Source organism: Neisseria subflava, from assembly GCF_024205745.1.
Lineage (GTDB): Bacteria > Pseudomonadota > Gammaproteobacteria > Burkholderiales > Neisseriaceae > Neisseria > Neisseria flavescens_B.
Genome location: NZ_CP073117.1, coordinates 114,273 through 229,378, shown reverse-complemented (window position 1 = coordinate 229,378; position 115,106 = coordinate 114,273). Strand labels below are relative to the sequence as shown.

At 48.9% G+C, this 115,106-nt stretch carries 100 protein-coding genes, 4 tRNA genes and 7 pseudogenes (2 of these 111 cut by a window edge); 63 read left to right on the top strand and 48 right to left on the bottom strand.

Going from position 1 to position 115,106, the window contains the following annotated elements; genetic code table 11:
- On the bottom strand, nt 1–198 hold the 5' end (the start) of the coding sequence (locus KCG55_RS01120) for an RNA pyrophosphohydrolase (RefSeq protein WP_254323139.1). The gene continues 339 nt to the left of window position 1, outside the view; the window shows 198 of its 537 coding nt (coding positions 1–198); it begins with the start codon at nt 196–198; the stop codon falls past the left edge of the window.
- A 329-nt stretch (nt 199–527) separates the two neighbouring features.
- Here KCG55_RS01120 and KCG55_RS01115 point away from each other — a divergent pair, with 329 nt between their 5' ends.
- The 4 genes from KCG55_RS01115 to KCG55_RS01100 all read left to right on the top strand — a co-directional run bounded on the left by KCG55_RS01115 (nt 528) and on the right by KCG55_RS01100 (nt 4,304).
- Entirely contained in the window at nt 528–1,673 is a 1,146-nt protein-coding gene (locus KCG55_RS01115; RefSeq protein ID WP_254323138.1) for a polyamine ABC transporter substrate-binding protein, read from the top strand.
- A gap of 107 nt (nt 1,674–1,780) precedes the next feature.
- Nucleotides 1,781–2,053, top strand: a complete 273-nt coding sequence (locus tag KCG55_RS01110) for an ACT domain-containing protein (protein ID WP_003680574.1) — start codon at nt 1,781–1,783, stop codon at nt 2,051–2,053.
- Between the two features lie 19 nt (nt 2,054–2,072).
- Nucleotides 2,073–2,891, top strand: coding sequence for an NYN domain-containing protein (locus KCG55_RS01105; protein WP_128581303.1), 819 nt, complete (start codon nt 2,073–2,075; stop codon nt 2,889–2,891).
- Between the two features lie 54 nt (nt 2,892–2,945).
- Nucleotides 2,946–4,304 (top strand): PFL family protein, encoded by a 1,359-nt coding sequence (locus tag KCG55_RS01100; protein WP_254323137.1) that lies wholly within the window; start codon nt 2,946–2,948, stop codon nt 4,302–4,304.
- A gap of 64 nt (nt 4,305–4,368) precedes the next feature.
- On the opposite strand, the gene KCG55_RS01095 is transcribed toward KCG55_RS01100, so the two are convergent.
- Nucleotides 4,369–5,898 carry a helicase HerA-like domain-containing protein gene (locus KCG55_RS01095; RefSeq protein ID WP_254323136.1) on the bottom strand — a complete coding sequence of 510 codons (1,530 nt, stop codon included), beginning with the start codon at nt 5,896–5,898 and terminating at the stop codon, nt 4,369–4,371.
- Between the two features lie 241 nt (nt 5,899–6,139).
- Between KCG55_RS01095 and KCG55_RS01090 the strand changes: the two genes are divergently transcribed.
- From KCG55_RS01090 to KCG55_RS10615, 3 genes and pseudogenes are all read left to right on the top strand, one after another.
- Nucleotides 6,140–7,369, top strand: coding sequence for a multidrug effflux MFS transporter (locus KCG55_RS01090; RefSeq protein ID WP_254323135.1), 1,230 nt, complete (start codon nt 6,140–6,142; stop codon nt 7,367–7,369).
- 61 nt (nt 7,370–7,430) lie between these two features.
- Nucleotides 7,431–8,240 carry a glutamate racemase gene (gene murI, locus KCG55_RS01085; RefSeq protein WP_107769251.1) on the top strand — a complete coding sequence of 270 codons (810 nt, stop codon included), beginning with the start codon at nt 7,431–7,433 and terminating at the stop codon, nt 8,238–8,240.
- An 11-nt stretch (nt 8,241–8,251) separates the two neighbouring features.
- Nucleotides 8,252–8,443 (top strand): annotated as a pseudogene (locus KCG55_RS10615) (UvrB/UvrC motif-containing protein); the annotation flags it as partial.
- A gap of 71 nt (nt 8,444–8,514) precedes the next feature.
- Here KCG55_RS10615 and KCG55_RS01075 read toward each other — a convergent pair.
- Entirely contained in the window at nt 8,515–8,766 is a 252-nt protein-coding gene (locus tag KCG55_RS01075) for a helix-turn-helix domain-containing protein (RefSeq protein WP_063068896.1), read from the bottom strand.
- Between the two features lie 66 nt (nt 8,767–8,832).
- Between KCG55_RS01075 and KCG55_RS01070 the strand changes: the two genes are divergently transcribed.
- The 3 genes from KCG55_RS01070 to KCG55_RS01060 are packed head-to-tail and all read left to right on the top strand — an operon-like array spanning nt 8,833 to nt 9,477.
- Nucleotides 8,833–9,147, top strand: coding sequence for a hypothetical protein (locus tag KCG55_RS01070; RefSeq protein WP_198341516.1), 315 nt, complete (start codon nt 8,833–8,835; stop codon nt 9,145–9,147).
- Nucleotides 9,119–9,337 carry a hypothetical protein gene (locus KCG55_RS01065; RefSeq protein ID WP_157686116.1) on the top strand — a complete coding sequence of 73 codons (219 nt, stop codon included), beginning with the start codon at nt 9,119–9,121 and terminating at the stop codon, nt 9,335–9,337. The genes KCG55_RS01070 and KCG55_RS01065 overlap by 29 nt, the downstream gene beginning before the upstream one ends.
- Nucleotides 9,338–9,339: 2 nt before the next feature.
- Complete coding sequence (locus KCG55_RS01060) at nt 9,340–9,477, top strand: hypothetical protein (RefSeq protein ID WP_157686115.1); 138 nt, start codon at nt 9,340–9,342, stop codon at nt 9,475–9,477.
- A gap of 510 nt (nt 9,478–9,987) precedes the next feature.
- On the opposite strand, the gene pgmB is transcribed toward KCG55_RS01060, so the two are convergent.
- The 3 genes and pseudogenes from pgmB to KCG55_RS01045 form a co-directional block, all read right to left on the bottom strand.
- Nucleotides 9,988–10,653: a beta-phosphoglucomutase gene (gene pgmB, locus KCG55_RS01055; protein ID WP_254323133.1), complete on the bottom strand. Its 666-nt coding sequence runs from the start codon at nt 10,651–10,653 to the stop codon at nt 9,988–9,990.
- Between the two features lie 12 nt (nt 10,654–10,665).
- Entirely contained in the window at nt 10,666–12,924 is a 2,259-nt protein-coding gene (locus KCG55_RS01050; protein WP_254323132.1) for a glycoside hydrolase family 65 protein, read from the bottom strand.
- Between the two features lie 74 nt (nt 12,925–12,998).
- Nucleotides 12,999–14,350, bottom strand: a pseudogene (locus KCG55_RS01045) (SLC45 family MFS transporter).
- 339 nt (nt 14,351–14,689) lie between these two features.
- Here KCG55_RS01045 and ettA point away from each other — a divergent pair.
- Complete coding sequence (gene ettA / locus KCG55_RS01040) at nt 14,690–16,366, top strand: energy-dependent translational throttle protein EttA (RefSeq protein WP_003747462.1); 1,677 nt, start codon at nt 14,690–14,692, stop codon at nt 16,364–16,366.
- A gap of 65 nt (nt 16,367–16,431) precedes the next feature.
- On the opposite strand, the gene KCG55_RS01035 is transcribed toward ettA, so the two are convergent.
- Nucleotides 16,432–17,067: a TetR family transcriptional regulator gene (locus tag KCG55_RS01035; protein ID WP_254323131.1), complete on the bottom strand. Its 636-nt coding sequence runs from the start codon at nt 17,065–17,067 to the stop codon at nt 16,432–16,434.
- Between the two features lie 227 nt (nt 17,068–17,294).
- Between KCG55_RS01035 and KCG55_RS01030 the strand changes: the two genes are divergently transcribed.
- From KCG55_RS01030 to KCG55_RS01020, 3 genes are read left to right on the top strand one after another with little or no spacing between them, the layout of a single operon-like run.
- Complete coding sequence (locus tag KCG55_RS01030) at nt 17,295–18,563, top strand: efflux RND transporter periplasmic adaptor subunit (RefSeq protein WP_254323130.1); 1,269 nt, start codon at nt 17,295–17,297, stop codon at nt 18,561–18,563.
- 11 nt (nt 18,564–18,574) lie between these two features.
- Nucleotides 18,575–21,787, top strand: coding sequence for an efflux RND transporter permease subunit (locus tag KCG55_RS01025; protein WP_254323129.1), 3,213 nt, complete (start codon nt 18,575–18,577; stop codon nt 21,785–21,787).
- Nucleotides 21,788–21,843: 56 nt separating this feature from the next.
- Nucleotides 21,844–23,250, top strand: coding sequence for an efflux transporter outer membrane subunit (locus KCG55_RS01020; RefSeq protein WP_107738025.1), 1,407 nt, complete (start codon nt 21,844–21,846; stop codon nt 23,248–23,250).
- A gap of 73 nt (nt 23,251–23,323) precedes the next feature.
- On the opposite strand, the gene KCG55_RS01015 is transcribed toward KCG55_RS01020, so the two are convergent.
- Both KCG55_RS01015 and KCG55_RS01010 read right to left on the bottom strand, forming a co-directional pair.
- Complete coding sequence (locus KCG55_RS01015; RefSeq protein ID WP_254323128.1) at nt 23,324–24,661, bottom strand: GTPase/DUF3482 domain-containing protein; 1,338 nt, start codon at nt 24,659–24,661, stop codon at nt 23,324–23,326.
- 573 nt (nt 24,662–25,234) lie between these two features.
- Nucleotides 25,235–25,696 (bottom strand): winged helix-turn-helix transcriptional regulator, encoded by a 462-nt coding sequence (locus KCG55_RS01010; protein ID WP_003747450.1) that lies wholly within the window; start codon nt 25,694–25,696, stop codon nt 25,235–25,237.
- Between the two features lie 206 nt (nt 25,697–25,902).
- Between KCG55_RS01010 and alr the strand changes: the two genes are divergently transcribed.
- The gene (gene alr / locus KCG55_RS01005; RefSeq protein ID WP_254323127.1) at nt 25,903–26,961 is read left to right on the top strand and encodes an alanine racemase; all 1,059 of its coding nucleotides are present in this window, start codon (nt 25,903–25,905) and stop codon (nt 26,959–26,961) included.
- 244 nt (nt 26,962–27,205) lie between these two features.
- Here alr and KCG55_RS01000 read toward each other — a convergent pair whose 3' ends face one another.
- On the bottom strand, nt 27,206–27,949 hold the full coding sequence (locus KCG55_RS01000) for a pseudouridine synthase (protein WP_004520512.1): 744 nt from the start codon (nt 27,947–27,949) through the stop codon (nt 27,206–27,208).
- A gap of 330 nt (nt 27,950–28,279) precedes the next feature.
- On the opposite strand from KCG55_RS01000, the gene KCG55_RS00995 reads away from it, so the two are divergent.
- Nucleotides 28,280–30,361 (top strand): carbon starvation CstA family protein, encoded by a 2,082-nt coding sequence (locus KCG55_RS00995; protein WP_254323126.1) that lies wholly within the window; start codon nt 28,280–28,282, stop codon nt 30,359–30,361.
- Complete coding sequence (locus tag KCG55_RS00990) at nt 30,351–30,545, top strand: YbdD/YjiX family protein (RefSeq protein ID WP_036493904.1); 195 nt, start codon at nt 30,351–30,353, stop codon at nt 30,543–30,545. The genes KCG55_RS00995 and KCG55_RS00990 overlap by 11 nt, the downstream gene beginning before the upstream one ends.
- Before the next feature lie 117 nt (nt 30,546–30,662).
- Here KCG55_RS00990 and KCG55_RS00985 read toward each other — a convergent pair whose 3' ends face one another.
- The 5 genes from KCG55_RS00985 to ppsA all read right to left on the bottom strand — a co-directional run bounded on the left by KCG55_RS00985 (nt 30,663) and on the right by ppsA (nt 36,148).
- Complete coding sequence (locus tag KCG55_RS00985) at nt 30,663–30,953, bottom strand: chaperone modulator CbpM (RefSeq protein WP_063076280.1); 291 nt, start codon at nt 30,951–30,953, stop codon at nt 30,663–30,665.
- 15 nt (nt 30,954–30,968) lie between these two features.
- On the bottom strand, nt 30,969–31,928 hold the full coding sequence (locus tag KCG55_RS00980; protein ID WP_063068882.1) for a DnaJ C-terminal domain-containing protein: 960 nt from the start codon (nt 31,926–31,928) through the stop codon (nt 30,969–30,971).
- Between the two features lie 205 nt (nt 31,929–32,133).
- Entirely contained in the window at nt 32,134–32,616 is a 483-nt protein-coding gene (locus KCG55_RS00975; protein ID WP_254323125.1) for a hypothetical protein, read from the bottom strand.
- A 172-nt stretch (nt 32,617–32,788) separates the two neighbouring features.
- Nucleotides 32,789–33,493 (bottom strand): peptidoglycan DD-metalloendopeptidase family protein, encoded by a 705-nt coding sequence (locus KCG55_RS00970; RefSeq protein WP_254323124.1) that lies wholly within the window; start codon nt 33,491–33,493, stop codon nt 32,789–32,791.
- Between the two features lie 270 nt (nt 33,494–33,763).
- Nucleotides 33,764–36,148 (bottom strand): phosphoenolpyruvate synthase, encoded by a 2,385-nt coding sequence (gene ppsA / locus KCG55_RS00965; RefSeq protein ID WP_254323123.1) that lies wholly within the window; start codon nt 36,146–36,148, stop codon nt 33,764–33,766.
- Nucleotides 36,149–36,564: 416 nt separating this feature from the next.
- On the opposite strand from ppsA, the gene ppsR reads away from it, so the two are divergent.
- Nucleotides 36,565–37,386: a posphoenolpyruvate synthetase regulatory kinase/phosphorylase PpsR gene (ppsR, locus tag KCG55_RS00960; RefSeq protein ID WP_049352599.1), complete on the top strand. Its 822-nt coding sequence runs from the start codon at nt 36,565–36,567 to the stop codon at nt 37,384–37,386.
- A gap of 55 nt (nt 37,387–37,441) precedes the next feature.
- Here ppsR and dcd read toward each other — a convergent pair.
- The 4 genes and pseudogenes from dcd to KCG55_RS00940 all read right to left on the bottom strand — a co-directional run bounded on the left by dcd (nt 37,442) and on the right by KCG55_RS00940 (nt 40,348).
- Nucleotides 37,442–38,007, bottom strand: a pseudogene (gene dcd, locus KCG55_RS00955) (dCTP deaminase).
- A 125-nt stretch (nt 38,008–38,132) separates the two neighbouring features.
- A complete protein-coding gene (locus KCG55_RS00950; protein ID WP_250601083.1) occupies nt 38,133–38,564 on the bottom strand; it encodes a hypothetical protein in 432 nt (143 codons plus the stop codon).
- 24 nt (nt 38,565–38,588) lie between these two features.
- Nucleotides 38,589–39,370, bottom strand: a pseudogene (locus KCG55_RS00945) (ADP-ribosylglycohydrolase family protein).
- 78 nt (nt 39,371–39,448) lie between these two features.
- Nucleotides 39,449–40,348, bottom strand: coding sequence for a recombination-associated protein RdgC (locus KCG55_RS00940; RefSeq protein WP_254323122.1), 900 nt, complete (start codon nt 40,346–40,348; stop codon nt 39,449–39,451).
- 133 nt (nt 40,349–40,481) lie between these two features.
- On the opposite strand from KCG55_RS00940, the gene KCG55_RS00935 reads away from it, so the two are divergent.
- Nucleotides 40,482–40,557: transfer RNA gene (locus KCG55_RS00935), tRNA-Glu, on the top strand.
- Nucleotides 40,558–40,682: 125 nt separating this feature from the next.
- Nucleotides 40,683–41,978: a serine--tRNA ligase gene (gene serS / locus KCG55_RS00930; protein ID WP_107867483.1), complete on the top strand. Its 1,296-nt coding sequence runs from the start codon at nt 40,683–40,685 to the stop codon at nt 41,976–41,978.
- 65 nt (nt 41,979–42,043) lie between these two features.
- On the opposite strand, the gene KCG55_RS00925 is transcribed toward serS, so the two are convergent.
- The 3 genes from KCG55_RS00925 to KCG55_RS00915 all read right to left on the bottom strand — a co-directional run bounded on the left by KCG55_RS00925 (nt 42,044) and on the right by KCG55_RS00915 (nt 43,547).
- A complete protein-coding gene (locus tag KCG55_RS00925; protein ID WP_254323121.1) occupies nt 42,044–42,283 on the bottom strand; it encodes a putative hemolysin in 240 nt (79 codons plus the stop codon).
- 132 nt (nt 42,284–42,415) lie between these two features.
- The gene (locus tag KCG55_RS00920) at nt 42,416–43,219 is read right to left on the bottom strand and encodes a basic amino acid ABC transporter substrate-binding protein (protein ID WP_070461637.1); all 804 of its coding nucleotides are present in this window, start codon (nt 43,217–43,219) and stop codon (nt 42,416–42,418) included.
- A gap of 76 nt (nt 43,220–43,295) precedes the next feature.
- Nucleotides 43,296–43,547 carry an NGO1151 family protein gene (locus tag KCG55_RS00915; RefSeq protein WP_003680526.1) on the bottom strand — a complete coding sequence of 84 codons (252 nt, stop codon included), beginning with the start codon at nt 43,545–43,547 and terminating at the stop codon, nt 43,296–43,298.
- A gap of 162 nt (nt 43,548–43,709) precedes the next feature.
- Between KCG55_RS00915 and KCG55_RS00910 the strand changes: the two genes are divergently transcribed.
- From KCG55_RS00910 to KCG55_RS00895, 4 genes are all read left to right on the top strand, one after another.
- Nucleotides 43,710–44,510 carry a hypothetical protein gene (locus tag KCG55_RS00910; RefSeq protein WP_254323120.1) on the top strand — a complete coding sequence of 267 codons (801 nt, stop codon included), beginning with the start codon at nt 43,710–43,712 and terminating at the stop codon, nt 44,508–44,510.
- 121 nt (nt 44,511–44,631) lie between these two features.
- The gene (locus KCG55_RS00905) at nt 44,632–45,192 is read left to right on the top strand and encodes a DUF3465 domain-containing protein (RefSeq protein ID WP_188208564.1); all 561 of its coding nucleotides are present in this window, start codon (nt 44,632–44,634) and stop codon (nt 45,190–45,192) included.
- 113 nt (nt 45,193–45,305) lie between these two features.
- Complete coding sequence (gene metZ / locus KCG55_RS00900; RefSeq protein WP_254323119.1) at nt 45,306–46,475, top strand: O-succinylhomoserine sulfhydrylase; 1,170 nt, start codon at nt 45,306–45,308, stop codon at nt 46,473–46,475.
- 86 nt (nt 46,476–46,561) lie between these two features.
- On the top strand, nt 46,562–46,768 hold the full coding sequence (locus KCG55_RS00895; protein WP_003680520.1) for a DUF2788 domain-containing protein: 207 nt from the start codon (nt 46,562–46,564) through the stop codon (nt 46,766–46,768).
- A 67-nt stretch (nt 46,769–46,835) separates the two neighbouring features.
- Here KCG55_RS00895 and KCG55_RS00890 read toward each other — a convergent pair whose 3' ends face one another.
- Together KCG55_RS00890 and KCG55_RS00885 are read right to left on the bottom strand one after the other, a co-directional pair.
- Nucleotides 46,836–47,627, bottom strand: a complete 792-nt coding sequence (locus tag KCG55_RS00890) for a Cof-type HAD-IIB family hydrolase (RefSeq protein ID WP_254323118.1) — start codon at nt 47,625–47,627, stop codon at nt 46,836–46,838.
- 197 nt (nt 47,628–47,824) lie between these two features.
- The gene (locus KCG55_RS00885) at nt 47,825–49,216 is read right to left on the bottom strand and encodes a 3'-5' exonuclease family protein (RefSeq protein WP_254323117.1); all 1,392 of its coding nucleotides are present in this window, start codon (nt 49,214–49,216) and stop codon (nt 47,825–47,827) included.
- A gap of 115 nt (nt 49,217–49,331) precedes the next feature.
- Between KCG55_RS00885 and KCG55_RS00880 the strand changes: the two genes are divergently transcribed.
- From KCG55_RS00880 to ylqF, 18 genes are all read left to right on the top strand, one after another.
- Nucleotides 49,332–49,408 (top strand) — tRNA-Arg (locus KCG55_RS00880).
- Between the two features lie 12 nt (nt 49,409–49,420).
- Nucleotides 49,421–49,495, top strand: a tRNA-Glu gene (locus KCG55_RS00875).
- Between the two features lie 168 nt (nt 49,496–49,663).
- A complete protein-coding gene (locus KCG55_RS00870; protein WP_254323116.1) occupies nt 49,664–51,889 on the top strand; it encodes a DNA internalization-related competence protein ComEC/Rec2 in 2,226 nt (741 codons plus the stop codon).
- Between the two features lie 316 nt (nt 51,890–52,205).
- Nucleotides 52,206–55,325 carry an Mbeg1-like protein gene (locus KCG55_RS00865; protein ID WP_254323115.1) on the top strand — a complete coding sequence of 1,040 codons (3,120 nt, stop codon included), beginning with the start codon at nt 52,206–52,208 and terminating at the stop codon, nt 55,323–55,325.
- A gap of 102 nt (nt 55,326–55,427) precedes the next feature.
- Complete coding sequence (locus tag KCG55_RS00860; RefSeq protein WP_254323114.1) at nt 55,428–56,048, top strand: phosphoribosylanthranilate isomerase; 621 nt, start codon at nt 55,428–55,430, stop codon at nt 56,046–56,048.
- A gap of 36 nt (nt 56,049–56,084) precedes the next feature.
- Nucleotides 56,085–56,687, top strand: a complete 603-nt coding sequence (locus tag KCG55_RS00855; protein ID WP_254323113.1) for a DNA glycosylase — start codon at nt 56,085–56,087, stop codon at nt 56,685–56,687.
- A gap of 4 nt (nt 56,688–56,691) precedes the next feature.
- On the top strand, nt 56,692–57,102 hold the full coding sequence (locus tag KCG55_RS00850) for a hypothetical protein (protein WP_254323112.1): 411 nt from the start codon (nt 56,692–56,694) through the stop codon (nt 57,100–57,102).
- Between the two features lie 113 nt (nt 57,103–57,215).
- A complete protein-coding gene (trpB, locus tag KCG55_RS00845; protein ID WP_254323111.1) occupies nt 57,216–58,418 on the top strand; it encodes a tryptophan synthase subunit beta in 1,203 nt (400 codons plus the stop codon).
- Between the two features lie 193 nt (nt 58,419–58,611).
- Nucleotides 58,612–59,517 (top strand): DMT family transporter, encoded by a 906-nt coding sequence (locus KCG55_RS00840; protein ID WP_254323110.1) that lies wholly within the window; start codon nt 58,612–58,614, stop codon nt 59,515–59,517.
- Nucleotides 59,518–59,569: 52 nt separating this feature from the next.
- Nucleotides 59,570–60,859 carry an adenosylmethionine--8-amino-7-oxononanoate transaminase gene (bioA, locus tag KCG55_RS00835; protein ID WP_254323109.1) on the top strand — a complete coding sequence of 430 codons (1,290 nt, stop codon included), beginning with the start codon at nt 59,570–59,572 and terminating at the stop codon, nt 60,857–60,859.
- Nucleotides 60,856–61,512 (top strand): dethiobiotin synthase, encoded by a 657-nt coding sequence (gene bioD / locus KCG55_RS00830; protein ID WP_254323108.1) that lies wholly within the window; start codon nt 60,856–60,858, stop codon nt 61,510–61,512. The genes bioA and bioD overlap by 4 nt, the downstream gene beginning before the upstream one ends.
- Nucleotides 61,502–61,996, top strand: coding sequence for a chorismate--pyruvate lyase family protein (locus KCG55_RS00825; RefSeq protein ID WP_254323107.1), 495 nt, complete (start codon nt 61,502–61,504; stop codon nt 61,994–61,996). The genes bioD and KCG55_RS00825 overlap by 11 nt, the downstream gene beginning before the upstream one ends.
- Nucleotides 61,997–62,223: 227 nt before the next feature.
- Nucleotides 62,224–63,090: a 4-hydroxybenzoate octaprenyltransferase gene (gene ubiA, locus KCG55_RS00820; protein WP_432761064.1), complete on the top strand. Its 867-nt coding sequence runs from the start codon at nt 62,224–62,226 to the stop codon at nt 63,088–63,090.
- A gap of 269 nt (nt 63,091–63,359) precedes the next feature.
- The gene (gene ptsN / locus KCG55_RS00815; protein WP_003680500.1) at nt 63,360–63,809 is read left to right on the top strand and encodes a PTS IIA-like nitrogen regulatory protein PtsN; all 450 of its coding nucleotides are present in this window, start codon (nt 63,360–63,362) and stop codon (nt 63,807–63,809) included.
- 3 nt (nt 63,810–63,812) lie between these two features.
- A complete protein-coding gene (hprK, locus tag KCG55_RS00810) occupies nt 63,813–64,775 on the top strand; it encodes an HPr(Ser) kinase/phosphatase (RefSeq protein WP_036490342.1) in 963 nt (320 codons plus the stop codon).
- The gene (gene rapZ, locus KCG55_RS00805; protein WP_036490343.1) at nt 64,756–65,610 is read left to right on the top strand and encodes an RNase adapter RapZ; all 855 of its coding nucleotides are present in this window, start codon (nt 64,756–64,758) and stop codon (nt 65,608–65,610) included. The genes hprK and rapZ overlap by 20 nt, the downstream gene beginning before the upstream one ends.
- Before the next feature lie 34 nt (nt 65,611–65,644).
- Nucleotides 65,645–65,881 (top strand): protocatechuate 3,4-dioxygenase, encoded by a 237-nt coding sequence (locus KCG55_RS00800; protein ID WP_254323105.1) that lies wholly within the window; start codon nt 65,645–65,647, stop codon nt 65,879–65,881.
- Between the two features lie 93 nt (nt 65,882–65,974).
- Complete coding sequence (ylqF, locus tag KCG55_RS00795) at nt 65,975–66,916, top strand: ribosome biogenesis GTPase YlqF (protein ID WP_254323104.1); 942 nt, start codon at nt 65,975–65,977, stop codon at nt 66,914–66,916.
- Nucleotides 66,917–66,970: 54 nt separating this feature from the next.
- Here ylqF and KCG55_RS00790 read toward each other — a convergent pair whose 3' ends face one another.
- From KCG55_RS00790 to KCG55_RS00755, 8 genes are all read right to left on the bottom strand, one after another.
- Nucleotides 66,971–67,564 carry a LolA family protein gene (locus tag KCG55_RS00790; RefSeq protein ID WP_254323103.1) on the bottom strand — a complete coding sequence of 198 codons (594 nt, stop codon included), beginning with the start codon at nt 67,562–67,564 and terminating at the stop codon, nt 66,971–66,973.
- Between the two features lie 58 nt (nt 67,565–67,622).
- Nucleotides 67,623–69,845: an NADP-dependent isocitrate dehydrogenase gene (locus KCG55_RS00785; RefSeq protein ID WP_254323102.1), complete on the bottom strand. Its 2,223-nt coding sequence runs from the start codon at nt 69,843–69,845 to the stop codon at nt 67,623–67,625.
- A 172-nt stretch (nt 69,846–70,017) separates the two neighbouring features.
- Complete coding sequence (locus KCG55_RS00780) at nt 70,018–71,220, bottom strand: beta-ketoacyl-ACP synthase (protein ID WP_254323101.1); 1,203 nt, start codon at nt 71,218–71,220, stop codon at nt 70,018–70,020.
- 3 nt (nt 71,221–71,223) lie between these two features.
- Nucleotides 71,224–71,742, bottom strand: coding sequence for a hypothetical protein (locus KCG55_RS00775; RefSeq protein ID WP_254323100.1), 519 nt, complete (start codon nt 71,740–71,742; stop codon nt 71,224–71,226).
- 97 nt (nt 71,743–71,839) lie between these two features.
- A complete protein-coding gene (locus KCG55_RS00770) occupies nt 71,840–73,078 on the bottom strand; it encodes an NAD(P)/FAD-dependent oxidoreductase (RefSeq protein WP_254323099.1) in 1,239 nt (412 codons plus the stop codon).
- A gap of 133 nt (nt 73,079–73,211) precedes the next feature.
- Complete coding sequence (locus tag KCG55_RS00765; RefSeq protein ID WP_254323098.1) at nt 73,212–75,530, bottom strand: MMPL family transporter; 2,319 nt, start codon at nt 75,528–75,530, stop codon at nt 73,212–73,214.
- Nucleotides 75,531–75,624: 94 nt separating this feature from the next.
- Complete coding sequence (locus KCG55_RS00760; protein WP_254323097.1) at nt 75,625–76,242, bottom strand: 4'-phosphopantetheinyl transferase family protein; 618 nt, start codon at nt 76,240–76,242, stop codon at nt 75,625–75,627.
- A 52-nt stretch (nt 76,243–76,294) separates the two neighbouring features.
- Nucleotides 76,295–76,807, bottom strand: coding sequence for a hypothetical protein (locus KCG55_RS00755; RefSeq protein WP_254323096.1), 513 nt, complete (start codon nt 76,805–76,807; stop codon nt 76,295–76,297).
- 198 nt (nt 76,808–77,005) lie between these two features.
- On the opposite strand from KCG55_RS00755, the gene KCG55_RS00750 reads away from it, so the two are divergent.
- A tRNA-Ser gene (locus KCG55_RS00750) sits at nt 77,006–77,098 on the top strand.
- Nucleotides 77,099–77,178: 80 nt separating this feature from the next.
- The gene (locus KCG55_RS00745) at nt 77,179–77,739 is read left to right on the top strand and encodes a pseudouridine synthase (RefSeq protein ID WP_254323095.1); all 561 of its coding nucleotides are present in this window, start codon (nt 77,179–77,181) and stop codon (nt 77,737–77,739) included.
- Nucleotides 77,740–77,794: 55 nt separating this feature from the next.
- Here KCG55_RS00745 and KCG55_RS00740 read toward each other — a convergent pair whose 3' ends face one another.
- Nucleotides 77,795–78,601, bottom strand: coding sequence for a DUF4198 domain-containing protein (locus KCG55_RS00740; protein ID WP_003685136.1), 807 nt, complete (start codon nt 78,599–78,601; stop codon nt 77,795–77,797).
- Between the two features lie 151 nt (nt 78,602–78,752).
- Nucleotides 78,753–80,129 (bottom strand): DNA repair protein RadA, encoded by a 1,377-nt coding sequence (gene radA / locus KCG55_RS00735; protein WP_254323094.1) that lies wholly within the window; start codon nt 80,127–80,129, stop codon nt 78,753–78,755.
- A gap of 78 nt (nt 80,130–80,207) precedes the next feature.
- Here radA and KCG55_RS00730 point away from each other — a divergent pair, with 78 nt between their 5' ends.
- The 4 genes from KCG55_RS00730 to KCG55_RS00715 are packed head-to-tail and all read left to right on the top strand — an operon-like array spanning nt 80,208 to nt 84,575.
- Entirely contained in the window at nt 80,208–80,534 is a 327-nt protein-coding gene (locus tag KCG55_RS00730; RefSeq protein ID WP_254323093.1) for a hypothetical protein, read from the top strand.
- Nucleotides 80,524–81,648 (top strand): DNA cytosine methyltransferase, encoded by a 1,125-nt coding sequence (locus KCG55_RS00725; protein WP_188209031.1) that lies wholly within the window; start codon nt 80,524–80,526, stop codon nt 81,646–81,648. Before KCG55_RS00730 ends, KCG55_RS00725 begins: the two co-directional genes overlap by 11 nt.
- Nucleotides 81,645–82,685, top strand: coding sequence for a restriction endonuclease PLD domain-containing protein (locus KCG55_RS00720; RefSeq protein ID WP_188209032.1), 1,041 nt, complete (start codon nt 81,645–81,647; stop codon nt 82,683–82,685). Before KCG55_RS00725 ends, KCG55_RS00720 begins: the two co-directional genes overlap by 4 nt.
- A complete protein-coding gene (locus tag KCG55_RS00715; RefSeq protein ID WP_254323092.1) occupies nt 82,686–84,575 on the top strand; it encodes a Z1 domain-containing protein in 1,890 nt (629 codons plus the stop codon).
- Between the two features lie 69 nt (nt 84,576–84,644).
- Here the strand turns inward: KCG55_RS00715 and KCG55_RS00710 are convergent, their stop codons facing one another.
- Nucleotides 84,645–86,117 carry a S41 family peptidase gene (locus KCG55_RS00710; RefSeq protein WP_254323091.1) on the bottom strand — a complete coding sequence of 491 codons (1,473 nt, stop codon included), beginning with the start codon at nt 86,115–86,117 and terminating at the stop codon, nt 84,645–84,647.
- Nucleotides 86,118–86,332: 215 nt separating this feature from the next.
- A pseudogene (locus tag KCG55_RS00705) lies at nt 86,333–88,194 on the bottom strand (peptidoglycan DD-metalloendopeptidase family protein).
- 174 nt (nt 88,195–88,368) lie between these two features.
- Here KCG55_RS00705 and KCG55_RS00700 point away from each other — a divergent pair.
- From KCG55_RS00700 to KCG55_RS00670, 7 genes and pseudogenes are all read left to right on the top strand, one after another.
- Nucleotides 88,369–88,913 (top strand): annotated as a pseudogene (locus KCG55_RS00700) (CreA family protein).
- Between the two features lie 27 nt (nt 88,914–88,940).
- Complete coding sequence (locus KCG55_RS00695) at nt 88,941–89,489, top strand: YqgE/AlgH family protein (protein WP_049322876.1); 549 nt, start codon at nt 88,941–88,943, stop codon at nt 89,487–89,489.
- Nucleotides 89,482–89,936: pseudogene (ruvX, locus tag KCG55_RS00690) on the top strand (Holliday junction resolvase RuvX). The gene KCG55_RS00695 and the pseudogene ruvX overlap by 8 nt, the downstream one beginning before the upstream one ends.
- A 163-nt stretch (nt 89,937–90,099) precedes the next feature.
- Nucleotides 90,100–90,522 carry a YidB family protein gene (locus KCG55_RS00685; RefSeq protein ID WP_070608129.1) on the top strand — a complete coding sequence of 141 codons (423 nt, stop codon included), beginning with the start codon at nt 90,100–90,102 and terminating at the stop codon, nt 90,520–90,522.
- A gap of 149 nt (nt 90,523–90,671) precedes the next feature.
- On the top strand, nt 90,672–91,220 hold the full coding sequence (locus KCG55_RS00680; protein WP_070590773.1) for a carboxymuconolactone decarboxylase family protein: 549 nt from the start codon (nt 90,672–90,674) through the stop codon (nt 91,218–91,220).
- 124 nt (nt 91,221–91,344) lie between these two features.
- Nucleotides 91,345–92,436, top strand: coding sequence for an acyl-CoA dehydrogenase family protein (locus tag KCG55_RS00675; protein WP_254323090.1), 1,092 nt, complete (start codon nt 91,345–91,347; stop codon nt 92,434–92,436).
- Nucleotides 92,437–92,520: 84 nt separating this feature from the next.
- Nucleotides 92,521–92,691, top strand: coding sequence for a rubredoxin (locus KCG55_RS00670; protein ID WP_254323089.1), 171 nt, complete (start codon nt 92,521–92,523; stop codon nt 92,689–92,691).
- 47 nt (nt 92,692–92,738) lie between these two features.
- On the opposite strand, the gene dapC is transcribed toward KCG55_RS00670, so the two are convergent.
- The 4 genes from dapC to KCG55_RS00650 form a co-directional block, all read right to left on the bottom strand.
- On the bottom strand, nt 92,739–93,929 hold the full coding sequence (gene dapC, locus KCG55_RS00665; RefSeq protein WP_254323088.1) for a succinyldiaminopimelate transaminase: 1,191 nt from the start codon (nt 93,927–93,929) through the stop codon (nt 92,739–92,741).
- 121 nt (nt 93,930–94,050) lie between these two features.
- Nucleotides 94,051–95,223 carry an NAD(P)H-dependent flavin oxidoreductase gene (locus KCG55_RS00660; protein ID WP_137040981.1) on the bottom strand — a complete coding sequence of 391 codons (1,173 nt, stop codon included), beginning with the start codon at nt 95,221–95,223 and terminating at the stop codon, nt 94,051–94,053.
- A gap of 340 nt (nt 95,224–95,563) precedes the next feature.
- The gene (locus KCG55_RS00655) at nt 95,564–96,244 is read right to left on the bottom strand and encodes an OmpA family protein (protein WP_049328625.1); all 681 of its coding nucleotides are present in this window, start codon (nt 96,242–96,244) and stop codon (nt 95,564–95,566) included.
- Between the two features lie 218 nt (nt 96,245–96,462).
- Complete coding sequence (locus KCG55_RS00650) at nt 96,463–97,338, bottom strand: YoaK family protein (RefSeq protein WP_049351490.1); 876 nt, start codon at nt 97,336–97,338, stop codon at nt 96,463–96,465.
- A gap of 162 nt (nt 97,339–97,500) precedes the next feature.
- Between KCG55_RS00650 and KCG55_RS00645 the strand changes: the two genes are divergently transcribed.
- The 4 genes from KCG55_RS00645 (at nt 97,501) to KCG55_RS00630 (ending at nt 102,544) form a co-directional block, all read left to right on the top strand.
- Entirely contained in the window at nt 97,501–97,890 is a 390-nt protein-coding gene (locus tag KCG55_RS00645) for a hypothetical protein (RefSeq protein WP_254323087.1), read from the top strand.
- 122 nt (nt 97,891–98,012) lie between these two features.
- A complete protein-coding gene (gene ribF, locus KCG55_RS00640) occupies nt 98,013–98,939 on the top strand; it encodes a bifunctional riboflavin kinase/FAD synthetase (RefSeq protein WP_070461603.1) in 927 nt (308 codons plus the stop codon).
- A 137-nt stretch (nt 98,940–99,076) separates the two neighbouring features.
- Nucleotides 99,077–101,866: an isoleucine--tRNA ligase gene (gene ileS, locus KCG55_RS00635; protein WP_254323086.1), complete on the top strand. Its 2,790-nt coding sequence runs from the start codon at nt 99,077–99,079 to the stop codon at nt 101,864–101,866.
- Nucleotides 101,867–102,169: 303 nt separating this feature from the next.
- Nucleotides 102,170–102,544: a DUF5071 domain-containing protein gene (locus KCG55_RS00630; protein ID WP_004520105.1), complete on the top strand. Its 375-nt coding sequence runs from the start codon at nt 102,170–102,172 to the stop codon at nt 102,542–102,544.
- 218 nt (nt 102,545–102,762) lie between these two features.
- Here KCG55_RS00630 and KCG55_RS00625 read toward each other — a convergent pair whose 3' ends face one another.
- The 3 genes from KCG55_RS00625 to KCG55_RS00615 all read right to left on the bottom strand — a co-directional run bounded on the left by KCG55_RS00625 (nt 102,763) and on the right by KCG55_RS00615 (nt 103,812).
- Nucleotides 102,763–103,170 (bottom strand): MliC family protein, encoded by a 408-nt coding sequence (locus KCG55_RS00625; protein WP_254323085.1) that lies wholly within the window; start codon nt 103,168–103,170, stop codon nt 102,763–102,765.
- 241 nt (nt 103,171–103,411) lie between these two features.
- The gene (ykgO, locus tag KCG55_RS00620) at nt 103,412–103,537 is read right to left on the bottom strand and encodes a type B 50S ribosomal protein L36 (protein ID WP_003685279.1); all 126 of its coding nucleotides are present in this window, start codon (nt 103,535–103,537) and stop codon (nt 103,412–103,414) included.
- Complete coding sequence (locus tag KCG55_RS00615) at nt 103,537–103,812, bottom strand: type B 50S ribosomal protein L31 (protein ID WP_004464264.1); 276 nt, start codon at nt 103,810–103,812, stop codon at nt 103,537–103,539. The genes ykgO and KCG55_RS00615 overlap by 1 nt, the downstream gene beginning before the upstream one ends.
- 173 nt (nt 103,813–103,985) lie before the next feature.
- Between KCG55_RS00615 and KCG55_RS00610 the strand changes: the two genes are divergently transcribed.
- On the top strand, nt 103,986–105,482 hold the full coding sequence (locus KCG55_RS00610) for a TrkH family potassium uptake protein (RefSeq protein ID WP_254323084.1): 1,497 nt from the start codon (nt 103,986–103,988) through the stop codon (nt 105,480–105,482).
- Nucleotides 105,483–105,536: 54 nt separating this feature from the next.
- Here KCG55_RS00610 and galU read toward each other — a convergent pair whose 3' ends face one another.
- The 4 genes from galU to ampD all read right to left on the bottom strand — a co-directional run bounded on the left by galU (nt 105,537) and on the right by ampD (nt 111,146).
- On the bottom strand, nt 105,537–106,400 hold the full coding sequence (gene galU, locus KCG55_RS00605) for a UTP--glucose-1-phosphate uridylyltransferase GalU (protein ID WP_254323083.1): 864 nt from the start codon (nt 106,398–106,400) through the stop codon (nt 105,537–105,539).
- A gap of 127 nt (nt 106,401–106,527) precedes the next feature.
- Nucleotides 106,528–108,996 (bottom strand): NAD-dependent DNA ligase LigA, encoded by a 2,469-nt coding sequence (ligA, locus tag KCG55_RS00600; RefSeq protein WP_254323082.1) that lies wholly within the window; start codon nt 108,994–108,996, stop codon nt 106,528–106,530.
- 139 nt (nt 108,997–109,135) lie between these two features.
- Complete coding sequence (locus tag KCG55_RS00595; protein ID WP_219088751.1) at nt 109,136–110,404, bottom strand: cell division protein ZipA C-terminal FtsZ-binding domain-containing protein; 1,269 nt, start codon at nt 110,402–110,404, stop codon at nt 109,136–109,138.
- A 175-nt stretch (nt 110,405–110,579) separates the two neighbouring features.
- A complete protein-coding gene (gene ampD, locus KCG55_RS00590) occupies nt 110,580–111,146 on the bottom strand; it encodes a 1,6-anhydro-N-acetylmuramyl-L-alanine amidase AmpD (RefSeq protein ID WP_188213859.1) in 567 nt (188 codons plus the stop codon).
- Between the two features lie 115 nt (nt 111,147–111,261).
- On the opposite strand from ampD, the gene mltG reads away from it, so the two are divergent.
- The 3 genes from mltG (at nt 111,262) to KCG55_RS00575 (ending at nt 114,495) form a co-directional block, all read left to right on the top strand.
- The gene (gene mltG / locus KCG55_RS00585; protein ID WP_254323081.1) at nt 111,262–112,257 is read left to right on the top strand and encodes an endolytic transglycosylase MltG; all 996 of its coding nucleotides are present in this window, start codon (nt 111,262–111,264) and stop codon (nt 112,255–112,257) included.
- Between the two features lie 67 nt (nt 112,258–112,324).
- Complete coding sequence (tmk, locus tag KCG55_RS00580; RefSeq protein WP_254323080.1) at nt 112,325–112,951, top strand: dTMP kinase; 627 nt, start codon at nt 112,325–112,327, stop codon at nt 112,949–112,951.
- 263 nt (nt 112,952–113,214) lie between these two features.
- Complete coding sequence (locus KCG55_RS00575; protein WP_080974648.1) at nt 113,215–114,495, top strand: malic enzyme-like NAD(P)-binding protein; 1,281 nt, start codon at nt 113,215–113,217, stop codon at nt 114,493–114,495.
- 299 nt (nt 114,496–114,794) lie between these two features.
- On the opposite strand, the gene KCG55_RS00570 is transcribed toward KCG55_RS00575, so the two are convergent.
- Nucleotides 114,795–115,106, bottom strand: the final stretch of a protein-coding gene (locus tag KCG55_RS00570) for an aldehyde dehydrogenase family protein (protein ID WP_254323079.1). It continues 1,032 nt past the right edge of the window; 312 of the gene's 1,344 nt are visible here — the last part of the coding sequence; the start codon falls outside the window, past its right edge; the stop codon is at nt 114,795–114,797.

Here is a 115,106-nt window from a genome sequence, read left to right as displayed (position 1 = left end):
CAACAGGCCGACTTCTTCGTACAATTCGCGGTACATAGCGGTCTCAGGACTTTCGCCCGGCTTGATGCCGCCTTGCGGAAACTGCCATGAATGTTCGCGTACGCGTTTGCCCCAAAAGACTTCGTTACGTTCGTTAATCAGGATAATACCGACATTGGGGCGATAGCCTTCTCTGTCTAACACGGTGTCGCCCTTCATTAAATTCAATCGTGCAATTTTCCCACAAATTGGGCGGTTTTGACAAATCTTGAGGCCGACTGAATAAGCCCACAGTTTTTTCCAGACGACATGGAACCGTTTCTGAAAAAATGTTGTTTATGAATAAAACCATAGCTTCAGGCCGTCTGAAAAATGAAATTTTTTTCCGCTTTAAGGTCTTGCATTCAAAAGCTTTTTGCCGTTTAATGCAAACCTTGCTGAATCAAGGGCAAAGGACACATGCCGGCCGCCCCCACAGTTTCCCTTTTGTAAGTGGCATCCGCCACCGCTGCAATATTTTTACCCCCCCGAACAAAAGGTCTGAAACCATGAAAAAATCTTTGATGGCGGCGGCAATCGTGAGCCTCGTCTTGACTGCGTGCGGCGGCGGAAAAGAAACCGCCGCAGAATCTTCCGCATCTCAAACTCAAACTTCTTCCTCTCAAACGGATAAACTCAATATCTACAACTGGTCGGATTATGTCGATCCGGCCACGCTGTCTGCGTTTGAAAAAAATACGAATATCAATGTCCGCTACGATTATTACGACAGCAACGAAGCGCTGGAAGCCAAGCTGCTGACCGGCAAGTCGGGTTATGACCTGGTTGCGCCTTCTATTGCCAATGTCGGCCGTCAGATTAAAGCCGGTGCGTATCAAAAAATCGACAAATCGAAAATTCCCGATTACGCCAATATTGATCCTGATTTGTTGAAAATGATGGAAACCGTCGATCCGGGCAACGAATATGCCGTGCCTTATTTCTGGGGCATCAATACGCTGGCGATTAACAAACAGCAGGTTCAAAAGGCTTTGGGTACGGACAAGTTGCCTGAAAACGAATGGGATTTGGTGTTTAATCCTGAATACACGAAAAAGCTGAAATCCTGCGGCATCAGCTATTTCGACAGCGCCATCGAGCAGATTCCTTTGGCTTTGCATTATTTGGGCAAAGATCCGAACAGCGAAAACCCTGACGACATCAAAGCTGCTGTTGAAATGATGAAAAAAGTGCGTCCCGACATCAAACGCTTTACCTCGTCGGGCTATATCGACGATATGGCGGCCGGTAATCTTTGCGTATCGGTAGGCTATGGCGGCGACCTCAATATTGCCAAAACCCGTGCTAAAGAGGCTGGAAACGGCGTCGAAGTCGAAGTATTGTCGCCGAAAAGCGGCGTTGGTATCTGGGTGGATTCGCTGATGATTCCGCGTGATGCGCAAAATGTGGCCAATGCCCACAAATACATCAATCACACGCTCAATCCGGAAACGGCGGCCAAAAACGGCAACTATGTGACTTATGCTCCGGCCAGCCGTCCAGCGCGTGATTTGATGGATGAAAAGTACACATCCGATGCATCGATTTTCCCGAATAAAGAATTGATGGAAAAAAGCTTCATCGTCTCCCCTAAGTCAACCGATGCGAGCAAACTCAGCGTTCGCTTGTGGCAGGCTTTGAAAGCAGGGCGATAATCAAAATTGAAATTTGAATACTCAGGCCGTCTGAAACAGTTTTTCAGACGGCCTGAGTGTTATAATTGTCAACACTTTTCAAATATCCTATCAGGAGAAACAGCGTTATGAACAATTCAGTCATCACCGTCATCGGTAAAGACCGTGTGGGCATTGTGTACGACGTTTCCAAAATTTTAGCGGAAAACCAAATCAATATTCTCAACATCAGCCAACAGCTGATGGACGATTTTTTTACCATGATTATTTTGGTGGACACTTCAAAATGCACCAAATCGCGTCAAGAGGTTTTGGATTTGTTTGCGGAAGAAAGCAAAAAACTCGCGCTTGATATCCGTATGCAAAACGAAGAAATTTTCCAAGCCATGCACCGTATTTGATTTTAGGAACTCTAAAATTATGTCAAAAAATAAAATTAGTTTTAATGTAGCTGAAGAGAAATCTGCACGGTTGGCAGTTTTAATTGATGCTGATAATGCGTCAGCGCAAACCATTGATGCGATTTTAGAAGAAACAACTAAATTCGGTGAAGCAATGGCAAAACGCATCTATGGCAACTTTGTTGGTGACAACGGCAAATGGAAAGCCGTCATTAATGAGCATGCTATCAAACCTATGCAGCAATTCGCCTACACCACAGGTAAAAATGCCACTGACGGTTTTATGATTATTGATGCGATGGATTTACTTTATACTGGCCGTTTTGATGGTTTTTGTTTGGTATCTAGTGATAGTGACTTTACTGCATTAGCTATTCGGTTGAAAGAACAAGGTGTAACAGTTTACGGTTTCGGCAAAAAGCAAACACCTGAAGCTTTCCGTAATGCGTGCAGCCAATTTATCTATGTAGAAAACTTGATGCCTGAACCCACACAAAAAGAAACAGTAACTGATAAACCACAGAAACCAACAGAGAAACAGATTCAAACAGCCTCTCCCGAAAATGCTCAAGCTCAACCGAAAATTGCCGAACAACTTGAGAACAAATTACCATTAGAGACTATACATAAAATTTTCGAACATGCGGAAAGTGAATGGATGGCTATGACTGCATTCGGTGCCACTTGGAAACGCTTGCAGGTAGATTTTGACCCACGTAATTACGGGTGTAAGAAATTTACCGATTTAGTAAAAAAATATTCTGATGTGTTTGATTACGAAATGCGAAAAACTGCTGAAGGCACGCAAGAGCATATGTATGTCAAGCTTAAAGTCTAATCGAAGGTCGTCTGAAAATATTTTTCAGACGACCTGCAAGAAAGGCAGAACCCCATGAACAACTTCCACAGTAATGAGATACTTGAAACCGTCAAAATGGTGGCCGACCAGAATTTTGACGTGCGCACCATTACCATCGGCATTGATTTGCACGACTGCATCAGCACCGACATCGATGTATTGAACCAAAATATTTACAACAAAATCACTACGGTCGGCAAAGATTTGGTCGCAACGGCAAAATATCTGTCTGCCAAATACGGCGTGCCGATTGTGAATCAGCGTATTTCCGTCACGCCGATTGCCCAAATCGCGGCGGCAACCAAAGCCGATTCTTACGTCAGCGTGGCGCAAACTTTGGACAAGGCAGCCAAAGCCATCGGCGTGTCCTTTATCGGCGGCTTTTCCGCGCTGGTGCAAAAAGGCATGTCGCCTTCAGACGAAGTGTTGATCCGTTCTATTCCCGAAGCGATGAAGACTACTGATATCGTGTGCAGCTCCATCAATATCGGCAGCACGCGCGCCGGTATCAATATGGATGCGGTCAAGCTGGCAGGCGAAACCATCAAACGCACGGCCGAAATCACGCCCGAAGGTTTCGGCTGCGCCAAAATTGTCGTGTTCTGCAACGCGGTGGAAGACAATCCGTTTATGGCGGGCGCGTTTCATGGTTCGGGCGAAGCGGATGCCGTTATCAATGTCGGCGTATCCGGCCCGGGTGTCGTAAAAGCCGCGTTGGAAAATTCAGATGCAACGACATTGACCGAAGTTGCGGAAGTTGTGAAGAAAACCGCTTTCAAAATTACCCGCGTGGGCGAACTTATCGGCCGCGAAGCTTCAAAAATGCTGAATATCCCGTTTGGTATTCTTGATTTATCGTTGGCTCCAACCCCCGCTGTCGGCGACTCGGTGGCACGAATTCTTGAAGAGATGGGCTTGAGCGTCTGCGGTACGCACGGCACGACGGCTGCCTTGGCATTGCTGAACGATGCCGTGAAAAAAGGCGGCATGATGGCTTCCAGCGCGGTCGGCGGTTTGAGCGGCGCGTTTATTCCTGTTTCCGAAGACGAGGGCATGATTGCCGCAGCCGAAGCAGGCGTGTTGACGCTGGATAAACTCGAAGCGATGACCGCCGTCTGCTCGGTCGGATTGGACATGATTGCCGTTCCCGGTGATACGCCTGCTCATACCATTTCCGGCATCATTGCTGACGAAGCCGCCATCGGCATGATCAACAGTAAAACCACTGCCGTGCGCATTATTCCGGTAACCGGCAAAACCGTCGGCGACAGCGTCGAGTTCGGCGGCCTGTTGGGCTACGCTCCTGTGATGCCGGTTAAAGAAGGTTCGTGCGAAGTGTTTGTCAACCGAGGCGGCAGAATCCCGGCTCCGGTTCAATCAATGAAAAACTGATTGGATTGATGCATAAAAAAAGGCCGTCTGAAATTTCAGACGGCCTTTTATATTTGCAGGGTAATTATTTGAACATATTTTTAATAATGCCCATTACGCTGCGGGAAATGGCGTTGGTTACTTGGCGGTTGATTTGGCTGCCGATGGCGTCGGCAACGTTGTAGCCCAAACCTTGGCCGGATTTTTTACGTCCGCCGCTCAAGCCGCCGATCAGTCCACCGAGGATGCCGGGATCGGCATTGGCAGCTTCTTTTTCTGCGGCTTTTTGTGCTTTTTCCTGCTCTTTAGCGGCATTTGTGGCTTCTTTTTCAGCGGCAGCCTGGCTGTCTGCTTCGGCCAATGCTTCAAAAGCGGAGTAGTTGTCCACCATGTCTTTATAGGTCGGATACAAATCGTCGTTTTGGAACAAACGGTTGCGCTCTTCTGCGGCAAGCGGGGTCAAGGAAGATTGCGGCGGCAGGATGAGGGCGCGTTCTACAGGCTCGGGCATACCTTTTTCATCAAGGAAGGAAACGAGGGCTTCCCCGACGCCGAGTTCGGCAATCGCTTCGGCAACTTTGATATTCGGATTGCTGCGGAAGGTTTCAGCAGCGGCTTTAACCGCTTTCTGGTCGCGCGGTGTAAAGGCACGCAGGGCGTGTTGTACGCGGTTACCCAGTTGGCCGAGGATGGTATCGGGCAAGTCGAGCGGATTTTGGGTGACGAAATATACGCCCACGCCTTTGGAACGAATCAGGCGCACGACTTGTTCGATTTGTTCGACCAACGCATTGGCGGCATTGTCGAACATCAAATGCGCTTCGTCGAAGAACATCACGAATTTTGGTTTATCCAAATCGCCGACTTCGGGCAGGGTTTCAAACAATTCTGCCAGCATCCACAGCAAAAACGCGCTGTACATACGCGGCGAGCGCATCAGTTTTTCGGAGTTAAGGATGTTGATGATGCCTTTGCCGTTGTCGGTTTGCATCCAGTCTTGCAGGTTGAGGGAAGGTTCGCCGAAGAATTTTTCTGCGCCTTCGTTTTCCAAAGTCAGCAGTTGGCGTTGAATCGCGCCGATACTGGCGGCAGAAACGTTGCCGTATTGCGTGCGGTATTCCGAAGCGTGGTCGGAAACGTGTTTTAACATGCTGCGCAGGTCTTTTAAGTCCAGAATGTGCCAGCCTCTGTCGTCGGCAACTTTAAACACGAGGTTGAGCAGGCCTTCTTGCGTGTCGTTCAGATTCATCAGGCGTGCCAAAAGCATAGGGCCCATTTCCGAAACGGTGACGCGTACGGGAATACCGGTTTCGCCGTAAACATCCCAAAAGCGCACGGGGAAATTTTGCAGCCATTGCTCGCCCAAATCAAACTCGGCAATGCGTTCGCCCACTTTGCCGCTGTTGGCACCGGCTTGCGCGATGCCCGACAAATCGCCTTTGACATCGACCAAGAATACAGGGACGCCTTCGCTGCTGAAGGCTTCCGCCATGCGGCGCAGGGTAACGGTTTTACCCGTACCGGTCGCACCGGCGATCAAGCCGTGGCGGTTGGCCATTTTGCCTTGGATTTCGAGCGTTTTCCCGTCGGCACGCGCAATTTGAAATGTAGTCATGATTATTCCTTAGAATCCGTGATGTGAAACAATTTGTTGTCTTAAAAAACAAGCATTTTAACGTTTGCGGCGAGGGGATTCAACCAAGCAAAGTTTCAGACGGCCTTAAGTTTTGCAAAGGTTTTTTTGCAGTGATTGGACAAGGTTGAAATCTGCTATAATTCCATCCAATTCGCAACCGTCTGACAAGGCGGTTGTTTTCTTTGTTTTTTGAATATTTTTTACGAAAGCGAAAGTCGGAATGACTGCACAACAAGCCCCTTTGGGCGAAAAAACCATGGCCGTGCTGATGGCGATGTTGGTCGCGCTGATGCCGTTTTCTGTCGATGCTTATCTGCCTGCGATTCCCGAAATGGCGAAGTCGCTGGGTTCGGACATCCACCGCATTGAGCAAAGCCTGAGCTTTTTTATGTTTGGCGTGGCGTTTGGTCAGGTGGTCGGCGGTTCGATTTCGGATATTAAAGGCCGCAAACCTGTCGCCTTGGTGGGTTTGAGCATTTACTTTGCCGCCGTTGTCGGTTTGACGATGGTGAATAATGTCGAGCAGCTGTTGAACTTGCGTGCCGTGCAGGCGTTTGGCGCGGGGATGACCGTGGTGATTTCCGGTGCGATGGTGCGTGATTATTATTCCGGACGCAAAGCCGCGCAGATGTTTGCCTTAATCGGCATCATTCTGATGATTGTGCCATTGATGGCTCCGATGATTGGTGCAGGCTTGCAGAATTTGGGCGGCTGGCGCATGATTTTCGGCTTTCTGGCCTGCTATTCGCTGCTGCTTTGGGGTTTGATGTGGTATTTCCTGCCTAAGCCGCACCAAAAAGGCAAAATCAGCATGGACGTGTTCGGCGTGGTGGCAGGCAGGTTTAAACGCGTTTTGAGAACGCGTGCCGCGATGGGCTATTTGTTTTTCCAAGCTTTCAGTTTTGGTTCGATGTTTGCCTTTTTGACCGAATCGTCGTTTGTGTACCAACACCTGTATCATGTTTCACCAAACCAATATGCTTGGATATTTGCGCTCAATATCATTACCATGATGTCGTTTAACCGCGTTACCGCATGGCGTTTGAAAACCGGTACGCATCCGCAAAATATCCTCAAATGGGGCATTATCGTCCAATTTACCGCTAATCTGCTGATGACGGTTTTGGTGTTGTCGCTGTCTTTGCCGCCTTTGTGGGCTTTGGTGCTGTGCGTGATGTTTTCAGTCGGTACGCAAGGCTTGGTTGGTGCGAACACTCAAGCCTGTTTTATGAGCTATTTCAGCGCAGAGGGCGGCAGTGCAAATGCCGTTTTAGGCGTATTCCAATCCCTTATCGGCGCATCGGTCGGTATGGCAACGACTTGGCTGCACAATGGTTCCGCCTTGGTGATGGCCGGTATGATGTTGAGCTCGACCATATGCGGTATCGTGCTGTTGTGGATTTGCTCGCATCAGGCTTGGATGGAAAACGATAAAAAAGAATATGTTTAACCTTCAGGCCGTCTGAAAAACGGTTTCAGACGGCCTCAACATTATATTGAAGAAATTAACCATGAGTACCAGCAAACAACGCCCCATCGGCGTATTCGATTCCGGCGTCGGCGGCTTGACCAACGTCCGCGCCCTGATGGAACGCCTGCCGATGGAAAACATCATCTATTTCGGCGATACCGCACGCGTTCCTTACGGCACCAAATCCCGCGCCACCATTGAAACCTTTGCCATGCAGATTGTCGATTTCCTGCTGGAAAACGATGTCAAAGCACTGGTTATCGCGTGCAATACCATCGCCGCCGTTGCCGGACAAAAAATCCGCCAAAAAGCAGGCAATATGCCCGTATTGGACGTCATCTCCGCCGGTGCGGAAGCCGCTTTGCAAACCACCAAAAACAACCGAATCGGCATTATCGCGACCAATACCACCGTCAACAGCAATGCCTACGCGCGCGCCATCCATTCAAAAAACAACGACACGCTGGTACGCACACAAGCCGCGCCCCTGCTTGTGCCATTGGTAGAAGAGGGCTGGCTCGATCACGAAGTCACCCGCCTGACCGTACGCGAATACCTGAAGCCGCTCTTGGCCGACGACATCGACACGCTGGTGTTGGGTTGTACCCACTTCCCACTGCTCAAACCGCTTATCGGCCGCGAAGCACAAAACGTTACCTTGGTCGATTCCGCCATCACTACCGCCGAAGCCACCGCCAAAGCCTTAGCACAAGAAGGTTTGCTGAATACAGAAAACGATAATCCGGATTACCGCTTCTACGTCAGCGATATCCCACTGCGCTTCCGCACTATCGGCGAACGCTTCTTGGGTAGAAGTATGGAGCAGATTGAGATGGTAACGTTGGGTTGATTAGAAATATTAAAGGCCGTCTGAAAGGTAAGAACAAGGTTAAAGTCGGCGAAATTCACAATGAAGAAGATGCCTTGGAATAAATTGCGAAATTGGAAAGAGCCATGCAGCAGGCTGCTAGAGATTTGCAGTTTGAAGAGGCGGCTGTGTTGAGGGATAGGATTAGGGGGATTAAGGAAGGGTTGTTGTTTGGGAGTGAATGAAACAATAAAACGACCAGCCATTTGTGCGACTGGTCATTTTTTATGATTAAAAGCACTGTGTTTAAAATATTTTATTCTTCGACATGGCTTATCGCATTCTTGGATAAGAGATGCTCTAAGGGTAATTCCAAAGCGTCTGCAATCCGCCCCATAACATCAATAGAAACAGCTCTGTTTCCACGTTCAACCTCGCAGATGTATGCACGGCTAACTTGAGCTTCAAAAGCGAGAGCCTCTTGGGAAATTTCTTTCAAGCGACGTATCTTCCGCATATTTTGGGCAAAAATCAGACGGTACGGATGTATTTCATTGTTTATGTCCATTTATTCAGTATGGAAAGATACTGAATTTTAAACAATTCACGATAGGAAGAAATTAGTCAACTATAGTTGATATTTTTAAAAAAATTGTATAAGATAACTACATCATGGTTGAATTATTGCCATGACGGTTTAGTTAAAAATAACAAGTTTTGGAAGGTTATTATGTCTGAAGAAAATGCAAAAGTTGCGGGTAGTGTCTCAGGTGTAGGTACCGCTGCGGGCATAGGGGCTGCCGCTTCAACAATGAGTGCATCAGCCATAACAGGTACATTGGCAACTATCGGTGGCGGAAGTATGGCAGTTGGTATCGGTATTGTTGCCGCTGCTCCATTGGCAGTTGGAGCAATAACTTATGGATTATATTCGCTATTTGATGATTGAAGAAACAATAAAGGTAAAATTACAAATGAGTTTTTTAAAGAAACTACTTGGTTCCGCCACTAAGGGGGTTGTTAATGGCGTAATTAGTTATGGTAAAAACAAAGCTGATGGTAGCCATGACCACCGCTACAATATAGGCAGTGATAGAACACCTGCCCAACAATCAGGTGATAAGAAACGGAGGAAATAATCATGAAATATCGTGTATTCAATCCGAAACTCTTAAACTGGCGTGGTTATCAAGGCTCTTGCGAATACTGCGGTGATATGCATTACGATAGCGAATATTGTGATACTTGCGGTATGCCGCCGTGCAGATGTATGTGCTGATTAACAAGCCGTAACAAGCAAGCGTAGGTTGGGTCAAGACCCAACAAAACTGTTAAATTTCACAGAGTGTTGGATTTTCAACCCAACCTACATTTTGCTCAAGTGGCACATAATAAAAAGGTCGTCTGAAAACCGTGAATCCATTTTCAGACGACCTTTGTTTCATTCCAAACAACAAATATAATAGCTTAAAGGCTGTTTTCTTCCTGTTGGTTCAAGACCCAACGAAATCCATTTTAAAAAGAACCCTCCCATCATGACCTATCCACAAGCAAGCCGTAGCCTGCATCTCCACCAACCGCGTGCGTGGCCATGCCATACACACTACCTGCGGATGGCACAAACTTTAAAACCGAGGTGTAGGGTGTGTGCGGTACGCACGCACGCGTTGTCTGTCGTTCTCACCACTGTTTCAAACTTTCAGAAGACCTCAAACGTCGTCTGGAAACTTTTAGAATAAAGGCCGTCTGGAATCCAGTTTTCAGACGGCCTTTTTACTTCCTTAGTATTTTACCTGCCCGACTGTGCCCACACGTTTTGCAGGTAGGCGTAGGTCAGCTCAGCGGTGCCGGACACCAGCGCGATGTCGCTGCCTAAGTCTTCGGCTTTGCCCACTCCGATAGGCAAGGCGCCGGAGGCTTTGATGGCGGCTACTCCTGCTGCGGCGTCTTCGATGCCGATGCATTGGCGGATATCCGCGCCCACGCCCTCGGCTGCTGCGAGGAAGATGTCGGGGGCGGGTTTGGAATGTGCGACGGCGGCAGGGTCGGCGACGGCGTCGAAGAAGTGGGTCAGCCCCATGCGTTCCAGCAGGAACGGACCGTTTTTACTGGCGGACGCGAGGGCGATTTTTTTGCCGTTTGCCCTCAATGCTTCCAGCAGGGGCAAAATGCCGGGGTACACGTCTTCGGGTTTGACTGCCTGAATCATCTCGACGTAGTTGTCGTTTTTGCGGCGGGTCAGTTCGGCGAACTCGGCTTCGCCGACGGTTTTGCCGCCGTGCGCGAGGATGCGTTTGAGCGAATCGTCGCGCGACACGCCTTTGAGCTGCTCGTTAAACTTGCGGTCGATGCTGATGCCCAGTTCTGCGGCGAGCTTTTTCCATGCGCGGTAGTGGTATTCGGCGGTGTCGGTGATGACGCCGTCGAGGTCAAAGAGCACTGCGGTAAAAGTCATTTTGCGCCCTCCTTATTTTTCCAATGCAACGGTGTGGCTGCCGTTGAGCGTGATGTCTTTGCCGTACACCTGCAATTCGAGCGGATCGCCTTTGAGCAGGGTGAAGACGACGTTTTCTTTGCCGACGGCGACTTTAATCAGACGGCCTCGGTAGTTGATATGGAAGGCGTAGCCTGTCCATGCGCTCGGCAGGAACGGTGCGAAGCTGAGTTTGCCGCCCCAAGTTTTCATTTGGGCGAAACCTTGGACGATGGCGAGCCATGAGCCGGTCATGGAGGTGATGTGCAGGCCGTCTTCGGTGTCGTTGTTGTAGTTGTCCAAGTCTAGGCGGGCGGTACGCTGGTACATTTCCACGGCTTTTTCTTCTTTGCCCAGTTCGGCGGCAAGGATGGCGTGGATACAAGGCGACAGCGAGCTTTCGTGCACGGTCATCGGTTCGTAGAAGTCGAAGTTGCGGCGTTTTTCGTCCATGTTGAAACGATCGCCGAAGAAGTAGATGCCTTGCAATACGTCCGCCTGTTTGATGAAAGGCGAACGCAGGATTTTGTCCCACGACCATTTCTGGTTGAGCGGCAAATCGTCGGGCGAAAGCGCGGACACGGGGCGGATGTCTTTGTCGAGGAAGCCGTCGTGCTGCACGAATACGCCGAGTTCTTCGTCATGCGGACGGTACATATTCGCGCTGATGTCTGCCCATTTTTCCAACTCGGCGGCACTCACGTTCAAATCCGGACGCGGGTATTTCGCCAAGGCTTCGCGGGTGTAGTCCAGTACCCATGCGGCGAGGGTGTTGGTGTACCAGTTGTTGTTGATGTTGTTTTCGTATTCGTTCGGGCCGGTTACGCCGTGAATCATGTATTTGCCGTTGCGTTTGGAGAAGTGGACACGGTCTGCCCAGAAGCGGGACACTTCGACCAAGACTTCCAAGCCTTCTTTGGCAAGATAGCTTTCGTCGCCGGTGTAGTTGGTGTAGTTGTAGATGGCGTAAGGAATCGCGCCGTTGCGGTGGATTTCCTCGAAGGTAATTTCCCATTCGTTGTGGCACTCGATGCCTGTAAACGTCACCATCGGATAGAGTGCGCCCGCCAAGCCCTGTTCGCGCGCGTTGTGTTGCGCCTGCGGCAGTTGGTTGCGGCGGTATTGCAGCAGGTTGCGGGTAACTTCGGGTTCAGCCAGTGCGAGGTAAAGCGGTACGGCATAGGCTTCGGTGTCCCAATAGGTCGCGCCGCCGTATTTTTCGCCGGTAAAGCCTTTGGGGCCGATGTTCAGGCGCGCGTCTTCGCCGTAGTAGGTGGAGAACAGTTGGAACAGGTTGAAGCGGATGCCTTGCTGCGCTTCGTCGCTGCCTTCGATGACCACGTCGGCGATTTCCCAACGGTGCAGCCAGCCCGCTTTGTGCGCGTCCAGCAAGGTTTCAAACGCAACGCCTGCGATTTTTTCCGACAAGGCGCGGCCTGCGGCTTTCACTGCGTCCAAGCCCTGATAATCGCGGCTGGTGGTAACAATCACGCGTTTTTCAAAGGTTTCGGGCGTGCTGCCGACTTCGGCTTCAAAAGAATTGGAGACCTGCCAGTCGGTTTGGCTGCCGCCGAGGGCTTTAAAGCTGCCGGCGAAGGTTTGCTCGGCGTTGACGATGAATTGTTCCACGCAGAAGGGATTGGCGACGGTTTGGGTGGCAATGTAGGAGAGGCCGTCTGAAACGCCTTTGTCTAATACTTGCCAGAATTTTTCTTCGTAGTTGGAGTCTTCGTTTTTCACGTCGGCATCGATGATGGAATCGATGCGGACTTGGTGGGTTTTGCCGTCAACGGATACGGCTTCCCAGCGGATAACCGCCAGCTCTTTTTGCGCGACGGACAGGAATTTGCACACATCGAAACGCACGCCAAATACGGTGAACGAGCGGCGCAATACGCCGTGCTGCATATCGAGTTCGACGGAGAAGTCGGCAACGTCGTTTTTCGCCAAATCCACTTCCTGCCCGTCGACAAAGATTTTCACTTTGCTAAAATTAAGCGCATTGATGGCTTTGCCGAAATATTTAGGATAGCCGTTTTTCCACCAGCCGACGCGGGTTTTGTCGGGGAACCACACGCCGGCGATGTAGGTGCCCAAGTGGCTGTCGGCGGAGTAGGTTTCTTCAAAGTTGCCACGCATGCCCATATAGCCGTTGCCCAAACTGGTCAGGCTCTCTTGCAGCCGTTTGTGTTCTTTTTCCAGTTTTGCCGAACGCAGCGTCCAAGGGCTGATTTCCATGATTCTTGTGTACATTTATGAAGCTCCTGTTATTAAAATTGTAAGTTCGGCAAAGGTTTCAGACGGCCTTTGCCGATGGTATGGATGGATTATTCGCCGTGGGTCTCTTTAATCAGACATACTGAGAAGGCTCCCAGCAGCAAGACTGCGCCTGCAACCAAGAACATGGTTGCCTGATGGCTGCCCAGCATAGGGAAGAGGATAAAGCTCAGCAGGGAGGCGACGATTTGAGGCATACAGATAGAGCCATTAAACAGACCCAAATAAGTACCCATGTGCTTGCCGGAGAGGGCATTGGTTACAATCGTCAAAGGATAGGTAATGATACCTGCCCACGCGATGCCGATTAAGGTATAAGACAGGATCAATGCGTATTGATTGTGGATGAAGAAGATAGAGAAGAAACCGAGCGCGCCTAAAGCCAAGCAACCGAAATAACCGACTTTATGGTATTGATTCGGTACTTTTGCCAGAATAAACGAGCAGATAACGGCAGCAATGGATTGTACCGCCGCCAAAACGCCGTACCAGTTGCCCGCTTCCTGATAGCCTACGGAAGAAGCATCAGTTGTCTGCCAAACGTTTTCTGCAATCGCGCCTGCCGAGTAAGTCCACATATATTGGAAGGCGAACCAGCAGAAGAATTGCACCAAAGTGACCGTCCAAAACGCTTTAGGTGCGGTTTTTAAGAGTTCGAACCAGTTGGCTTTTTCCTGATTTGCTGCTACGTCGATGCCGTGGTAGCGGGCGTAGGTTTCCGGATCATATTCTTTGACTTTGAAGATGGTGAATGCACTGGTAATAATCAGTAAGGCTGCACCCACATAGAATGCTACGACCACGGTCTGCGGCACGACGCCTTTCTCGGCAGTGTTCGCTAAACCGATATACGCGAACACAAACGGCAGAATCGCCGCCACAACCGCACCCGTATTCGCCAAAAAGCTCTGAATCCCGTAGGCGTAGCTTTTCTGCTCTTCGTTGACCATGTCGCCGACCATCATCTTAAACGGCTGCATTGCCATATTGGAGGATACGTCCAACAGCGCAATCATCAACGCGCCAAACGACAAAGCCGCCAAAGAAGCGTAGCCAAAACCGAAGCTGCCTGAGTTCGGCATCAGAATCATGACGATAACCGCAATCAGTGTGCCATAAAGCAGATAGGGCAGACGGCGGCCGCCCAAGCGCGGCATCCAAGTGCGGTCTGAGTAGTAGCCCACAATTGGCTGAACCAACATACCGGCCAATGGGGCAGAATGAAAAACCAGCCCAAATTGTGCGGGTCGGCGCCTAAAGTTTGAAAAATTCGGCTCATTTGTGAGCTTTGCAGGGTAAAGGCCGTCTGAACGCCGAGATAGCCGAAGCTCAGCATCCAAATCGTACTTTTTGCCAGTGACGGCAAACCTTGTTTTGCTGTTTTTTGCGTATTTTCCGACATGAGGTAAATCCTTTTTTAAAAAGTATTTTTATTGAGAAATCTGAAAGGTTCCTTGGTGTGGTGTTCTCTGTCGTTATTGTTTGTGTGCGTACTTTCAAGGATATAGGTGCATTTTATGAAGAGCGCCGGATATTGGCAATGCCAGTTCAAGGATAAACTGGCTTAAATCAAATTTTTTGCGGTTTGGCATTGATACCGTCGGGCAATGAGGGTATCGGTTCGGTGCGGTGTATATTTTGATGCTTATTTCTATTTTCAGACGGCATTTGAACAAGCAAGTATTTGGGCAATAGGTTAAAATGGGCCGTCTGAAATTTGTTTGATGAAAACGAGAAAACTATGTCCCAACAATACGTCTATTCTATGCTGCGCGTGAGCAAGGTTGTGCCGCCGCAAAAAACCATTATTAAAGACATTTCCCTTTCATTCTTTCCTGGTGCAAAAATCGGTTTGCTCGGTTTAAACGGTGCGGGTAAATCTACTGTATTGCGGATTATGGCGGGCGTGGATAAAGAATTTGAGGGCGAAGCCGTGCCGATGGGCGGCATTAAAATCGGCTATTTGCCGCAAGAGCCTGAGCTTGATCCTGAGAAAACCGTACGCGAGGAAGTGGAAAGCGGTTTGGGCGAAGTGGCCGCGGCGCAGAAACGCTTGGAAGAAGTATATGCCGAGTACGCCAATCCTGATGCAGATTTTGACGCATTGGCGGAAGAACAAGGTCGCTTGGAAGCGATTATTGCGGCTGGTTCATCTACCGGCGGCGGTGCGGAGCACGAATTGGAAATCGCTGCCGACGCGCTGCGCCTGCCTGATTGGGATGCCAAAATCGGCAATTTGTCCGGCGGTGAAAAACGCCGTGTGGCTTTGTGCAAACTCTTGTTGAGCAAGCCCGATATGCTTTTGCTTGACGAGCCGACCAACCACTTGGACGCGGAATCGGTCGAATGGTTGGAGCAATTCTTGGTACGCTTCCCTGGTACAGTCGTCGCGGTAACACACGACCGCTACTTCTTGGATAATGCCGCCGAATGGATTTTGGAACTTGACCGCGGACACGGTATTCCGTGGAAAGGCAATTACTCGTCTTGGCTGGAGCAGAAAGAAAAACGCTTGGAAAACGAGGCGAAGTCTGAAGCTGCGCGCGTGAAAGCGATGAAGCAGGAATTGGAATGGGTGCGCCAAAATGCCAAAGGCCGCCAAGCCAAGTCTAAAGCGCGTTTGGCTCGTTTTGAAGAAATGAGCAACTACGAATACCAAAAACGCAATGAAACGCAGGAAATCTTTATCCCTGTTGCCGAGCGTTTGGGTAACGAAGTGATTGAGTTTGTGAATGTTTCTAAATCGTTTGGCGATAAAGTGCTGATTGACGATTTGAGCTTCAAAGTGCCTGCGGGCGCGATTGTTGGCATCATCGGTCCGAACGGCGCGGGTAAATCGACGCTGTTCAAAATGATTTCGGGCAAAGAGCAGCCTGATTCCGGCGAAGTGAAAATCGGCCAAACCGTGAAAATGAGCCTGATTGACCAAAGCCGCGAAGGTTTGCAAAACGATAAAACCGTGTTCGACAACATTGCCGAAGGCCGCGACATTTTGCAGGTCGGTCAGTTTGAAATTCCCGCCCGCCAATATTTGGGACGCTTTAACTTCAAAGGCAGCGACCAAAGCAAAATCGCCGGTCAATTGTCTGGCGGCGAACGCGGCCGTCTGCACTTGGCAAAAACCTTGTTGAGCGGCGGCAATGTGTTGCTGCTGGACGAACCGTCCAACGACCTCGACGTGGAAACCCTGCGCGCGTTGGAAGACGCGTTGCTGGAATTTGCCGGCAGCGTGATGGTGATTTCGCACGACCGCTGGTTCCTCGACCGTATTGCTACGCATATCTTGGCTTGTGAAGGCGACTCTAAATGGGTGTTCTTTGACGGCAACTATCAGGAATACGAAGCCGACAAGAAACGCCGTTTGGGTGAAGAGGGTGCAAAACCGAAACGTATCCGTTACAAACCGGTAACACGTTAATTAGGTTTAAACCAAAAGGCCGTCTGAAACTTTTAATGTTTCAGACGGCCTTTTATTTTTGATGTTTATGATTGTTTTCTTAATTGCGGATGGTTTTCCAATGTATCAATGATGATTTCAATCATGCGTGGGGCAGTTTGTGCCAAATCGAAGCCTTGACCTGAAGAAAGCCAGCGCCAAATCAAGCCGTCTAATGAGGACTTGATGAAGATGACTGCCATATCGATATCCAAATTATCCGCCAACGCTTTTTGTTGTACCGCATCAGTCAGGACGGCAATGATTTTTTCACGCCATAATGATTGGTGTTTTTTAGCGATGGCAATGACAGCTTCGTTTTGCTCGGTGTGTTCACATTTTAAAAACAAAATGCTGTGGAATTTGTAGTGAAGATCGTTGTGTTGCAGGCGCTCGAAAAAACGGGTCAGGGTCAGGCGGAAGCTTGGCCAAGCCTGTTCGTTATTGTTGTTCGAGTCCTCTTTCATGCAGCTTTCGATGTCGTCGCAAATCCGTTGGAACAAGGCATCAAACAAATCTTCTTTGTTTTTGAAATGCCAATACAGCGCGCCGCGCGTTACGCCTGCGGCTTGGGCGATTTCGTTGAGCGAAGTGCGGGCAATGCCTTTCTTATAAAACGTATCTAATGCGGCAAGCATGAGATATTCTTTGGTTTTTAAAGCTTCGGTTTTGGTTCTTCTCATGGTTTTTTTGTAGGAAATGTAAATTTATGGTTCGGATTATAAAAAATTACTTCTGAACATGCAAGAATGTATGTATAATTCAATTTAGTACTTGAATAGTGTTTTTCAACACTATATAATCGGCCTGTTTTTTATAAAAACAAGCAATTTCTGTTTGTGAAATATGAGATTAAAGTAATCAATTTTTAATTAGTCAAACCCTTATTTATCATAGAGATAGGAAAATTATGGCTCTTTATGCTTCTAAAATGATGCGTGTCGCAGCAATCGCAGCAGCTACTGCGTTGGCACTTTCCGCTTGCGGCAAAGGCGATGAAAAAGCAGCCAGCCAACAGGCACAAGGCAGTCAGCAACAGCAAAAACAACCTGCGCCTGAAGTGCGCGTGGTCACTGTGCATCCGGAAACCGTTGCATTGACAACCGAGTTGCCGGGCCGTCTGGAATCATTGCGTACTGCCGAAGTTCGCGCCCAAGTCGGCGGTATTCTGCAAAAGCGCCTGTTCCAAGAGGGCAGCTATGTTAAAGCCGGTCAGCCTTTGTACCAAATCGACAGCTCATCTTATGAAGCAAACTTAGAAAGCGCACGCGCCCAGTTGGCGAGTGCGCAAGCTACTTTGGCCAAAGCGAATGCCGACTTAGCCCGCTATAAACCGCTGGTTGCCGCCGATGCCATCAGCCAACAAGAATATGATGCGGCCGTAACGGCCAAGCGTTCGGCAGAGGCAAGCGTCAAATCCGCTCAAGCAGCCATCAAATCTGCCGGTATCAGCCTGAGCCGCTCCCGCATTACCGCGCCGATTTCCGGCTTTATCGGTCAATCTAAAGTTTCTGAAGGTACGTTGCTGAATTCCGGCGATACCACTGTTTTGGCCACCATCCAACAAACCAATCCGATGTATGTCAACGTTACCCAGTCTGCGAGTGAGGTCATGAAACTGCGTCAACAGGTTGCCGAAGGCAAATTGTTGGCGGCAAACGGCGCGATTGCAGTGGACATCAAATTTGACGACGGTACGGTTTACCCTGAAAAAGGCCGTCTGCTGTTTGCAGATCCGACTGTCAACGAAACGACCGGTCAAATTACCTTGCGCGCCGCCATTCCTAACGACAGAAATATCTTGATGCCGGGCTTGTATGTACGCGTGTTGATGGAACAAGTGGCAGTGGATAATGCATTTGTAGTGCCGCAGCAAGCAGTTACCCGTGGTTCGCAAGATACGGTGATGGTGGTGAATGACAAGAGCGAAATGGAAGCGCGTGTCGTAACCGTTGCCCAACAGCAAGGTACCAACTGGATCATTACAGACGGCCTGAAAGACGGCGACAAAGTGATTGTTGAAGGCATCAGCATTGCCGGTATGTCGGGTGCTAAAAAGGTAACGCCGAAAGAATGGACGCCGCCTGCAAACGCTGCGGCAGCAACATCGGCAGTTTCAGACGGCAAGGCTGCATCCGAGACCAAGCCTGAAGCTAAAGCTGCATCTGAAGCCAAATAAGGAACGCGTGAATGTCTAAGTTTTTTATTGACCGCCCCATTTTTGCATGGGTGATTGCGATTTTTATCATCGCAGCGGGTATTTTCGGCATTCAAAAACTGCCGATTTCCCAATATCCGTCCGTTGCTGCACCGACCATTACTTTGCGCGCTACTTATCCGGGCGCTTCTGCTCAGGTAATGGAAGACAGCGTACTGGCCGTTATCGAACGTAATATGTACGGTGTGGAAGGTTTGGACTATATGACGACTTCTGCCAATTCCAGCGGCAGCGGCAGCGTCAGTCTGACGTTTACACCGGAAACCAATGAAGATTTGGCGCAGGTGGACGTGCAGAACAAATTGTCGGAAGTGTTGTCCACATTGCCGTCTACCGTACAGCAATATGGTGTAACCGTATCTAAAGCGCGTTCCAACTTCTTGCAAGTGGTCATGCTTTCTTCTGAAAAGCAATCCATTGAGGAAATGAACGATTACGCCCAGCGCAATATCATTCCTGAACTGCAGCGTATCGACGGGGTAGGGCAGGTACAATTGTTTGGTGCGCAACGCGCCATGCGTATTTGGGTTGACCCGAAAAAACTGCAAAACTACAACCTGTCTTTTGCAACGGTAACCAATGCGCTTGCGACACAAAACATTCAAATCTCAGCAGGCTCCATCGGTTCTTTGCCGGCGGCTGCAGGTCAGACTATTTCAGCAACTGTGACGGCGCAAGGTCAACTGAGCACTGCTGAAGAGTTCGGCAACATCATTTTGGTATCCAATACTGACGGCTCGAACGTCTATCTGAAAGACGTTGCCAAAGTCAGCTTGGGTATGCAGGACTATTCTTTCTCTACTCGTCTGAACGGCGTCAACACCACTGGTATGGCAGTGATGCTGTCTAACAGCGGTAACGCTTTGGCAACGGCGACTGCCGTGAAAGAAAAAATGGCGGTTTTGCAGAAGTATTTTCCAGACGGCATGAGCTGGAAAATTCCTTACGATACTTCCAAATTCGTGGATATTTCGATTGAGAAAGTGACCCATACGCTTCTGGAAGCCATCGTATTGGTATTCTTGGTGATGTATCTCTTCCTGCAAAATATCCGCTATACGCTGATTCCGACCATTGTTGTGCCGATTTCCTTGTTGGGCGGTTTTGCCTTTATCTCATACATGGGTATGTCGATTAACGTATTGACCATGTTTGCGATGGTATTGGTGATTGGTATTGTGGTCGATGACGCGATTGTGGTCGTTGAAAACGTTGAGCGTATCATGGCGAGCGAAGGTCTGTCGCCTAAGGCTGCAACCAAAAAAGCGATGGGTCAGATTTCCGGCGCGGTGATCGGCATTACTGCCGTGTTGATGTCCGTATTTGTGCCGCTGGCAATGTTTAGCGGTGCAACCGGTAACATTTACAAACAGTTTGCCTTGACTATGGCGGCATCGATCGGCTTCTCCGCATTTCTTGCCTTGACGCTGACTCCGGCATTGTGTGCCACCATGCTCAAGCCGATTCAGAAGGGTCATCACGAAGAGAAAAAAGGTTTCTTTGGTTGGTTTAACAAAAAATTCGACAACTGGACACACGGCTACGAAGGCTGGGTTGCCAAAATCTTGCGTAAGACTTTGCGCATGATGGTTGTCTATATTGGTTTGACTGTTGTGGGCGTATTCCTGTTTATGCGTCTGCCGACTTCCTTCTTGCCGTCTGAAGACCAAGGTAACTTGATGTTGAGCGTGCAGTTGCCTGCCGGTGCAACCAAAGAACGTACCGATGCAACTTTGGCTCAAATCACTCAACTGGCAAAATCTATACCTGAGATTGAGAACATTATTACCGTTTCCGGCTTCAGTTTTTCAGGCTCCGGTCAAAACATGGCTTTGGGCTTTGTCATTCTGAAAGACTGGAGCGAACGTACTGCTCCGGGCAGCGATGCAACTTCTATTTCCGGTAAGTTGACCGGCATGATGATGGGTACGCTGAAAGACGGTTTCGGTTTGGCGATTGTGCCTCCAGCCATTATGGAGTTGGGTACAGGCTCCGGCTTGACGATTTACCTGCAAGACCGTAACAACAGCGGCCATGCTGCATTGTTGGCCAAGCGCAATGAGTTGATTGACAAAATGCGCAAAAGCGGTTTGTTTAACCCAAGTACCGTTCGTGCGAGCGGTTTGGAAGATGCGCCGCAGTTGAAAATCGACATCAACCGCTCTGCCGCAGCCGCACAAGGTATTTCGTTCTCTGACATCCGTACTGCTTTGGCTTCTTCTTTGGGTTCGTCTTATGTAAACGACTTCCCGAATCAAGGCCGTCTGCAACGCGTGATGGTACAAGCTGATGCGAGTGCCCGTATGCAGCCTGCCGATATTCTGAACCTGACTGTACCGAACAAATCCGGCGTTGCCGTACCGCTTTCTACCATTGCTACTGTTTCTTGGGTAAACGGTATGGAACAAAGCGTCCGCTTCAATGGTTATCCTGCAATGGAGCTTTCCGGCTCGCCTGTTAATGGCGTGTCTTCCGGTCAAGCCATGGCTGCGGTACAGCAAATGGTTGATGACATGGGCGGCGGTTACAGTCTGGAATGGGGCGGTCAGTCTCGTGAAGAGGCCAAAGGCGGCTCGCAAACTGTTGTGTTGTATGCATTGGCCGCTGCCGCTGTATTCTTGGTATTGGCTGCTTTGTACGAAAGCTGGTCTATCCCGTTGGCGGTTATCCTTGTGATTCCGTTGGGCTTGATTGGCGCGGCATTGGGCGTTACGGGTCGCAATATGTTTGAAGCGCTGCTGGGCAGTATTCCGGCATACGCCAACGATATCTACTTCCAAGTCGGTTTCGTTACGGTAATGGGTTTGAGTGCGAAAAATGCGATTTTGATTATCGAGTTTGCCAAAGACCTGCAAGCGCAAGGTAAGAGCGCGCTTGAAGCTGCGCTTGCCGCTGCACACCTGCGTTTCCGTCCGATTATCATGACTTCGTTCGCCTTCATCTTGGGCGAGGTACCGCTCTATGTTGCCAGCGGTGCCAGCTCCGCCAGCCAACGTGCGATTGGTACGACTGTGTTCTGGGGTATGTTGATTGGTACGATTCTGTCTGTGTTCCTTGTGCCTTTGTTCTATGTGGTTGTGCGCAAATTCTTTAAAGAAACTGCACACGAGCATGAGATGGCCGCCAAACACGCTGCTGAAGCCGGCATGATTGAAGACGGTAAACACGATTCAGACAAGCACTAAAGCAAAGGCCGTCTGAAAACTTTTCAGACGGCCTCAAAATGCTAAAGGATTCTAAAATGAAGAAGATTACATTCAAACCTGTACTGACTGCCGTTGCCGCCGCTGTGGCTTTGTCGGCCTGTACCATGATGCCGAAATATGAGCAGCCTCAAGTTGCTGTGGCCGATACGTTTAAATACGACACCGTTGACGACGGTATCCGTGCCGCTGAATTGGGTTGGCAAGATTACTTTGCCGATCCTCGCCTTCACCGCCTGATCGACATCGCATTGGAACGCAATACCGATTTGCGTACAGCCGCGCTGAATGCGGAAATCTACCGCAAACAGTACATGATTGCGCGTAATAACTTGTTGCCAACCGTCAATGCCAGCGGTACAGGTTCGCGTCAAGGCAGCTTGAGCGGCGGCAGCGTCAGCAGCCAATACAGCGTGGGTTTGGGCGCAGCCTCTTATGAACTTGACCTTTTCGGCCGTGTCCGCAGCACCAGCGAAGCCGCGTTGCAAGGTTATTTCAATGTGGCCGCCAACCGCGATGCCGCGCATCTGACCCTGATTTCTACCGTTGCCAAAGCCTACTTTAATGAACGCTACGCTGAAGAAACCATGGCATTGGCACAACGCGTATTGCAAACCCGTGAAGCGACTTACAAGCTTTCACAATTACGCCATAAGGCCGGCGTGATTTCCGCCGTTGATTTGCGCCAACAGGAAGCGCTGATTGAATCAGCCAAAGCCGATTACGCATCCGCGGTAAAAAACCGCGAGCAAGCGCGCAATTCCTTGGCTATGCTGATTAATCAACCTTTGCCCGAAGATTTGCCTGCCGGTTTGCCTTTGAGCAAGCAGTTCAAATTGACCAAACTGCCTGCCGGTTTGAGTTCGGATGTATTACTCAACCGTCCGGATATCCGTGCGGCCGAACACGCGCTCAAACAAGCGAATGCCAATATCGGTGCGGCACGTGCGGCCTTCTTCCCGCGCATCAGCCTGACCGGTTCTGTCGGTACCGCTTCCGGCGAGTTGAGCGGCCTGTTTAAGAGCGGCACAGGTATTTGGGCTTTTGCACCGTCCATCACCCTGCCTATCTTTGATTGGGGCACAAACAAAGCCAATCTTGACGTAGCCAAGCTGCGCCAACAGGCACAAATCGTTGCTTATGAAGCCGCTGTTCAATCTGCATTCAAAGACGTTTCCAATGCGTTGGTTGCGCGCGAACAGCTGGATAAAAGCTATGAAGCGTTGAGCAAGCAAAGCCGTGCCTACAACGACAGCCTGCGTCTCATCAGCCTGCGTTACAAACATGGTGTGTCCAGCGCATTGGATTTGCTGGATGCCGAACGCAGCAGTTACGGCGCAGAAACTGCTCTTTTGGCCAATCAGCTGACCCGTTTGGAAAACCTTGCCGACTTGTATAAAGCACTTGGCGGCGGTTTGAAACGCGAAACCAAAGCTGCCGAATAAGTTTTGCCGGCTAAAATCAAGAGGCCGTCTGAAACATTTGGGTTTCAGACGGCCTTTTTGTTAAACAGCGATTTCAAACTTTTAATTTCTCGCTTAAAGAACCGACATAGGCTGAGCGTTCGTTACGGCTGAGTTCGGGCTGGTGTGTGTTGAGCGAAGACCATTTGCGGTTGCTGCGCGCTTTGTTGAGTTCGCTTGGCAATTTGGCCGCATTCCATGGCGCTTTGCGTTCGTTTAGCTCGATATGCGATTGGGCAGCATGGCCGCGCGTTTGCAAGACGTGCAACAAATCCAGCGCGCGTGCGGCGAGCAGGGTAAGGGTTTCCGGATCGGTATGCAGGGTTTGTCGGCCGTTGATTTTGTCGGTGATGTCTTGGGCGTTGGGCAAAATGCCGCCCAACAGGCCGCCGATGGCCGTACCCAAACCAAGCGAGCCGCCAAGCGTGGCAATGTCCAAGCCTAGGCCGATGAGTGCGCCTGCGGTTGCGCCGGTACCGGTACGGATGCCGTAATGTTTGAGCAATTCGCTGTCAAACGGATCTTGTTTGAAGGCTTTGGGCATCCATGTGCTGTCGCTGCCGACTTCGTCATGATAGAAGCGGTAAAGTGTGAACAGACGTTGTTGCATTTGCCGCTCAAGTTGGCGGATTTCCGATTGCATGACTTCCAGAGTCGGGGCAGGGTCATCGTTTTCGGCAATTTCTTGGGTGAATGCGGCAGCATCCAGTAGAAAATCGGCAATTTCACGGCGCGCTTCCGTATCCAGCCGTTGCCACTCGCGACGGCGCATATTGATAAGGCGGTCGAGGATGTCGCGTTTCGGTAACATGGTGGCGAGGTTGTCCCACAATCGGATTTCGCCTTCAAAGTCAAACGCAACGGTATCGAAACCGGCGTAAACATGCAGGGCACGGCGGGCGAGCATATTGGTCCAAGCGGTCAGGTCTTGATTTTGAGTGAAGTTGAACACGGGCATGATGGGCTTGGCGCACCAAGACAAAATGGTCAGCTCGTCTTTGTATTTGTTAAGGACGGGCTCCCGCGCATCGATGACATACATGGCCATGTCGCTTTGCATGACTTGGCGCAGCACTTTGGCCTCTTGGTTGAATTCGTGATGCGCTTCATGGTTGTTGAGGAATTGCTGAATGCGCTCGATGCCGTCATCGCGTGCGGATGTGTGGGTTTCCAGCCAGTCCAATACGCCACCGGCATCTTCAAGGCCAGGTGTGTCGTAGAGATAAACTAGGCTGTCGTCACCGTCGTTGATGAGGGCTTCTTCGACATGGCGCGTGGTCGATGGCGCATTTTTTACTTCGCCGAAGGTACTGTCGCGCAAAAGCGTGCGTAAGAGTGAGGTTTTGCCTGTGTTGGTATGGCCGACGACGGCAAGGGAAAGTGGGGTGGTCATGGTCGTGGGTTGGGACGGATATGGGCTATGAATGTGTGAGTATGGGGCTGTTTGCCTGCAGTGGCAATATGTGTTCCAGACGGCCTTAAATTTTTTATATATGGGCGAAAATAGCCAGAAAAAGAGGGGAATGGCGGATTTGTTGTTTTTTAGCAAAATACTTGAAAATAGATAGGAAAACAGTTGACAGACGGGTAGAAGGCTAGGATAATTCGCGCCGTTGAGTTGCTTGATGCAGCTTGATTTTTCTCCTCTATTTCTCCTTTGTAGACTTGGCGCATATCGAAACGGTATGCGCATTTTTTTGTCTATGTTGAAACATGATTACATTTAAGTTCTGTAAATTGGATAATTAAGAAACTTTACAAGAAAAATACTTGCACGGTTGAAGCTCTTGTTGCATAATTCGTTTCGTTAGCTGGTTCGAGTAGTCAGTTAATAGTTTCTCCTCTATTTCTCCTTTGTAGACTTGGCACACATTCTGTCGGATGTGTGCATTTTTTTTTGCCTATTTAAAATAAAGGCCGTCTGAATGTTGTAATCTTTCAGACGGCCTTTGTTGGTTAAATGGAATTAGATGTCTAATACTACTTCTTCTTTGACTTCTTCCATAACAACATAGCTGCGGCTTTCGGCTGCTGCCGGCAGTTGCAGCAGGATATTGCCGAGCATATCGCGATAGGCGGACATATTGGGCAGGCGGACTTTGATGAGGTAGTCGTATTCGCCGGAGACCAAGTGGCATTCCAAAATTTGCGGAATCTTCAGCACTTCGCGTTTGAAGTCTTCAAAAATATTGCCGGATTTGGAACGCAGTTTCAGTTCGACAAAGACCAAGAGGCTTTGACCTAAGGCATGAGGATTCAGATGGGCGTGATAGCCGGTGATGAGGTTGTCGCGTTCCAAGCGGCGGACGCGTTCGGTTACCGGCGTGGTAGATAGGCCGACTTTTTCAGCCAATTCGGTCATGGGGATGCGTGCGTTTTGTTGCAGGAGCTTGAGAATTTTTAAGTCGGTTTTGTCGAGTTCTTTCATGGCTTTGATGCTTGTCGTTTTCAATTTGGATGACATCATAACCTTAAAACAGGCTCAGAAGAAGCATAAATCCTTAAAGGTAAGGCGAAAGGAAGATATTAATCTTGTGTATTTCATGGAATCCTGTATGGTTTTTGACCTATAATATTCGCTTCAAAGTAATAGGGCAGGCCGTCTGAAACGGATGCCGATAAGAGGAATACATTATGCGTCCGCTCAATGCGCAAATCCGTTTGGATAATTTACGTCAAAATTATCGTTTTCTCAAAGAGTTGCACGGCAATAAATTGTTGGCTGTGATTAAGGCCGATGCTTACGGGCATGGTGCGGTCAGATGTGCACATGCGTTGGCGGATATTGCCGACGGTTTTGCGGTGGCAACGGTAGATGAAGGCGTGGAATTGCGTCAAAACGGCATTAAAAATCCGATTGTTTTATTGGAAGGCGTGTTTGAGGCTGCAGAGTATGCGGATGTTGACCGTTATGATTTGTGGCCGGCAATCGGCAGCCAATGGCAGCTGGAGGCGTTTGCACATCATGAGTGGCAACGTCCGACAACCGTATGGCTGAAAATGGACTCTGGTATGCACCGTGCCGGTTTCTTTCCGCATAACTATGCCGCCGCCTATACGGCATTGAAACAATCCGAATCGGTTGAAAACATTGTGAAATTCAGCCATTTTGCCTGCGCGGACGAACCGGAAAACGGCATGACCGAAATGCAGCTTGAAGCATTTGATTTGGCTTGCGAGGGTTTGGAAGGCGAAGAGAGCTTGGCCAATTCCGCTGCGATTTTGAACGTGCCTGAAGCGCGCCGCGATTGGGGTCGTGCCGGTCTGGCCTTGTATGGTATTTCGCCTTTCGGCGGCGTGGATGAGCGTTTGAAACCTGTTATGCGTCTGACTTCCCGCGTTTTCGGCGAGCGTGTGTTGCAGCCGCATTCTCCGATTGGTTACGGCGCAACGTTCTACACCAGCAAATCCACCCGTGTCGGTTTGATTGCCTGCGGCTATGCCGACGGTTATCCGCGTCGCGCTTCCACTAATTCTCCGGTCGCCATCGATGGCAAACGTAGCCGCATTATCGGCAGGGTGTCTATGGATATGATTACGGTTGAGCTGGAAGCCTCGAAAGAGGGCTTGGGTGCGGAAGTCGAGCTTTGGGGCGATGTGATTAATATTAATGAAGTTTCCGAAGTTGCCGGTATGATTCCGTACGAAATCCTCTGCAATATTAAACGTGCGAAGTTTACTTATATCGAGTAAGTAGTCAAAGATCAGGCCGTCTGAAATGTGTTTTCAGACGGCCTGAGACCTTTGCAAAAATAGTCTATTAACGAAATTTGACGCATAAAAATGCGCCAAAAAATTTTCAATTGACTAAAACCCTCCTAATATTGAGCAAAAAGTAGGAAAAATCAGAAAGGTTTTGCATTTTGAAAATGAGATTGAGCATAAAATTTTAGTAACCTATGTTATTGCAAAGGTCTCGGCCTTTTTTTATCTGCAATTAAAACGATTCGTCAGCGCGTAAATAACGCCATTTGCCCGGCGGCAGTCGGCCGAGTTTAACCTTGCCCATACGGATGCGTTTCAAACCGACGACGCGCAGGCCGACCAGTTCGCACATGCGGCGGATTTGGCGTTTTTTGCCTTGTCGCAAAATAAAGCGCAACTGGTCTTCGTTTTGCCATTCGACTTTGGCGGGGCGCAACTTTTCTCCGTCCAAACTCAAGCCGTGGTTGAGCAGGGCGAGGCCTTTGTCGTCCAGTTTGCCGCGGACGCGGACGAGGTATTCTTTTTCGCTGCTGCTGTTTTCGCCAATCAGTTGTTTGGCAATGCGGCCGTCTTGAGTGAGTACCAACAATCCGACGGAGTCGATATCCAGGCGGCCGGCAGGGGCCAAGCCGAATTTGTGTTTTTCACTGAAAGGGATACGGCTATCGTCGCCTTCCCAATGGTTTTCGGCGGTAATGAGTTCGGCGGCGGACTTATAGCCTTTTTCTGCTTGCGCGCTGACGTAGCCGACGGGTTTGTTCAGCAGGATGGTTACGCGCGCTGCTTGTTTTTCATGGGCTTGTTTGTTGAGGTCGATGCGGTCGCGCTCGGTGACTTTTTGACCGAGTACGGCGGTTTGGCCGTTGACTTTGACCCAGCCTTGCTCAATGTAGCTGTCTGCCTCGCGGCGCGAGCATAAGCCCAATTGTGCCATGCGTTTGGAGAGGCGCATGGTTTCGGAATCGTTGTTTTGCATGGTATGGCAATATAGAGAAATGGGAATGTCGGATTATAGCATTGACCGTTTGTTAGGCCGTCTGAAAACTGAAGATTTGGGTTTTCAGACGGCCTTTCATTTGCGATATGCTAAGAAATTTTTAGTTTTAAAGTAAAAACTAAAGGGTGTATTGTCTGTTTGTGTTAACCTTACGGACGAACTAATCATTTTGTTTTCAGTCGAATTTGAGTTGAAATGACATTTCACTCATTAAATCATGAAGACTATAATGACTGGTCTTTCTGAAGCGCATTAAGGCAGTTTGTCGCTAAAGCAAGCCTTTGTGCATCACGTTTTAAGGATAAATTAATGAAATCGCTCAAATCATTTTTGATCTGGGGCATCGTGGTTTTGGTAGGCTTGGCCTCCTTTACTACTTTAGCTCTCAGCCGTGGAGAGCAGGTCAGTGCGATTTGGATGGTTACGGCCGCCATTTCGGTATACTGCATTGCCTACCGTTTTTACAGTCTTTACATTGCCAACCGTGTGATGCAGCTTGATCCTAACCGTCTGACTCCGGCAGAACGCCACAATGACGGCTTGGACTATGTGCCGACACATAAAGGCGTACTGTTCGGCCACCACTTTGCCGCTATTGCCGGCGCAGGCCCTTTGGTTGGTCCGGTATTGGCAGCGCAAATGGGTTATTTGCCCGGTACTTTGTGGATTATCTTCGGCGTGGTGTTTGCCGGTGCCGTACAGGACATGATGGTACTGTTTGTTTCTATGCGCCGTGACGGTAAGTCTTTGGGCGATATCGTGAAACAAGAACTCGGTACCTTCCCAGGCGTGATTGCATCCATCGGTATTTTGATGATTATGGTCATCATCATGGCGGTGTTGGCGCTGATTGTTGTGAAAGCATTGGTTCACAGCCCTTGGGGTACGTTCACCATCGCAGCAACCATGCCGATTGCCCTGTTTATGGGTATCTACACCCGTTATATCCGTCCGGGCAAAATTGGTGAGATTTCCATCGTCGGTTTTATTTTGCTGATGTTGGCTGTGATTTATGGTGAAGATGTTGCCAATAGCTCCTTTGGTCACTGGTTCGACCTTGACGGCATTCAGCTGACTTGGGCGATTATGATTTACGGTTTCGTGGCTTCCGTATTGCCGGTTTGGCTCTTGCTGACTCCGCGCGACTATCTGTCTACCTTCCTGAAAATTGGTACGATTGCAGCTTTGGCTTTGGGTATCGTTATTGTTAACCCGACTCTGCAAATGCCTGCAGTTACCCACTTTATCGATGGTTCAGGCCCGGTATTCTCCGGTGCATTGTTCCCATTCTTGTTCATTACCATTGCTTGTGGTGCGGTTTCAGGCTTCCATGCGCTGATTTCTTCCGGTACCACCCCCAAAATGCTGGAAAACGAAACCCACGTCCGCATGATCGGTTATGGTGGCATGATTATGGAAAGCTTTGTGGCCATTATGGCTCTGGCTGCCGCCGCTTCGCTTGATCCAGGCGTGTACTTCGCGATGAACAGCCCGGCCGCGCTGATTGGTACGGATGCCAATACTGCTGCCGAAGTCATCACCACTAAACTGAACTTCCCTGTTGATGCCGCAACCTTGTTGCACACTGCTAAAGAAGTGGGCGAAAACACCATTCTGTCTCGTGCAGGTGGCGCACCAACCCTTGCAGTCGGTATGGCACACATCATGAGCCGTCTGATTCCGGGTGAAGCCATGATGGCGTTCTGGTATCACTTTGCCTTGCTATTTGAAGCCTTGTTCATCTTGACTGCGGTTGATGCCGGTACACGTGTTGCCCGTTTCATGATTCAAGACTTGGGCAGTATCTTCTACAAACCATTCGGTAACACCGACTCTATCCCTGCCAACTTGGTTGCAACATTCTTGGCCGTGGCATTGTGGGGTTACTTCCTCTATACCGGCGTAACCGACCCTCTGGGTGGTATCAATTCGCTCTGGCCGTTGTTCGGTATCGCCAACCAAATGCTTGCAGGCGTAGCGTTGATTATGTGTACCGTCGTATTGGTGAAAATGAAACGCGACCGCTATGTTTGGGTAACTTTGGTTCCTGCTGTCGGCGTATTGTTTGTAACCTGCTATGCCGGTTTGCAAAAACTGTTCCACAGCGACCCACGCGTCAGCTTCTTGGCTCATGCAGGCAAATACCGCGATGCCTTGGCCTCAGGCGAAGTCCTTGCCCCAGCTAAAGACATTGGCGAAATGTCACAAATCATCTTCAACGACCAAATCAATGCCGGTCTGACCGCTTTGTTCCTGGCAGTTGTCGTGATTGTCGCCGTGTACGGTTTCCGTACTGCCATGAAAGCCCGTAAAGTCGGCTGGCCAACTGCTAAAGAAATTCCAGCAGTGTACCGCGACGGTAAACAGCCGGAGGCTCAGAGTGAAGCATAAGCTCGCATCTTGGTGGAAAACCATCAAGCTGACAGCAAACTTGATGGCCGGTGTCCCAGATTATGAAAACTACGTTGCCCGCCAGCGCAGACATAATCCCAACGCGCCGGTCATGACTGAGCTGCAATTTCAAGACTACTGCCGCAAACGCCGTTGCGGAGGCAACGGCGGACGCTGTTGTTAATTAAGGCATAAAAAGGCCGTCTGAAAATATTTTCAGACGGCCTTTCATTATAGAATATCAATAAACATCAAAAACTTTTTCTTGTCATCAATACTTAATCGAACAACTTGTCGATATTTACTCTTCTTCGAGTAGTACCAGCGGACGCTGTATTTTTCTGAGTTCTTCCACCTCGTCTAACAGCCGCATAATCAGTCCCAATGCGGGAATGCCGGCCTCAAAATCACGGCTTAAGCGTTGTGCGCGACGGATGCGGGCAAGATGAAAACCACTGAAGGTGCTTTTTTCGGGCACACCATCGATGCTGATGATGTCTTCTGCTATAAGTTCCAACAGCCAATCGCGACGGCAGCGGCTGGCGGCAACGATTTCTTCAAAAGTAAGGGTAATATCGGAGGACTGAATCATAATTTATCCTTTCTCTTATGCTTGTTTTGCGGCAAAGTGTTCGGCCAATTTTTCCCATGCGGCACGGTCGGCTTCGCTCTCTACTGGCGGAACATTAATGCGGATATTAAGATAAAGGTCTCCGGCTTCTTTTGCAGGAATACCTTTGCCTTTAAGGCGGATGCTTTTACCGCTTTGGCTGTTGGCAGGCAGATTGACCTGTAAGCGGCCTGAAGCGGTAGGGACGATGATTTTGCCGCCCAATACGGCTTCCCAAGGTTTGACATCTATTGTTTGATATACGTCTTTCCTGTTTTTGACATATAAATCAGGTTGGTCGTGGAACTTGATTTTTAAGTACAAGTCACCGTTTTCCCCGCCGTTGTATCCCGGCAAACCTTGACCGGCCAAACGGATTTGTTGGCCTTCTGCAATGCCTTTGGGGATTTTGACGTTGAGGGTTTTATTTTGATAAACCGCACGTCCGTATTCGTCTAGAGTCGGCACATTCAAAGTCATGCTACGTTCTGCGCCAACATACGCTGCGTAAATATCAATACTCAATTCAGCATGTTGATCCTCGCCTTTTATTGGGCCGCGGGGTTGCTCGGAACGAGTGTGGGATTGGCGGAATGATGAAAACAGATCTTCAAAATTGAAGTCTCCCGCTCCGAACGGTTCGCCTTCATGACGTTCATAGTGGAAGCCGCCACCGTTAAATCCATTGCCAAACGGATTGCCGCCTTGACCGAACGGATTTCCTCCGGCGCTGCGTCCGTAAGGATTAGCCAACATTTCATCGTATTCAGCCCGCTTTTCTTTGTCGGAAAGCGTTTCGTAGGCACGGTTGATTTCTACCGTACGTTCGGCTGCGTCAGGTTCTTTGCTGACATCGGGGTGGTATTTGCGCACCAGTTTTCGGTAGGCTTTTTTGATTTCGGCCTCATCCGCATCTTTGGCAACGCCCAGTATTTCATAATAGTTTTTTTCTGCCATGTTATTCCTTTGACTGCTCATATACAAAATTCTTATGGTTTTAATAATTGAGGGTAGATATTCTAAAATCAAGGGCGTTAGAAATAAAATTCTCTATTTTTGACAATGATTAATGGATAATTTATTTCTTTGTTTCTAGAGAAATAGAAAATATAAAGGCCGTCTGAAATACGGTTTTTCAGACGGCCTTTATCAAATTGGGGTTTTATTTGTCTTGAGCGTTTTTTTGTTCGTTAACAATCCATTGGGCAATATCTGAACCTAAGACTTTAGAAGTGCGGTTCAAGACTGCACAAGAGCTTTTATAAACACCAAGCATGCCACCGGAAGAATTGCGGGTGAAGGTTTTTTTATTGACTTCTTCGCCGTCAACATACAAAGTGGCAACGGCTGTAATACTTTTGGCATGGCCGACAAAGGCTACGCCTGCGCTCATGGCGGAAGTGATGGAGATATTTGCGTATGTTCCTTGTTTTTTACCGTCACGGACAATAGTTACATTGCTTTTGGCTGCAGTTTCTTGCAAAGATTTGGACATGACGTTGCCAATTTGTAAACACTCGGAAACGATACGGGTATCGATTTCTTCTGCATGACGGTAAGGAATACTTTCATCAATATGGACATCTGCACTGGCAAATGCAGATGCAAACAAGAGTGCGGTTGCAAGGATGCGGTTAGGAGACATAGTAGGGCACCTAAAATAGAATGTTAAAAAGAGTTGTCATTGTATAATGGCGTTTTCACTCAATCAACATAAGTTAATTTGGTCAATGCTTTGTTGAGATGGGTGTTATGGTAAGACAAATCAAAAGGCCGTCTGAAATAAAGTTATTTCAGACGGCCTTTTGATTGAGGTATTAATTTGTTCTGGTCAAATAAGGCAGGGGATCGACTGCTTTGCCGTTTAGACGTACTTCAAAATGCAGTTTGACGCTGTCTGAATCGCTGTTGCCCATGGTGGCGATAACTTGGCCTGCTTGGACTTTTTGATCTTTTTGTACCAAAAGCGTGTCGTTGTGGGCGTAGGCGGTAATGGTGTAGTCATTGTGGCTGATCAAAATCAGCTTGCCGTAGCCGCGGACTTCTTCGCCAACGTAGATAACGGTACCGGCTGCGGCGGAACGGATTTGTTGGCCTTGTGTGCCTGCAATATCTATGCCTTTGCTGGTTGTGCCGTTGTAGCGTTGGATAATGGAGGATGAAGCGTTATCGGTCGGCCATTGCAGGTTCAATCGGTTGATCGGGGTAACGGCAGTAGTTTGGCGTTGCTGCGTTGCAGTGCTGCGTGGGGCAACATGACGGCGGACGCGCAATACTTGGCCGACTTCGATTTGTGAGGAGTTAGGAAGATTATTCCAGGCAACCAGCGTGTTGACATTTTGTCCGTAGCGTTTGGCGATTTGGGTCAGGGTATCGCCAGGGCGGACTTTGTAGTAGCCGTCAGGTACGGCACGGTTGGAAGAGGTATTGTTGCCGGCGCAGGCTGCCAAGATGGCAATGACGCTGATGAGTGCCAGACGTTTTAAGGCTGTCTGAAAGGTGGAAATAAAGTTTGTATTCATGGGATATTTCAAAATGTATCGTTATGCTGTGTATGATAGATAGGAAGAGTGAAAAAAGGTTCACTCAAAAGGCATGGGGTAAAATGCAGAAAGGCAGTATATTAACATTGAAAATTTGTGGATATGGCGGTATATTTTTTTATCATTTTGATGATAAAGGATTTTTTTATTAAGGTAAAAGAAAGTGAAAGTTTTTTCAGACGGCATTGAATAAGGCAATAAAAATCCCCTGCCGGGATAAACGGGCAGGGGATTTTTGTCTCATTGAACTTATTTGTTCAATTCGTTAGCCAGATACAGCCAGGTTTCAATGACGGTATCAGGGTTGAGCGATACGCTCTCGATACCTTCTTCAACCAGCCATTTGGCAAAGTCCGGATGGTCTGATGGTCCTTGACCGCAAATACCGATGTATTTGTTTTGTTTTAGGCAGGCAGAGATTGCCAAGTGCAACATCACTTTAACGGCAGGGTTGCGCTCGTCGAAGGAGTCGGATACCAAACCGCTGTCACGGTCGAGGCCGAGGGTCAGCTGGGTCATGTCGTTGGAGCCGATGGAGAAGCCGTCGAAGTATTGCAGGAATTGTTCTGCCAATACAGCGTTGCTTGGCAACTCGCACATCATGATCAGGCGCAGGCCGTTTTTGCCGCGTTCCAAACCGTTTTCTTTCAGGGCTTTAACAACAGCTTCTGCTTCACCCAAAGTACGAACGAATGGAATCATGATTTCGACGTTGGTCAAACCCATTTCATCGCGAACGCGTTTCAAGGCTTTGCACTCGAGTGCGAAGCAGTCTTTGAAGTTATCAGCCACATAACGTGCTGCACCACGGAAGCCCAACATTGGGTTTTCTTCGTGTGGTTCGTAGATGCTGCCACCCACCAAGTTAGCGTACTCGTTGGATTTGAAGTCAGACATACGGACGATGGTTTTGCGTGGATAAACCGAAGCAGCCAAAGTTGCCACACCTTCTGCGATTTTATCGACATAGAAGTCAACAGGAGAGGCGTAGCCGGCGATGCGGCGGGTAATTTCAGCTTTCAACTCGTCGTCTTGTTTGTCAAATTCCAACAAGGCTTTAGGGTGGATACCGATTTGACGGTTGATGATGAATTCCATACGCGCCAAGCCGATACCTTCGCTAGGCAGGTTGGTGAAGCTGAATGCCAATTCAGGGTTACCAACGTTCATCATTACTTTTACAGGCGCTTTAGGCATATTGTCCAAAGCAACATCGGTAATTTGTACGTCCAGCAAGCCGGAGTAGATGAAGCCGGTATCGCCTTCGGCACAAGATACGGTAACTTCTTGACCTTCAGACAGCAGATCGGTAGCGTCGCCACAACCTACAACAGCCGGAATACCCAATTCACGCGCGATAATCGCTGCGTGGCAGGTACGGCCGCCACGGTTGGTCACGATGGCAGAAGCACGTTTCATTACCGGTTCCCAATCCGGGTCGGTCATGTCGGTAACGAGTACGTCGCCTGCTTCAACGGAATCCATTTCGGAAGCATCTTTCACCAAGCGAACTTTACCTTGGCCAACTTTTTGACCGATGGCTCGGCCTTCGCACAAGACCACTTTTTCGCCGTTGATAGAGAAGCGGCGCAGGTTGCGGCTGCCGTCTTCTTGGGATTTCACGGTTTCAGGGCGTGCTTGCAGGATGTAGAGTTTGCCATCCAAGCCGTCGCGGCCCCATTCGATGTCCATTGGGCGGCCGTAGTGTTTTTCGATGGTCAGCGCGTAATGAGCCAACTCGGTTACTTCGGCGTCGGTAATGGAGAAGCGTTGACGGTCTTCTGCAGGTACATCAACGTTGGTTACAGATTTACCGGCTTCGGCTTTGTCGGTAAAGATCATTTTGATTTGTTTCGAACCCATGGTTTTGCGCAGGATAGCCGGTTTGCCTGCTTTCAAAGTAGGTTTGAATACATAGAATTCGTCAGGGTTTACCGCGCCTTGTACGACGTTTTCACCCAGACCGTAAGAAGAGGTAACGAAAACGACTTGGTCGTAACCGGATTCGGTATCGATGGTAAACATCACACCGGAAGCACCGCTGTCAGAACGCACCATGCGTTGTACGCCGGCAGAAAGGGCAACGATGTCGTGTTCGAAGCCTTTGTGGACACGGTAAGAAATGGCACGGTCGTTGTACAGGGAAGCGAATACATGGCGCATTGCTTCTTTAACGTTATCCAAGCCGTTGATGTTCAGGAAGGTTTCTTGTTGGCCGGCGAAAGAAGCGTCCGGCAAGTCTTCTGCTGTTGCGGAAGAACGTACGGCAACGGAGATGTCCGCACCGCCGGCATCGGCAACCATTTTGTTCCAAGCTGTTTCGATTTCAGCATCCAGCTGTTCAGGGAACGGGGTATCCAAAATCCATTGACGGATTTCTTTACCCACGCGTGCCAATTCGGCAACGTCTTCAACATCCAGTTGTTTCAGGGCTTCGGAAATACGCTCGCTCAGACCATTGTGAGCCAGGAAAGCACGATAAGCTTCGGCTGTGGTTGCAAAACCGCCGGGAACGCGCACGCCTTTTTCAGTCAGTTGGCTGATCATTTCGCCCAAAGAGGCATTTTTACCGCCCACTCGCTCAACGTCAGTCATACGCAGGTTTTCAAACCAAATAACGTAGTTTTCGGCCATTTGTGTGTCCAATCCAATCCAAAAATGTTAAAAAAGAAACAAATCCGCCTGCTTATTGTAGCCATTCGTTTGATGGCTGTCATGTGTTTTATCTTTTTAAAAATCACAAATTCGTCTGTGATATTGTGCTTTTCAGACGTGTAGCCTTCTGAAATATGAATATCAGATTCATGTTTTCACGTGTTATCTTCTTGTTAAATATGGAAAACAAAATAAGTTAATAAATTTAAGAATCGAAATTTATTTTGCAAACTTAGAATAAAATTCTAATAAATATAAAAAAATAAAATTTTGCGCCAATTTAAAATTTGTTCAAATTTGTTGTAATCCTGTGTAATCTACTGGGAATTGCTTTATTGCAAAGGCTGTAACTGCTATGATTGCCGTCTAAAACGTTACCCTCTGAAGGATTCATTATGACTGCTCCACGCCAAGTCTTCTATATTTCCGACCGCACCGGTCTGACCGCCGAAAATATCGGTGAAGCCCTGTTGAACCAATTCGGCAATGTCGAGTTCAAGCGCCATGTTTATCCATTTATCGATACGTCTGAAAAAGCGTTGGCTGTAGTGGATGAGGTCAATAAGACAGCCGAACAGTTTGGCGATCGTCCGATTGCTTTTGTCAGCGTGGTAAATGATGCAATCCGTGAAATCATCAAAAAATCCAATGCATTCCATATTGATTTCTTTGAAACGTTCTTGGGTTTGCTGGAAAAAGAATTGAATGTTGAAGCAACGATTGCCGAGCGAGGCCATCATAGTATCGGCAATACCAAGCGTTACGATGCGCGTATGGAAGCAGTGAATTTCTCGCTCAACCATGATGACGGTGTCAGCGATAAAAACCTGCAGGAAGCGGATGTGATTTTGATGGGCGTATCCCGTTCGGGCAAAACGCCAACCTGTCTCTATCTGGCTCTGCAATACGGTATCCGCGCCGCAAACTATCCATTGATTCCCGATGATTTGGAATCAACCGATTTGCCGCGTATGGTCAAACCTTATAAAGACAAGCTGTTCGGCTTGACCATTCAGCCCGAGCGTCTGCAGGCTATCCGTCAGGAACGCCGTCCTAATTCGACCTATGCCAAAATCGATACTTGCCGCAGCGAGATTGCCGATGCGCAAAATATGTTCAAACGCCACGGAGTGCCGTTTACCAATACAACGGATAAATCTGTGGAAGAACTCGCCGTTCATATCTTGCAGGCTTGCAAGCTGAAACGCCGTTTCTAAATGAAATGATAAAAGGCCGTCTGAAACTTCAGACGGCCTTTTTTTATTTTGTATATTAAGTCTTAGGCAGGGTGACACCGGTTTGCCCCATGTATTTGCCGTTGCGGTCTTTGTATGAAGTTTCGCAGACTTCATCGCTTTCAAAGAATAAAACTTGAGCCACGCCTTCGCCTGCATAAATTTTGGCAGGCAGGGGGTGGTATTGGAAAACTCAAGCGTAACGTAGCCTTCCCACTCAGGCTCGAACGGGGTAACGTTGACGATGATGCCGCAGCGTGCGTAAGTGGATTTGCCCAGGCAGACGGTCAGGACGTTGCGCGGGATGCGGAAATATTCGACTGTGCGCGCCAGTGCAAAGGAGTTGGGCGGAATGATGCAGCAGTCGTCTTCGACGGTAACGAAGTTTTTCGGGTCGAAGTTTTTCGGGTCGACGATGGTGCTGTTGATATTGGTGAAGATTTTAAATTCATTGGCGCAACGGATGTCGTAGCCGTAGCTGGATGTGCCGTAGGAAATGATGCGTTGGCCGTTGGCCTCTTTGATTTGGTTGGGCTCGAACGGCTCAATCATGCCGTGTTCTTCGGCCATGCGGCGTATCCATTTGTCGGATTTAATGCTCATGGTGGTTGTCCTGGGGTAAGGGTTGTTTGGAAATTTTTTGAAATCAACACAACAGCCTTTAGGCAGGCTTGTTAATTGATGTTTCAGACGGCCTGAAATATGGATAAGGCCGTCTGAAAGGCTGTTTATTTGGTTTTGGAAGCAGATTTTTTAGGCAGTTTGACTTCTTTAATCATACCGTCTTCGCATTTCATGATGAAGACGGGCGTGCCGTTTTGAGAGGCGGTAAAGTTTCCGTGTGCCTTGCCTTTTTTGAACATGCCTTCCAGCGTCATATTGCGTAATTTGGCGCTATTGGAGGAGAAAGGTTCGATAAAGGTTTCGCGGTTGCCTGAAACGGTATATGCGCCTTTGCCGTCAAATTTGCCGTTTTTAAATGAGCCGACATAGCTGCGGCCGTCTTGGCATTTCCATGTGCCTTTGCCGGACGGTTTGCCGTCTTTGCCGACATCGCCATCATAAGCGCAACCTTTTTCCTGATAAGGATTGATGGTTTCGGCAATGGCAGGCGTACCCAGCATGAAGGCGATAGGGAGTAGGGCGAGGTATTTCATCATTATTATTCCTTTTGGTAGGCAGTTTCAGACGGCCTGATATTGGGATTCAAAAGTCAGCAGGGTTTCAGCAATACGGCGTGGCAATATGGCTAAAGCGTGTTCGCGCATGGGGGTAGGGATACCGTAGTAGGCTTCGGCAATACTGCCGGTAATGGCCGCCAAGGTATCGCTGTCTCCCCCAGGGAAACTGCCAGTCGGATGGCGTGTTCAAAATCATCACTTTCAAGAAAGGCGGTAATCGCTTGAGGTACGGTTTCCTGACAACTTTCGTTGAAATGATAATGCGGGCGGATTTGGTCGCAACTTTGGCTTAAGTCGTAGCCGAATTGTCGTGTAATGTTTTCTTTGATTTGCGCTTTGCCTATACCGGTACGCGCCCAAAAGATGGCGGCAGCTACAGCTTGTGCACCTTTAATGCCTTCCGGATGGTTGTGCGTTACGGCGGCGGATTGTTCGGCAAAATGCAGGGTTTCTTTCAATGTGGCAAATGCCCAGCCAACGGCAGAAACACGCATGGCCGAGCCGTTGCCCCAGCTATTATAAGGTTCTGGATCTTTCCATTCTATCCATTGTGAAAAGCGGCCGCCATATGCGCCTTTAGGGCAGGGATATGCCCTACACCAGCCTTGTAAAATAGAGGCTAAATTATCGTTACAGCCTTGTAAAACCCAGTCGGCAATGGCAACAGTGCAAATCGTGTCATCGGTAAAGTCGCTGTCGGGGCTGAAAATATCGAAATCGGTATGACGGCAGTTGTCAAACTCGAATCGTGATCCGGCGATATCGCCAATGACTGCGCCCAACATCATGACATCCTTTCTGATACTTCTATTTATATTTCAGACGGCCTTTGATATTTCCCAATCAAAAGGCCGTCTGAAAAATTATTCTTGCCAGCCGCCCAAATAAGAAACCAGTTCTTCCAACATGGTGCTGATGGCTTCGGTCATCAGGATTTGCGAGGCAAAGGCGAGGCTGGCGGCATCATCGCCGTTGCTTTCGGCTTCTTCTTGCAAAACGTCCAGATACTGGATGCGTTTGAGTGTAAAGTCTTGAGTGAGGATGAACGCAATTTGTTCGCGCCATACTAAGCCGAGTTGGGTAACGGTTTTGCCGTTTTTAACGTGTTGTACCACTTCGTCGGCGGTCAGGTCTTGTTTGGAAACTTTGACGACCGGAACAACATCGCCGACGCCTTTGAGTTCGCAATCACTGTCCAATTCAAAACCGCCCTCACAGTGGCCTTGCAGTAGCCAGCTGGTCATCAGGGAAGAGGGCGATTGTTTGGTGTTGGGCAGGGCTGCTTCAAGACCGCCCAAGGCTTCGCGCAGTTTGGTCAGGATATTTTCCGCTTTGGCAGATGCGGCATTGTTGACCAAAAGATAACCATGGCGCGTGTCGAAAATCGCCTGTGTGCGGCTGCTGCGCGTAAAGGCACGGGGCAGCAGGTCGTCAGTAATCTGTTCTTTCAGCTCTTGTTTTTCCTTGCGGCCGACATTGCGCGCTTCGTTGTTTTGGATTTCCAAAACCTTTTCATCCAAAATATCGCGGATCACGCCGGCAGGCAGGACTTTTTCTTCTTTTTTCAAAGCAACGCGCCAAGTGTAATCGGCAGGAAAAACCAGCTCGGGCGAAAAGGAAACCGGCGTGACAAAGCCTTCGCTAAACCAGTCCAAACCCTGACAATGGGCAAATTCGGATTGCGCCAATTTGTCGGCAAGGACTTCCAATTCGGGCAACTTGTCTTTGTTGAGCGGATAAAAACTGATTTGCTTAAACCACATGGCGAGTTTTCCTTTTTATTAAAACCGGCATTATACAGGGAAAATAACATACGGAAATCGGCAGTATCTTTAAAAATGCAGTAAAGGCGTTGACAGAAGAAAAGGGTTTCTGTATAGTTCGCGCTTCGGTTACGCGCCCATCGTCTAGAGGCCTAGGACACTGCCCTTTCACGGCGGCAACCGGGGTTCGAATCCCCGTGGGCGTGCCAAAATTCTTAAAAAACGCTCCTGCTTTTTGCAGGGGCGTTTTTTGTTTTCAGACGGCCTGTCGTTGTGAAAATATCTTTAAATTGGTTTACAATAATGCCATTCTGAATCTTAACGAGAGAAAACAATGTTAGACATCCAATTGCTCCGCAGCAATACCGCCGCAGTTGCCGAACGTTTGGCCGCACGCGGTTATGAGTTTGATACCGCGCGTTTCAACGCTTTGGAAGAGCAACGCAAAGCCGTTCAAGTGAAAACAGAAGAGTTGCAGGCTTCACGAAACAGTATTTCCAAACAAATCGGCGCGTTGAAAGGCCAAGGCAAACACGAAGAGGCTCAAGCTGCAATGGATCAGGTTGCTCAAATCAAAGTGGATTTGGAGCAGGCTGCCGCTGATTTGGATGCTGTTCAGAAAGAATTGGACGCATGGTTGTTGACCATTCCGAACCTGCCGCACGAAAGCGTACCTGCGGGTAAAGATGAAACGGAAAACGTTGAGGTCCGCAAAGTCGGCACGCCGCGCGAATTTGACTTTGAAATCAAAGACCATGTTGATTTGGGCGAGCCTTTGGGCTTGGATTTTGAAGGCGGTGCGAAACTGTCAGGCGCGCGCTTTACCGTGATGAAAGGCCAAATCGCCCGTTTGCATCGCGCCTTGGCTCAGTTCATGCTGGATACGCACACGCTGAAACACGGCTATACCGAACATTACACGCCTTACATTGTGGACGACACCACCCTGCAAGGTACAGGCCAGCTGCCTAAATTTGCAGAAGATTTGTTCCACGTTACCCGCGGCGGTGATGAGAGTAAGAAAACGCAATATCTGATTCCGACCGCAGAAGTGACACTGACCAATACTGTTGCCGACAGCATCGTGGCCGGCAGTGATTTGCCGTTGAAATTAACTGCGCATTCCCCATGTTTCCGCTCCGAAGCGGGCGCATACGGTAAAGACGTGCGCGGTCTAATTCGCCAACACCAATTCGACAAAGTGGAAATGGTGCAAATCGTTCACCCGGAAAAATCATACGAAGCGCTGGAAGAAATGGTTGGACACGCTGAAAATATTTTGAAAGCGTTGGAACTGCCATACCGCGTGATCACTTTGTGTACCGGCGACATGGGCTTCGGCGCAACCAAAACCTACGACTTGGAAGTTTGGGTTCCTGCGCAAAATACGTACCGCGAAATTTCCAGCTGCTCCAACTGCGAAGATTTCCAAGCACGCCGTATGAAGGCGCGTTTCAAAGATGAAAACGGTAAAAACCGTTTGGTGCATACTTTGAACGGCTCAGGCTTGGCTGTCGGCCGTACTTTGGTGGCGGTATTGGAAAACCATCAAAATGCCGACGGCAGCATTAATGTTCCTGCTGCGTTGCAACCGTATATGGGCGGCGTGACCAAACTGGAAGTAAAATAATCGTGGTTTAAAAGATAAGGCCGTCTGAAACTTGGTTTCAGACGGCCTTTTATATGATTGAGCAATTATTTGTTGTGTTGACGGAAATATTCCCATTCTTCAACAACGGTACCGTCAGGCAAGTGGCATACGCCGTATTCGCCACCGTCTTTGTCTTTTTTGATTTCGGATTTGCCGCCTTGTTTGAGGCAGAATTCGGAAGCAGGATTGGCCACGCCGACGTTAGGAGATTCTTGTTTTTCAGAAGCGGAGCAGGCGGCCAAAGCAGTTGCGGCAGCAAGGCTGAGGATAACGGGTTTGATCATGGCGTGTCTTTCATTTGAAGGGTAAAAACAAGCGGATTATAGGGGACGCTTGCGTTTAATTGAGTTAAACAGATTAAAGGCCGTCTGAAACTTGGGTTCAGACGGCCTTTAGTTTAAGAAGTCATACCAGAATTATTTGGCTGCTTCGGCTTTTTCGCCTTCTTTAGCAAAGTATTTGGCGTAAATTTTGTCGTATTCGCCACTTTCGCGTACTTTTTTCAGCGCATCGTTCAACATTTTGATGGTTGCTTCGTCGCCTTTGCGTGCAGCGATACCGTAGTTTTCGATGGTGAAGTCAGGCAGGGAGATGAAATCCAAGCCTTTGGTCGGGTTGTTTTTCACATAGTTGGCAATAACCGCGCTGTCGCTGACTACTGAATCCAGACCGCCGTTTTCCAATTCTTTAATAATCAGGGGAACGCTTTCAAAGCGGGCAATTTTCGGATTGTCGTTGCCCAAGAGTTTGGAAACGGAGAAGTCGCCGGTGTAGCCGGTTACCACGCCGACTTTGGCCATGTTTTTCAGGTCTTCGGAAGAGGCCACTTTTTTGCCTTTTGGAACGAGGACGACTTGGGTGATTTCAAAGTATGGATCGCTGAAGAGCATGCTTTGTTTGCGGTCGTCAGTGATGGTTACGCCGGACATAACGATGTCCACGTCGCCGTTGTTCAGAGAAGGGAAGAGGCTTTCCCATGGCTGGTGTTTGAATTCGACTTTGAAGTTGCCGGCTTTAGCCATGGCGTCCATCAAGTCAACGTCAAAACCTTCTACTTTGCCGGCAGAATCCAAAGATTCAAATGGGGCAAACTCGGCGTTGGAGCCGACACGGTACACTTTATCGGCAGGAGCAGAGGCATTGTTGCTTTGACCGCCACAGGCAGTCAGGGCAAGGGCAGAACAAGCGAGGGCAGTGGCCAGCCATTTTTTCATGTTCATGATATGTGCTTTCTTAATAAAATGTTAACGGATAAAATCTTAGTTTAGCATAATTTTGTGAACAAACTAGCTGAAATTAGTGGTCTTTTTCTCGGAAAAATGCGTAGGTTACGTCATGGAAGAGGTCGGTGTGCGGGCTGTCTTCGTAGCTCAATTCCGCCAACGCGTCTTCAAAGGCAAGCTGGATGGATTCTACGGCATCGTTGGCCATGTCGGAGGGCAGGGAGCGGATAAGGCCTTTGAGTGCGGTGGCGAGGACGTGGTTTTGCATACGCAAAGCGTCGTTGGCCTCTTCCAGATATTCGAGGCGTTGTTCGATGCTGCTCATGATGTATCCTTGGGTATTAAATAAAATAGTGATTATATAGCGAATTAATATTAAAATGTGACGCTTGCGCCGGCTTGCCGGATATGTCCAACCATCGGCCGTATTTCAAGTGATTTTAGGCTTGAATGTGGTTCACAATAAAAATGAAAAAACGAGATTATTATGGAAAACAACCGTCTTGACCCCACAGCCCTCGAGGAAGAAGACCTGAATTGGGAAAAACGCCTGGAAAGATTGCGTCAGGCACGACAATTTAATACTGCGCCGACTCATGCACCATTGGTCAAAAAATCGGACGAAGCTGTCGAAGCTGCGCCCAAAACCGCACCTAAAAAAGAATATAAGTTGGATGCTGACAATCGTGAAAAAGTATTGGAAGAATATTTGTACCGTTGGCAGCTGGAACACAATACTGCCCTTGCAGACGAGGGCGAAGCAGTGGAAACCGATGCGATGGTGGTTTTGCAGGACAACTGGTTGAGTGCGCAATCGGCATTGCAGGCCGCGGCTTCAGAGCGTCATATCGAATCAACCCGCACCGTTAGACTGAATCCGAAATCAGGTGCCGTAGATTTTGATGTGCCTAAAGTGGAAGAAACTGAAAAACCGGAAAATGATGATGCGGAAGCGGCTGAAGAGGCGGTTTCAGACGGCCTTGAACAAGAACCGGCCATCAATGTCCATATCAATGTATTGAACCCGCAAGCGATCGGTCGTCGGGAAGTATTCTGCGTTTCTGAAAAAGAGTTGACCGAGCGCCTGATTAAGCGTTTGCGTCCCCATGTGGCCGATGCAGTCAACGGCATGATTCGGATTGCCGTGCAAAAACAAATGGCCTTGTTCACTTATCAGTTGCAGCAAATGCTGAACGAGCAGGCGCCGGGCTTGGTGGAGGATGTGTTGGAACACAACGTCAAACGTATTTTGGACGATATGAAGACTGAAATGAAATATCGCCGTTGAGTATCCAGGCCGTCTGAAAAGTTTCAGACGGCCTTCGGCGTAAATTTCCCTTAAAATTTTACGAAGCGTGTATAATGGTGGCTCACGTTTTCGTGATAAATATCCTTTCTAAATAGTTGATATGCCCGATGCAGAATCGGGCATTTTTTTTGAGATTGTTATGAATAAAAATAAAATCATTGTATTGCTGATTGCTTTGGTTGCTGTATTTGCCTATAACAAAATGCAAAACAAGCAGCCGGTACAATCGCAGAATCAGCAGAAAATAGAAGCCGTTCAAAAACAAAATAATTCGGGCAAAAAGAATGCCGATACGGCTCAGCAGCAAATCGGTTCGGGCAAAGAATCAGCTGAAGCGGTTTTGAAACAGGCGTTTGAAAACGAGCAAAGCGATATTCAGATTGAGGGCGAGGGCACGGTATGGAAAACCCTGCCGGATGATAACAAAGGCACGCGCCATCAACGCTTTATCTTGAAGCTTTCCAGCGGTCAAACACTTTTGGTGGCGCATAATATCGATTTGGCCGATAAAATCAAAGGCTTGAAAAAAGGTGATAAAGTAGCGTTTTACGGCGAATATGAATGGTCGGAGCAGGGCGGCGTTATCCATTGGACGCATCACGATCCGGCAGGCCGTCATGAAGACGGTTGGCTGAAGCACGGCGGACAGGTTTATCAATAATCGTTCAGACGGCCTCCTGCTTGAAAGATGACAGGAATAAGCGCAAAATGTTAACAAATTAAACAGGCGTATTGTTTACTGCGCCCATCGAAACATACGGTAGATTGAAAAAAATGAGCAAAAAACTTCATCCTCAAACGCTTGCCATCCGCAGTGGCAAAGAGCAAACCGAATATTATGAACACAATCAGGCTCTGTTTTTGACCAGCAGCTTCATGTGGGAAAACGCCCAACATGCGGCTGATTTGTTTTCTAAAAAAATCAAGGGTTTTACTTATACCCGTACGGCCAATCCGACTACTGCCGCCTTTGAAAAACGCATTGCCGCATTGGAGGGCGCAGAGCGCGCGGTGGCCACTTCGACCGGTATGTCCGCGATTCAAGCAGCGTTTTTTACCTTCTTGAAAGCCGGTGATCATGTTATTTCCAGCCGCAGTCTGTTTGGTACGACTGTCGGTTTTATCAATAACATCGTAACTAAGTTTGGCATCGAGGTCAGCCATGTATCGCCGGTTGATGTAGATGAATGGAAAGCGGCAATCAAGCCCAATACCAAACTGTTTTTCTTGGAAACCCCGTCCAACCCTTTGGGCGAAGTTGCCGACTTGGAAGCGTTGGCCGAACTGGCACACAGCATCGGTGCGCTTTTGGTGGTGGACAACAGCCTCTTGTCGCCCGTCGGTTCGCAGCCTTTGAAGCACGGTGCGGATATTTCCGTGTCTTCTGCAACCAAAGCGATTGACGGTCACGGCCGCGTGATGGGCGGCGTGTTGGCCGGTTCGGAAGAATTGATGACGCAAGTTGCCGTATATTGCAACTCTTGCGGTTTGGCGATGTCTCCGTTTAACGCATGGCAGCTGTTGAGCGGCGTGGAAACCCTGTCGCTGCGTATGGAAAAACAATACGATAATGCGCTGAAAATCGCGCAATGGTTGAAAGAGCAGCCTCAAGTCCAAGCCGTGTACTACACCGGTTTGCCCGACCATCCGCAAGCCGAACTGATCCGTAAACAGCAAAACGGCGGCGGCATTGTCATCGGCTTTGAAGTCGCTGATCAGGAAACCGCATGGAAAATCGTGGATGGCGTAGAACTCTTTTCCCGTACTGCCAACCTCGGCGACGTGCGCTCAACCATCACCCACCCGTGGACAACAACTCACGGCCGTATGCAGCCTGAAGAAAAACTTGCCGCCAATATCCGCCCGGGCTTGGTGCGCCTGTCTGTCGGCTTGGAATACGTTGACGATTTGATTGAAGATTTGAAGCAGGTCTTGAACAAATAAGTTTAAAAAAGATATTTCAGACGGCCTGTTGCGATAAGGCCGTCTGAAGTTTATGAACACACATCTGAATCATACAAGGAAAGAATATGACTGAAGCAGAATTCGCCTCATGGGCAATGAAAATCCTACTGAGCGGCCTGATTATCTTTTTGGGCTTTATCGTTTGGAACTTGGGTAAAGAATCCAAAGCCGGCAAATTCGGCATTGCCATGCTCTTCTTGGTTTTGGGCTTGGGTGTGTTTGGATTCGTATTTAAAGAGTTGCTGATTAGCTTTTTGGTATTGCCGAAGTAAGCAGAAAGTTTGTAGATAGAACAAGGCCGTCTGAAAAAATGTTCAGACGGCCTTTTGATTTGATGTTTTAAATGACGCCCAATTCTTGCAAGCCACGCAATACGCCGTCTTCATCGACACTTGGGCAGACGAATTGTGCGGCAGCTTTGGCTGCTTCTTCGCCATTGCCCATGGCAACGCCAAAACCGACGGTTGACAGCATTTCTAAGTCGTTGAAGCTGTCGCCGAATGCCATCACTTTGCTCATATCAATGCCCAGTTTTTCCACTGCGTGGGCGATGCCCCGTGCTTTTGAACCTTCTTTGCGCAGTAGGTCCACGGCATATTCATGCCAGCGGACGGTTTTGAAGCCGTGTTGCCGGGTCAGCGGTTGCAGGATTTTTTCTTCTTCTTTGTCCACAAAGACCAACATTTGATAAACAGGCTGTTTGCGGAAATATTCTTTGTTTGTCAGGAAGTTGGGCAGGATATGCGATAAGCCTTCAACAACGCGCGGCGAATGGGAGGAAACGGCAATTTCTTGGTTGTTGACGAATGCGTAGTCTATTTTATGTTGTTCAAGCAGGTTGATGGCGGTTTCGATGTCGGCAATATCCAAGGGGTAACTTTGCAGGGGTTCGCCGCGAAAGGAAATATATTGGCCGTTGATGGTAACGAGCATGTCGATACCGCATTCTTGAATCAAGGCTTTGACTTTGGCGGGTATGGCGGCTTCCGGACGGCCGGTGGCAATGGCAGTCAAAATGCCTTTGGCTTTCAATTTGTGCATGGCTTGGGCAACCGAAGGACGCAGGGTATCCGTGTATTTGCGGTAGAGGGTGTCGTCGATGTCAAAAAAGATGATTTCAGGGTTGTTCATGGTTTACTCGTCGGGCTGGGTATACACAGCTTTCATTGAAAATTGTGTGAACAGCTTGTGTATAAATTGGTTTAGTATTTGATTGCTATTATGAAAATAAGTTCTGATTAAAATTTAGGCAGTTTTTGTTTTGAGAATAAAGCGGAAAGTTATTCACAATAGGCCGTCTGAAAATTTGGTTTTCAGACGGCCTTGTTTTAAGCAATCAAACGGATATTTTCTTTGTCTTGCCTGAATTTGTTTTTAATCACGAGAGGCAGGTTGCTGTCGAAATACCAGCTTCCATCAGGCAATGCCAACGCGCCGCCGGCGCAGAGCAGGGTAATGCTGTTTCCGGTCAGGGGATCGGTTTCGGTAATTTCAATTTCGTGCGCTTTGCCCCAATCGGTTACGGGGAGTAGGGCGGCAAGCTCGGTAATGCGTTGGTTTTGATGTTTGATACCGTTTGGCTGGCGACAGTTGCCGTTGCATTTCCCGACAGCCTCGACAGGGCACGGTTCGCCTTTTGCGTAGCTGGTCGGCAAAATATTGAGCGAATCTGGGCAGAGCCTGTGTTCTTGCGACCATTGCATCAAAGCACGTTTGGCTGCTTTTTTGTGGGCAAACAAACCGTAAGGACGCCAATTTTTGGTGCCGCTGTTTAACAAGACGATGCGTGCTTGAAGGCTGCCGTGTTCGTCAGCGATAAAGCGGACGGTGGAAAACGATGTGGGCTTTTCAGACGGCATCAGTTGGTATTCCTGCATGGTCTGGGCTTTGAGCCATAATGTGTGAAGCTGTCCAACTGCCGGAATAAAACGGATAGAGGCTGCGGCTTTGATGTGCGGCGGCAGTTTTTTGCTGTGCAGCAGGGTGGCGGTTTCACTGTATGCGCGTTCGTGTGCTTCAATGGCTTGGGCTTTGCCGAAATGGTCAAACCAAACCAATACGCCGTAACTGTCGGGTAGGGCATAGAGTTGCTGGGCAAGCGAATCAGGCAGCCAAGTGGGCAACATTTTCGGATTCATCAATACACGGACGTGTTCGTCCCATTGTTGATGATTTTTTTCTGTCAGACTTAATTCGAGATAATCACACAATGCGGCAACATCGGTCATAGCGCGGTGGCGGTTGGCCGTCTGAATGCCGGTGCGTTCGATAATGCTGTCGAGGCTGTGTTTGTAAAACTCAGGATACAGGCGGCGAGACAGTTGAACCGTACAGAGTGAGGGTGCGGCAAAGTCAGTATGGATACGGGCAAACTCGTGACGCAGGAAGGTATAGTCAAAGCGGCTGTTGTGGGCAACAACCACAGCACCTTGCAACAGCGGCAACAAATCGGCTGCAATATCGGCAAAGACAGGCGCGTTTTTCACTGTTTCATCATGAATTCCGGTCAGTCTGGCAACAAATTCGGGAATGCTGCGGCAAGGATTGACCAATTGCTCGTAATGTGTGGCGCGTCCTTGCTCAAAACGAACAAGGGCGACTTCCGTTATCCTGTCTTGATAGAAATTTCCACCGGTCGTCTCCAAATCCACCACGACCACAGGCCGTCCCAAACGGGAAAATGCTTCGGATAAGAGCGGCCAGCGTGCGAAATCTGACATTTTATTCTCTGTAAATTCAATAGCAAATGCGCATTTTACACGCTGTCTGCAAGTTTTCCAAATAAAACGCTTGACAGTAAATAGCCCTCTCTTTATAATTCAAATCTTTCTTGATGCACCCGTAGCTCAGTTGGATAGAGTATCTGGCTACGAACCAGAGGGTCGGGCGTTCGAATCGCTCCGGGTGCGCCACGAGATTTATCCGCGCCCATCGTCTAGCGGTTAGGACATCGCCCTTTCACGGCGGTAACCGGGGTTCGATTCCCCGTGGGCGTGCCAGTTTATAAAAAAGCGCAATCTGTTTCGGATTGCGCTTTTTTGCGTCTATCGGTTTTGAAATGATTTGAACCGCTCTTTTTATCTGCTAATGTAGGTCGGCATTTGTCATAATCTACTAAAAGCATTTATTATTATATATCCAATAATCATAATTTAAGGGAAACGTTCATGGCGTGGCGGTTTGTATTGCCTGCTTGGGTGGTTGGGGTAGTGCTTTCGTTTGCGTTGCCGTTTGTGCCGCTATGGTGGGTTTGGTTGTCTGTAATCATTGGCGCGCTTGCGTTGTGTCGAAGATTTGCTGTGGCTTGGTTGGTGCTGGCTGTTTGCGTGGGCATGGCGTTTGGTGTGTGGCGGACCGGGTTGGTGTTGGCCAGTCAATGGCCTGTAGGGGAGGTGGTGGCTAAAGTTTTGACGGTTGAAGTGGCGGATATGCCGCGTGATGATGGTCGGCGCGTGCAGTTTGCGGCAAGGGCTTGGGATGAGCGTGGGCAGACTTTTGATTTGATGTTGTCGGATTATCAGCGGCGCGATTGGACGGTGGGCAGTCGGTGGTCTGTATCGGCGCGGGTAAGGCCGGTGATCGGTGAAGTGAATGTGCGCGGTTTGAACCGTGAAACATGGGCTTTGGCCAATGGTATCGACGGCATGGGTACTTTGGGGCGCGACAGGAAACTCGTGCGTCAAGGCGGCGGTTTCGGTTTGGCTAATATGCGTGATGCGGTAAGCCGAAGTTGGCAGGGAACGGCGGACAAATATCCTGAGTTTTCAGACGGCATAGGGCTGATGCGTGCTTTGAGTATTGGTGAGCAATCGGCGTTGCGGCCGCCTTTGTGGCAGGCATTCCGGCCTTTGGGGCTGACACACTTGGTCAGTATTTCGGGCTTGCATGTGACGATGGTGGCGGTATTGTTTGCCTGGCTGATTAAGCGAATTTTTCGTTATTCGCCGTGGATTCCGGCAAAACCGCGTGTGTGGATATTGGCTAGTGGTGTTGCCGGGGCTTTGTTTTATGCGCTTTTGGCCGGTTTTTCCGTACCGACGCAACGCAGTGTGTTGATGTTGGCTGCGTTTGCGTGGGCATGGTGGCGCGGCAGTGGTGGCTCGGGTTGGACGGCATGGTGGCAGGCTTTGGCCGTTGTTTTGTTGTTGGACCCGTTGGCTGTATTGGGTGTGGGAACGTGGTTGTCTTTCGGTTTGGTTGCTGCTTTGATTTGGGCGTCGTCAGGCCGTCTGAAAGAATCGGGCTGGCGTTTGGCTGTACGGGGGCAATGGGCGGCAACGGTATTGTCGGTGGTATTGTTGGGCTATTTGTTTGCTTCGTTACCTTTGCTCAGTCCGTTGGTTAATGCACTGGCTATTCCTTGGTTTTCTTGGGTGTTGACGCCGTTGGCTTTGCTGGGTTCGGTTTTCCCGTTTGAACCTGTCCAGTTGGTAGCGGTATTTTTGGCGGAATATACTTTACGCGGTTTGGTATGGCTGGCTACGGTATCGCCTGAATTTGCCGTTGCAGCGACGCCCGTGCCTTTGCTGGTGTTGGCGATGATGGCGGCTTTGCTGTTATTGCTGCCTAAAGGAATGGGCTTGAAACCTTGGGCATGTTTGGTTTTATTGGGTTTTGTGTTTTACCGTCCTGCCAAGTTGGAGGAGGGGGTAGCAAGAGTTACCGTGATGGATGCGGGGCAAGGTTTATCGGTGTTGATACAAACGAGTAACCGCAATCTTTTGTTTGATACGGGAACGGAGCAAGTGGCGCAAACAGGTATTGTGCCGAGTTTGAACGCGATGGGTGTGCGCCGTTTGGACAGCCTGATTTTGTCGCACCATGACATTGACCATGACGGCGGTTTTCACAGTGTCGCAGCTGTCGGTACCGATAAATTGCTTGCCGGACAACCTGAGTTTTATCCGAATGCAGAGTTTTGCCAAGAAGACAAATGGCAATGGGACGGCGTAGATTTCGAGTTGCTCAGGCCGTCTGAAAATGCGGGCAAGGAAGATAACGACCAGAGCTGCGTATTGCGTGTCGTGGCAAACGGCAAAGCCTTGTTGATAACCGGCGATTTGGGCGTGAAGGGCGAGGCCGGTTTGATTGAGAAATACGGCAATGCGCTGTATAGCCAAGTGTTGGTATTGGGACATCACGGCAGCAGCACGGCTTCGTCAGGCAGCTTTCTGCATACGGTTTCGCCGCAATATGCCGTAGCATCCAGCGGCTATGCCAATGCCTACAAACATCCGACCGTTGCCGTACAAAATCGTGTCCGCGCGCACGGCATTACTTTGTTGAGAACGGATTTGTCAGGTGCATTGGTGTTTGTTTTGGGGCAAGATGATGTGTTCCGAGGCCGTCTGAAAAAGGACAAGTTTTATTGGCAGAAGAAACCGTTTGAGTAAGAAGGATAAAAGGCCGTCTGAAAGACTTTTTCAGACGGCCTTGATATTTTTCATTGACGGGCATTATCCAAATTTTGTGTGAATCCAATTGTGGATAGTTTGGTTTGATATTTGATAATAAAGAATAAATTAATTGTGATGAAAAAATAGGCAGTATAAGAACGGAGTAATAATCACGAAGTCATTTTATAACTGTTGTTAATTTGATAAGCATTTTGAATCTGTTTGGCTGAATAAATACACTTGTTTTTAGCTTGCTTATATAATCTAAACGCATTATTGCACATTCAAATTAAATTTAACAAAGGGAAAAGAAATGACTGAAACTCAAAACCAACCTAATAACGAAGAGTCTATAGTGATTATCGGCACGCGTCGTGATGATGTGCTGTATGGCAGCTTGGGACACAATATTTTTTACGGCGGTTTAGGAAACGATACCTTTATTGTGAACAACAGGAATGACCAAATCGTTGAAAGGTACGGCGAGGGTACGGATACGGTTTATACCCATACGACTTATACGTTGCCGAATTATGTTGAAAACCTGACGATGACCGGCCACGATAATATTTTTGGTTTCGGCAACAATTCCGACAACGTCCTTATCGGCAACAGCGGCAACAACCGTTTGAGCGCCGGCCGTGGCAAGGATGTGCTTTACGGAGGGGCGGGTAATGACTTGCTGTTGGCAGGCGATGATGACGACAAACTTTATGGTGGCGACGGCAACGATATTTTGCGTGGCGATCATGGCAACGATTATTTGGAAGGAAACGAAGGCGACGATGTTTTAGACGGCGGAATCGGTGCAGACGTAATGCGCGGCGGTAATGGCAACGATACATATTATGTAGACAGTCAAAACGATGTCGTTATCGAAGAAGCCAATGGCGGCATTGATACGGTCTACACAGGTATGACTTACCGTTTGCCGACTCATGTCGAAAACTTGACCTTGACCGGCAGCGGCAATTATTTCGGTTTCGGCAACCATTCCGACAACGTCTTAATCGGCAACATCGGCAATAACCGTTTGATCGGAGGCCGCGGCAATGATGTGCTTCGCGGAGAGGCAGGCTATGACTTGTTGTTGGCAGGTGACGGCGACGACAAACTTTACGGCGGTACCGGCAACGATATTTTACGCGGCGATACCGGTAATGATTATTTAGACGGTGGCGAAGGAGATGACACGCTTGAAGGCGGTAGCGGAGACGATACTTATGTATTCCGCCGTGGCAGCGGCCATGATGTCATTTCAGACAATCTGGGCCATAACAGCATTCATTTTGAAGGTTTGAGTACGAAGGATGTCAGTCTTACTACTCGTCCAAGCGCCAGTAATCCGGCCCTCAAAGATTGGGTATTTACGATTCACGAAACAGGCGAAACGTTGACCCTTAGAGAGCAACACAAGACCTATTCATCTGTATCCAAGTATAAATTCACGGATAAGGAAATGGATGTTGCTGAAATCTTCAAATATCCCGAGCATGATCCCAGCCAAGACAGCGTAATCATGCGTGTGCTTTATAAAGATGGTCATGCCGTCACACATGCCGCCGTACAAGGGCAGCATCTTCAGACGGCCTCTTTGCAGTATTGGGAAAATATTGCCACTCAAAAAAGAGCCAATGATATTGTCCGACCCAGTTATAAACAGGCGCAACATTCTATCTTTACCAAAGACAGTGATGGTGACGGTTTGGTTGATGCCATTGACCGTAATCCGCAGGAGTGGAATGTTTCCGAGCGTGATTTGCGGATGTTCTCTTCATTGGCTTATGAATCTCCTTCTGCTTTGCATACTGTATTTAAAGGCAATTATTGGTGGAATTCGCAATATGCTTCTCTTGCTAAGAATATTAACGACAAATATTTTAGCAATCAGGCCAATGTATCTGAGCTGGTTGGGAAATGGCAATTGCTTAGGGCCGATAGTTTGGGAAGCGGTTTGGATTATGCGATTTTCGGCAATGCGAACAAGAAAGGCGGTTGGGACAATGTAGTGGTGGCGTTTAGAGGCACACAGGCGACCAGCATTAAAGATGTTTTGGCCGATTTGAACATTATGACCGGTAATTTGCCGGCTCAAACCAAATATCTGAATGACATTGCCCGCTACATTGATACGCTTCATGCCAAAAATGTGTATTCGACCGGACATTCGTTGGGCGGCTATCTTGCAGAATATTTTGCCGCACATACCATGCAGCAGCGTTATGATTGGGCAAGCGATTTTAAACGCAGCAGTCTGTTTAATCCGGCTGTTTTGAATGTGGACAGCAATTCTCCTGATGCCTTAAAACAAGCACGGGATATGGCCGATAAAATGGCGAAAACACGTATCACGGACGACTCCGATACAACCCAGGCACGCCATCTGTATGAAACCAATTCGTATGTAATCAAAGGTGAATGGGTTGGAGATGGTTTTTCAGGTAAAACAGGTGCGGGTATTGGTGCGTTAATCGGTGGGCTTTTGTTTGGGCCATGGGGCATTGCAGCAGGTTCAGCTGTTGGAGCGGCTGCGTCCCAAGTTCATAAAGGATTGGGCAGATACCCGAATGCCAAGGTTTTGGATTTCAAGAGTGATGATGTGTGGGGCAAACACAATATGACCAGCTTTTATGAGTCAGATACCAAACTTGAACAATACTTCTCCCAAGGTAAGCGTATTGACAAGCATTACGACAATCCTTATTTGAGTGATTCTGACCAAGACGGTTTTTCAGACGGCATTGAAAGCAAATTTGGCACTAGCAGCAATGATGCCCAAGAAACACCATATGCAACCGGTACCTCTGCCATTTATACGGATGACCGACCTATGTTGGCGGTGGTTCAAACTGAGGATGCGGCCGGTAACGTCTTGTCGCTCAAAGGCGTGGAAATGACGGCGCACCAGCAGGGCGATAAGATGGCATATGCGGCAAACGGCAAGGAAATCGACTTAGGGAAAAACGGCTTTGATTGGTCGGTCAGCATCAGTGGAGACAGCAAAGGCGTAGCGGCCTTGCATGGCAGCGCGGCTGACGATGTATTGAAAGGCAGCGATGGCAATGATTATCTGGCAGGCGGATTGGGTGGCGATACCATTGTTACCGGCGAGGGTAGAGATACGGTGGCATTTACTGCATGGGATGTCCGCGAGGGTAAACTGGATCACTTGCTGGATTTCAATCCTGTCAAAGACAAGTTGGATTTGAGCGCCATGCGTCCGCTGCTCAATGAGAAAGAAAGCCAGGTTAGCTGGGCGGATTTGTTTGTCCGCGATGTGGATACATTCAGCCCCGATCGTTCGTATCTTGTGTTCAACAGCGCCCAAAAAACCTTGGCGTATCGGGGCGCAGGAGCTGAAAGCAGCACAGAGTTTGCACGTTTCTACAATGAAGATGCTGCGCAGCTGACAGTCGCCAATATTATCGGCTGATGTTTGTTTTAAAGTTTAAGGCCGTCTGAACCTGATATTTCATGTTCAGACGGCCTTAAACTTATATAATATCCGACCCATCTGTTTAAAAAGGCAATCCCCATGAACACCATACGTACCAAAATTTGCGGTATTACCCGACCTGAAGACGCGCTGGCTGCGGCTGAATTGGGCGCGGATGCCATCGGGCTGGTGTTTTACGCCAAGAGTAAACGGGCTGTGAATATTGAGCAGGCGCAGGCAGTTGTGAAAAACCTGCCGCCGTTTGTATCGGTGGTGGCCTTGTTTGTGAATGAAAACGAGCAAACCATCCGCGAGATTTTGCGTCAAGTGCCGATAGATGTGATTCAGTTTCACGGCGATGAAGACGATGATTTTTGCCGTCGGTTTGACCGCCCGTATTTGAAGGCTGTGCGCGTACAGTCCGCTGCCGATATTCAGACGGCCTGTGCCAAATTCCCGAATGCCCGTGCCTTGCTGTTTGATGCCTATCATCCGACCGAATACGGCGGTACGGGACAAAGTTTCGACTGGACCATGTTACACGGCAATATCGGCAAACCGTGGATACTTGCCGGCGGATTGACGGCGGAAAACGTTGCCGAAGCGGTAAAAATCAGCGGTGCAATAGCGGTGGATGTGTCCGGCGGTGTGGAAATCTCCGGCGGGATTAAGAGCAGGGAGAAAATGGCGGCGTTTATTCAGGCAGTAAAGGCCGTCTGAAAATTTGTTTGAATGAAAAACAACCGGAATACAGATATGCAAGAGCCAATCGTTGAATCCCACCCTTTCGCAGCCTTGTTGCCGCCGCAGGCAACGGTCATGATGATGGGGACGTTTCCGCCTAAAGAAGAAAAACACGCGATGCAGTTTCATTATCCGAATTTTCAAAACGATATGTGGCGTGTGTACGGGCTGGTGTTTTTTGGTGATGCGGCGCATTTTCAAAAGCAGGGCGAAAAGGCGTTTGATGCCGATAAAATCAAAGCGTTTTTAAGTGAGAAGGGGATTGCATCCTGTCCGACCGTGTTGAAGGCAATACGCGAACATGGCAATGCTTCGGATAAGTTTTTAAAAGTGATAGAAACCGTCGATTTGGCAGCAGTATTGGCGCAAATGCCCGAGTGCCGCCATCTTTGCACTACCGGCGGCAAGGCAACCGAAGTTTTGTTGGAGATTCAGGGCAGCGGCATGAAAATGCCGAAGACCGGCGAAACAGTACCGTTTCACTATGCTGGACGTGATTTAACCCTGACGCGCCTGCCTTCGACTTCGCGTGCCTATCCTTTGAGTTTGGCGAAAAAAGCGGCGGCGTATCGGGCTTTTTTTGAAATGGCTGGATTGACTGTTTTTCAGGAGTAGGGCGATGGACCGTTATGAAATCTCTTTAATGACGTTTATGGCTTTGTGGTGGCTTTTTAATGTCGTCTCAGTGTGGCTGAAGGCCAAACAATGGCATATCAGGGTATTGTTGGGCGGAACGCTTTTATATGTGATACAAATATCTGCAGTCATTATGTCTGTTAACGGCCTCAATTGGATATTTTTGAACGTAAGCACTATAAATACCAATGAGTTGATTATTGCTTTGTTGGTGCTTAACTTTCTGGGTTGGTGGTTGCTGGCGCTGTGGTTGGGGATGTTGGCATTAAAAATATGCCTGAGAAACAAAAACGAAGAAAAACATATTGCGCCGCCGTTGGGTACGGCATTGGTTGCAACATCGAGCTGTACGCTGTTGTTCCTATTTTGTCTGCTGATATTATTATTCAATTAGTTGCCGACAAGATGAATGGAAAACGGCTATAATTGCTGACAATTTTTACTTTCAGACGGCCTTGTACTGAATTAGGCCGTCTGAAACCATAAAACGAATAAGGAAAAAAATCCATGAAAAATTATCACGCTCCCGACGAGAACGGCTTTTTCGGCGAACACGGCGGCCTGTACGTTTCCGAAACCCTGATTCCGGCTTTGCAAGAATTGGCAGAAGCCTATAAAGCAGCGAAAGAAGATCCTTCATTTTGGGAAGAGTTCCGCCATGATTTGAAACACTATGTCGGCCGTCCCAGCCCTGTTTACCATGCTGCGCGATTGTCTGAGCATTTGGGCGGTGCACAAATCTGGCTGAAGCGTGAAGATTTGAACCACACCGGCGCGCACAAAGTCAACAACACCATCGGTCAGGCATTGCTCGCCCGCCGCATGGGTAAAAAACGCGTGATTGCCGAGACCGGTGCGGGTCAGCACGGCGTGGCTTCCGCCACCGTCGCCGCCCGCTTCGGCATGACTTGCGACGTGTACATGGGTGCGGACGATATCCAACGTCAAATGCCCAACGTGTTCCGTATGAAGCTGCTTGGCGCGAATGTCGTCGGCGTTGACAGCGGCAGCCGTACTTTGAAAGACGCGATGAACGAAGCCATGCGAGAATGGGTGGCGCGTGTGGATGATACGTTCTACATCATCGGCACTGCCGCCGGTCCTGCGCCGTATCCGGAAATGGTACGCGATTTCCAATGCGTGATCGGCAATGAAGCCAAAGAACAAATGTTGGAGGCCATCGGCCGCCAACCTGACGTTGCCGTTGCCTGCGTGGGCGGCGGCTCGAACGCTATCGGTTTGTTCTACCCCTATATCGAAGAAGAAAACGTACGTCTGGTCGGCGTAGAAGCTGGCGGTTTGGGTGTGGATACGCCTGATCATGCCGCACCGATTACCAGCAAAGCCCCTATCGGCGTATTGCACGGTTTCCGTAGCTATTTGATGCAGAACGAAAACGGTCAAGTCTTGGGTACGCACTCCGTTTCCGCAGGCTTGGACTACCCAGGCATCGGCCCGGAACACAGCCATTTGAACGACATCAACCGCGTGGAATATACCGTTGCCAAAGACGACGAAGCACTTGAAGCCTTTGACTTGCTCTGCCGTTTCGAGGGCATTATTCCTGCGCTGGAATCCAGCCATGCCGTTGCTTGGGCGGTGAAAAACGCGCCGAAAATGAGCAAAAACCAAGTGATTTTGGTCAACCTTTCCGGCCGTGGCGATAAAGACATCAATACCGTGGCAAAACTCAAAGGCATTGAGTTGTAAGCCTTATTGATTGAGCAGCAAAGGCCGTCTGAAAAAGCTGGATTTCAGTCTTTCAGACGGCCTTTGTTTCCGTAAAGATCAGCGTAGTATTTTATCCGCGCAAACGCTGTCAAGTATCGGCGGCTAAGGAAATTTATCTTTTCAAACCGAGCTTGTACGCTTTCTAAACCGATTATTCAAGTTATCCATCACCATGAAACATTTAGCAATCCATCTAAAACTATTGGGCATGGCGGCGTTTTGGGGCGCATCTTGGCCGATGGGGCGGATGTTGGGACAAGCGCTGCCGCCTTTAACGGGCGGTATGCTGCGCTTTTTGACGGCGGCAATCTTGCTTTTGGGCTGGTTGTTTGCACGGTATCGGTTGCGTACTTTGGCGGTTTTGTCGCGTAAACAATGGCTTGGATTGGCATTGGCGGCGGCATTCGGCGTATTTGGTTTTACTGTGTTGTCTATGCTGGGTTTGCAGCGGATTCCTGCTTCAAGGGCGACGGTGTTGGTCACATTCAATCCAGTGCTGACGATGTTTTTTGCGGCTTTGCTGTTTGGTGAAAAACTCAATGGCAAGATTGTGTCGGGTATGTTGTTGGCAGTGGCAGGCTCGATATGGGCGGTCACGCATGGCGAGATTGCGGCATTTTTGTCGGGCGGCGGCATAGGGTGGGGTGAAGTGCTGGTGTTTTGCAGCCTTTGCTGCTTGGTTACTTATACGATGATAGGCAGGGCGGTGTTGCAGGGGATTGATGCGTTGACGGTTACCGTGGCCACCGCTTGGCTGGGCGCAATGATGTTGCTGCCGCCTGCGTTGATTTCAGACGGCCTGCCGTTTGGTATGCTTGCCGAAATGGACGGCAGGGGCTGGTTTGCTTTGATTGGCTTATCTGTCGGGGCAACGGTCTTGAGCTATGCGTGGTATTTTGAAGGCGTGAAGACTTTGGGCGCAGGCAGCGCGGCAGCGTACATCACTTTGGTGCCGGTATTCGGCATTTTGTGTTCCGCTTGGTTTTTGGGCGAAGCATTGCATGTTTCCTTGGTTGCCAGTTGCTTGGCGGCAGTGGGCGGATTGGCGTTGATGCAGTATGGAAGACGTGCCGTCTGAAATAGGAAATATGTTATATAATAATGAAACTGATCAAACCATTGTTTTAAACATGTCTGAACATTCCTCCCTGCTCGATTTCGACCGCGCCCATTTGCTCCATCCCTATACATCCATGACCGATCCGTTGCCTGTTTATCCGGTGCGCCGTGCGGAGGGTGTACATATCGAATTGGCGGACGGTATGCGGCTGATTGACGGGATGTCGTCTTGGTGGTGTGCGATACACGGCTATAATCATCCTGTTTTGAATCAGGCGGTTGAGACGCAGATTAAGCAGATGTCGCATGTGATGTTTGGAGGCTTGACGCACGAGCCTGCGGTGGAGCTGGGCAAGTTGTTGGTCGGGATTTTGCCGCAGGGGCTGGACCGTATTTTTTATGCGGATTCGGGTTCGGTTTCGGTGGAAGTCGCGCTGAAAATGGCGGTGCAATACCAGCAGGCGCGGGGTTTGACGGCGAAGCAGAATATTACGACGGTAAGGCGCGGGTATCACGGCGATACTTGGAACGCGATGTCCGTCTGCGATCCGGAAACGGGGATGCATTATATTTTCGGCAGCGCTCTGCCGCAGCGTTATTTTGTCGATAATCCGAAAAGCCGTTTCGACGATGAATGGGACGAGGCAGATTTGCAGCCTGTCCGCGCCTTGTTTGAAGCGCATCATGCGGATATCGCCGCCTTTATTTTAGAGCCGGTCGTGCAGGGCGCGGGCGGTATGTATTTTTATCATCCGCAGTATCTTCGCGGATTGCGCAATTTGTGCGACGAATTTGATATCGTGTTGATTTTTGACGAAATTGCCACCGGATTCGGGCGCACGGGCAAGATGTTTGCCTGCGAACACGCAGACGTCGTGCCGGATATTATGTGTATCGGCAAGGGCTTGAGCGGCGGCTATATGACTTTGGCGGCGGCGATTACTTCGCAAAAAGTCACCGAAACGATTTCGCGTGGCGAAGCGGGCGTGTTTATGCACGGCCCGACCTTTATGGCGAACCCGCTGGCGTGTGCCGTTGCCTGCGCTTCGGTCAAGCTGCTTTTGTCCCAAGACTGGCAGGCAAATATCCGCCGCATCGAAAGCATCCTGAAAGGTCGTCTGAAAACCGCATGGGACATTCGCGGCGTGAAAGATGTGCGCGTTTTAGGTGCCATCGGCGTGATTGAGTTGGGAAAAGGCGTGGATATGGCGCGTTTTCAAGCGGATTGCGTGGCGCAGGGCATTTGGGTGCGCCCGTTCGGCAGGCTGGTGTACCTCATGCCGCCCTACATCATTTCAGACGACCTCTTGACCGAAATTGCCGACAAAACCGTACAAATCTTGAAGGAACACAGCAAATGAAAGGCGTTTACTTCGTCAGCGGTATCGATACGGACATCGGCAAAACCGTCGCTACCGGCGTGTTGGCAAAACAATTGTTGCAGCAGGGCAAAAGCGTGATTACGCAAAAGCCTGTGCAAACCGGTTGCCAAAACATCGCCGATGACATCGCCGTCCACCGCAAAATCATGGGCATACCCATGCAGGAAGCCGACAAACAGCGGCTGACCATGCCCGAAATCTTCAGCTATCCCGCCTCGCCCCATCTCGCCGCCCGTCTGGACGGCAGGACTTTGGACTTGGACAAAATCCGCACCGCCACGCAGCAACTGGCGGCACAATACGAAATCGTGTTGGTCGAAGGCGCGGGCGGATTGATGGTTCCGCTGACGGAAAATCTGTTGACCATTGATTATATTCAGCAACAGGCTTATTCCGTCATCCTCGTTACCAGCGGACGGCTCGGCAGTATCAACCACACTCTGCTCAGCTTCGCCGCGCTCAAACAATACGGCATCCAGTTGCACAGCCTGATTTTCAACCATATTCACGACAGCAAAGATGAAACTGTTGCCGGAGATACCTTGGAATATCTTAAAGGCCGTCTGAAAGATGAGTTTCCCGAAGCCAAATGGCAGGAGTTGGCCAAGACAGAGGTGTCAGATGGAGCTTGATATACCGCGTGGCACGCTTTGTTCATATGCCGAAGCTTCAAGTCTTTTGCCGCCTAAGGCCGGACATCTGCTGACCGTTTCTTCGCTAACTGCTGCTTTGCGTGCTTCCGGCAAGGAGTTTTCAGTCGAGCCGGTGTATTTGGGTTTGACGAAGGGTGCGGAAAACGGAGACGAAATCTTTGTGCGCGATGTTTTGCTCAAACTGGACGGCGAAACAGTGATACAAGCCAGAAGCGCGTGCCGGCCGGATAGCCGTCTATGGACAGAATTATTGGATTGCGGAACGCAGCCTTTGGGCGAGCGCCTGTTTGACGGCACATTGCCGTTGAAACGTTCGGATTTTAAGTTTCTTTGTTTTGAAGATTCCGGCCATCCATCTTTCAGACGGCCTGTTATTGCGCGCCGTTCGTATTTCGATTGGAACGGCGAAATATTGGAATTAACAGAATATTTCTTATTGAAATTAATAGATTTATACCGCTAAGGCCGTCTGAAAATAAAACCGATTACCGATGTTTGTCATAATTCTGTTATAATACAATAAATTAAATTGTTAAGATCTGTTTAATTTCAGACGGCAATAAATTATAATAAGAGCTAAGGCTCTAAAAAGCCATTTCTTCCGAATCGATACATAAAGAACGACACATTACATCAATGAACATAAGGCGCTTTTTCTTACAAATTCTACCGCGTTACGCTGTCGGACGGATGGTGATATACGCTAAGCTGATGCGCGTCGACAAACCCATTGGTACACTGCTTTTGCTGTGGCCGACTTATTGGGCATTGTGGATTGCGTCTAAAGGCGTTCCTGACGCGGATATTTTTATTGCCTTTACCGCAGGCACATTTCTGATGCGCAGCGCAGGTTGCGTGGTGAATGACTTTGCCGACCGTAATTTTGACGGCGCAGTAGAGCGCACCAAAAACCGCCCGTTTGCCAAAGGTTTGGTTTCCAAAACCGAAGCGCTGCTTTTGACCGTTATGCTGTGTCTTATGGCGGCTTTATGCTTGGTGCCGCTTAACCGCTTTACTTGGCTGATGAGCCTTCCGGCCTTATTTTTGGCCATCACATATCCCTTTACCAAACGCTTTTTCCCGTTGCCGCAGTTTTATTTAGGACTGGCATTTTCGTTCGGCATTCCCATGGCCTTTGCCGCCGTACAAGGCCGAGTGCCTCCTGAAGCATGGCTGATATTTACCGCCAATGCCTTATGGACGCTGGCTTACGACACGATTTATGCCATGGCGGACAAAGAAGACGATTTGAAAATCGGCATTAAAACTTCGGCAATCACATTTGGCCATCACGATATTACCGCCTCTATGCTTTGCCATTTTTGGTTTACCGTATTGATGGCGGTGTTGGGTATCAAAATTGGCGCAACTTGGCCTTATTGGCTGGTATTGCCAGTAACCGTTTATTGGCAATATCAGCAGTATGCCGCTATCCGTACGCGCGACCGCCAGTTGTGTTTCCAAACGTTTTTGGCCAACAACCGTATCGGTTTGGCGTGGTTTTGCGGATTGGTCTGCCATTATTTCTGGTTGTTTTTGGTTTCCAAACTGTTTTAAAAAACCAGGTTGAGGCCGTCTGAAAAGAAAGGGAAAAGGGGTATGCAGGACATGCCCCTTTTCATTTGAATCATGGTTTTACCATTGATAGGATTTTTACTTTAAATTCCATATAAACAAATAGTTGAATTATTTTTAGCTCGTTAAAAAACATCAAAAACAACATGGAAAATGTTAGCAGGGCGAGTGTAAATTGCGTCTTCAGGATTGAGATTTGCACCGACAATCGGTACAATCCCATTGTTTTGCGACATTTAAAAGAGATACACATGAGCCTGATCGGCGAAATTTTACCTTTGTCCCATATCGTTTTGGATTTGGAAGTCAGCAGCAAAAAGCGTCTGTTTGAAGAGGCTGCACAGCTGCTGGAGAATGAAGCAGAATTACCGAATACCAACGTGTTCGACTGCCTGTTTGCCCGTGAAAAGCTTGGTTCGACCGGTTTGGGGCAGGGGGTGGCGATTCCCCACGGCCGTCACGCATGCGTGAAAAAAGCCACCGGTGCGTTTATCCGCACCAAAGAGCCGGTTGCCTTTGATGCGCCCGACGGCAAACCCGTTTCCCTGATTTTTATTCTGCTTGTGCCTGAAAACGCTACCGGCGAACATTTGGAAGTATTGTCCAAACTGGCCGGCAGATTCTCTCAAAAGGCCATCCGCGAAGCATTGATGGCTGCTACTTCTGCCGAAGAAGTACGCACACTCCTGAGCGAAGAGTGATTCATGCCCAGCATATCCGTCCGCCGCCTGTTTTCCGACAATCAGCACAAACTCGAACTTGCTTGGGCTGCCGGTAATTCCGGCGCGGACAACCGTATCGGTGTCGAAGCCGATAAACCCGTCTTGGCTTTGGTCGGCCACTTAAATTTTATCCATCCCAACCAAATTCAAGTTGTCGGGGTAGCCGAAGCCGAATATTTGCGCCGCTTGGAAACGGGCGAGCTCAACTACGATTTCGGCGAGCTTTTCGACATTCCCATGTCTTTAGTCATCGTTGCCAATGGCTTGCCGGTTTCGCCCAAATTGCGCGATTATTGCCATACCAACAGTATCCCCTTGCTGACTTCCAAACAGGAAAGTCCACACCTGATGGACGTTTTGCGGATTTATCTGCAACGCACATTGGCGACTTCCACCATCAAGCACGGCGTATTTTTGGATGTATTTGAAGTGGGCGTACTCATTACCGGACAATCCGGCTTGGGTAAGAGCGAATTGGCATTGGAGCTGATTTCGCGCGGTCACAGCCTGATTGCCGATGACGCGGTCGAACTTTTCCGTACCGGCCCTGAAATGCTGGAAGGCCGTTGTCCGCCTATGCTGCGTGATTTCCTCGAAGTACGCGGTTTGGGTATACTCAATATCCGCCATATTTTTGGTGAAACCTCCATCCGTCCGAAAAAAATCCTCCAGCTGATTATCAATTTGGTCCCGGCCGACGACGGATACATGAAACAACTCGATCGATTGAGCATCCGTACCGAAACAGAATCTATCCTCAACGTCAGCGTCCGTTCCGTTACCCTGCCTGTTGCAATCGGTCGAAACTTAGCAGTATTGGTTGAAGCTGCAGTGCGCAATTACATCCTTCAATTGCGCGGTAAAGACAGCACCAAAGAATTCCTCGAACGCCATCAAACACAACTCAAAGAAAACGAACAAAATCATGAAAATCGTCCTGATTAGCGGCTTATCCGGCTCAGGAAAATCCGTAGCCCTCAAACAACTTGAAGATTCAGGCTTTTATTGCGTTGATAATCTGCCTTTGGAAATGTTGCCTTCGCTGGTGTTGTACCATATTGAACGCGGCGAAGAAACCCAGCTTGGTGTCAGCGTTGATATTCGTTCCGGTATCAATATCCAAGAAGCGCAAGAGCAAATCCAATATTTGCGTAATGAAGGGCATCAGGTCGAAGTCCTGTTTGTTGAAGCGGAAGAGGGCGTTTTGGTTCGCCGCTTCTCAGAAACCCGCCGCGGACACCCTTTGTCCGGTCAAAACCTGACTTTGGTGGAAAGCCTGCAAAAAGAACGCGAATGGCTCTTCCCGCTTAAAGACATCGCATATTGCATCGATACGTCCAAAATGAATGCACAGCAGCTGCGTTACGCGGTGCAACAATGGCTCAATATTGAACGTGTCGGCTTGCTGGTCATTCTTGAATCCTTTGGTTTCAAATACGGCGTTCCCAACAATGCCGACTTTATGTTTGACATGCGCAGCCTGCCCAATCCGTATTACGATCCGGAATTGCGCCCCTTTACCGGCATGGACAAGCCTATTCAAGATTATTTGGGCCAGCAGCCGTTGGCTCAAGAAATGGTTGATGACATCGACCATTTTATTAGCCGCTGGTTGCCGCGCCTGCAACAAGAGAGCCGCAGTTATGTAACGATTGCCATCGGTTGTACCGGCGGACAGCACCGCTCCGTTTATGTTGTGGAAAAACTGGCCGAGCGCCTCAAAGGCCGTTACGAACTCCTTGTCCGCCACCGTCAGGCACAAAGCTTGGCAGGACGCTAACTTGCCGTTTCAGACGGCCTTAAAGGAAGAAACCATGAAAAAAATCAGTCTGACCGCATTATCCCTGTTTATCTTGACCGCTTGTGCCACAGAGCCTGTCACTGCTTACCGTTGGCACCGTACCGGCGCGAGCGAAGCCGAAGTTTCCCGCCAAATCAATACTTGCAAATCACAAGTTCAAAATGGAACCAAACGTGACAATACATCCAAGACGTTTGAGCAATGTATGGATGAAGCAGGTTATTACAGCTACGAGCATGGCAATCTCTAAATCCTGATTGACCGATTATCCCAATATCGAGGCCGTCTGAAAAACAATGATTGTTCAGACGGCCTCAGATACGAATAGAAAGAACAAAAAGACATGGCTATCCAATGGTTTCCCGGCCACATGAACAAGGCAAAAAAAGCCATTGCCGAACGTATTAAAAGCGTTGATATGGTGATTGAGATGTTGGACGCGCGTATGCCTGCTTCCAGCGAAAACCCTTTGCTTGCCCAGTTGTCCAAAGGCAAGCCCAAACTCAAAATCTTAAACAAGCAAGACCTTGCCGATCCCGAGCGCACCAAAGTTTGGCTCGAACACTACAACAGCCGCCAAGATACCCGCGCCATTGCGCTGGATTCTTCCGAAACCGGCGCGCATGGCAAAATCACCCAAGCCTGCCGCGCCATGATTCCGCATCGCCAAGGTATCGAGAAGCCGCTGCGTGTCCTGATTTGCGGTATCCCCAACGTCGGCAAATCCACCTTGATTAACGGCATGATCGGTAAAAAATCTGCCAAAACCGGTAACGAACCCGGTATTACCAAAGCCGAACAGCGCCTTTTCCTTGCCGACGATTTCTGGCTTTACGATACCCCCGGTATGTTGTGGCCGAAAATTATCGTTGAAGAAGGCGGCTATAACCTTGCAGCCGGCGGTGCAGTCGGACGCAACGCGCTGGATGAAGAAGAAGTGGCGCTTGAGCTTTTGGATTACCTCCGCCGCCATTATCTGGCCCTGTTGCAAGAGCGCTATCAAGCCGACAAAGATCCAAGCAGCCATTGGGACGATACTTCCTGGTTGGAGTGGATTGCCAAAAAACGCGGAGCGGTTTTGAGCGGCGGACGAGTCAATTATCAAAAGGCCGCTGAAAATATCCTGACCGATTTCCGAGAAGGCAAAATCGGCAGAATTACGCTGGAAACGCCAAACCAATGGGAGGCTTGGCTGAAAAAAGCCAGACAGAAAGAGGCCGAACTCAAAGCCATTCGCGAAGCCAGAAAGGCGGAACGAAAAGGGCGGCAGCCTTCAGCCGATTAATACAAAAGGCCGTCTGAAATCTATTTTCAGACGGCCTTTTGTTGGGATAGACAATTACAGGGCGGTACGGCTGAAGCTGTCCAGAGCTTTATCGGTTTGGATTTGGTTAAACTGCATGGTGGTTTTGTCGCCTTGCTTTTCGTCCAATTCGATTTTACGTACCAGCGTATCGCCGTTGATTTCGATACGGTTGAAGATTTGGCGGGTAATGGCGGTTTTCGGAGTTAGGGTCAACGTCCATTTTTTCTCGTTGCCGTTTAATTTCAAATCAAATTGTTTTTCCAAACCTTGGGTATTGCCGCCCAAAAGGTCGAGGAAAAGTTTGATTTGGCGGCTTTGGCCGTTGAGCTTGCTGGCATTTGGGTTGACCCATTGGTTGCCGTTCCATTGCATGATGCCGTCTGAACGCACGCGCAGGGTAGTTTCAAATGGTTTTTGCATTTTCCAGAGCAGGCCTTTTTGTGGAACAAGGGTAAAGCTGCCGCTGGTGGTCATGGGTTTGCTGAGGGATTTGAGCTGGCGTTGTTGGACAAAATTGCCTTGCACGTTTTGCGGTTTTTGCAGGGTTTGTGCCAATTCGGCAGGGGAAAATGCCCACAAAGCCGGAGCGCTGATGAGGAGAGTAAGAGAAAGAATGGTTTTTTTCATTGTGTTTCCATAAGGTTTGAGGCCGTCTGAAAGTTCAGACGGCCTTTAATTGCTTTAATTATAAGTCTGACAAGGCCTGATTAAAGGTTGCGTTTGGACGCATCGCTTGTGCCGCTTTTTCAGGATTGGCTGCGTAGTAGCCGCCGATGTCGACCGCTTTGCCTTGTACGGCAGAGAGTTCTTCAACGATTTTGGCTTCGTTGGCAGTCAAAGCGGCTGCCAATGGCGCAAATGCGGCTTTCAGTTCGGCATCTTTGTCTTGCGCTGCCAATTCTTGCGCCCAGTAGAGGGTGAGGTAGAAATGGCTGCCGCGGTTGTCGAGTTCGCCTGCTTTGCGTTTAGGCGATTTGTCGTTCAACAGCAGTTTTTCGGTGGCTGCATCCAAAGTGTCGGCGAGGACTTGGGCTTTGGCGTTACCGGTTTTTTGCGCCAGATGTTCAAACGATACGGCAAGCGCGAGAAATTCGCCCAAAGAGTCCCAACGCAAGTGGTTTTCTTCGAGGAATTGTTGAACGTGTTTCGGTGCAGAGCCGCCCGCGCCGGTTTCAAACATACCGCCGCCATTCATCAATGGAACGATAGACAGCATTTTCGCACTGGTACCCAGTTCCAAAATTGGGAACAAGTCGGTCAGGTAGTCGCGCAGGACGTTACCGGTTACGGAGATGGTGTCTTCGCCGTTTTTCAGACGGCCCAAGCTGAATTTAGCGGCTTCTTCAGGAGCGAGGACACGGATGTCGAGGCCGTCGGTATCCAGTTCGGCAAGGTAAGTTTTAACCTTGGCGAGCAGGCTCTTGTCGTGCGGACGGTTTTCATCGAGCCAGAATACGGCTGGTGTGTTGCTCAGACGGGCGCGGTTGACGGCGAGTTGTACCCAGTCTTTAACCGGAGCGTCTTTGGTTTGGCACATACGCCAGATGTCGCCGGCTTCAACGTCGTGTTGCATCAGGACATTTCCTGCTGCATCAATGACTTGAACTTGGCCGTCGGCTTCGATTTCAAAAGTTTTGTTGTGCGAACCATATTCTTCGGCTGCTTGCGCCATCAGGCCGACGTTAGGAACGGTACCCATGGTTGTCGGATCGAATGCGCCGTGTTCGCGGCAGAAATCGATGGTTGCTTGGTAAACGCCGGCGTAGCTGCTGTCTGGAATGACGGCTTTGGTGTCTTGCGCTTTGCCGTCTTTGTCCCACATACGGCCGGAGTTACGAATCATCGCAGGCATAGAAGCATCGACGATGACATCGCTAGGAACGTGCAGGTTGGTGATGCCTTTGTCGGAATCAACCATGGCCAAATCAGGGTTGGCGGCGTAAACGGCAGCGATTTCAGCTTCAACGGCTGCGCGAGTGTCCGCATCCAGCTTGTCCAGATTGGCAAGCAGGTTGCCGAAGCCGTTGTTGACGTTGACGCCTGCGGCAGCCAGTTTGTCGCCGAATTTTTCAAAGACAGGCGCAAAGAACACTTTGACGGCGTGTCCGAAGATAATCGGGTCGGACACTTTCATCATGGTGGCTTTCATGTGCAGCGAGAACAAAACGCCTTTAGCTTTTGCGTCTTTCACTTGCTCGGCAAGGAAGGCAAGCAGGGCTTTTTTGCTCATTACGGTCGCGTCGATAATTTCGCCGGCTTTCAGGGCAACAGGCTCGCGCAGCTCTTTTTTGTTGCCTTGTTTGTCGGTGAACACGATGGATACGGAAGTCGCTTCAGGTACGGTAACGGATTGTTCGTTATGGAAAAAGTCGCCGCTTTGCATAGTGGCAACGTGGGTTTTGGAGTCTTTGGTCCATGCGCCCATGCTGTGCGGATGTTTTTTCGCAAAGTTTTTCACTGCTTTAGGTGCGCGGCGGTCGGAGTTGCCTTCACGCAGGACGGGGTTTACCGCGCTGCCTTTGATGCGGTCGTAGCGTTCGCGTACGGCTTTTTCTTCGTCGGTTTGAGGGTCGGCAGGATAGTCGGGAACGGCAAAGCCTTTAGACTGCAATTCTTTAATCGCAGCAGTCAGTTGAGGTACGGATGCGCTGATGTTCGGCAGTTTGATCACGTTTGCATCGGGTTGTTTCACCAGTTCGCCCAATTCGGCAAGTGCATCGGGTACGCGTTGCGCTTCGGTCAGGTATTCTGGAAACGCCGCCAAAATACGGCCGGAGAGAGAGATGTCGCTGGTTTTGACATCAATATCGGCGTGGCGGGTAAACGCCTGCACGATTGGCAACAGGGATTGAGTGGCCAATGCAGGAGCTTCGTCGGTGTAGGTATAGATAATGGTGGATTTAGTCATGGGATTATTCTCTATGTAGGTTAAGTTTTTCTTTTCGGGCACATTGCGAGAAGAAATGTGCTAAGCCTATTATGGCATATTTCGGCGGATTTGGTTGTTGTTTTGATGTTATTGTTTTTTAAGTTGCGGAAAAGAAAAAGGCCGTCTGAAAAGACAGCCTAAATATAAGGACTTATCCGATAATCAAAACGGCATTGCTGCCGCCGAAGGCAAATGACGAGCTGGCGGCAATGCGTTTTTCAGACGGCCAGCGGCTGTTTTCGTCGGTCAAGGCGATGTTGGGCAGCTCGGAATCGGGTACTTTGTCCCATTGTTGCGGCGGCAGTTTGCCTTCCGGATTGTATTGGCGGTTGACCATCAACCAAGCAAACGCAGCTTCGATCGCTCCGGCTGCGCCTAAGGTATGGCCGGTAGACGGCTTGGTTGAGGTGCAAAGGGTGTGGCTGCCAAATACTTCGGCAACGGCTCGGCTTTCCATGCTGTCGTTGTGTTGCGTGCCGGTGCCGTGCAGATTGATCCAGCCGATGTCTTCCGCTTTCAAACCAGCTTTATCCAAAGCGGCCTGAAAAGATTGTGCTGCACCCAAACCATCGGGGCGGGGCGAGGACATATGGTAGGCATCGCTGCTTGCACCATAGCCCAGCAACTGCATTTCGCCATCAAAATCTGCATCGCGCGTCATCACGAAAAATGCGGCTGCTTCGCCGATATTGATGCCGTTGCGGTTGGCAGAAAAAGGCTTGGCGATGCCGTCTGAAAGCACTTCCAAAGAGGCAAAACCATTAATCGTCAGTGGAGAAAGCGTATCTGCGCCGCCGCAAATTACGGCATCACACAATCCGGCACGAAGCAGTCGGGCTGCGCTGATGAGGGCGCGTGCGCCGGAAGTGCAGGCGGTGGAGACGGTATAGCGCAAGCCGTCCAAACCGTAAACTTGGGCAATAAATTCGGAGGGCGAAGCCATGGTGTGTTGCAGCTGTTTGAACGGAACATCTGTCCATTCACCACCTTGGACAACGTGTTGGAACAAGGGGATATTTTCGTCTGCGCCACTGGTGGACGTACCGATAACGACAGCGACCCTTTCTTTGCCGTAACGGGCAATGGCTGTCTGAATCAGCACGTCTATTTGCGAAAGCGCGTGCAGGATAAGCTGGTTGTTGCGGCTGCGATGCGCTTCGGGGATGCTGTCGGGCAGGGGCATCAGGGTTTCTTTGACTGCACCGAAAGCATGTGTTTTGCCTTTTACCCATTGGTCTGAAAAAGTCAGGGGCGTGTTTTCAGACGGCGTGAGTAAGGCATCGGCATGAACTTGCAAGCCGCTGCCCAATGCGCTGGTCAGTGCCGGACGGCTGAGATAAACAGGAGTATTCATGAATTAGTCTTCTGCAATCGGACTGACCGTCCAGAAAGTTTGGTCGGGGAAGCCGATAAGGAATTGTTCGGAATGGTGGGCGACACACCACAAATCACGCTCGCGGTAGCTGAACACCGCGCCTTTGCCGTCAGGGCAGAAGCCTTGATTAGTGGCATTTTGTTGACGGGCTTCAGGGTAAAGCGTGGCGGCGTGTTCGGCGGCCAAAAGCGGCAATAGGGCGGCAAATAGTCGGCGTGAAGTGGCATTGGGCATCACAAAACCGTCATTTTTCCAACCTTTGGTGCTGACCGATTGACGCGATACTGGCGCACCCAGTGCATCGGTTTGGACAAAGCGGATGCCGTCTGAATGAGGCTCGACTGCCAAGAGATTGGTTTGAACGGTTTGCCCTGCCGCATTGGTCTGCTCGAGTTTGAACCATTGGCCTTCTTTAGAAAGCGGCGGCAGCGTTTGCGGATGGGGGAGCGAAGTTGCGCATGCGGAAAGCAGCAGTGCGGCAAGCAAAGGGATAAATCGCATAAGGTTTTATCTATCGGTCAAAATATTTAATGGTGTGGATGAAGTTTCAGACGGCCTGTTCTGTTCTCAGGCTTGGCCGTCTGAAAGGCATTCGTCATTATTCTACCTTCAAATCGCCCACCAATGCGGCAAGTGTGGACAAGCGTTGCTCGGATTTTTCCACGAATGGATTGTTCGTGTCCCAAGCGTAGCCTGCCAGAATAGATGAAATCATGCGGCTGATTTCAGGGCTGCGGTTGGGCGCATAGATGGCGTTTTGGAAGCGGAAATCGTACCAGCCGTTTACATAAGTGCGGAATGCGTTCACGCCGATCATCAGTTGGTCGGCAAATTCGGTTTGCCAATCTGCGGCTTCGCCTTTGAGCTGTTTGCCCAGTAAATCGGCAGCCAGTTTGGCAGAGTGTAGGGCAATGGTCACGCCGGAGGAGAAAACGGGGTCGAGGAATTCGGCGGCGTTGCCCAAAAGAGCGAAGTGTTTGCCGTATAAGGTTTTCACGTTGGCAGAGTAACCTTGAATAGAGCGGAACGGGAAGTCGTTCTCCCAAACTGCTTTATCTAAAATTTCCGCCAGCATCGGGCATTCGTACACAAATTTTTTCAACACGGCTTCTGATTCGCCGGCCAGTTTGTCGGGCGTGCCGACAACGCCGATGGAGCAACGGTTGTCGCCGAAAGGAATCAGCCAAATCCAGACATCGCGATGTTCAGGATGCGTGTTGATCAGGATTTTGTTGCGGTCGAATTTCGGGCTGGTGATGTTGTCGTCGATATGCGTGAAGTGGGCTTGGCGCGGAGGCAGCTCGGACGGGCTTTCCAAGTCCAAAAGGCGGGGCAGGACGCGGCCGTAACCGCTGGCATCCAAAACAAATTTGGCGGTCAGTTCATAGTTTTCACCTGTATCGGTCGCAACGCTCAAACGTGCCACATCGCCGCTGTTGTCAAACGCGGTTACACCATGTCCAAAGCGGACATTGATGCCTTGTTTTGCCGCTTCATCAATCAGGATTTTGTCGAAGATGCCGCGGCGCACTTGATAAATAGTACCGGGGCCGTCTGAAAATTTTTCAGTAAAGTTGAAATCTGTGTAACGGCTGCCCCATGAAAACGCAGCGCCGTCTTTAAATTGAAAGCTGGGCTCGGCATGCACTGCATCGGCAAAACCGGCTTCTTCCAACATTTCCATGCAATGCGGCAGCAGGCTTTCGCCGATGACAAAGCGCGGGAAATGTTGTTTTTCCAATACGCAAACTTTAAAGCCTTGTTTGTTCAGCAAAGCAGAAGCAACCGAACCCGAAGGGCCTGCGCCGATAACGGCAACGTCAAATTCTACGGACATTTTAAAATACCTTTGATTTTAATGATAAATAATGTTTAAACCAGCATCTGAAGTTTTTCAGACGGCCTCTTACAACGTGACGATAGAAGTTGAAACAAAATATCGCCTTAATTTAATCGTCTTTATTTTTTGTCTAATTTTTCAACAATGTGCCTGCCAGCCAAATATTGAATGCCACGCCGATGGTAACCGTCATGCCGAACGCGGCAACGGCGGGCGTGCTGCTGATGGCGAGCAGGGCAAAGGAAATGGCTGTTGTTGCGGCGGCAAGCAGCATACCGCCTAATTTTGCCGGCGCGCTGTGGTGTGCGGTGGCGGCATAGACGGCATAGTCCACGCCGATGGCGGACACTAAAAGCAGGCCGAACATGGCAAACAGGCTGACGGGAATACCGGCCAAACCGAGTACGGCAACGGTGCAGATGGCGGCGGCCAGTGGCACGGCAAGGATTTTGCTGCCGCGTTTGAAACCAAACATTTTCCACAAGAGCAGCCATGCCAAGGCATAGGAAGCCAGTTTCAACCATGCGGCCTGATTGCGCGTGTGATGGAAAAGCTCGTTTAAGTGGGCGCGTTTGTCTGCCCAATGTATGCCGGAGACGTGTTGCACTGCGGCGCGTACGGCGGCTTCATCGGCCATGCCGTTCAAACGCACGACGGCAGCAAAACGGCCTGGTTCCACTTCGCCCAAATACAAGGAACGCCAAGCTTCTGCCAAATCGGTATTCAGGCCGTCTGAAAGCGACAATGGTTGCGTATCAGCAGCTTGCAGCAGGGCATCACGCATGGTTTTGCGCGGAATACCGATTTCTGTGAGCGGTTTCCAGCTATCAGGCAATTTGGTCAATTCGCGCAGGCGGTTTTGCAGTTTTTGCTGTTCCGTTGTCGGCAGGATGAATTGGTCGGGCGATTGGATGCCGGAAAGTTTGCCTTGCGCGATTAAGGGCTGCAGGGCGCGGCCAAGTTCGGCGGTTTTCTTCAACAGGGCATCTTCGCTTTGTGCTTCGGCTACCAAATATTTGCCGCCAAAATCCGTGCCGCTCAACTGGCCGATTTGTTGTACTTCGGTCAACATCGCGGTCGGCATATTAACCCATTGACGGATGTCATCACGCCAGTCGCTGCGCCACAGTCCGACTGTCAGCAAAATTCCGCCTACGATTAACCAGCCGCGTTTGTGCAGGCGGTTTTTCAGACGGCCTGACAAGGAATAGAGCTTTTCGGTTAATGCGGCAAAAGGCACGGTTTTAGCACGGTAGCGGCGAAACAGCGGCGGCAGCCATAAAACGGTGGCACCAAACGCGCCAAATAAAGCGAAGCCTGAAAATACCGCGGTTTGGCGCAATACAGGCAAAGGGGTAAACCACAGCAGCGCGTAGCCCAAGACGGTAATTGTCAGGCTGACGGCAAAACTCGGCAAGACATGTTTCATTGCCGATTCAGCCTGCCAAACGGTCTTTTCAGACGGCCCGAATACCGACGGAGCCAGCCAGTGCAACGGGAAATCCACCAACATACCCACCAGGCTGGTGCCGATGACGATGGTCAGGATATGCACTTCACCGAAGGTTAATAACGCAACCGCCAATCCGGTCAACATACCGGCTGCCAGCGGCAAGGACAGCAAAAACACGCGGCCGCTGCGGAAGACCCACAACAGCAGCGCAAAGGTCAGCCCAAGCCCGACCATACTCATCAGCCGACTTTCTTTTTCTGCAGCTGCTTTGGATACGGCGGCAAACAATGCGCCACCTGCGCTTAAGGTTTCTGCGCCGTTTTCCGAAGCGATTTGACGGCTTTGTGCCATCAGCGGTAAGAGGGCATCGTTGCCGGAAAATTGATCACCACCGGCGAGCCGTCCGCGCAAGAATACCCAAGTTTTGCCTTTATCTTCGGCAAACAGCATACCGTTGTCCATGTCCCACTGCAAACGGCTTTGCGGATTGGCTTTGTCGGCAACAAAGCGTCCGAAGCCCAGCCAGTCTTGTTCTAAAGACAAAGGGGAGGGCGCGGCAAACGGATTGGCCGCGGCTTCTGCACGCGCTTGAAAATAGGCTTGCGGCTGCTCAAACAGCAGGCGTATTTCGTCTTGCGGCAAAACCGCCAAGCTCAGCTTCTGCATATCCGCCCGTACTTTGTCCAAATTCGGCGTCATGCTGCTGTCGACTTGTTCAAATACGCCGCTTTTGCGCCATGCGTCGTCAATTTGTGAGGCCGTCTGAAAAGCGGTTTCGGCATCGGTACTACCGGCAAGCAAAATGACTTGCGAATTAAGCTGCGCTTCTGCTGCTTTATCTGCAGCCGTCAGTAAGGCATCGGGTTGCTGCTCGCTTGGCAACAACGCGGTCAAATCGGTTTGGATGCGCGCTTGTGAAGCAAAGGCATAAACCAAAAACAGGGTAAGAAACAGGATAAGGGCAGTATAGAGGCGGTTTAGGAGGCGAAGATTCATCGTTCAGACGGCCTTTTGCAAATGCTGCTGTTGGTGTGTGGAATAAGTATAAAGTGCAGTAAATTAAATCAGATTATTATTATTTTGTCAGTTGTTAGATAGTTTGCCGGTCGGTTAAATCATTGGGCTTGAGCGAACCGAAAAACTGCCATTGCAGGGCGACGGCTTTTTCCTTCCAAACGCAGGCAAGTGCCATCGTATCCGCCAAAATCGCGCTTGTGCCGTGCCAATCGATTTGCTTTCCAGCGCGTAAACCGACGGGTTGCCCTGAATCGAAAACATAGCCGACCGATTTCATATCCGACGGAAAACCCAAATTCGCCGCTTTAATCAATGCTTCCTTGAAACACCACAATCGGTAAAACGTTTCAGACGGCCAGTTTGCCGTTTCCAAATAGTTTTGTTCATCCTGCGTGCAGACCAAAGCCGACAGCGCTTTGAAATCGCGCGGGCGGATAAATTCGATATCGACACCGGCTGTTAAGGGATGAGGCACACACAATAAAGCGGCAAAGCCTTGGCTGTGGCTCAGCGATACAGTCGGTAAATCGGTTTGCTGTTTTAATGCGCGGCTGACTTGCCAGTCTTGACGCTGCTCCAGTTGCGGCGTGGCAGCCAAACGTTGTGAATCGACCGCGTTTAGAGACGCATGGTCGTAGCAGGCGGCAAAAGACGGATTGGCCAGCAGGCATTGAAGGGGTGTTGTATCCATAAAATAGAAAAATGCCAAACTTCATGTTGAAGTCCGGCATTTTTGACATTGCTTAGTGGAAGCTGCCTTTCAAAACCACACGGCTGTTGAATGTAGCGATGTGGCATTCGTACTCGTTACCGCCTTTGGTTACTTTGTCAAAGTAGCTAACCAGATGAACGGATTTGGCTTTTTTACGAAGTGCAGTGCTTTGGAAGCGTTTAACTGCGCTCAGGAATGCGCGTTGGCAGGTTTCATCAGGGGTTTTGCCGACTGAGTTGGAGATTTGACGGGAAGTCAAAGTCGCACCGGATGTGCTGCCGTAGTGAACGCGGATGCTAGGATCTAAAGCCGATTTAGCTTCGGCAGAGTTCAAAGCCACATCGACTTTACACATATAAATATCGTTTTGACCTTTGCCATTGACTTTATGGCCTTCACCCATGCTGCGGCAGGCAGAATCAGCGGCAGTTGTTTTTTGAGTAGAAGTTTGAGAGGAGGAAGTAGATGGTTGGGAATTGCCGGATTGTGAGCAAGCGGCAAGCATCAGGGCGGATACGGCAACTAAAGCAGAAAAACGTAACATACGAACTCCTTTGTAATAAGGGGTGTGAAAAAAGGTTTACAGAAAACAGAATCATTTTAACATATATGAAAGAAGTATAAAAATAGGATGATGCAAAAATATTATATTTTTATTTAAATGATTTCATGGCGTTAAGAAAGTTTGAGGCGGTAATGCTTGACGAAGGAGGGGAGAAAGCGTATATTGCGGTCTTCCTTAGGAGTAATGGCTGAGAGGCTGAAGGCACTTCCCTGCTAAGGAAGCATGTGGGGTCAACCTGCATCGAGGGTTCGAATCCCTCTTACTCCGCCAAATATGAAAGACACCGTTTATACGGTGTCTTTTTTATTATCCGGAATTTCTTGGAATCTAAGGCCGTCTGAAAGTGTGAAATGAACGATTTGATTATTCTAAACAAGCCTTATGGTGTGATTTGTCAGTTTTCTGCACATGAAAAACATCAGTGCCTGAAGGATTTTGTCGAGAAACCGGGATTTTATCCGGCCGGCCGTTTGGATACGGACAGCGAGGGTTTGCTGCTGTTGACCAATAATGGCCGTTTGCAGGCGCAGATTGCCGACCCGAAATTTAAGCAGGTCAAAACTTATTGGGCGCAGGTGGAGGGTTCTCCTGATGAAGCCAAATTGGATTTATTGCGCCGTGGCGTAGATTTGGGCGATTTTGTGACCCGTCCGGCCGAGGTCAGGGTATTGGAAGAAGGCGAAGCGGATGTTTTATGGCCGCGCGTGCCGCCAATTCGCATGCGCAAGTCGGTGCCTGATTTTTGGGTGGAAATCAAAATTTCGGAAGGGAAAAATCGCCAAGTACGAAGGATGACGGCGAAAGCAGGCTTTCCGTGTTTGCGTTTGGTCCGCGTGGCAATAGGCCGTCTGAACCTATTTGATTTGAATTTGGAATTGGGACAATGGCAGTTTGCGCCGCATCGTCCTTAAATAGGATGAATAAAGGCCGTCTGAAATATTCAGACGGCCTTTTGTTATGGAAAAATCAATGATGTGAATGACCGATTTGGAAGGTCAAAGTAGTGTAGTTCGCCTGTTTTTGGCACACGCTTTGATCAGGGAAATCAGCTTTATGTTCTACGCTGGCTTTCCAGAAACCTTGTCGCAATGGAATGATGCTGACTTCGCCTTTGTCATCGGTGGTATCGGAGAAGGCTTGGGCTTCGGTTTTATGGGTTTTGCTGCGGTCACTGGTGTCGAAGCCGTCAAATGTAGCGGTAACAGTGGCGTTGGGCAGCGGCTCGCCATTGAAGAGGACGCGGACTTTGAAGCGTTCGCCGACGTGGACGTTGGCAGGGTTGTCCAAAGGTACGATTTCTAAATGTTGGCCGACTTGCTTGGTGATGATGGCGGTATCTGCGCTTTCATGGCCGACATTGACGATGTTTTTACCGAACATACGGGTTTGCTCGCAATAGCTTGCATCAGGCATTTCTTTGATGCTTGCCTGCTTCCAGCCCGCGCTGTTTTTTGACCAGAAGGTCGGTTGGTATTCGGCGGTTACCAAGTAGCTGCCGTCTTTAACGGGCAATTTGCTGCGGTATTGGTAATTGTATGTACCTTTTTGAATCATGTTTTCTTTGCCTTTTTCAGTCACCAGTTGCATGGGTTTGCTGAAAATGTGCAGGCGGTCTTTGGCGATGGGCTCAAGCTCCGGGAATTCGCCATAGCCCAATTCGGCTTCAAGGTATTCGCCGCCATGTGTGTGTGCGGTTTCAACCCAAACGCGATGGGCGTGTGCGGCAGTGCTGAACAGGAAGGCGGATGCGATAAGCAAAGCGGTTTTTTTCATGATTTCTCTCCAATTTTCGGTGTGTAGAAAAGATAGAATAAAATAGTTCGTTATAATATAACAAAATTATTTAAATTTAAAGAGAGGCCGTCTGAAAGTTTTCAGACGGCCTTTTAGATGATTGTTTTTTGAGGCGGATTATCGAAACGGTTTAGTCCCCGTCACGACAAACGTCAATCGCTTCCTGCAAACTGCTGACGCCGTAGATTTTCAGGTTTGGAAACTCTTTGGCATTGCGCGGCATATTGGCTTTTGGAACGATGGCGCGTTTGAAGCCGAGTTTTTCCGCTTCTTTAAGCCGCTCTTGTCCGCGTGCAACAGGGCGGACTTCGCCGCTTAAGCCAATTTCGCCGAAAACCACGGTTTTTTCAGGCATGGGTCGGTTGCGGAAGCTGGAGAGCATGGCGAGGATGACGGCGAGGTCGGCGGCAGGTTCGCCGATTTTGACGCCGCCGACGGCGTTGAGGAACACGTCTTGGTCGAAGCAGGCGATGCCGCCGTGGCGGTTGAGGACGGCGAGCAGCATGGCGAGGCGGTTTTGTTCGAGACCGACGGTAAGGCGTTTGGGGGTAAAGCCGTGTGCGTCATCGACCAATGCCTGAATTTCGACCAAAAGCGGGCGGCTGCCTTCTTGTGTGACCAAAACGCACGAGCCGGGCGTGTCGTCGCGGTAGCTGGCGAGGAAGATGGCAGACGGGTTGGATACGCCTTTCAAACCGTTTTCGGTCATGGCAAACACGCCCAATTCGTTTGCTGCGCCAAAGCGATTTTTGATGGCGCGTATCATACGGTAGTTGGAATGCTGGTCGCCCTCGAAATACAGCACGGTATCGACCATATGCTCCAATACGCGCGGGCCGGCAATCGCGCCGTCTTTGGTCACGTGTCCGACCAGTATCATGGCGATGCCCATTTGTTTCGCCATGCGCGTCAGTTGGGCGGCACATTCACGCACCTGCGACACGGAGCCGGGGGCGGAAGTGATTTGGTCGGAATACATGGTTTGGATGGAGTCGATGACGACGACTTCGGGCTGATGCTGTTTCAACGCCGCTTGAATCGCTTCCATACGGATTTCGGCAAGCAGGTTCACGCCTTCGGTGGGCAGTTCCAAACGTTGCGCGCGTAGGGCAACTTGTTGGGCGGATTCCTCGCCGGAAACGTACAGCACTTTGCGGCTTTGCGCCATTTTGGCGATGGTTTGCAACAGCAGCGTGGATTTGCCGATGCCGGGGTCGCCACCAAGCAGGATGACCGCACCATCGACCAAACCGCCGCCCAATACGCGGTCGAGTTCGCCCATGCCCGTCGGATTGCGCGGCACTTCGGTGGCGGTCACGGCGGAGAGGGATTGGACGGTCGAGGTATCCACCGCCCAAGATTGGAAGCGGGCGTTTTTCGGTTCGGGCGCGGCAAGGCTTTCCTGAAGCGTGTTCCACTCGCCGCAATGCGGGCATTTACCCTGCCATTTCGGAGAAGTGCCGCCGCATTCGGAACATTGGTAGATGGTTTTGGGGGCTTTTGCCATGATGTTTTCCCTGTGGAATATTTGATGTGTGAAAAGGTCGTCTGAAAACTGATATCGTTTTCAGACGACCTTGGGATTATGAATACTTTATTTATAATTTCAAGTATTCATAACTGGTTTAATGCAGCGGCATTTGCTGTTTTTTTGCGGCATAATAGGAAAAATTTACATGGAAGTTTTAGAAAAATGATTTTATTTCAAAAAAACGATGGTAAGCTTGCCTTGCCTTGCCTTGCCTTGCCTTGCCTTGCCTTGCCTTGCCTTGCCTTGCCTTGCCTTGCCTTGCCTTGCCTTGCCTTGCCTTGCCTTGCCTTGCCTTGCCTTGCCTTGCCTAGTTCTCTATTAAAATCCCTTCAAGGGTTTTTATCAAATCTATACATAGGAGTGAAATCCTATGTCATCTAAAAAAATCTCAAAGTTTAATTCATCTGACAAGAAACCCAGAATTCTATCTCTATTTTCAGGATGTGGAGGTTTAGATTTAGGTTTTCACCAAGCTGGTTACGAAACTGTTTGGGCGAACGATTTTTCCCATTGGGCTTGCGAAAGTTTCCGTAAAAATATTGGCGATGTCATCGTAGAAGGCGATATTGAACAAATAGATCCTAACGATCCAACTATTCCCGATTGCGACATCATTTTAGGCGGATTCCCTTGCCAAGATTTTTCTATGATTTGGAAACAGCCGGGCCTAGAGGGTGAGCGTGGCAATCTTTATAAAAGCTTTTTACGTTTTGTAAATGTAAAAAAACCAAAAGTCTTTGTTGCTGAGAACGTAAAAGGTTTGTTGACTGCCAACAAGAAAAAAGCCATTCAGCAAATTATTACTGACTTTGAGAATTGCGGTTATTACGTTCAGGCAAAGCTATATAACTTTGCAGAATTTGGTGTACCTCAATTTCGTGAGCGTGTGTTGATTGTTGGTGTACGTTTGGATACAGGATTTGATTTTCATCATCCAGAACCGACACACAATGAAACTGGCGAAAATGGATTAAAACCATATGTAACTGCTGGTCAAGCGATATCTAATATTCCCAAGAATGCCAGTAATAATGAATTGTTGAAAATTAGTGAGCAAACCCGTAAACGTTTAGAACTAATCCCAGAGGGAGGAAACTATAGTGATATTCCTAAAGAACATCCTTTATATGTAAAAAGTATGTTAAGCCTTGTTTATCGCCGAATGCACCGTAATAGACCTTCTACAACGATTATTGCTGCGGGTGGCGGTGGTACTTGGGGCTATCATTTTCCTGAACCCCGAGCCTTTACCAATCGTGAACGTGCAAGATTACAAAGCTTTCCTGATGACTTTGAGTTTGTTGGCTCAACGACAGAAGTTCGTCGTCAAATTGGCAATGCGGTACCACCTCAAGGCGTGGTTGAATTGGCAAGAACCCTCTTACCAATTTTTTCAGGTAACTATAAAAAAGTAGATTTGCATAAGAAGTTGAAAGCAGAGAAGGACGTTTTATTTCATGACCGACTAAGCAAAATTCGAGGGGGAAAACGATGAATACTGTTTTTTCTAATATTGCTAATGCACGAATTACAGATAAGCCATTAAATAAAGTTTGGATGGATTTATTTATGTCTGCCAATGAAATTTTAATGGCAACAGGCTATGTTTCTAATGATGCAGTCAAAGAGTTACATAAAATTTTAGAAGATAGCGAACATAACCAGAAAATAAAATTATTAGTTGGTATGCATTATTTAGAAGGGTTTAGTCGTCCTCAATACAACAGTCTTTGTGAATTAAATTATTTTTTGCAAGATAAGCAACGTGGGGCAGTATATGTTTCTCCACGTGTGAAATTTCATGGAAAAATGTATTCGTTTAAGAATCAGAATGAAACTCATGGATTGATTGGTTCTGCTAATCTTACTTGCTTTTGGGATAATACTGAGCGCACCTATGAAACGATGGTTCATTTGAATGATGTTCAGACGGCATCTAAATTACATAAAAATATAGATCAGGTTATCCAGCAATTGGGTGTGACTATTAGTCAAGTAGCAAAACCAACTGATTTTAAAGAACATAATGTTCATTTAGAGAATTGTCTGGGAGTCGAAAAAGTGAATGATTCTATGCTTGAGCAGCTTTTTTCACAAATATCGACTTATCACTTTGATTTACCAGTTAAAACCTTCCCAGAAAGCAGTTTAAACCGATTTTTTGCCAAAGGCCGTAAAAATAAACGTGGATTTTATTTACCTAGGCCATGGTATGAAGCAGAGTTGATTGTATCAACAAAATTTTTAGGTACAGAAGGATACCCAAAACAAAAAGAGTTTACCGTCATCACGGATGATGGCTGGAAATTTGAATGTAATACCACAGGACAAAATGGTAAAAATTTCAGTTCAAAAGGTGATCAAACCATATTTGGTAAATGGGTTAAAGGACGTTTAGAGGCGGCTGATTGTTTAAGAACGGGGGAACCTGTCACAGAAGAGACTCTGCATAAATACGGTAACGATCATTTTGAGTTTCGTTCAACCGACAATCCTGATGTTTGGCTACTCTCATTTAAGGGGAAAAACTAAATGTTGCAAACCTACTTGAATCAATTAACCCCTCCCGAATTAGCTGATTCTGTTGAAAATACTGTTAATGGTTTTATGGAGAAATTATCACAAACCGAGCCGAAAATCGCTCAAAACGTTTTATTGCTAGGCAATGTTCAAAGTGGCAAAACGGCACAGGTTTTGGGTATATTAAGTGCGCTGGCTGATGATGGTGACCACAAAGTTTTTTTGTATCTTACTACTGACAGCGTAGATTTACAGGAACAAACAGTCAAGCGTGCCGAAGCTAATCTGAAAAATTTTATTGTATTGTCTGAAAATGATGACCGAAGTTTTATGCAGGTAATGAAGGCAAATAATCCCATCTTGGTCGTGATTAAAAAGAATGCCCGTGTATTGAAACGTTGGCGTAATTTGTTTGCCAGCCAAAGTAGTCTGAAAGGCTATCCTTTGGTTATTGTGGATGATGAAGCCGATGCGGCCAGTCTAAATACTAATACTGATAAGCCGGATAAAGATGCCAGTACTATCAATAAACTGCTAAATGACATTAAGAATTCCTGTTGTCAAAGCCTATTTATTCAGTTGACCGCCACACCTCAATCGCTTTTATTGCAACATGAAGAATCTGATTGGCAACCTGAATTTATCCATTTCTTTGAAGCTGGTGAAAAATACATCGGTGGTAACTTTGTCTTCTCTGATCCTCCAAGCTATATCGTTCGCTTTATTGACAGTGAATTGGACGATATGAAAGATGCTAGTGGTGAAATTACCGAAGGAGTAAAACAGGCATTGCATAGTTTTCTGCTTACTTGTGCAGAGTTTGCTTTATGCGGTAAAACCAATTGTAATTTTGCTTTACATCCAAGTTATAAAATCCAAGATCATCAAGCCTTTTCTCAAAAAATCCAAGCCTTTTTGAATGATTTGGTACAAACGATTAATAGTGGGGAGAATTTTGCAGACAGCTTTAAAGAAGATTATTTGGATTTGCAAAAGACTAAGCCTGATATTCATCATTTTGAGGAAATTTATGAAAAACTAACAGAACTTTTAGAAAATAAGCAAATTTATACTCTCGTCGTCAACTCGCAGACAGAATCAGATTTTGATTTGGAAAGAGGCTTTAATATTATTATTGGTGGGAATGTGATTGGACGAGGCTTAACTATTCCGAAACTACAAACGGTTTATTATAGTCGCACTGCCAAAAAACCGAATGCAGATACTTTCTGGCAACATTCGCGTATTTTTGGATATGACCGTGATAAATCATTATTACGGCTTTATATTCCGTTTGATGTTTATTACTTCTTTGTACAACTCAATCAAGCAAATAATCTGATTATTGAGCAGGCAAAAAATTCAGACGGCAATATTCAGGTTATTTATCCGAAAAATATCAATCCGACTCGAAAAAATGTATTGAAATTCGATAGTATCAATCAAATTGTGGGTGGTGTGAATTATTTTCCACTTCACCCAAACGAGGATAATTTGTCGGAGATTAACAAAATTTTGCCTTCTATTTTGAAAGATAAAATTGAATCTGATTTATATCAAATAGATATAGAGGATTTATTCTTGGTTCTAGATAAATTGGGTCATTATGTTCCAGATGACTGGAATAAGGAAAAATTTATTGCTGGTGTAGAAGCATTAAAGGCACAACGTCCTAGTTTTAAAACCTATGTTTTGATCAAAACCGGACGTAAACTTTCTCGTGCAACTGGCACAATGCTTTCGGAAGACGACCGTAAATTAGGAGAAAAATATCCCAATGATTTATTCCTTACACTTTATCAAGTAGTAGGAAATAAAGATAAAGGTTGGCAGGGCGAAAATTTTTGGTTGCCTAATATTAAGTTGCCATATAAGGGACTGGTGTATTGGGGGGTGAAATAACATAAAAAAAGTCGTCTGAAAACAATCATATCGTTTTCAGACGACCTTTTTTATTGAGAAATAACAGATTTATTTTTTGCTGTCTTTATCAGCATCTTTTTTCGGTGCAGGTTTTTTCGCTGCCAAACCTAAAGATTTTTGCCATTCGGCTGGATTTTTCACCAATTCCAAGGCTTTGCGGAGCTGATCGTCTTTGGCCGGATTTGGAATGCGGCGGCTGGAGATGTCTTCGTCTTTGTCTTTTTTAGACTTGTCTTTATCGGCTTTGGTTTCGGCGTTGGCAGGCGTTTCAGTGCTGCTGTTGACGTCTTGGCCGCCCAACGGATTGCCGATATGGCCGACCAAATCGGCTTCGCGGCTTTCAAAGGCGCGGTCTTTGTCTTTGACTTCAACGTCAGGAACAATGCCTTGCGCCTGAATCGAGCGGTCGTTTGGCGTGTAGTAAAGGGCGGTGGTCAGTTTGACTGCGCTGCCGCCGGAAAGCGGAATCAGGGTTTGCACGGAGCCCTTGCCGAAACTTTGTGTGCCGACGACGACGGCGCGTTTGTGGTCTTGCAATGCGCCGGCAACGATTTCGGAAGCTGAGGCCGAGCCTGCGTTAATCAGGACGGTCATAGGAATGGTTTTCAGCTCGGCAGGCAATCCGGCCAACGGGTCTTTGCCGCTGGTGGTGATGTAGTCTTCGGCAGTTGCTTTGAGTACCATGCCTTCTTTTTTGTTGCGGCCTTTGGTGCTGACAACGGTTACGTCAGGCTGCAGGAAGGCTGCGGATACGCCGACTGCGCCGTTGAGCAGGCCGCCCGGGTCGTCGCGCAAGTCGAGGATGATGCCTTTGAGCGGGCCTTTGTTTTCTTTGACAAGGGCTTGTGCGGCTTCGTTTAGCGCGGCAACGGTGCGCTCTTGGAATTGGGAGACGCGGATGTAGCCGTAGTCTTTTTCAAGCAGGTGATGGCGCACACTTTTGACTTTGATGATGGCGCGGGTCAGGTTGACGACGATGGGTTTGTCGGCATTTTTGCGTGAAAGCGTCAGGGTGATTTTGGTACCCGGTTTGCCGCGCATTTTTTTGACGGCTTCGCTGACGGTCAGACCACGCGTAGAGGTATTGTCGATTTTGACGATAAAGTCGCCGCTTTTCACGCCGGCGCGTTCTGCCGGAGTGTCTTCAATCGGGGCAACGACTTTGACAAAGCCGTCTTCTTGTCCGATTTCCATGCCCAAGCCGCCGAATTCGCCGCTGGTGGACTCTTTCATTTCGGCATAGCCTTTTTTGTCCATATACTCGGAATGCGGATCGAGATCGGACACCATGCCTTTCATTGCGCCTTCAAAGAGCTCGGCATCGGGTTTGTCTTGGTAATAGTTGGCTTTGATTTGGCCGTACACTTCTGCCATGGTGCGGATGGTTTGCACGGGCAGGGCCTCGTTGTCTTTTTTGTCTTTTTCGGCGGCAAAACTTTGTACACTCAGACTGAGGGCGATGCCGCTAAACGCGCCGAGAGTGTAGATTGCAACTTTTTTCAAAGTGGATTTTGTTGACATTCGTTTGACTTTCTTTTTGTGTACGGTAAGCAAAGTGATTTTTGTTTTCTCTGAACCCGTTGACTTTATGTGATTTAAACGCTTGGAACAATAAGTTTAAGGTAAAAGTTTGTTGTTTAATGTGCTGAACAGGCGTGAAAATCGTGTTTTATTGTAGTTTATGATGAAAATTCAGACGGCCTGAAGGGGAAAATTCACTCAGGCCGTCTGAAACATCAGTTAATCCAGGAAAGCGGATTCATGACTTGTCCGTTGTAGCGGACTTCAAGGTAAAGGCCGGTTTCGCCCGACGGCAAAGTGCCGCTGGTGCCAATCTTGCTGCCGGCATTGACGGCGTAGTTTTGGGCGGTGTCGATTTCGTTCAGACCGGAGTAAATGCTGACATAGCCGTCGCCGTGGTCGAGAACGACTACTTTGCCGTAGCCTTCAAGTTCGCCGGCAAAAGTAACCGTGCCTGAGGCAATACTGCTGACCGGAGCAGGAACAGTATTGTAGAACACGCCTTTCCAAACTTCGCCATCGCCGCGGTCTTGACCAAACAGGCCTGCCAATGTGCCGTTAACCGGTTTTTTCAGACGGCCTTGCATACGGCTGAAGCTGTTGGCGTTGCTGACGGTAAAGCCTTGGGTGTTGGGGCTTGCAGTTTCATGTCTTCGTCAGTCAGTGTGGACATGGCGGCGCGTTCGGCTTCGGCTTTTTGTTGGGCGGCAGCCTGCTCTTTGCGGGCTTTTTCAGCGGCGGCCAAACGGGCTTCGGCGGCTTTTTTACGCGCTTCGGCTTCGGCTTTGCGTTGCTCGGCTTTGCGTTTTTCCAAATCTTTCAAGAGATTGTTGAGGCGCTGCTCGTTTTCTCTGTGGTTGATTTTCTTTTGCGCTTCTTTGGCCATTTGCGCGTTTTGACGGCGGCTTTCGGCTTGTTCGGCGGTATTGGTTACGCCTTGTTGGCGCAATGAAGCTTGGATATTGGCTTGCAGTTTTTTCAGGTAAGCCAATTCATTGTTGATTTTTTGCTCTTGCGCTGCCAGCTCTTTCTGTTGTTTTTCCAAGTCTCTCATAACTTGGTCGTTGGCGTTGTTGATATAACGCGTGTAACGCAGGAAGCGGGTTTTTTGACCGGCATCGGCGTTTTTTAGGAAGAGGGCAACCGCGTTGGGCTGGCTGTTTTTATAGTTGCCGGAAACAAAACGCGAAATTTGGGCGCGTGTGTTGGAAACTTCGGCTTTCAACTGGTTGGCATCGGCATTGAGTTTTTGGAATTTTTCCCATGCGTCGCGTTGTTTGCGGTTGATGCCGGAGAGGTTGTTGCGTGTTTGTTGCAGCTGTTTGAGCGTGGCATTGACATGGATAATGAAACCCTCGTTGCGTTTAGCAAAGGATTTTTTGGTTTCCATATCGTTGGCGGCGGCAGTTACGGCTGCTTTGAAATCGTTGTCGGCTGAAGAAGCGGCTTTAGGCTCAACTTTAGGCTCGGCTTTTTTGTTTTGCTCTTTGGCTTTTGTGTCTTTTTTAGCGTCTTTTTTGTCTTCAACAGCTTTGTTCGCAGTCTCTTTGGCTTCTTTAGCGTCGGCCTTTTTGTCTTCGACTGCTTTTTTTACGGGCTCTTTGGTTTTTTTGCCGTCTTTTTTATCCTCGGCCGCTTTTTTAGCAGGCTCTTTAGTTTCCTTCTTGTCTGCTTTTTTTACGGGTTCTTTGGCTTTACCGGATTTTGCGGCTGCGGCTTTTTTGTCTTTTGCCGTTTCTTTAGGCTCTTCGGCTTTGCGGTTGACCTTTTTATTGTCGGCAGCTGCTTCGGCGGCTTTAGCCGTTTTGCTTTTGGCTGAAGCGCGTTCGTTTTTGTCGGAGGGTTCCTTCTCTTTGGAAGCTTTGGCTTTAACCGCTTTTTTGTCTTCCTCTTTATTTTTTACCGCTTGTTTTTTTGAGGTTTCTTTTTTTACATCTGCCTTAGCGGCTTCTTTCTCTTTTTTTACGGGCGCAGCTTTTTTGACGGCGGCCGCTTTTTCTTTCGGCGCGTCTTTGGCAGCATAGGTTGGCAGGGAGAAACTGAGCAACAGGGCGAGAATGAGGGGTTTGTAACGCATGGTTCGATCTTGCTATCAAAGTAGGAACAATAGGACGGATTATACTGTCTGTCAGGCCGTCTGAAAATAATATCGGGTTGCAATATGGACGAACGGTCTTATATAGTAACGATAGAGTAGGCGGACGGGATTTAAGTCTGCCTGGAAACTGACAGTCTGCATCGACAGGATATTATGAAAAAATATTTATTAGTAGTGTTGGGCGCCATGGTTTTGGCGGCTTGCGGTGACAATACCGATAAAATCGGACGCGCCAGTACGGTGTTTCATATGCTGGGTAAAAACGACCGTATTGAAGTGGAAGGTTTTGACGATCCCGATGTGCAGGGGTTGCCTGTTATATTTCGTACGCGAAAAAAGGCGGTTTGAAAGAAACGGTCAATCTGGAAGAAGATGCCAGCGACGCATCGGTTTCCTGCGTGCAAAGTGCGGAAATCATCCGTTATAACGAGTCTGCAGTTTTGAAACCGCGACAAGTGTTCAAACGCAGCGCCAGCATAGCATTTAAGAGCCAGCAGATTATCCGCTATTACGACCCGAAACGTAAGTCTTTCGCTTATTTGGTGTACAGCGATAAAATCGTTCAAGGCTCGCCGAAAAACTCTTTGAGCGCGGTATCGTGTTTTGCCCATGCGAAAACCGATACGCCGGTACCGGCAGGCGGCGCGGTTTACGGTGCGTGCGTGGTGGACGCGCCGGTTGCCGACGGACAAAAATAATAAAATCAGCTTATAGATTAAAAGAATATGAATTTAGCCAACCATTTCCTGATTGCCATGCCTCATATGGACGATCCGTTTTTTACGGATACGGTCATTTATGTGTGCGAACACGATGAAGAAGGTGCGCTGGGCATCATCATCAACAAGCCTTCGCCGATTACCATGGACATGATTTTTGCCGCCGCCGACCGCAATATCCCGTTGCGCCTGCAACATGAAAACGTGATGATGGGCGGGCCGGTTCAGATTGAGCGTGGCTATGTCGTGCATACGCCGATCGGCCGCTGGCAAAACAGCATGGTGGTAACCGATAACGTCGCGCTGACTTCTTCGCGCGATGTGATTGAAAACTTGTCTAAAGAAGGTGCGGTTGATAAGGCTTTGATCAGCATTGGTTATTCGAAATGGGGCAAAGGGCAGTTGGAGCGCGAGCTGGCAGAAAATGTTTGGCTGACCGTCCCTGCGGACGAGCATATTCTGTTTGATGTGCCTTACGAACTCCGTTATGCCGCTGCTTTTGAAAAATTGGGCGTCAATCCGAATGCCTTGGTTTCAGGAGTCGGCCATGCCTGATGCACCAAAAGGCACGGTTTTGGCCTTTGACTTCGGCGAGGCGCGTATCGGCGTGGCGCAGGGGATATCGAGTTGGGCATGACCCATCCGCTGGCAACGGTAACCGGTAACAGCAATGATGAAAAATTTGAGGCCATTGCCAAGCTGGTCAAAGAATGGCAACCCAAGTATCTTGTGGTCGGCCTGCCGACGCATACCGACGGCACGGAGCATGAGTTGACCCGTTTGAGCCGCAAGTTTGGCCGCCGTTTGCACGGACGTTTTAACTTGCTGGTTTATTGGGTGGACGAAAGGATGTCTTCCCTATACGCGGAAAGCTTGCTTGCAGAAGCCCAAGTATTTGGTCGAAAACAAAAATCCGTACTTGACCAAGTAGCGGCGCAGGCAATTTTGCAAGGGTTTTTTGAAGGTGGTGCGGCCGAGTATTTCAATGGCCGCGAAGAATAGCTTTATTCATTATAAAGGCCGTCTGAAACTGGGTTTCAGACGGCCTTTGTTTTGTTACGGCTTTGGGATAAAAGAAGTTTAGTTTGGTTAAGCCTGATTTTTTCAGTTCAAATTTTGCTACACTCCGTTTTCTTTTTTTAGACACAAATACAAGGAAAAAGTCATGGCACTCATGGACAATCTTTTGAATGCGGCTACTCAAATGTTGGGTGGCAACAGCGAAAACGGCGCACAAGGTTCTCTGACCGATATGGCGATGGATTTGGTGAAACAACAAGGCGGCGTGGGCAACCTGATCAACCAACTGCAACAAGGCGGTTTGGGCGATACCCTGAGCAGCTGGGTTTCCAACCAATCCAGCAATCTGCCTGTGTCCGGCAGCGATCTGCAAAATGCGTTGGGCAGCGATACGGTAAACCAAATCGCGCAAAAATTTGGCGTAGATGCCGGTCAAGCAGGCGATTTGTTGGCAAAAGTATTGCCTGACTTGGTCGATAAAGCCACGCCTAACGGCACGGCTCAAGATGCGGATGGTTTCGGCTTGGACGACATCGCTTCTATGTTGCTGAAAAACTTTATGAAATAATGAGTTGAATCATTTGATAAGGCCGTCTGAATCCGTTCAGACGGCCTTATAACTTTTGGTTCGCGGTAAATAACCAATAAGTCTTTTTCTGATGGAGGCGGATGGCTTATGATGGACACTTCATTTCACCAAATAAGAAGGTTATACACATGTCCCGCTTGACCATACACACAGTTGAAACCGCTCCTGAAGCTGCTAAACCACGCGTTGAAGCCGTATTGAAAAACAACGGCTTTATTCCTAACCTGATCGGCGTTTTGGCCAATGCGCCTGAAGCTTTGGCGTTTTATCAAGAAGTTGGCAAGCTGAATGCGGCCAACAGCCTGACTGACGGCGAAGTTGAAGTTGTCCAAATCATCGCCGCCCGTACCAACGAATGCGGTTTCTGCGTTGCCGGCCACACCAAACTGGCTACCCTGAAAAAACTGCTGTCCGAACAATCCATCAAAGCCGCACGCGCATTGGCTGCAGGCGAGTTTGACGATGCCAAACTGGGTGCTTTGGCGACATTCACCCAAGCTGTTATGGCGAAAAAAGGCGCGGTATCCGACGACGAGCTGAAAGCTTTCTTCGATGCAGGCTACAACCAACAGCAAGCCGTTGAAGTCGTCATGGGCGTTGCTTTGGCAACCTTGTGCAACTACGTCAACAACCTTGCCAAAACTGAAATCAACCCTGAATTGCAGGCATTTGCCTAATTTCATCAAAGGCCGTCTGAAAATTCAGACGGCCTTTTAGTAAAAAGCAAGGGATATCCTTGTTGCCAAGAATAATTCATGAGTAGAACCATCTACGCTTCAAACCTTATTCAGAGGAAAAATCATGACACGCGAAGCTTTATTGAACAATGTTGCCGCACTCGTTAAAAGCAAGCTGAAACCATTGGTGGACGACATCGACCGCAAAGGCCTGTATCCGAAAGAATTTATGCTGGAATTGGGCAAAATCGGCGGTTTTGCCGCGACCGGTACGGTTGAAGAAGGCGGTAACGGTTTGGGTTTGGCAACGCAAATCGCCGTATTGCGCGAAATCGGTAAAGAATGCGGTGCGACTTCGTTCAGCGCATGGTGTCAGGCAGCTTGCGCGTGGTATCTGCATCAATCCCCCAACCAAGCGGTTAAAGACAAATATTTGGCCGATATTCTGCAGGGCAAAGTCTTGGCCGGTACGGGTATGTCCAATACCGTCAAACACCTTGCCGGCATTGAAAAACACAACCTGCAAGCCGAGCGCGTCGAAGGCGGCTACAAAGTCAACGGCGCTTTGCCTTGGGTATCCAATATCGGCGAAGACCATATTTGGGCGAATACCGCCCAAGTCGGCGACAGCTATGTGATGTTTATCACCGGCGGCCAATGGGAAGGCGTGACCCTGCAAGATTGCCCTGAGTTCTGCGGTTTGGAAGGCACGCGCACTTACAGCCTGAATTTTAAAGACGTGTTTATTCCCGATGAAGATGTGATTGCTGCGCCTGAGCAGTTCCAGTCTTATATTCCGACCATTAAAGCCGGTTTCATCTTGCTGCAAATAGGTATCGGCGCCGGTGTGATTGACGGTGCGCTCGGCATTATCCGTATGGCCAACGTGGTGAATGCGGAAGTGAACGCTTACCTCGACCACAGCTACGATGATTTGAAAGCCGCGTTGGACGGCGCATGGGCGGAAACCGAACGCCTTGCCGATGATGCGTGGAACAACAAACCTGATACGCTGGCAACCTTAAAACTGCGTGAAGCAGCTGCCGTGTTGGCTCTGAACGCCACTCAATCTGCCGCATTGCATGCAGGCGCGAAAGGTTATCTGATGCGCAGTCCGGCGCAACGCCGCGTCCGCGAGGCCATGTTCGTCGCCATCGTAACACCGGCCATCAAACACCTGCGTAAAGAAATCGCCGCTTTGGAAGCAGCGCAATAAATTCAAAATATCAACAATAAAACACACGAAAGGCCGTCTGAAAACACGGTTTCAGACGGCCTTTTAAAATAGAAGGAACACAAAATGGCTCAATATATGTGCGGCCCTTGCGGCTGGATTTACGACGAAGACCTCGGCGACCCCGAGCACGGCCTGCCTGCCGGAACCAAGTTTAAGGATATTCCCGACGACTGGAAATGCCCTGAGTGCGGCGTAGGCAAAGAAGATTTTTATCTGTTGGATTTCGTGATATAACTTGGTTGATTTAAAAAGGCCGTCTGAAATTTCAGACGGCCTTTGTTTTATCGGCGGTATAAAGCAACCATGGTTTCAGCTGCTTTAACGCAGCTTTCCACATCGGCAACCAAAGCGATGCGGACGTAGCCTTCGCCTGGATTGCCTTGTTCGGTATCGCGGGCGAGGAAGCGGCCGGGCAACACTTGGATAGCGGCTTTCTGCCACAGGTTGCGCGTAAATGCCAAGTCGTCGCCATCGGGAACTTTCAGCCAAATGTAGAACGACGCGTCAGGCAGTTTGACATCGAATGCCTGTTGCAAAATAGGGATGACGCGGTCGAATTTTTCTTGGTAGAGACGGCGGTTGTCAATGACGTGTTCTTCATCGTTCCAAGCGGTAATGCTGGCGCGTTGGACGGGAATGCTCATCGCGCTGCCGTGGTAGGTGCGGTAGAGCAGGAAGTTTTTGAGCAACTCGGCATCGCCTGCGACAAAGCCGGAACGCAAACCGGGGACATTGGAGCGTTTGGACAGGCTGGTAAACATAATAATGTTGCGCGTGCCGCGTCCTAATTGCGCCGCAGCCTGCAGGCCGCCGATCGGTTTGTTGCCGTCAAAATAGATTTCGGAATAGCATTCGTCAGAGGCAATAACAAAGCCGTATTTGTCTTGCAAATCAAAAATTTCTTTCCAGTCTTCTAATTGCAGGACGCTGCCGCTCGGGTTATTGGGCGAGCAGACGATCAGGACTTTGGTGCGCTGCCATACGTCTTCGGACAGGCTGCTCCAATCGGGGTTGAAGCTGGGCGCAGGACAGTTGGCAAAATGGATTTCGCCGCCGCCCAAAATAGTCGCGCCTTCGTAAATTTGATAGAAAGGATTAGGGCTGATAACGACCGGTTTGGGGACGTCTGAAGCCGGATTTAAAACGGTTTGGATAAAAGAGAACAAAGCTTCCCGGCTGCCTAATACGGGCAGGATTTCATTGTCGGGATTGAGGCTCAAACCATCATAACGGCGGGCAACCCATTCGGCGCAGGCTTGGCGCAGTTCGGGCAGGCCTGCGGTCAGCGGATATTTTTCCAGTTCGTGCAGGGAAGCGGTCAGCGCATCGGTGATGACTTTGGGCATCGGGTGTTTCGGCTCGCCGATTTGCAGATGAATGGGCGTTACGCCTTCGGGTGCATCAATGCCTTGCATGGCTTCACGCAGGCGGGTGAAAGGATAGGGTTTGAGATGGTTCAATAATGGGTTCATGATGTTTCAGCCGGATAAATTCAGGCAATAATCTTAGCATTTTTTAGATGGATTGGGACAAAAAGGCCGTCTGAAAACAGGGTTTAAATGTTTTCAGACGGCCTTTTGAGTGTTGATGCGTTTATTTGGCAGGGACGGCGGGCAGGGAACCGTTCAAGAGATAATGAATGGTTTCTTGAACCGTACGGATGGCGTTGCCAAACGGCAGCGGGTCTTTGCCGCGGAAAAACAGGCCTTTATCGACTTCGCCGCGGAATGCGGCGGAAAGTTGGATGTCGATACAGAATTGACCGGCTTTGGCCAAACCGTCGCGCAAACCGCAGCTGGTCAGGCAGTTCAGGCCTTGGGTGCAACGGCGCGGATCATTTTTGGCATTGGCTTGCAATTTGGCTTCGCGTTTGATGTAGCTGTCGAGGAATTTGGTGCGCACACCGCGAGCAGGCAAACCGGCAACAGACATGAATTCAACCACTTGTTCGGTTTCCGCACCGGTCAGCGTTTTTTTGAAGTTGATGTGGGCATCGCCTTCTTCGGTCACGGCAAACGCGGTACCGATTTGGACGGCGGACGCACCCCAGTTTTTCAAGGCTGTTTTGACTTTTTCAAAGTTTGCCATGCCGCCTGCGAGTATCAACGGGATTTTTTCGCTTTCCAAGCCCAAGTTTTTGAATACTTCAAACGTTTCTTCAATAACGCGTTTGAACTCGAATTTGGCATCGTTCACGCCGTCAACGGTCGCCGCGCCCAAATGGCCGGCTGCGTGGGCAGGATGTTCGATAACGATGGCATCGGGCAAGATGCCTTTTTTCATCCAACGTTTCAAAACGATGTTGATACCGCGTGATTCGGACAAAATAGGGAAAAGGGCGACATCTTTGTGGTAGCCCTCGGCCATTTCCGGCAGATCTAAAGGCAAACCTGCGCCCATCACAATCGCGTCTGCACCGGATTCGCAGGCCTGACGGACGTAGGCGGCATGGTCTTTGACGGCTTTCATGACGTTGACGGCAATCATGCCTTTGCCTTCTGAATCGGCTTTGGCTTTTTTGATTTCACGGTCAAGCGCGATACAGTTGAGGCGGGTGTATTTTTCTTCACTGGAATCGATTTTTGATTCGGCCAGCAAATCTTCGTGCAAGTGGCGCAAATCGACGCTGGCGATGGTACCTACGCCGTTTTCGCGCGCAACCGCGCTGGAGAGTTTTGATGCGGAAACGCCTACACCCATACCGCCTTGTACGACGGGAATCAGTGATTTGCCACGGATAATCAATGGGTCAAAGTTGTTTTGCATGGATGCTCCTTCATAGATTCTGGATGATGCCGTCTGAAATCCTATGAAATAGATTGGATAACGGACTGATGTGTATATAAATAAGTGTGTTTTTCGCCGCCGTTTTTCAGACGGCATGAGGCGTGTTTTTAAAATTTTAGAAATTATACTCTAAGTTAGTGTAAAAATTAGAGTATTAATACAGTTTTTTTGAAGGAAAAATTGAAAAGTCTTGTTAATAAAGGAATAAATTTTATGGTGGATTGGATTAAGAAGGAGAAATTGCAAACAAAATCTATAAAGAAAAAGGCCGTCTGAAATTTCAGACGGCCTTAAGTATGGGAATCAGACAGATATCGTATTACATTTGTTTTTTAGCGGCGTCAATGGCGCGTTGGTCAGGGTTGATCAAGATTTCAACGCGGCGGTTTTGTGCACGGCCTTCAACAGTAGCGTTGGAGGCGATGGGTTGACGGGAGCCGTAACCGAAAGTGCTCAAACGGGTGCTGCTTACACCACGGGATTGCAGGAAGGTGGCAACAGATTCGGCGCGGTTGCGAGACAATGGCTCGTTGATGGCGTCGTTACCGGTGTTGTCGGTGTGACCGTTGATGGTCAAAGTCGTGTCAGGATATTGAACCAAAGTTTGCGCGGCGGCAGACAAGGCGCTTTGAGCATGGCCACTCAGGGCAGCGCTGCCGGTAGCGAAGGTTACGTTTTCAGGCATAACCAGTTTGATTTGGTTGCCTTGACGTTCAACTTCGATGTTGGTGTTGGCCAGGCTTTGACGCAGTTTTTTCTCTTGGTAGTCCATGTAACCGCCGATACCGGCACCTACTGCACCACAAGCCAATGCGGAGTTGCGCGCGCCTTTACCACCGTGGGTCAGCGCACCAACGATGCCGCAAACAGCCGCACCGCCCAAGCCGTACATAGCGGTTTTGCTGGCGGATTGTTGACCGGTAGCAGGATCGGTCACACAGCCGGTGAGTGCCAAAGGAATGGCAGTAGCAATAACGGTCAGGGGTTTCAAGAATTTCATGTCGTATCCTCTTTTTAGATGACGGCTCAGGCCGTCTGAAAAAAATGAATAAAAACCGCGTGGGTCATTACGAATTAATGATACCGAATATCCGAAACGCAAAAGAATGGGTTTAACCCGATATTACGCAAATATTTGCCAGTTAACATAATACTGAAACATTTCTGCATTTTTCTGCCCGTTTGGCCGTTTTGCCGACAGATAAAAAGAAGGTTTCTTTACGATTTCTTCCGTTTTTTCTTTTTGCGGCGATACCAGCTGACAAATGCCCATTTCAATCTGACTTTGACATCGTATCCCACCGAGCCTGCGCCCAGTATGAATAAAACGGCGGAAACGGGCAGGGCGAAATGATGGCCGACCAAATGATAACCCCATACGCCAACGATGCCGCCCAGTAAAAACGACAGCATTAGGCCGCTTAAAAGCCACATTTTCGGTTTGTTGACGCGGACGTGCGGCAGGCGCGGATGATGTTGCTTGGAATAATAAAGTGCGCGTGAAATTTCAATGCCCAAATCGGTTGCCGTGCCGGTCATGTGGGTGGAGCGGATGGCAGAGCCGGACAAAAGTGTAATGACGGTATTGTGCATGCCCATGATAAAGCATAATAAAAACAATGCTAAAGACGGCATGATGAAATCCGGGCCGCCAAAATCCCATTCCATCGCGGTAATGCCGAACAAGCCGAAGATCAACAGATAAACCGCTTCCAGCCACATGGAAAATCCAAAGCTGCCACGGAAACGCATTTGCTGCGTCCACAAAATCACCCAGCCCGAATGCGCGGCTCCGGCAACAAAACACAACACGCTGATTGTGGCAATAATGGCCACACTCCACTCTTGAAGATACAAAACATCTGCCAACAGCGACATTGAGCCGGTAACGTGGGAGGTATAACGTGAGAATGCGAAGTAACCGCCGGCATTAATCGCACCGGCAAGAAAGGCCATGATGTAACCCAGCCGTCTGAAACGGGCATCGGAAATATTGTGTTCGTGCAGGTACGGACGGTCCGCCTGCCAAAACGGCGGCGTGTGTTGCCTATGGTGGCGCGGTCGGTAAGAGTGGGGCCGTTTGTCGTCGTTCATTGATTTGAGGATAGGGTCGAGCATTTATTACGGGGTGTATTTTATATGCAACTGCCTGCTACCAAGAATAAATAATATAAAGTGTTCCCAAGTTGCCACACTTGCCCATTGCAAGATGAGGGCGTACATTAATAGCCATGCATGAGTATAAGGAAACATCCGATGAATCCTATCCGCCTGACCTTATTGATTGGTGCTGCCGCATTACTTGCCGCCTGTGCCACCACGCCTGAGCAAAAAGTCGCACGCGCCCAAGCGCAGAAACGCTATGAGCAGGACCTTCAAGTCAATCTTGCCGCCCAATGCGATCAGGAAACTGCCGCGCTGATCCGCCGCAAATTTGACGAAGAAGGCAAACCCGGTGCCGCAACTGCGGAACAAAAAGCCTTCCGTCTCAAATATATCGACAAAGTTTCCGATCCGATGTTCCAAGCCTGCTACAAAATGGCATGGCAAAACTATATTTCCCAAGAACAGCTGCGCGAAGCCCGCTACTATCGCTATTACGACGATTGGGGCTATCCGTTTGGCCGTTATCCTTGGTGGTGGTAAGGTATTAACAAACTTTAAGGCCGTCTGAAAGCATATATTTATTGGTTTCAGACGGCCTAAGGTTTATTGAAACGGCAATAACGTTTACAATAGCCGCCTATTCAAACACAATACCACCACCCATGAACATCTGGCTTGGACAGCGACACGCGCCCAAATTTCCGCAAGGAGCCGCCGTAACCATCGGCAACTTCGACGGCGTACACCTCGGGCACAAACATATTCTACAAAAACTCAAACGAGAGGCAGACCAGCGCGGTCTGCCTGTTGTCGTTGTTGTTTTTGAGCCTCAGCCCAAAGAATTTTTTGCGCGCAAAGCCGGGAAAAAGCTGCCTTACCGCATCAGCCCGCTGCGTACCAAATTGCGCCTTTTGCGTGAAACCGGCTGTGTGGATGCCGTTTGGGTCTTGCGTTTTAACCAAGCTTTCTCCGATATGAGCGCACAAGCGTTTATCGACCAGCTTTTGCGCCAAACGCTCAATACGCGGTATCTGCTGATTGGCGACGATTTCCGTTTCGGTGCCGGCCGTGAAGGTTGTTTTGAACTCTTGGCACAACAGCCCGATATGCAAACCGAGCGCACGCCGTCCGTTATCGTTGAAGACATCCGCACCAGCAGTACCGCCGTCCGCCAAGCCCTTTCAGACGGCAAGTTGGAATACGCCAAAAGACTGTTGGGCCATGATTATGTGTTGAGCGGTAAGGTCAAGCACGGACAAAAACTCGGCCGCACCATCAACGCGCCTACCGCCAATGTACAGCTTCCTCCGTATCATTATGCGCTAAGCGGCGTATTTGTCGTTGAAGCAGACGGCACATTCGGTACGCGCCGAGGCGTTGCCAGCTTTGGTTTTAACCCCACTGTCAGCAACAACCGTTCGCAGAAGCTGGAAGTCCATCTGTTCGATTTCAACGGTGATTTGTACGGCCAACGTATCTTCGTCCGCTTCCTGCACAAACTGCGTGACGAGAAAAAATTTGAGAGTATCGAAGCATTGAAAACCCAAATTTTGCAAGATATGGAAGATGCGAGGGTTTGGGAAGCATAGAAACGCTTCTAGAAGCTTATAAAATCAAGACAATTGGGCTACAATAAGTCCTTTGAATTTTTTCAGACGGCCTGTTCTTTTAAAATGAGCAATCAGGCCGTCTGAAGCCGAAATACCGCAACAATAGAGATCAAAAAATGACCGATTACAGTAAAACCGTAAACCTGCTCGAGAGCCCGTTTCCAATGCGCGGCAATCTTGCCAAACGCGAGCCTGCATGGCTGAAAAGCTGGTACGAGCAAAAACGCTACCCAAAACTGCGCGAAATCGCCAAAGGCCGTCCGAAATTCATTCTGCACGACGGTCCTCCGTATGCCAACGGCGACATCCACATCGGTCATGCCGTCAATAAAATTCTCAAAGACATCATTATCCGCAGCAAAACCCAAGCCGGTTTTGACGCACCTTATGTACCGGGTTGGGACTGCCACGGTTTGCCTATCGAAGTGATGGTAGAAAAACTGCACGGCAAAGACATGCCTAAAGCGCGTTTCCGTGAATTGTGCCGCGAATACGCCGCCGAACAGATTGCCCGCCAGAAAAAAGACTTTATCCGCTTGGGCGTGTTGGGCGACTGGGACAATCCTTACCTGACCATGGATTTCAAAACCGAGGCGGATACCGTGCGTATGCTCGGCGAAATCTACAAATCCGGCTATCTCTACCGCGGCGCGAAACCGGTTCAGTTCTGCTTGGACTGCGGCTCTTCATTGGCCGAAGCCGAAGTGGAATATAAAGATAAAGTATCGCCTGCGATTGACGTTGCCTATCCGTTTAAAGACACTGCCGCGCTTGCCGCCGCATTCGGTTTGGCAAGTATCGAAGGCAAAGCATTTGCCGTCATCTGGACGACTACGCCTTGGACTTTGCCTGCGAGCCAAGCAGTTTCAGCTGGCGCAGACGTGGTGTATCAACTGATTGATACGCCTAAAGGCAAATTGGTGTTGGCCAAAGATTTGGCAGAAGACGCGCTCAAACGTTACGGTTTTTCAGACGGCATTACTATTCTTGCCGAAACCACCGGCGACAAGCTGGAAAACCTGCACATGAATCATCCGTTCCTCGAACGCGATATTCCCATGCTCAACGGCGATCATGTTACCACCGATGCCGGTACCGGCTTGGTGCATACTGCTCCTGCTCACGGTCTGGAAGACTACGCCGTCTGCAATAAATACGGCATCGAGCTTTACAACCCTGTAAACGCCGAAGGCAAATACATCAGCGAAACGCCGCGCGTTGCCGGCATGAGCGTTTGGGAGGCCAATCCCGTTATCCTGCAATGGTTGGAAGAAACCGGCAACCTCTTGGCAAGCAGCAAAATCGAACACAGCTACGCACACTGCTGGCGTCACAAAACACCGTTGATTTACCGTGCGACCGGCCAATGGTTTGTCGGTATGGATAAAGCTGGAAAAGACGGTAAAACCTTGCGCGATAAAGCCATCAAAGCTGTTGATGACACCGAATTCTTCCCGTCATGGGGTCGCGCACGTTTGGAAGCCATGATTGAAGGTCGTCCTGACTGGGTGGTTTCACGCCAACGCTATTGGGGCACGCCGATGACTTTCTTTGTTCACAAAGAAACCGGTGAGCTGCATCCGAACTCTGCCGAGTTGTTGGAAAAAGTTGCCCAAAAAATCGAAGGAAAAGGCATCGAAGCATGGTTCTCTCTTGATAAGAGCGAACTCTTGAGCGCGGAAGATTGCGAAAATTACGACAAACTTTCCGACACGATGGACGTGTGGTTCGACTCAGGCTCGACACATTATTCCGTTTTGAAACAACGCGAAGAATTGGAATGGCCGGCTGACTTGTACCTCGAAGGCAGCGACCAACACCGCGGCTGGTTCCAATCCTCCATGTTGACCGGTTGCGCCTCATCAATGGGTCGTGCGCCATACAAACAGCTGCTGACCCACGGTTTCGTGGTTGACCAAAACGGCCGCAAAATGTCGAAATCCATCGGTAACGTCGTTGCACCGCAAGAAGTTTACAACGAATTTGGCGCAGACATCCTGCGCCTGTGGGCGGCATCCACCGATTACAGCGGCGAATTGGCGATTTCCAAAGAAATCCTCAAACGCGTAACTGAAAGCTACCGCCGTATCCGCAACACCTTGAGCTTCCTGTTTGCCAACCTCAGCGACTTCAATCCTATTGAAGATGCCGTGCAACAGGCAGACATGGTGGAAATCGACCGTTACGCCGTGGTATTGGCACGTCAGCTGCAAGAGCGTCTGGCAGGTGATTACTATCCGCGCTATGCCTTCCATTTTGCCGTAAAAGACATTGTTTCTTTCTGTTCGGAAGACTTGGGTGCGTTCTACCTCGATATCCTGAAAGACCGCCTCTACACCACCAAAGCGGACAGCCATGCACGCCGCAGTGCGCAAACTGCCCTGTATCACATCACACGCAGTTTGGTTCTGCTGATTGCTCCGATTTTGTGCTTCACCGGCGAGGAAGCATGGGACATCATCGGTGGCGGCGAAGAAGACAGCGTCCTCTTCCACACATGGCATGAGTTCCCATCTATCAATGAAAAAGCCGAAGCCGAATTGGTGAAAAAATGGACGGCAATCCGCGAAGCACGCGAAGCAGTAACAGCCGCCATCGAGCCTCTGCGTACGGATAAAACCGTCGGCTCTTCATTGCAAGCCGAAGCCGAAATTACGGCTCCGGAAGAAATTGCCGACTATCTGAACACTTTGGGCGAAGAATTGCGTTTTGCTTTGCTGGTGTCTAAAGCAGAAGTGAAAGTAGGTGATGAACTTGCTGTAACCGCTAAAGCCAGCGATGGTGAAAAATGCGAACGCTGCTGGCACTACACCCACGATGTGGGCGCAGTTGCAGGCCATGAAACCATCTGTAAACGTTGTGCAGACAACGTTGACGGTAAAGGCGAAGACAGACATTACGCTTAATTGTTTGGTCTAAGATAAAGGCCGTCTGAAAACTTTGGTAATAGGTTTTCAGACGGCCTTTATTTATTGAATCTGTTTCGTATAGCGAATAGATTTTGAAGGGTAATTGGGGTTTGTGATTTAAGTAAAATACAGGATAGGGTTTCAAGTTATTGTGGGGTAGGAGTTTAATTGCAAAAAATAACTCTTACTCCAGAGAAAATTTGTTGAGGATATAGGAATGACGAATAATCATTTGTCTAGAATTGAGATCAATCATTATAATTCTGTATTCGTAAGCCTTTAATAACAATGAGGTATCCTATGCGTCCTAAAGATAAGTTTGACATCAAGGCTTGCAAAAAAATTAAGGACTGCAACGATGAGGAATTAATTGAGATGGGGGAGTGGCTCTCAGGATGGTTGGGAGATGCGAACTTTCCTGTTTTTAGTGAAATTGTCGAAATCTTTGTAGAACGACAAGACACATTACTTCCATTCGTTTCAAATATTTTTTACTCAAATGATAGTATATGCATTTATTGGGTTTTACTTGAACTCTATCCAAAATTATCCTATCAAAACCAAGTAGCCTTAGCCATTGATTTGGAACATTGTCTTCATAATATTTCAGAAAAATTAATTTTGGATGAAGATGATGAAAACCTTAAAGAAATCTTGGAAAAAGTTTTAAATTAAGGTAGATATATATTTAATGATTTTGAAATAATGCATTGTCGGAGAAGATACCTTTCAAAAGGTCTTACTTATCCGTGGAGTATGGACGTATTTTGAACCTTCAAATAGCCTCATATTTGCATTTTATCCTTAAACGGAAATTTCGTTTTATCTAATATGAAAGGCCATCTGAAACAAGTTTTCAGACGGCCTTCAGCTATTCTATTGCTAAGTAAAAATTAGCGGGCAGAGCAAGAAGTTTCTACTTTGTTGCCGTATGGGTCAGTGAAGCCGAAGAATGCTTCGCTGCCTTTTTGATGCCATTCAGCGCCTTTGCCGAACAGGCCTTGGTTGGCAACATAGCGTTCGCCTGAACCTGCAACGGCAGAAGACAGGGTGGCAACTTTGTCGTCCAGACGCAGTTCAACTTGGTTGGTGCTCAGGTTGCGGACTTGTACAGACAGGCCGTTTTCGCAGCTGAATGATTGAACACGGCCGTCATTATGTTGCTGACCATGTTCGTGTGCATGGCCGTGGTCATGATTGTGCTCATGACGTTGACCATGGTCATGGCGATGGGCTTCAGGTGCGGCACAGGCAGCGAGGCTCATGGCGGCGGCAATTGCAAGCAGGGCTTTTACTTTCATTTTTGACTCCTATGGTCAGTGTTGAAGGAAGAATGTAGCGGCATGTTATAAATATCTTTATGGCTTCACAATAGGGATAACCATTATTTACTTTTCCTTCCTGTTGCCAGGAGTATGGCAGGATTCTTTGTAGTTTTGATATGAATGATTAATGCAGTTTGAAAAAAAGCCGCACTTGCGCTAGAGGTAAACGAAAGTGCGGAAAATTCAGAGAGTTACATTGAAAGAAGGATAGAGCAGCTTAACGCTGGCGTGCTTTAAAACGGGGATTGCTCTTGCAAATGACGTACACTTTGCCTTTTCGGCGGACAATTTGGCAGTCGCGGTGTCGTTTTTTTGCAGTTTTCAGGGATGAGAGGACTTGCATCATTTATCCTTTCTGAAAGAAGACATCATGGATTGGTAACGTTGGTTGAATTTGCTGGCGCGGCCTTCAACATTGACATTGCGTTGTTTGCCTGTGTATACGGGGTGGGACGCGGAAGAGGTATCAAGAGAGAAGAGGGGATACTCTACTCCGTCTTTCCAAACCATGGTTTTCCCGTGGGTATTGGCACATGAACGGATGAGCCATCCTTGGTCTGCACCACTGTCGTAAAACAGGACGGTACGATAGTTGTCTGGGTGGATATCGGGTTTCATTTCTTTCTCCAGTGAATGTTATGGTATAACATTATACTCTTAGAAAAAGAGCAGGCAAGTGTTTTTTGGTTTTTCTTTATCACGGGGTTGCGGCATTTTGATAAAATATGCTGTTTCAGACGGCCTTTTTTTCATGAGGCCGTCTGAATATTTTGTTTTCTGATGGTAGGGATATGATGTATTTGTATAAGGGTTTCAGATTGGGTGGTGCGGTAAGCAAGGTTATGCCGATTATCCATGTATTGTCCAAGCTGGGGCTGTTGTTTTCACTGTTGTTGGCTGTGCCGACACTGATGTCGTATTTTTATCACGACAGCGCGTTTTTCGTGTTTGCCTACACGGCTTTGACGGTATTGTTGGTGTCGTGCGTTACTTGGGTGCTGACTTTGCGTTTCAACCGTGAATTGCGGCCGCGTGACGGATTTACCCTGGTATTGATGCTGTGGCTGGCCTTTGCCGTCGTGGCGGCGATGCCGATTTATTTCTATATGCCGTCCATGAGTTTCACCGATGCGTTTTTTGAAGCGATGTCGGGGCTGACGACAACGGGGGCAACAGTGATTTCCGGCTTGGATACGCTGGATCCGTCGGTGAATTTTTGGCGGCACATGCTCAACTGGCTTGGCGGTATGGGTATTATCGTGTTGGCTGTGGCAATTTTGCCGATGTTGGGCGTGGGGGGGACGCAGCTTTTCAAAGCGGAAATTCCGGGTATGGATAAGGAAAGCAAGATGGCTCCCCGTATTTCGCAAGTGGCCAAACGATTGTGGTTTGCCTATGCGCTGACAACTGCTGCCGCCTTGGTATCCTTACATATTGCCGGTATGGGCTGGTTTGATGCCTTGTGCCATGCGATGTCGGCAGTGGCTTTGGGCGGTTTTTCGACACATGATGACAGCGTTGCCTATTTTGATTCCGTAGCAGTTGAATGGACGTTGATGTTTTTTACCGTCTGGGGCGGTATCAATTTCGCCAGTCACTTTACTGCGCTGGGCAACCGCTCTTTGCAGGTGTATTGGAAAGATGAAGAATGCCGCTCCATGTTGCTGGTTTTATCGGGCAGTATTTTGATTTCGGCATTGTATTTATGGCAGCAGGACGTTTATCAAAGCCTTGGCGAAGCTTTGCGCTTTGTCAGCTTCAACTTTGTGTCCATCGGATTGGCCAGCGGTTTTTCCAATGCTGACTTTGCCCAATGGCCGCTGATTGTGTCATTGTGGATGTTTTTCCTGTCGAACGTATTGGCAAGTTCAGGCTCTATGGGGGGCGGTATTAAAAACGTGCGTGCATTGGTGTTGTTCAAATTCAGCTTGCGCGAAATGTTGATTTTGCTGCACCCACGTGCGGTTCGTACGGTAAAGGTCAACAACCGCTCCATTCCGGATCGCATGGCGTTGACTGTCATGTCGTTCATCTTTATTTATTTTATGACGGTCATCGTATTCAGCTTTTTACTGATGGCTGCAGGCTTGGACTTTTTATCCGCCTTTACGGCAGTCATTGCCTGTATTACTAATGCAGGGCCGGGTTTGGGGGCAGTTGGTCCGTCGCATAATTACGCCGCGCTGAGCGATGTACAGAAATGGCTGTGTACGGCGGTGATGTTGTTGGGACGTTTGGAGATTTTTACCGTTCTGATTTTGTTTACTCCGGCATATTGGAAGAAATAAGTATGAGAAAAAGGCCGTCTGAAATTTCAGACGGCCTTTTTATAATGGCAGGGCTTAAGCGTATTGCTTGAGCAATTCTTTGAATTGTTCGCCAGTTTCAGGGTGTTTCAAACCGTAAGCCACGGTTGCTTCAAGGTAACCCAATTTGCTGCCGCAGTCGTAGCGTTTGCCATCAAACGCATGAGCCAACACAAACTCATGGTCGAGCAGGCGGGCGATACCGTCTGTCAGCTGGATTTCGTTACCAGCACCTCGGGGCAGGTTGGTCAACAAGTCAAAAATACGCGGAGTCAGGATGTAGCGGCCGACAACTGCAAGGTTGGAAGGCGCTTCTTCCGGTTTGGGTTTTTCAACGATATTGGTGATACGTTGATAGTTTTTCAGCTGTTCAACTTCAACGATACCGTAAGAGCCTGTTTGAGAAGGATCAACGGTTTCAACGCCTAAAACGCTGTTACCGCTTTGGTTGTACACATTAACCATCTGTTTCAACGCACCTTTAGGCGCATCAATCAAATCATCTGCCAAAATAACGGCAAAAGGTTCATTACCAACGGCAGCCTGCGCGCACAATACGGCATGACCCAAACCCAATGCTTCAGTTTGACGGATGTACATGCAGGTAATGTTGGAAGGCAGGATGTCGCGAACGTGCGCCAACAGTTTGTCTTTTTGACGCAATTCCAATTCGGTTTCCAACTCGTATGCTTTGTCGAAGTGGTCTTCGATACTGCGTTTGTTACGGCCGGTGATGAACACCATTTCGGTACAGCCGGCTTCAACCGCTTCTTCAACTGCATATTGAATCAGAGGTTTGTCCACGATAGGCAGCATTTCTTTTGGACTGGCTTTGGTCGCAGGCAAGAAACGGGTGCCCATACCGGCAACGGGAAAGACGCATTTTTTAATGGGTTTCATATTATTATCCTATTTTAACTATGGGTTTATACCCAAAAAAGTGTAAAGATGTAGTCGTATGTAACAATAATACCACATGATAAAGTATCAGACGGACTGAAAAGGAGGATTGGTTGTAGATACTGTCTTATCCCAGCAACGTCAGCAATTCTTCTTCGGTTAATATGGCCACGCCCAAAGTTTGGGCTTTTTCCAATTTACTGCCTGCAGCTTCTCCGGCGACAACATAGTCGGTTTTTTTAGATACGCTGCCGGAAACTTTACCGCCTGCAGCTTCAATCATGGCTTGGGCTTGGTCGCGTTTGAGTGTGGGTAAAGTACCTGTTAATACAAAGGTTTTACCTGCTATAGCCTCGTTAATGTCGTCTGAAATAGTTTCATCTTGAAGATTAGACAGCGTTTGAGCAAAGAAAGTTTTCATATTTTCAAGAAGGACTGCGTTTTGTGGTTTACTGCGCCATGTCTGCCAATCGGCAGGCAACGCTTTGTCAGTTTGCAAGCCTTCTATGCTTTGTCCGGCAAGCTCCCACAAGGCCAGTGCTTTGGTTTCGCTGATTTTAAAATCGGGCAGGCGAGCAATCCAGCGTTGCGGTTCTGCATGGCGCAGAGGAGGGATAGTGACAGCTTGGCTTTGCGGGGTAACACCTACAGCCAGCAGCTCGTCTATCATCGCCTGTTGTGCTTCGTGGGCAAAAAAGTGGGCGATGGAGCGGGCAACCACCGTACCGATATCGGGCAGGCAGGCGAGGATGGGTTCAGGTGCATAGCGGATGTGTTCCAGTGTGCCGAATGCCTGCGCCAACGTTTTGGCGGTGCGTTCGCCGACGTGACGGATGCCGAGGGCAAAAAGGAAGCGGGCGAGTTCGGGCGTTTTGCTGGCTTCTATGCCCGCGAGGATGTTTTCCGCCCATTTGGTCGGCTGTTTTTTATTGTTTTTGCTAAGCAGAGTATTGCCGGTCTCGCTTTCAGAGTCTTCAATCTCACCATTTGATGGTTCTTCTTCATTAGCTGATGCTTTATCCGCTGTTTCCTTCATTTTTTGCAGGGTTGGAATATCGAGGCGGTAGAGGTCGGCGAAATGACGAACCAAATCTTGTGCGACCAGTTGCTCGATTTGTTTTTGACCAAGTCCGTCAATGTCCATGGCTTTGCGTGAGGCAAAGTGGATTAAACCTTGCGCGCGTTGAGCCTGGCAAAGCATACCGCCGCTACACCGGGCAACTGCTTCGCCTTCTTCGCGTTCGATTTCGCTGTGACAGATAGGGCAATGGGTGGGCAGGCGGTAGGGTTTGTGAAGCGGTTCGGCTTGCGTTTTAGAAGGTGTTTCGGCAAACAAATCGTCTTGCAGGCCGTCTGAAACAGCAATTTTGGTCTCCTGCATTGGGCGGCGTTCAAAAATCACGCGTACTATCTCGGGAATTACGTCTCCGGCGCGGCGCACGACGACGGTATCGCCAACGCGCACGTCTTTGCGCGATACTTCGTCCTGATTGTGCAGGGTGGCGTTGGTAACGGTAACGCCGCCGACAAATACAGGTTGCAGGCGGGCAACCGGGGTTACTGCGCCGGTACGCCCGATTTGTACATCAATGGCTTCGACAATGGTCAATGCTTCTTCAGCAGGAAATTTGTGGGCAATGGCCCAACGTGGCGCGCGTGAGATGAAGCCCAGTTTTTCTTGTTGTGCCAGACTGTTGACTTTGACCACCATACCATCGATTTCGTAGGGCAGAGTAGGACGTTTTTGCTGCATTTTCTCGTAAAATGCCAATACTTCGTCGATATTTGGGAAGCAGCCGAAATTACCATCGGGCAGGCTGAAGCCAAGCTCTTTGCAGTAGCCCAGCTCTTGCAGGTGTTCTTCTGCGATAAAACCGCCTTGTTGTCGGGCGATGGAATAGGGGAAGAAATGCAGTTTGCGCTGTGCCGTAATGCGCGAATCGAGTTGGCGCAGACTGCCGGCGGCCGCATTGCGCGGATTGGCGAAAGGTTTTTGTCCGTTTTCAGCCTGTCGTTCATTTAAGGCGGCAAAATCGGCTTTAAGCATCAGGACTTCGCCGCGTATTTCGATAAGCTCGGGGATATTTTCTCCATACAGGCGCAGGGGGATGTTGGATACGGTTTTGACGTTTTGGGTAACGTCTTCGCCTGTTGTGCCGTCGCCACGGGTTGCCGCTTGAATCAATACGCCGTCGCGGTACAGCAGGCTGATGGCCAGACCGTCAAATTTAGGCTCAATAACGTATTCCGGTTTTTCTCCATTTAAACCACCACGAACGCGCTCATCGAAAGCGTACATTTCGGCATGATCGAACACGCCGTTTTCATCTTGCGGTGAGAAGGCGTTGGTCAGTGACAACATAGGCACTTCATGACGCACTTCATCAAAGCCTGCCAAAGGCTCGCCGCCGACGCGCTGGGTCGGGCTGTCGGGCAGTTTCAACTCAGGATGATTTAGCTCCAATGCTTCGAGCTCGCGGAACAATTTATCGTATTCGGCATCGGGTACGCTGGGTGCGTCTAGGGTGTAATATTCGTAGGCGTAGCGGTTGAGGAGGTCGGTCAGGTATTTGATACGTTGTGCGGTCGGGTTCATGAGCAATCGAAATAGAGTTTTCAGACGGCCTGATGATAGAGAGGCCGTCTGAAAATCGATGAATATTGAAGATAAAGGGATTTTACCTGAAAAAAGCGGATATGCCGTCATTGCATATCCGCTTTTTGATTGGAGAAGTTTAAGAGAACAGGCGCAGGGCTTGTTTGCTGCCGGGTTTGATGCCGACTTTAAGCATTTCTTCCTGACGGGCCAAAACATAGTTGCGTACGTCTTTGAGCCATTGAGTGGAAACTTCTTTCATTTGGTCGTTAACCAAATCCAAGCTGAGTTGGCCGGAGAGTTTGACTGCCAAGTCCATAAATTTGTCGAAAGTTTTTTCGCCGGCAGGAACATGCGGAATATCCAGAAGCATGCTGAAACCGCGGTAGGCTTGGTTGTCCAACAGAGAGTTGGTAAACGGTTTGTTGTCCAAAGTATGGATGGAGAACAATTTAGGGTTGTTGTTGTCACCGAAGTGGAAAGCGCCGTCTTCGCCCAGTTTGAAGCCTGTATCTTCCACGGCGGCACGCAATTCTACGCCGCTGATATTGGAATGGGAAACCAAGTGAATGGCGATGGTTTGGTCAACACGCGCACAGAATTGGTCGAGAGCTTGTGCAACTTCGGTGAACGCGTCCAAGTCGGTATGCAAAACTTTGCCGTCCATCAGTCGGGCAAAAGCATCAACCTGTTGGTCGAAGTGTTGCAGCTCTTCACGCGCGGCCAAACCATTGCGGCTGACAGCCTGCAGGCCCATAACGAAGCCTTGGTAGTAAACTCCCGGAATCGGCTCGGCAACGCGGAAATGGTCGTCTATGGTGCAACCGATGATTTGGAAGCGGTGAGTGCCGGAAAGGCGCGGCAGGGCGTGCAATTCTTGGGCTTGTTTTAGGGAGATGTAGGCCATGTAGTCGAAGCGCGGGTCAAACCAAGGCAACTCGACTTGAGACAATTCGTCCAAGCTGATCAATGGTACTTTTGCTACAGGTTCGGCTGCGGTTTCAACCGGAGCAGAAGCGGCTTCGGCAGGGCTGACGGTAATTTCATTGTTCAAACCGATAACGGTGTGTTGAACTTTTTCTTCTGCGGAAAAGTCGTCTTCCATGGTCAGCTCGACATCCGTTTTAAGCTGGGCAGGGTGAGCCAGTTTGGCTTTTGCCGCGTAGATTTCATCTTGCTCTTGCAGGTTGCGCAATGCCTCTTCGGTTTTTTTGTTTTTCTTGATAAACAAACCCTGGCCGCCGGTTTCTTTGCTGTCGCGGACATGTTTGGTTTTGCTGGTCAAAAGCGCATCTTTATCGGAATGGCCGAATTGTTCGCGCACTTGTTTGCGGTATTGGTTTTCCTGGTACATGTTGTAACCGATGACCGCCAAAAGGGCGGCGAGGGCTAAGACGATGAAAATCATGGAGTAATCACTTTTTAAAAAGGCAGCATTCCGTCTTTTTCAGGGTGCGGAATCTTGCTGCGTGGGAAGTTCGTTGGAGCCGGACTTTATGCGTCCGAATGAATAGCTGAATTATAACGAAAATAAACGGTTGTGACAGCATTATGTCTGCCAATCATTTCAGGCCGTCTGAAAGTTATCCCCGCCGGACGGGGAAACCTGCTTTTTGAAGGCGAGGCCAATCGAAGAAATGACCGGGATCGGTTTTCCTGTCCGGCGCGATGTCCTGATGACCGGTAACGGCCTGAATCGGGTAATGTTCGGAAATGGCGGTCAGCAAGGCTTGCAGGCTGGTGTATTGTGCTTCGGTAAAAGGCTCGAAATCGCAGCCTTCCAATTCGATACCGATGGAAAAGGCATTGCATTTTTCTCTGCCTTGAAACGATGATACACCGGCATGATAGGCCATGTCGTCGCAGGAAACGAATTGGACGGTTTCGCCCTTACGGCTGATGAAAAAATGGCTGGAGACGCGCAAGGTATGGATGATGCTGAAGAAAGGATGCTCGTCAGGGTTGATTTGGTTGGTAAACAATTTTTCCACTGCCCCTGTGTTGTATTCAAAAGGAGGGAGGGAAATATTGTGGAGGACAACTAAAGAGATGTCTTCATCCGGTTCGCGCGGGCTGAAATTGGGCGAATGGGTTTGGCGTGCATTCAGCCAACGGCCGTTTTGCCAAGTGTTTTTTGAAGGAGAATTCATGGTTTCAGACGGCCTTTCGGGATAGGAAAACATACGTTGGGTAAGGTGGCAGGCGTGGTGCGCTTGTTTTCGGTTATACTGTCGCCCGACACGTTCACAAACCAAGAATCCTACCATGCTGAAAAAATTGTTGAAATGGCTGGCCGTATTTTTGACGGCATTTGCCGCCGTGGTTGCCGCATTGTTGTTTGTTCCGAAAGACAACGGCAAACCATACCGTATTACCGTTGCTAAAAACCAAGGTATCTCTTCCGTCAGCCGCAAACTGGCTCAAGACGGCATTGTTTATAACCGTTATGTGCTGGTAGCCGCCGCATATGTGATGGGCGTACACAACCAACTTAATGCCGGTTCTTACCGCCTGTCTGCCAAAGTATCGGCTTGGGACATTTTAAAACGCATTAAAAAAGGCCGCCCTGACTCGGTCAGCGTGCAAATTTTGGAAGGCGCGCGTTTTGCCCAAATGCGCCGTATTATCGACAATACTGCCGACATTGCCCACGACACGCGCGGTTGGAGCGATGAAAAACTGATGGCCGAAGTGGCGCCCGATGCCTTGAGCAGCAATCCTGAAGGACAGTTTTTCCCGGATAGTTACGAAATTGATGCCGGTGGCAGCGATCTTCAAATTTACAAAATCGCCTATCGTAAAATGCGGGAAAACCTGCAAGAAGCATGGGACGACCGTCAAAGCGGCCTGCCTTATAAAAATCCGTACGAAATGCTGATTATGGCGAGTCTGATTGAAAAAGAAACCGCGCACGAAGACGACCGCGCCCATGTGGCCGCAGTATTCGTCAACCGCCTGAATATCGGCATGCGCCTGCAAACCGACCCGACCGTTATCTATGGCATGGGCGATGCATATAAAGGCAGAATCCGCAAAGCCGACCTGCAACGCGATACGCCTTACAATACCTATACGCGCAGCGGCTTGACGCCGACTCCGATTGCGCTTCCCGGCAAGGCCGCGCTTGAAGCGGCAGGCCATCCGTCTGATGAAAAATATCTGTATTTCGTCTCAAAAATGGATGGTACGGGCTTGAGCGAGTTCAGCCACAATCTTTCTGAACACAACGCCGCCGTACGCAAATATATTTTGAAGAAATAAACCGAATAGGCCGTCTGAAACATTTATAATCCCTGTTTCAGACGGCCTTTAAATTGACGATATTCATATGAAACCCAGATTTATTACCCTTGACGGCATAGACGGCGCAGGCAAATCCACCAACCTCGCCGTAATGAAAGCATGGTTTGAAAAACACCAACTGCCCGTATTGTTTACGCGCGAACCGGGAGGCACTCCGGCCGGAGAAGCATTGCGTGAAATCCTGCTCAACCCAGCCACCCAAGTCAGTCTGCGTACCGAAACCCTGCTGATGTTTGCAGCCAGACAGCAACACTTGGAAACGGTCATTCTGCCGGCCCTCAAAAACGGCACGCATGTGGTTTCCGACCGTTTTACCGATGCAACGTTTGCCTATCAAGGCGGCGGACGCGGCGTTCCCTTGCAAGATATTGCCACGCTTGAGCATTGGGTGCAGGGTAATTTCCGCCCAGATTTAACCTTGCTGTTGGATGTGCCTTTGGAAGTGTCAATGGCACGCATCAACCAAACGCGTGAGAAAGACCGCTTTGAGCAAGAAGAAGCCGAGTTTTTCAATCGAGTGCGCGAAGTATATCTGCAACGTGCTAACGAACAGCCGGAACGCTATGCCGTCATCGACAGCAGCCAAAGTCTGGATGCGGTAAAAAATCAGATTGAAACCGCGCTAGACAGTCATTTTGGATTGAATGTTTAAGTTTAAATAAAATGCCGTCTGAAAGAAGAGTAATGTGGTGAAGAAATATTATTACAGAAGTTTTTAGACATAAAACCAAATAAAACGAAATATCAAAACAAATGTAATAAATATCGGTATGCGCCACCAAAAGAACATGATAAAATTACGGCCTCTTACAAAGCCGGTCTGTTAACAACCCGACTTTAGAAAATTTAAACGTCTGAAGCAGCCTGTTTCAGACTTGTTCGCTGTAAAATCTCTCTCGCAAACAGGATCGATAAATGGAAAATTCATTAAAAGAAGCCGCCCTGCAGTTCCACGAATTCCCCGTGCCGGGCAAAATCTCCGTTACCCCAACCAAATCTCTGGCTACTTCTAAAGACTTGGCGTTGGCGTACTCTCCGGGCGTAGCCGCTCCTTGTATGGAAATCCATGCCGATCCTCAAACTGCCTACAAATACACTGCCAAAGGCAACTTGGTTGCCGTGATTTCCAACGGTACAGCAGTGTTGGGTTTGGGCAACATCGGTGCGTTGGCCGGTAAACCTGTAATGGAAGGCAAAGGCGTATTGTTCAAAAAATTCGCCGGCGTTGACGTATTCGATATCGAAATCGATGAAAAAGACCCGCAAAAATTGGTAGACATCATCGCTTCTTTGGAACCGACTTTCGGCGGCATCAACCTTGAAGACATCAAAGCGCCTGAGTGCTTCTACATCGAACGCGAATTGCGCAAACGTTGCAAAATCCCTGTATTCCACGACGACCAACACGGTACCGCCATCATTACCGCTGCCGCTGTATTGAACGCTTTGCGTTATACCGGCCGCAAAATTGAAGAAGCGACATTGGTGTGCTCCGGCGCAGGTGCTGCAGCGATTGCCTGCTTGAACCAATTGCTGGATTTGGGTCTGAAACGTGAAAACGTGACCGTCTGCGACTCCAAAGGCGTGATTTATAAAACCCGCGAAGACAAAGACCGTATGGACGAATCCAAACAATTCTACGCCATCGAAGACAACGGCCAACGCGTATTGGCTGATGCCGTTAAAGGTAAAGACATCTTCTTGGGCCTGTCCGGTGCAAACTTGCTGACTCCTGAAATGCTGAACACCATGAACGAAAAACCAATCGTGTTCGCTATGGCAAACCCAAATCCGGAAATTCTGCCTCCATTGGCAAAAGAAACCCGTCCGGATGTGGTAATCGGTACCGGCCGCTCAGACTTCCCGAACCAAGTAAACAACGTATTGTGCTTCCCATTTATCTTCCGTGGCGCATTGGATGTCGGTGCGACCACCATCAACGAAGAAATGAAACGCGCTTGCGTATACGCTTTGGCTGACTTGGCAATGGAAGAAGTAACTGAAGAAGTGGTTGCCGCTTACGGTAAGAAATTTGAATTCGGCGCGGAATACCTGATTCCTACTCCATTCGACTCCCGCCTGTTGCCTCGCGTTGCTTCTGCGACTGCTAAAGCAGCTATGGAAAGCGGCGTGGCTACCCGTCCAATCGCTGACTTGGATGCGTACGCTGCTAAATTGGCTGCATGGGAACTGTAATTCAGTAAATAGTGCTTGATTGAAAAGGCCGTCTGAAAGTTGTATTTCAGACGGCCTTTTTGTTTATTGGGTATTTTAGAAATGGCTTAATGCAGCAATCGGAATGAAGAACATGATAATCCGCTGCTTCAAAATGGACTTGGGAATATGGATTGCTTTTTAAGATAGGTTTCTATTTTTGAGCAGCTTTGATTTTGCAGGGTTTATACGGGATTAAATACAATATTTTTGCCAGCTTTTTAAACAACATCAGGCCGTCTGAAATCGGGTTTTCAGACGGCCTGAGTTAATAAAACGGTTTATTTTTGCCAATAGGTTTTGACGTTGACGAACTCATACAACCCGAATTCTGATAGTTCGCGTCCATAGCCGGAAGCTTTGACGCCGCCAAAGGGGAGGCGCAGGTCGCTGCTGGTGTGGCGGTTGATAAAGACAGAGCCTGCTTGGATTCTTTCGGCGTATTGCCATGCGTTTGCCGTGTCTGCTGTGTAGATGCAGGCGCCGAGGCCGAAAGGTGTGTCGTTGGCAAGTGCAACGGCATGATCCGGATTGTCGGCTCGTAAGATCATAGCAACCGGGCCGAAGACTTCTTCGTGCCAAACGCGGCAGTT

What these genes read in the sequence shown, in the direction of transcription:
- KCG55_RS00595 (WP_219088751.1), bottom strand. Translation starts at nt 110,404, where the DNA reads ATGATTTTCATCGTCTTAGCCCTCGCCGCCCTTTTGGCGGTCATCGGT.
- KCG55_RS01060 (WP_157686115.1), top strand. Translation starts at nt 9,340, where the DNA reads ATGAAATATCGTGTATTCAATCCGAAACTCTTAAACTGGCGTGGTTAT.
- bioA (WP_254323109.1), top strand. Translation starts at nt 59,570, where the DNA reads ATGTCTGAACATTCCTCCCTGCTCGATTTCGACCGCGCCCATTTGCTC.
- ettA (WP_003747462.1), top strand. Translation starts at nt 14,690, where the DNA reads ATGTCCCAACAATACGTCTATTCTATGCTGCGCGTGAGCAAGGTTGTG.
- KCG55_RS01065 (WP_157686116.1), top strand. Translation starts at nt 9,119, where the DNA reads ATGGATTATATTCGCTATTTGATGATTGAAGAAACAATAAAGGTAAAA.
- KCG55_RS00850 (WP_254323112.1), top strand. Translation starts at nt 56,692, where the DNA reads ATGGACCGTTATGAAATCTCTTTAATGACGTTTATGGCTTTGTGGTGG.
- KCG55_RS01000 (WP_004520512.1), bottom strand. Translation starts at nt 27,949, where the DNA reads ATGCAAAACAACGATTCCGAAACCATGCGCCTCTCCAAACGCATGGCA.
- radA (WP_254323094.1), bottom strand. Translation starts at nt 80,129, where the DNA reads ATGGCAAAAGCCCCCAAAACCATCTACCAATGTTCCGAATGCGGCGGC.
- alr (WP_254323127.1), top strand. Translation starts at nt 25,903, where the DNA reads ATGCGTCCGCTCAATGCGCAAATCCGTTTGGATAATTTACGTCAAAAT.
- serS (WP_107867483.1), top strand. Translation starts at nt 40,683, where the DNA reads ATGTTAGACATCCAATTGCTCCGCAGCAATACCGCCGCAGTTGCCGAA.
- KCG55_RS00745 (WP_254323095.1), top strand. Translation starts at nt 77,179, where the DNA reads ATGAACGATTTGATTATTCTAAACAAGCCTTATGGTGTGATTTGTCAG.
- KCG55_RS00865 (WP_254323115.1), top strand. Translation starts at nt 52,206, where the DNA reads ATGACTGAAACTCAAAACCAACCTAATAACGAAGAGTCTATAGTGATT.
- KCG55_RS00905 (WP_188208564.1), top strand. Translation starts at nt 44,632, where the DNA reads ATGCCCGATGCAGAATCGGGCATTTTTTTTGAGATTGTTATGAATAAA.
- KCG55_RS00885 (WP_254323117.1), bottom strand. Translation starts at nt 49,216, where the DNA reads ATGTCAGATTTCGCACGCTGGCCGCTCTTATCCGAAGCATTTTCCCGT.
- KCG55_RS00940 (WP_254323122.1), bottom strand. Translation starts at nt 40,348, where the DNA reads ATGTGGTTTAAGCAAATCAGTTTTTATCCGCTCAACAAAGACAAGTTG.
- KCG55_RS00970 (WP_254323124.1), bottom strand. Translation starts at nt 33,493, where the DNA reads ATGAATACAAACTTTATTTCCACCTTTCAGACAGCCTTAAAACGTCTG.
- KCG55_RS00740 (WP_003685136.1), bottom strand. Translation starts at nt 78,601, where the DNA reads ATGAAAAAAACCGCTTTGCTTATCGCATCCGCCTTCCTGTTCAGCACT.
- KCG55_RS00645 (WP_254323087.1), top strand. Translation starts at nt 97,501, where the DNA reads ATGAATCCTATCCGCCTGACCTTATTGATTGGTGCTGCCGCATTACTT.
- KCG55_RS00650 (WP_049351490.1), bottom strand. Translation starts at nt 97,338, where the DNA reads ATGAACGACGACAAACGGCCCCACTCTTACCGACCGCGCCACCATAGG.
- KCG55_RS00725 (WP_188209031.1), top strand. Translation starts at nt 80,524, where the DNA reads ATGTCATCTAAAAAAATCTCAAAGTTTAATTCATCTGACAAGAAACCC.
- KCG55_RS01010 (WP_003747450.1), bottom strand. Translation starts at nt 25,696, where the DNA reads ATGAAAGAACTCGACAAAACCGACTTAAAAATTCTCAAGCTCCTGCAA.
- ykgO (WP_003685279.1), bottom strand. Translation starts at nt 103,537, where the DNA reads ATGCAAGTCCTCTCATCCCTGAAAACTGCAAAAAAACGACACCGCGAC.
- KCG55_RS00920 (WP_070461637.1), bottom strand. Translation starts at nt 43,219, where the DNA reads ATGAACATGAAAAAATGGCTGGCCACTGCCCTCGCTTGTTCTGCCCTT.
- KCG55_RS00660 (WP_137040981.1), bottom strand. Translation starts at nt 95,223, where the DNA reads ATGCAAAACAACTTTGACCCATTGATTATCCGTGGCAAATCACTGATT.
- KCG55_RS00800 (WP_254323105.1), top strand. Translation starts at nt 65,645, where the DNA reads ATGAAAAAAATCAGTCTGACCGCATTATCCCTGTTTATCTTGACCGCT.
- KCG55_RS01110 (WP_003680574.1), top strand. Translation starts at nt 1,781, where the DNA reads ATGAACAATTCAGTCATCACCGTCATCGGTAAAGACCGTGTGGGCATT.
- ileS (WP_254323086.1), top strand. Translation starts at nt 99,077, where the DNA reads ATGACCGATTACAGTAAAACCGTAAACCTGCTCGAGAGCCCGTTTCCA.
- KCG55_RS00715 (WP_254323092.1), top strand. Translation starts at nt 82,686, where the DNA reads ATGTTGCAAACCTACTTGAATCAATTAACCCCTCCCGAATTAGCTGAT.
- KCG55_RS01015 (WP_254323128.1), bottom strand. Translation starts at nt 24,661, where the DNA reads ATGACCACCCCACTTTCCCTTGCCGTCGTCGGCCATACCAACACAGGC.
- dapC (WP_254323088.1), bottom strand. Translation starts at nt 93,929, where the DNA reads ATGAACCCATTATTGAACCATCTCAAACCCTATCCTTTCACCCGCCTG.
- ptsN (WP_003680500.1), top strand. Translation starts at nt 63,360, where the DNA reads ATGAGCCTGATCGGCGAAATTTTACCTTTGTCCCATATCGTTTTGGAT.
- KCG55_RS00995 (WP_254323126.1), top strand. Translation starts at nt 28,280, where the DNA reads ATGAAATCGCTCAAATCATTTTTGATCTGGGGCATCGTGGTTTTGGTA.
- KCG55_RS00985 (WP_063076280.1), bottom strand. Translation starts at nt 30,953, where the DNA reads ATGATTCAGTCCTCCGATATTACCCTTACTTTTGAAGAAATCGTTGCC.
- KCG55_RS00890 (WP_254323118.1), bottom strand. Translation starts at nt 47,627, where the DNA reads ATGAACAACCCTGAAATCATCTTTTTTGACATCGACGACACCCTCTAC.
- KCG55_RS00710 (WP_254323091.1), bottom strand. Translation starts at nt 86,117, where the DNA reads ATGTCAACAAAATCCACTTTGAAAAAAGTTGCAATCTACACTCTCGGC.
- KCG55_RS00615 (WP_004464264.1), bottom strand. Translation starts at nt 103,812, where the DNA reads ATGAAACCCGATATCCACCCAGACAACTATCGTACCGTCCTGTTTTAC.
- tmk (WP_254323080.1), top strand. Translation starts at nt 112,325, where the DNA reads ATGAAACCCAGATTTATTACCCTTGACGGCATAGACGGCGCAGGCAAA.
- KCG55_RS00860 (WP_254323114.1), top strand. Translation starts at nt 55,428, where the DNA reads ATGAACACCATACGTACCAAAATTTGCGGTATTACCCGACCTGAAGAC.
- KCG55_RS00915 (WP_003680526.1), bottom strand. Translation starts at nt 43,547, where the DNA reads ATGAGCAGCATCGAACAACGCCTCGAATATCTGGAAGAGGCCAACGAC.
- murI (WP_107769251.1), top strand. Translation starts at nt 7,431, where the DNA reads ATGAGTACCAGCAAACAACGCCCCATCGGCGTATTCGATTCCGGCGTC.
- rapZ (WP_036490343.1), top strand. Translation starts at nt 64,756, where the DNA reads ATGAAAATCGTCCTGATTAGCGGCTTATCCGGCTCAGGAAAATCCGTA.
- KCG55_RS00685 (WP_070608129.1), top strand. Translation starts at nt 90,100, where the DNA reads ATGGCACTCATGGACAATCTTTTGAATGCGGCTACTCAAATGTTGGGT.
- ylqF (WP_254323104.1), top strand. Translation starts at nt 65,975, where the DNA reads ATGGCTATCCAATGGTTTCCCGGCCACATGAACAAGGCAAAAAAAGCC.
- KCG55_RS00870 (WP_254323116.1), top strand. Translation starts at nt 49,664, where the DNA reads ATGGCGTGGCGGTTTGTATTGCCTGCTTGGGTGGTTGGGGTAGTGCTT.
- KCG55_RS00670 (WP_254323089.1), top strand. Translation starts at nt 92,521, where the DNA reads ATGGCTCAATATATGTGCGGCCCTTGCGGCTGGATTTACGACGAAGAC.
- KCG55_RS00855 (WP_254323113.1), top strand. Translation starts at nt 56,085, where the DNA reads ATGCAAGAGCCAATCGTTGAATCCCACCCTTTCGCAGCCTTGTTGCCG.
- hprK (WP_036490342.1), top strand. Translation starts at nt 63,813, where the DNA reads ATGCCCAGCATATCCGTCCGCCGCCTGTTTTCCGACAATCAGCACAAA.
- KCG55_RS00730 (WP_254323093.1), top strand. Translation starts at nt 80,208, where the DNA reads ATGAATACTTTATTTATAATTTCAAGTATTCATAACTGGTTTAATGCA.
- KCG55_RS00610 (WP_254323084.1), top strand. Translation starts at nt 103,986, where the DNA reads ATGATGTATTTGTATAAGGGTTTCAGATTGGGTGGTGCGGTAAGCAAG.
- KCG55_RS00695 (WP_049322876.1), top strand. Translation starts at nt 88,941, where the DNA reads ATGAATTTAGCCAACCATTTCCTGATTGCCATGCCTCATATGGACGAT.
- KCG55_RS00895 (WP_003680520.1), top strand. Translation starts at nt 46,562, where the DNA reads ATGACTGAAGCAGAATTCGCCTCATGGGCAATGAAAATCCTACTGAGC.
- ampD (WP_188213859.1), bottom strand. Translation starts at nt 111,146, where the DNA reads ATGAATTCTCCTTCAAAAAACACTTGGCAAAACGGCCGTTGGCTGAAT.
- pgmB (WP_254323133.1), bottom strand. Translation starts at nt 10,653, where the DNA reads ATGACTTTTACCGCAGTGCTCTTTGACCTCGACGGCGTCATCACCGAC.
- ligA (WP_254323082.1), bottom strand. Translation starts at nt 108,996, where the DNA reads ATGAACCCGACCGCACAACGTATCAAATACCTGACCGACCTCCTCAAC.
- KCG55_RS00825 (WP_254323107.1), top strand. Translation starts at nt 61,502, where the DNA reads ATGGAGCTTGATATACCGCGTGGCACGCTTTGTTCATATGCCGAAGCT.
- KCG55_RS00980 (WP_063068882.1), bottom strand. Translation starts at nt 31,928, where the DNA reads ATGGCAGAAAAAAACTATTATGAAATACTGGGCGTTGCCAAAGATGCG.
- galU (WP_254323083.1), bottom strand. Translation starts at nt 106,400, where the DNA reads ATGAAACCCATTAAAAAATGCGTCTTTCCCGTTGCCGGTATGGGCACC.
- KCG55_RS00680 (WP_070590773.1), top strand. Translation starts at nt 90,672, where the DNA reads ATGTCCCGCTTGACCATACACACAGTTGAAACCGCTCCTGAAGCTGCT.
- KCG55_RS00925 (WP_254323121.1), bottom strand. Translation starts at nt 42,283, where the DNA reads ATGATCAAACCCGTTATCCTCAGCCTTGCTGCCGCAACTGCTTTGGCC.
- ubiA (WP_432761064.1), top strand. Translation starts at nt 62,224, where the DNA reads ATGGTGATATACGCTAAGCTGATGCGCGTCGACAAACCCATTGGTACA.
- KCG55_RS00975 (WP_254323125.1), bottom strand. Translation starts at nt 32,616, where the DNA reads ATGTCTCCTAACCGCATCCTTGCAACCGCACTCTTGTTTGCATCTGCA.
- KCG55_RS01050 (WP_254323132.1), bottom strand. Translation starts at nt 12,924, where the DNA reads ATGTACACAAGAATCATGGAAATCAGCCCTTGGACGCTGCGTTCGGCA.
- KCG55_RS00910 (WP_254323120.1), top strand. Translation starts at nt 43,710, where the DNA reads ATGGAAAACAACCGTCTTGACCCCACAGCCCTCGAGGAAGAAGACCTG.
- ppsA (WP_254323123.1), bottom strand. Translation starts at nt 36,148, where the DNA reads ATGGCCGAAAACTACGTTATTTGGTTTGAAAACCTGCGTATGACTGAC.
- KCG55_RS01035 (WP_254323131.1), bottom strand. Translation starts at nt 17,067, where the DNA reads ATGAGAAGAACCAAAACCGAAGCTTTAAAAACCAAAGAATATCTCATG.
- KCG55_RS00625 (WP_254323085.1), bottom strand. Translation starts at nt 103,170, where the DNA reads ATGAAAGTAAAAGCCCTGCTTGCAATTGCCGCCGCCATGAGCCTCGCT.
- KCG55_RS01025 (WP_254323129.1), top strand. Translation starts at nt 18,575, where the DNA reads ATGTCTAAGTTTTTTATTGACCGCCCCATTTTTGCATGGGTGATTGCG.
- KCG55_RS00755 (WP_254323096.1), bottom strand. Translation starts at nt 76,807, where the DNA reads ATGTTACGTTTTTCTGCTTTAGTTGCCGTATCCGCCCTGATGCTTGCC.
- KCG55_RS00675 (WP_254323090.1), top strand. Translation starts at nt 91,345, where the DNA reads ATGACACGCGAAGCTTTATTGAACAATGTTGCCGCACTCGTTAAAAGC.
- KCG55_RS00785 (WP_254323102.1), bottom strand. Translation starts at nt 69,845, where the DNA reads ATGACTAAATCCACCATTATCTATACCTACACCGACGAAGCTCCTGCA.
- KCG55_RS01075 (WP_063068896.1), bottom strand. Translation starts at nt 8,766, where the DNA reads ATGGACATAAACAATGAAATACATCCGTACCGTCTGATTTTTGCCCAA.
- KCG55_RS00575 (WP_080974648.1), top strand. Translation starts at nt 113,215, where the DNA reads ATGGAAAATTCATTAAAAGAAGCCGCCCTGCAGTTCCACGAATTCCCC.
- ppsR (WP_049352599.1), top strand. Translation starts at nt 36,565, where the DNA reads ATGACTGCTCCACGCCAAGTCTTCTATATTTCCGACCGCACCGGTCTG.
- metZ (WP_254323119.1), top strand. Translation starts at nt 45,306, where the DNA reads ATGAGCAAAAAACTTCATCCTCAAACGCTTGCCATCCGCAGTGGCAAA.
- KCG55_RS01095 (WP_254323136.1), bottom strand. Translation starts at nt 5,898, where the DNA reads ATGACTACATTTCAAATTGCGCGTGCCGACGGGAAAACGCTCGAAATC.
- KCG55_RS01090 (WP_254323135.1), top strand. Translation starts at nt 6,140, where the DNA reads ATGACTGCACAACAAGCCCCTTTGGGCGAAAAAACCATGGCCGTGCTG.
- KCG55_RS00840 (WP_254323110.1), top strand. Translation starts at nt 58,612, where the DNA reads ATGAAACATTTAGCAATCCATCTAAAACTATTGGGCATGGCGGCGTTT.
- KCG55_RS00720 (WP_188209032.1), top strand. Translation starts at nt 81,645, where the DNA reads ATGAATACTGTTTTTTCTAATATTGCTAATGCACGAATTACAGATAAG.
- KCG55_RS00780 (WP_254323101.1), bottom strand. Translation starts at nt 71,220, where the DNA reads ATGAATACTCCTGTTTATCTCAGCCGTCCGGCACTGACCAGCGCATTG.
- trpB (WP_254323111.1), top strand. Translation starts at nt 57,216, where the DNA reads ATGAAAAATTATCACGCTCCCGACGAGAACGGCTTTTTCGGCGAACAC.
- KCG55_RS01030 (WP_254323130.1), top strand. Translation starts at nt 17,295, where the DNA reads ATGGCTCTTTATGCTTCTAAAATGATGCGTGTCGCAGCAATCGCAGCA.
- KCG55_RS00775 (WP_254323100.1), bottom strand. Translation starts at nt 71,742, where the DNA reads ATGCGATTTATCCCTTTGCTTGCCGCACTGCTGCTTTCCGCATGCGCA.
- KCG55_RS01020 (WP_107738025.1), top strand. Translation starts at nt 21,844, where the DNA reads ATGAAGAAGATTACATTCAAACCTGTACTGACTGCCGTTGCCGCCGCT.
- mltG (WP_254323081.1), top strand. Translation starts at nt 111,262, where the DNA reads ATGCTGAAAAAATTGTTGAAATGGCTGGCCGTATTTTTGACGGCATTT.
- ribF (WP_070461603.1), top strand. Translation starts at nt 98,013, where the DNA reads ATGAACATCTGGCTTGGACAGCGACACGCGCCCAAATTTCCGCAAGGA.
- bioD (WP_254323108.1), top strand. Translation starts at nt 60,856, where the DNA reads ATGAAAGGCGTTTACTTCGTCAGCGGTATCGATACGGACATCGGCAAA.
- KCG55_RS01105 (WP_128581303.1), top strand. Translation starts at nt 2,073, where the DNA reads ATGTCAAAAAATAAAATTAGTTTTAATGTAGCTGAAGAGAAATCTGCA.
- KCG55_RS00760 (WP_254323097.1), bottom strand. Translation starts at nt 76,242, where the DNA reads ATGGATACAACACCCCTTCAATGCCTGCTGGCCAATCCGTCTTTTGCC.
- KCG55_RS01100 (WP_254323137.1), top strand. Translation starts at nt 2,946, where the DNA reads ATGAACAACTTCCACAGTAATGAGATACTTGAAACCGTCAAAATGGTG.
- KCG55_RS00765 (WP_254323098.1), bottom strand. Translation starts at nt 75,530, where the DNA reads ATGAATCTTCGCCTCCTAAACCGCCTCTATACTGCCCTTATCCTGTTT.
- KCG55_RS00790 (WP_254323103.1), bottom strand. Translation starts at nt 67,564, where the DNA reads ATGAAAAAAACCATTCTTTCTCTTACTCTCCTCATCAGCGCTCCGGCT.
- KCG55_RS00630 (WP_004520105.1), top strand. Translation starts at nt 102,170, where the DNA reads ATGCGTCCTAAAGATAAGTTTGACATCAAGGCTTGCAAAAAAATTAAG.
- KCG55_RS01115 (WP_254323138.1), top strand. Translation starts at nt 528, where the DNA reads ATGAAAAAATCTTTGATGGCGGCGGCAATCGTGAGCCTCGTCTTGACT.
- KCG55_RS00770 (WP_254323099.1), bottom strand. Translation starts at nt 73,078, where the DNA reads ATGTCCGTAGAATTTGACGTTGCCGTTATCGGCGCAGGCCCTTCGGGT.
- KCG55_RS00950 (WP_250601083.1), bottom strand. Translation starts at nt 38,564, where the DNA reads ATGATGAAATACCTCGCCCTACTCCCTATCGCCTTCATGCTGGGTACG.
- KCG55_RS00655 (WP_049328625.1), bottom strand. Translation starts at nt 96,244, where the DNA reads ATGAAATTCTTGAAACCCCTGACCGTTATTGCTACTGCCATTCCTTTG.